The 112597-nt window shown below is 68.6% G+C and carries 109 protein-coding genes and 2 tRNA genes (2 of these 111 running past the window's edge); 57 read left to right on the forward strand and 54 right to left on the reverse strand.

From position 1 onward, the window contains the following. The 5 genes from EKE94_RS00555 to EKE94_RS00575 all read right to left on the reverse strand — a co-directional run. Positions 1 to 116 carry the start of an NAD-dependent succinate-semialdehyde dehydrogenase gene (locus EKE94_RS00555; RefSeq protein WP_127904664.1) on the reverse strand. It extends 1321 nt beyond the left edge of the window, so the window shows 116 of its 1437 coding nt (coding positions 1-116); its start codon is at positions 114 to 116; its stop codon lies beyond the left edge, outside the window. A gap of 28 nt (positions 117 to 144) precedes the next feature. Then, positions 145 to 1338, reverse strand: coding sequence for an acyl-CoA dehydrogenase (locus EKE94_RS00560; protein WP_127904665.1), 1194 nt, complete (start codon positions 1336 to 1338; stop codon positions 145 to 147). Between the two features lie 12 nt (positions 1339 to 1350). After that, positions 1351 to 2649, reverse strand: a complete 1299-nt coding sequence (gene gabT, locus EKE94_RS00565; RefSeq protein WP_127904666.1) for a 4-aminobutyrate--2-oxoglutarate transaminase — start codon at positions 2647 to 2649, stop codon at positions 1351 to 1353. Between the two features lie 156 nt (positions 2650 to 2805). Continuing rightward, positions 2806 to 3399, reverse strand: a complete 594-nt coding sequence (locus EKE94_RS00570) for a cupin domain-containing protein (RefSeq protein ID WP_127904667.1) — start codon at positions 3397 to 3399, stop codon at positions 2806 to 2808. Next, positions 3396 to 5009 carry an acetolactate synthase large subunit gene (locus EKE94_RS00575; protein WP_127904668.1) on the reverse strand — a complete coding sequence of 538 codons (1614 nt, stop codon included), beginning with the start codon at positions 5007 to 5009 and terminating at the stop codon, positions 3396 to 3398. Before EKE94_RS00575 ends, EKE94_RS00570 begins: the two co-directional genes overlap by 4 nt. 312 nt (positions 5010 to 5321) lie before the next feature. On the opposite strand from EKE94_RS00575, the gene EKE94_RS00580 reads away from it, so the two are divergent. From EKE94_RS00580 to EKE94_RS00625, 10 genes are all read left to right on the forward strand, one after another. Further along, positions 5322 to 6101, forward strand: coding sequence for an IclR family transcriptional regulator (locus EKE94_RS00580; RefSeq protein ID WP_127904669.1), 780 nt, complete (start codon positions 5322 to 5324; stop codon positions 6099 to 6101). Then, on the forward strand, positions 6098 to 7789 hold the full coding sequence (locus EKE94_RS00585) for a hypothetical protein (RefSeq protein WP_127904670.1): 1692 nt from the start codon (positions 6098 to 6100) through the stop codon (positions 7787 to 7789). Before EKE94_RS00580 ends, EKE94_RS00585 begins: the two co-directional genes overlap by 4 nt. Then, complete coding sequence (locus EKE94_RS00590; protein WP_206614997.1) at positions 7786 to 8475, forward strand: hypothetical protein; 690 nt, start codon at positions 7786 to 7788, stop codon at positions 8473 to 8475. The genes EKE94_RS00585 and EKE94_RS00590 overlap by 4 nt, the downstream gene beginning before the upstream one ends. Further along, on the forward strand, positions 8472 to 9449 hold the full coding sequence (locus EKE94_RS00595) for a dipeptidase (RefSeq protein ID WP_127904671.1): 978 nt from the start codon (positions 8472 to 8474) through the stop codon (positions 9447 to 9449). The genes EKE94_RS00590 and EKE94_RS00595 overlap by 4 nt, the downstream gene beginning before the upstream one ends. A 9-nt stretch (positions 9450 to 9458) precedes the next feature. After that, positions 9459 to 10511, forward strand: a complete 1053-nt coding sequence (locus tag EKE94_RS00600) for an ABC transporter substrate-binding protein (RefSeq protein WP_127904672.1) — start codon at positions 9459 to 9461, stop codon at positions 10509 to 10511. 91 nt (positions 10512 to 10602) lie between these two features. Further along, entirely contained in the window at positions 10603 to 11451 is an 849-nt protein-coding gene (locus tag EKE94_RS00605; RefSeq protein WP_127904673.1) for an ABC transporter permease, read from the forward strand. A gap of 4 nt (positions 11452 to 11455) precedes the next feature. Continuing rightward, positions 11456 to 12268 carry an ABC transporter permease gene (locus tag EKE94_RS00610; protein WP_127904674.1) on the forward strand — a complete coding sequence of 271 codons (813 nt, stop codon included), beginning with the start codon at positions 11456 to 11458 and terminating at the stop codon, positions 12266 to 12268. After that, positions 12265 to 13335: an ABC transporter ATP-binding protein gene (locus EKE94_RS00615; protein ID WP_127904675.1), complete on the forward strand. Its 1071-nt coding sequence runs from the start codon at positions 12265 to 12267 to the stop codon at positions 13333 to 13335. The genes EKE94_RS00610 and EKE94_RS00615 overlap by 4 nt, the downstream gene beginning before the upstream one ends. Further along, entirely contained in the window at positions 13332 to 13724 is a 393-nt protein-coding gene (locus EKE94_RS00620; RefSeq protein WP_127904676.1) for a Rid family hydrolase, read from the forward strand. Before EKE94_RS00615 ends, EKE94_RS00620 begins: the two co-directional genes overlap by 4 nt. A 139-nt stretch (positions 13725 to 13863) precedes the next feature. After that, positions 13864 to 14433, forward strand: a complete 570-nt coding sequence (locus EKE94_RS00625) for an FAD-binding oxidoreductase (protein WP_127904677.1) — start codon at positions 13864 to 13866, stop codon at positions 14431 to 14433. A gap of 59 nt (positions 14434 to 14492) precedes the next feature. On the opposite strand, the gene purD is transcribed toward EKE94_RS00625, so the two are convergent. Further along, positions 14493 to 15758, reverse strand: coding sequence for a phosphoribosylamine--glycine ligase (gene purD / locus EKE94_RS00630; RefSeq protein ID WP_127904678.1), 1266 nt, complete (start codon positions 15756 to 15758; stop codon positions 14493 to 14495). Between the two features lie 97 nt (positions 15759 to 15855). Here purD and xseA point away from each other — a divergent pair, with 97 nt between their 5' ends. Continuing rightward, complete coding sequence (gene xseA / locus EKE94_RS00635; RefSeq protein WP_127904679.1) at positions 15856 to 17412, forward strand: exodeoxyribonuclease VII large subunit; 1557 nt, start codon at positions 15856 to 15858, stop codon at positions 17410 to 17412. A gap of 175 nt (positions 17413 to 17587) precedes the next feature. On the opposite strand, the gene EKE94_RS00640 is transcribed toward xseA, so the two are convergent. The 9 genes from EKE94_RS00640 to EKE94_RS00680 all read right to left on the reverse strand — a co-directional run bounded on the left by EKE94_RS00640 (position 17588) and on the right by EKE94_RS00680 (position 23936). Then, a complete protein-coding gene (locus EKE94_RS00640) occupies positions 17588 to 17938 on the reverse strand; it encodes a hypothetical protein (protein ID WP_127904680.1) in 351 nt (116 codons plus the stop codon). 1 nt (position 17939) lies between these two features. Beyond that, entirely contained in the window at positions 17940 to 18326 is a 387-nt protein-coding gene (locus tag EKE94_RS00645) for a response regulator (protein WP_127904681.1), read from the reverse strand. 13 nt (positions 18327 to 18339) lie between these two features. After that, complete coding sequence (locus EKE94_RS00650) at positions 18340 to 19227, reverse strand: CheR family methyltransferase (protein ID WP_127904682.1); 888 nt, start codon at positions 19225 to 19227, stop codon at positions 18340 to 18342. Then, entirely contained in the window at positions 19224 to 19688 is a 465-nt protein-coding gene (locus EKE94_RS00655) for a chemotaxis protein CheW (RefSeq protein ID WP_127904683.1), read from the reverse strand. Before EKE94_RS00655 ends, EKE94_RS00650 begins: the two co-directional genes overlap by 4 nt. Next, on the reverse strand, positions 19681 to 21918 hold the full coding sequence (locus EKE94_RS00660) for a chemotaxis protein CheA (RefSeq protein ID WP_127904684.1): 2238 nt from the start codon (positions 21916 to 21918) through the stop codon (positions 19681 to 19683). Before EKE94_RS00660 ends, EKE94_RS00655 begins: the two co-directional genes overlap by 8 nt. A 4-nt stretch (positions 21919 to 21922) precedes the next feature. Further along, complete coding sequence (locus EKE94_RS00665) at positions 21923 to 22291, reverse strand: response regulator (protein ID WP_127904685.1); 369 nt, start codon at positions 22289 to 22291, stop codon at positions 21923 to 21925. Then, the gene (locus EKE94_RS00670) at positions 22291 to 22566 is read right to left on the reverse strand and encodes an STAS domain-containing protein (RefSeq protein WP_127904686.1); all 276 of its coding nucleotides are present in this window, start codon (positions 22564 to 22566) and stop codon (positions 22291 to 22293) included. The genes EKE94_RS00665 and EKE94_RS00670 overlap by 1 nt, the downstream gene beginning before the upstream one ends. Positions 22567 to 22713: 147 nt before the next feature. Further along, on the reverse strand, positions 22714 to 23382 hold the full coding sequence (gene gph, locus EKE94_RS00675; RefSeq protein ID WP_127904687.1) for a phosphoglycolate phosphatase: 669 nt from the start codon (positions 23380 to 23382) through the stop codon (positions 22714 to 22716). Then, positions 23379 to 23936: a thioredoxin family protein gene (locus EKE94_RS00680; RefSeq protein WP_127904688.1), complete on the reverse strand. Its 558-nt coding sequence runs from the start codon at positions 23934 to 23936 to the stop codon at positions 23379 to 23381. Before EKE94_RS00680 ends, gph begins: the two co-directional genes overlap by 4 nt. A gap of 272 nt (positions 23937 to 24208) precedes the next feature. Between EKE94_RS00680 and EKE94_RS00685 the strand changes: the two genes are divergently transcribed. The 5 genes from EKE94_RS00685 (at position 24209) to EKE94_RS00705 (ending at position 30420) form a co-directional block, all read left to right on the forward strand. Continuing rightward, positions 24209 to 25309 (forward strand): ABC transporter ATP-binding protein, encoded by a 1101-nt coding sequence (locus EKE94_RS00685; protein WP_127904689.1) that lies wholly within the window; start codon positions 24209 to 24211, stop codon positions 25307 to 25309. Between the two features lie 85 nt (positions 25310 to 25394). Next, positions 25395 to 26546, forward strand: coding sequence for an extracellular solute-binding protein (locus tag EKE94_RS00690; RefSeq protein ID WP_127904690.1), 1152 nt, complete (start codon positions 25395 to 25397; stop codon positions 26544 to 26546). A gap of 91 nt (positions 26547 to 26637) precedes the next feature. After that, on the forward strand, positions 26638 to 28398 hold the full coding sequence (locus EKE94_RS00695; RefSeq protein WP_127904691.1) for an ABC transporter permease: 1761 nt from the start codon (positions 26638 to 26640) through the stop codon (positions 28396 to 28398). A 19-nt stretch (positions 28399 to 28417) separates the two neighbouring features. Next, positions 28418 to 29269, forward strand: a complete 852-nt coding sequence (locus EKE94_RS00700; RefSeq protein ID WP_127905423.1) for an ABC transporter permease — start codon at positions 28418 to 28420, stop codon at positions 29267 to 29269. 203 nt (positions 29270 to 29472) lie between these two features. After that, positions 29473 to 30420 (forward strand): hypothetical protein, encoded by a 948-nt coding sequence (locus tag EKE94_RS00705; RefSeq protein ID WP_127904692.1) that lies wholly within the window; start codon positions 29473 to 29475, stop codon positions 30418 to 30420. Between the two features lie 9 nt (positions 30421 to 30429). Here EKE94_RS00705 and EKE94_RS00710 read toward each other — a convergent pair whose 3' ends face one another. From EKE94_RS00710 to EKE94_RS00740, 7 genes are all read right to left on the reverse strand, one after another. Continuing rightward, a complete protein-coding gene (locus EKE94_RS00710) occupies positions 30430 to 30936 on the reverse strand; it encodes a MarR family winged helix-turn-helix transcriptional regulator (protein ID WP_127904693.1) in 507 nt (168 codons plus the stop codon). A gap of 172 nt (positions 30937 to 31108) precedes the next feature. After that, positions 31109 to 31468 (reverse strand): Grx4 family monothiol glutaredoxin, encoded by a 360-nt coding sequence (gene grxD / locus EKE94_RS00715; RefSeq protein ID WP_127904694.1) that lies wholly within the window; start codon positions 31466 to 31468, stop codon positions 31109 to 31111. Beyond that, the gene (locus EKE94_RS00720) at positions 31465 to 31728 is read right to left on the reverse strand and encodes a hypothetical protein (protein WP_127904695.1); all 264 of its coding nucleotides are present in this window, start codon (positions 31726 to 31728) and stop codon (positions 31465 to 31467) included. The genes grxD and EKE94_RS00720 overlap by 4 nt, the downstream gene beginning before the upstream one ends. Continuing rightward, entirely contained in the window at positions 31725 to 31970 is a 246-nt protein-coding gene (locus EKE94_RS00725) for a BolA/IbaG family iron-sulfur metabolism protein (RefSeq protein ID WP_127904696.1), read from the reverse strand. Before EKE94_RS00725 ends, EKE94_RS00720 begins: the two co-directional genes overlap by 4 nt. A 67-nt stretch (positions 31971 to 32037) precedes the next feature. Beyond that, a complete protein-coding gene (gene purL / locus EKE94_RS00730; protein WP_127904697.1) occupies positions 32038 to 34197 on the reverse strand; it encodes a phosphoribosylformylglycinamidine synthase subunit PurL in 2160 nt (719 codons plus the stop codon). Between the two features lie 100 nt (positions 34198 to 34297). Further along, positions 34298 to 34687 (reverse strand): hypothetical protein, encoded by a 390-nt coding sequence (locus EKE94_RS00735; RefSeq protein ID WP_127904698.1) that lies wholly within the window; start codon positions 34685 to 34687, stop codon positions 34298 to 34300. 364 nt (positions 34688 to 35051) lie between these two features. After that, a complete protein-coding gene (locus tag EKE94_RS00740) occupies positions 35052 to 35960 on the reverse strand; it encodes a LysR family transcriptional regulator (protein WP_127904699.1) in 909 nt (302 codons plus the stop codon). Between the two features lie 286 nt (positions 35961 to 36246). On the opposite strand from EKE94_RS00740, the gene EKE94_RS00745 reads away from it, so the two are divergent. The 9 genes from EKE94_RS00745 to EKE94_RS00780 all read left to right on the forward strand — a co-directional run bounded on the left by EKE94_RS00745 (position 36247) and on the right by EKE94_RS00780 (position 41669). Then, on the forward strand, positions 36247 to 37173 hold the full coding sequence (locus EKE94_RS00745) for a lysophospholipid acyltransferase family protein (RefSeq protein WP_127904700.1): 927 nt from the start codon (positions 36247 to 36249) through the stop codon (positions 37171 to 37173). A 42-nt stretch (positions 37174 to 37215) separates the two neighbouring features. After that, positions 37216 to 38025 carry a glutamate racemase gene (locus tag EKE94_RS00750; RefSeq protein WP_127904701.1) on the forward strand — a complete coding sequence of 270 codons (810 nt, stop codon included), beginning with the start codon at positions 37216 to 37218 and terminating at the stop codon, positions 38023 to 38025. A 73-nt stretch (positions 38026 to 38098) separates the two neighbouring features. Further along, positions 38099 to 39127 (forward strand): N-acetyl-gamma-glutamyl-phosphate reductase, encoded by a 1029-nt coding sequence (gene argC, locus EKE94_RS00755; RefSeq protein WP_127904702.1) that lies wholly within the window; start codon positions 38099 to 38101, stop codon positions 39125 to 39127. 115 nt (positions 39128 to 39242) lie between these two features. Then, positions 39243 to 39746: a cytochrome c maturation protein CcmE gene (gene ccmE, locus EKE94_RS00760; RefSeq protein ID WP_127904703.1), complete on the forward strand. Its 504-nt coding sequence runs from the start codon at positions 39243 to 39245 to the stop codon at positions 39744 to 39746. Between the two features lie 62 nt (positions 39747 to 39808). Then, entirely contained in the window at positions 39809 to 40423 is a 615-nt protein-coding gene (locus EKE94_RS00765; RefSeq protein ID WP_127904704.1) for a holin-associated N-acetylmuramidase, read from the forward strand. Further along, positions 40414 to 40947: a holin family protein gene (locus EKE94_RS00770; RefSeq protein ID WP_127904705.1), complete on the forward strand. Its 534-nt coding sequence runs from the start codon at positions 40414 to 40416 to the stop codon at positions 40945 to 40947. The genes EKE94_RS00765 and EKE94_RS00770 overlap by 10 nt, the downstream gene beginning before the upstream one ends. Next, positions 40940 to 41125, forward strand: a complete 186-nt coding sequence (locus EKE94_RS00775) for a hypothetical protein (RefSeq protein ID WP_127904706.1) — start codon at positions 40940 to 40942, stop codon at positions 41123 to 41125. The genes EKE94_RS00770 and EKE94_RS00775 overlap by 8 nt, the downstream gene beginning before the upstream one ends. Further along, positions 41122 to 41247, forward strand: coding sequence for a hypothetical protein (locus EKE94_RS19020; protein WP_268878262.1), 126 nt, complete (start codon positions 41122 to 41124; stop codon positions 41245 to 41247). The genes EKE94_RS00775 and EKE94_RS19020 overlap by 4 nt, the downstream gene beginning before the upstream one ends. Next, positions 41244 to 41669 carry a hypothetical protein gene (locus tag EKE94_RS00780; protein WP_127904707.1) on the forward strand — a complete coding sequence of 142 codons (426 nt, stop codon included), beginning with the start codon at positions 41244 to 41246 and terminating at the stop codon, positions 41667 to 41669. Before EKE94_RS19020 ends, EKE94_RS00780 begins: the two co-directional genes overlap by 4 nt. 42 nt (positions 41670 to 41711) lie before the next feature. On the opposite strand, the gene EKE94_RS00785 is transcribed toward EKE94_RS00780, so the two are convergent. The 4 genes from EKE94_RS00785 to EKE94_RS00800 form a co-directional block, all read right to left on the reverse strand. Then, positions 41712 to 42983: a M23 family metallopeptidase gene (locus EKE94_RS00785; protein ID WP_127904708.1), complete on the reverse strand. Its 1272-nt coding sequence runs from the start codon at positions 42981 to 42983 to the stop codon at positions 41712 to 41714. Between the two features lie 85 nt (positions 42984 to 43068). After that, positions 43069 to 43710: a protein-L-isoaspartate(D-aspartate) O-methyltransferase gene (locus EKE94_RS00790; RefSeq protein ID WP_127904709.1), complete on the reverse strand. Its 642-nt coding sequence runs from the start codon at positions 43708 to 43710 to the stop codon at positions 43069 to 43071. After that, complete coding sequence (gene surE / locus EKE94_RS00795) at positions 43707 to 44489, reverse strand: 5'/3'-nucleotidase SurE (RefSeq protein ID WP_127904710.1); 783 nt, start codon at positions 44487 to 44489, stop codon at positions 43707 to 43709. The genes EKE94_RS00790 and surE overlap by 4 nt, the downstream gene beginning before the upstream one ends. A 188-nt stretch (positions 44490 to 44677) precedes the next feature. Beyond that, complete coding sequence (locus EKE94_RS00800; protein ID WP_127904711.1) at positions 44678 to 45331, reverse strand: SDR family NAD(P)-dependent oxidoreductase; 654 nt, start codon at positions 45329 to 45331, stop codon at positions 44678 to 44680. A gap of 155 nt (positions 45332 to 45486) precedes the next feature. Here EKE94_RS00800 and EKE94_RS00805 point away from each other — a divergent pair, with 155 nt between their 5' ends. Further along, on the forward strand, positions 45487 to 45951 hold the full coding sequence (locus EKE94_RS00805; RefSeq protein WP_127904712.1) for a transglycosylase SLT domain-containing protein: 465 nt from the start codon (positions 45487 to 45489) through the stop codon (positions 45949 to 45951). A gap of 255 nt (positions 45952 to 46206) precedes the next feature. On the opposite strand, the gene EKE94_RS00810 is transcribed toward EKE94_RS00805, so the two are convergent. The 3 genes from EKE94_RS00810 to gltX all read right to left on the reverse strand — a co-directional run bounded on the left by EKE94_RS00810 (position 46207) and on the right by gltX (position 50325). Continuing rightward, complete coding sequence (locus EKE94_RS00810) at positions 46207 to 47385, reverse strand: pyridoxal phosphate-dependent aminotransferase (RefSeq protein ID WP_127904713.1); 1179 nt, start codon at positions 47383 to 47385, stop codon at positions 46207 to 46209. Between the two features lie 131 nt (positions 47386 to 47516). Next, positions 47517 to 48812 carry a citrate synthase gene (gene gltA, locus EKE94_RS00815; protein ID WP_127904714.1) on the reverse strand — a complete coding sequence of 432 codons (1296 nt, stop codon included), beginning with the start codon at positions 48810 to 48812 and terminating at the stop codon, positions 47517 to 47519. Positions 48813 to 48894: 82 nt separating this feature from the next. Further along, on the reverse strand, positions 48895 to 50325 hold the full coding sequence (gltX, locus tag EKE94_RS00820; protein WP_127904715.1) for a glutamate--tRNA ligase: 1431 nt from the start codon (positions 50323 to 50325) through the stop codon (positions 48895 to 48897). A gap of 78 nt (positions 50326 to 50403) precedes the next feature. Here gltX and EKE94_RS00825 point away from each other — a divergent pair, with 78 nt between their 5' ends. After that, complete coding sequence (locus tag EKE94_RS00825) at positions 50404 to 52563, forward strand: ComEC/Rec2 family competence protein (RefSeq protein ID WP_235855850.1); 2160 nt, start codon at positions 50404 to 50406, stop codon at positions 52561 to 52563. A 127-nt stretch (positions 52564 to 52690) separates the two neighbouring features. Here EKE94_RS00825 and lexA read toward each other — a convergent pair whose 3' ends face one another. From lexA to tyrS, 5 genes are all read right to left on the reverse strand, one after another. Next, the gene (gene lexA / locus EKE94_RS00830; RefSeq protein ID WP_127904716.1) at positions 52691 to 53395 is read right to left on the reverse strand and encodes a transcriptional repressor LexA; all 705 of its coding nucleotides are present in this window, start codon (positions 53393 to 53395) and stop codon (positions 52691 to 52693) included. 58 nt (positions 53396 to 53453) lie between these two features. Continuing rightward, entirely contained in the window at positions 53454 to 54644 is a 1191-nt protein-coding gene (locus EKE94_RS00835) for a molybdopterin molybdotransferase MoeA (RefSeq protein ID WP_127904717.1), read from the reverse strand. Beyond that, positions 54641 to 55120 (reverse strand): cyclic pyranopterin monophosphate synthase MoaC, encoded by a 480-nt coding sequence (gene moaC / locus EKE94_RS00840; protein WP_127904718.1) that lies wholly within the window; start codon positions 55118 to 55120, stop codon positions 54641 to 54643. Before moaC ends, EKE94_RS00835 begins: the two co-directional genes overlap by 4 nt. Then, positions 55120 to 55920, reverse strand: a complete 801-nt coding sequence (gene trpC / locus EKE94_RS00845) for an indole-3-glycerol phosphate synthase TrpC (protein ID WP_127904719.1) — start codon at positions 55918 to 55920, stop codon at positions 55120 to 55122. Before trpC ends, moaC begins: the two co-directional genes overlap by 1 nt. Before the next feature lie 293 nt (positions 55921 to 56213). Further along, positions 56214 to 57467 (reverse strand): tyrosine--tRNA ligase, encoded by a 1254-nt coding sequence (gene tyrS / locus EKE94_RS00850; RefSeq protein ID WP_127904720.1) that lies wholly within the window; start codon positions 57465 to 57467, stop codon positions 56214 to 56216. A 339-nt stretch (positions 57468 to 57806) separates the two neighbouring features. Here tyrS and EKE94_RS00855 point away from each other — a divergent pair, with 339 nt between their 5' ends. From EKE94_RS00855 to EKE94_RS00885, 7 genes are all read left to right on the forward strand, one after another. After that, positions 57807 to 58994 (forward strand): anhydro-N-acetylmuramic acid kinase, encoded by a 1188-nt coding sequence (locus tag EKE94_RS00855; RefSeq protein ID WP_235855851.1) that lies wholly within the window; start codon positions 57807 to 57809, stop codon positions 58992 to 58994. Between the two features lie 307 nt (positions 58995 to 59301). Continuing rightward, positions 59302 to 60477: a LacI family DNA-binding transcriptional regulator gene (locus tag EKE94_RS00860; protein ID WP_127904722.1), complete on the forward strand. Its 1176-nt coding sequence runs from the start codon at positions 59302 to 59304 to the stop codon at positions 60475 to 60477. Further along, a complete protein-coding gene (locus EKE94_RS00865) occupies positions 60474 to 61826 on the forward strand; it encodes an ABC transporter substrate-binding protein (protein WP_127904723.1) in 1353 nt (450 codons plus the stop codon). Before EKE94_RS00860 ends, EKE94_RS00865 begins: the two co-directional genes overlap by 4 nt. Positions 61827 to 61959: 133 nt before the next feature. After that, a complete protein-coding gene (locus EKE94_RS00870) occupies positions 61960 to 63204 on the forward strand; it encodes a carbohydrate ABC transporter permease (RefSeq protein ID WP_127904724.1) in 1245 nt (414 codons plus the stop codon). 151 nt (positions 63205 to 63355) lie between these two features. Further along, complete coding sequence (locus tag EKE94_RS00875) at positions 63356 to 64564, forward strand: carbohydrate ABC transporter permease (protein ID WP_127904725.1); 1209 nt, start codon at positions 63356 to 63358, stop codon at positions 64562 to 64564. Between the two features lie 55 nt (positions 64565 to 64619). Next, positions 64620 to 65870, forward strand: coding sequence for an MGH1-like glycoside hydrolase domain-containing protein (locus EKE94_RS00880; RefSeq protein WP_127904726.1), 1251 nt, complete (start codon positions 64620 to 64622; stop codon positions 65868 to 65870). 1 nt (position 65871) lies between these two features. Further along, positions 65872 to 66918, forward strand: a complete 1047-nt coding sequence (locus EKE94_RS00885) for an ABC transporter ATP-binding protein (RefSeq protein ID WP_127904727.1) — start codon at positions 65872 to 65874, stop codon at positions 66916 to 66918. A gap of 158 nt (positions 66919 to 67076) precedes the next feature. Here EKE94_RS00885 and EKE94_RS00890 read toward each other — a convergent pair whose 3' ends face one another. Beyond that, positions 67077 to 67457, reverse strand: coding sequence for an SRPBCC domain-containing protein (locus tag EKE94_RS00890; RefSeq protein WP_127904728.1), 381 nt, complete (start codon positions 67455 to 67457; stop codon positions 67077 to 67079). Continuing rightward, positions 67454 to 67777 (reverse strand): ArsR/SmtB family transcription factor, encoded by a 324-nt coding sequence (locus EKE94_RS00895; RefSeq protein ID WP_127904729.1) that lies wholly within the window; start codon positions 67775 to 67777, stop codon positions 67454 to 67456. Before EKE94_RS00895 ends, EKE94_RS00890 begins: the two co-directional genes overlap by 4 nt. A gap of 155 nt (positions 67778 to 67932) precedes the next feature. Here EKE94_RS00895 and EKE94_RS00900 point away from each other — a divergent pair, with 155 nt between their 5' ends. From EKE94_RS00900 to EKE94_RS00920, 5 genes are all read left to right on the forward strand, one after another. Then, complete coding sequence (locus tag EKE94_RS00900; RefSeq protein ID WP_127904730.1) at positions 67933 to 68577, forward strand: ATP-dependent Clp protease proteolytic subunit; 645 nt, start codon at positions 67933 to 67935, stop codon at positions 68575 to 68577. Between the two features lie 144 nt (positions 68578 to 68721). Then, positions 68722 to 69981: an ATP-dependent Clp protease ATP-binding subunit ClpX gene (gene clpX / locus EKE94_RS00905; protein WP_127904731.1), complete on the forward strand. Its 1260-nt coding sequence runs from the start codon at positions 68722 to 68724 to the stop codon at positions 69979 to 69981. 22 nt (positions 69982 to 70003) lie between these two features. Further along, positions 70004 to 70408: a RidA family protein gene (locus EKE94_RS00910; RefSeq protein WP_127904732.1), complete on the forward strand. Its 405-nt coding sequence runs from the start codon at positions 70004 to 70006 to the stop codon at positions 70406 to 70408. Positions 70409 to 70668: 260 nt separating this feature from the next. After that, positions 70669 to 71052: an NADH:ubiquinone oxidoreductase subunit NDUFA12 gene (locus tag EKE94_RS00915; protein ID WP_127904733.1), complete on the forward strand. Its 384-nt coding sequence runs from the start codon at positions 70669 to 70671 to the stop codon at positions 71050 to 71052. A 5-nt stretch (positions 71053 to 71057) separates the two neighbouring features. Further along, entirely contained in the window at positions 71058 to 71483 is a 426-nt protein-coding gene (locus tag EKE94_RS00920) for a DUF2155 domain-containing protein (RefSeq protein WP_127904734.1), read from the forward strand. Here the strand turns inward: EKE94_RS00920 and aat are convergent. Genes aat through accB form a run of 3 tightly spaced genes read right to left on the reverse strand, consistent with a single transcriptional unit; the run spans position 71450 to position 73962 of the window. Further along, the gene (aat, locus tag EKE94_RS00925) at positions 71450 to 72106 is read right to left on the reverse strand and encodes a leucyl/phenylalanyl-tRNA--protein transferase (RefSeq protein ID WP_206614998.1); all 657 of its coding nucleotides are present in this window, start codon (positions 72104 to 72106) and stop codon (positions 71450 to 71452) included. The genes EKE94_RS00920 and aat overlap by 34 nt on opposite strands. A gap of 4 nt (positions 72107 to 72110) precedes the next feature. Next, on the reverse strand, positions 72111 to 73457 hold the full coding sequence (accC, locus tag EKE94_RS00930; RefSeq protein ID WP_127904735.1) for an acetyl-CoA carboxylase biotin carboxylase subunit: 1347 nt from the start codon (positions 73455 to 73457) through the stop codon (positions 72111 to 72113). A 10-nt stretch (positions 73458 to 73467) separates the two neighbouring features. Continuing rightward, positions 73468 to 73962: an acetyl-CoA carboxylase biotin carboxyl carrier protein gene (accB, locus tag EKE94_RS00935; protein ID WP_127904736.1), complete on the reverse strand. Its 495-nt coding sequence runs from the start codon at positions 73960 to 73962 to the stop codon at positions 73468 to 73470. Positions 73963 to 74215: 253 nt separating this feature from the next. Here accB and EKE94_RS00940 point away from each other — a divergent pair, with 253 nt between their 5' ends. Then, positions 74216 to 75592 (forward strand): NAD(P)-dependent oxidoreductase, encoded by a 1377-nt coding sequence (locus tag EKE94_RS00940; protein ID WP_127904737.1) that lies wholly within the window; start codon positions 74216 to 74218, stop codon positions 75590 to 75592. Beyond that, on the forward strand, positions 75592 to 76893 hold the full coding sequence (gene preA, locus EKE94_RS00945) for an NAD-dependent dihydropyrimidine dehydrogenase subunit PreA (protein WP_127904738.1): 1302 nt from the start codon (positions 75592 to 75594) through the stop codon (positions 76891 to 76893). The genes EKE94_RS00940 and preA overlap by 1 nt, the downstream gene beginning before the upstream one ends. Before the next feature lie 170 nt (positions 76894 to 77063). Here the strand turns inward: preA and EKE94_RS00950 are convergent, their stop codons facing one another. Beyond that, positions 77064 to 77531, reverse strand: coding sequence for a hypothetical protein (locus EKE94_RS00950; protein WP_127904739.1), 468 nt, complete (start codon positions 77529 to 77531; stop codon positions 77064 to 77066). Between the two features lie 231 nt (positions 77532 to 77762). Continuing rightward, positions 77763 to 78392: a TetR family transcriptional regulator C-terminal domain-containing protein gene (locus EKE94_RS00955; RefSeq protein ID WP_127904740.1), complete on the reverse strand. Its 630-nt coding sequence runs from the start codon at positions 78390 to 78392 to the stop codon at positions 77763 to 77765. Positions 78393 to 78633: 241 nt separating this feature from the next. On the opposite strand from EKE94_RS00955, the gene EKE94_RS00960 reads away from it, so the two are divergent. Genes EKE94_RS00960 through hydA form a run of 3 tightly spaced genes read left to right on the forward strand, consistent with a single transcriptional unit; the run spans position 78634 to position 81651 of the window. Beyond that, positions 78634 to 79884, forward strand: a complete 1251-nt coding sequence (locus EKE94_RS00960) for a Zn-dependent hydrolase (RefSeq protein ID WP_127904741.1) — start codon at positions 78634 to 78636, stop codon at positions 79882 to 79884. 13 nt (positions 79885 to 79897) lie between these two features. After that, positions 79898 to 80158 (forward strand): SH2 domain-containing protein, encoded by a 261-nt coding sequence (locus EKE94_RS00965; protein WP_127904742.1) that lies wholly within the window; start codon positions 79898 to 79900, stop codon positions 80156 to 80158. A gap of 38 nt (positions 80159 to 80196) precedes the next feature. Continuing rightward, positions 80197 to 81651, forward strand: a complete 1455-nt coding sequence (hydA, locus tag EKE94_RS00970) for a dihydropyrimidinase (protein WP_127904743.1) — start codon at positions 80197 to 80199, stop codon at positions 81649 to 81651. A gap of 172 nt (positions 81652 to 81823) precedes the next feature. Here the strand turns inward: hydA and EKE94_RS00975 are convergent, their stop codons facing one another. From EKE94_RS00975 to EKE94_RS01010, 8 genes are all read right to left on the reverse strand, one after another. Then, the gene (locus EKE94_RS00975) at positions 81824 to 82165 is read right to left on the reverse strand and encodes a hypothetical protein (RefSeq protein ID WP_127904744.1); all 342 of its coding nucleotides are present in this window, start codon (positions 82163 to 82165) and stop codon (positions 81824 to 81826) included. 112 nt (positions 82166 to 82277) lie between these two features. Next, a complete protein-coding gene (locus tag EKE94_RS00980) occupies positions 82278 to 83474 on the reverse strand; it encodes a PRC-barrel domain-containing protein (protein WP_127904745.1) in 1197 nt (398 codons plus the stop codon). A gap of 258 nt (positions 83475 to 83732) precedes the next feature. Further along, a complete protein-coding gene (gene acs, locus EKE94_RS00985; protein WP_127904746.1) occupies positions 83733 to 85688 on the reverse strand; it encodes an acetate--CoA ligase in 1956 nt (651 codons plus the stop codon). Positions 85689 to 85770: 82 nt separating this feature from the next. Beyond that, the gene (locus EKE94_RS00990) at positions 85771 to 86535 is read right to left on the reverse strand and encodes an ABC transporter ATP-binding protein (protein ID WP_127904747.1); all 765 of its coding nucleotides are present in this window, start codon (positions 86533 to 86535) and stop codon (positions 85771 to 85773) included. 20 nt (positions 86536 to 86555) lie between these two features. Next, on the reverse strand, positions 86556 to 87314 hold the full coding sequence (locus tag EKE94_RS00995; RefSeq protein WP_127904748.1) for an ABC transporter ATP-binding protein: 759 nt from the start codon (positions 87312 to 87314) through the stop codon (positions 86556 to 86558). 4 nt (positions 87315 to 87318) lie between these two features. Next, positions 87319 to 88524: a branched-chain amino acid ABC transporter permease gene (locus tag EKE94_RS01000; protein ID WP_127904749.1), complete on the reverse strand. Its 1206-nt coding sequence runs from the start codon at positions 88522 to 88524 to the stop codon at positions 87319 to 87321. A 4-nt stretch (positions 88525 to 88528) separates the two neighbouring features. Then, a complete protein-coding gene (locus EKE94_RS01005; protein ID WP_127904750.1) occupies positions 88529 to 89560 on the reverse strand; it encodes a branched-chain amino acid ABC transporter permease in 1032 nt (343 codons plus the stop codon). 279 nt (positions 89561 to 89839) lie between these two features. After that, on the reverse strand, positions 89840 to 91213 hold the full coding sequence (locus EKE94_RS01010) for a substrate-binding protein (protein WP_127904751.1): 1374 nt from the start codon (positions 91211 to 91213) through the stop codon (positions 89840 to 89842). A 228-nt stretch (positions 91214 to 91441) separates the two neighbouring features. Between EKE94_RS01010 and EKE94_RS01015 the strand changes: the two genes are divergently transcribed. The 5 genes from EKE94_RS01015 (at position 91442) to EKE94_RS01035 (ending at position 98222) form a co-directional block, all read left to right on the forward strand. Then, positions 91442 to 93106 carry a helix-turn-helix domain-containing protein gene (locus tag EKE94_RS01015; protein WP_127904752.1) on the forward strand — a complete coding sequence of 555 codons (1665 nt, stop codon included), beginning with the start codon at positions 91442 to 91444 and terminating at the stop codon, positions 93104 to 93106. A gap of 294 nt (positions 93107 to 93400) precedes the next feature. After that, positions 93401 to 93769 (forward strand): response regulator transcription factor, encoded by a 369-nt coding sequence (locus EKE94_RS01020; protein ID WP_127904753.1) that lies wholly within the window; start codon positions 93401 to 93403, stop codon positions 93767 to 93769. A gap of 1 nt (position 93770) precedes the next feature. After that, positions 93771 to 94502 (forward strand): hypothetical protein, encoded by a 732-nt coding sequence (locus EKE94_RS18840; protein ID WP_235855852.1) that lies wholly within the window; start codon positions 93771 to 93773, stop codon positions 94500 to 94502. 47 nt (positions 94503 to 94549) lie between these two features. Then, positions 94550 to 97186, forward strand: a complete 2637-nt coding sequence (locus tag EKE94_RS01030) for a sensor histidine kinase (RefSeq protein WP_127905426.1) — start codon at positions 94550 to 94552, stop codon at positions 97184 to 97186. 103 nt (positions 97187 to 97289) lie between these two features. After that, a complete protein-coding gene (locus EKE94_RS01035) occupies positions 97290 to 98222 on the forward strand; it encodes a FliM/FliN family flagellar motor switch protein (protein WP_127904754.1) in 933 nt (310 codons plus the stop codon). A 180-nt stretch (positions 98223 to 98402) separates the two neighbouring features. Here EKE94_RS01035 and EKE94_RS01040 read toward each other — a convergent pair whose 3' ends face one another. Continuing rightward, positions 98403 to 98816, reverse strand: a complete 414-nt coding sequence (locus EKE94_RS01040; protein ID WP_127904755.1) for a TIGR01244 family sulfur transferase — start codon at positions 98814 to 98816, stop codon at positions 98403 to 98405. A 294-nt stretch (positions 98817 to 99110) separates the two neighbouring features. On the opposite strand from EKE94_RS01040, the gene EKE94_RS01045 reads away from it, so the two are divergent. Further along, positions 99111 to 101279, forward strand: coding sequence for an enoyl-CoA hydratase-related protein (locus tag EKE94_RS01045; protein WP_127904756.1), 2169 nt, complete (start codon positions 99111 to 99113; stop codon positions 101277 to 101279). Positions 101280 to 101652: 373 nt separating this feature from the next. On the opposite strand, the gene EKE94_RS01050 is transcribed toward EKE94_RS01045, so the two are convergent. Further along, a complete protein-coding gene (locus tag EKE94_RS01050) occupies positions 101653 to 101868 on the reverse strand; it encodes a hypothetical protein (RefSeq protein ID WP_127904757.1) in 216 nt (71 codons plus the stop codon). A gap of 232 nt (positions 101869 to 102100) precedes the next feature. On the opposite strand from EKE94_RS01050, the gene EKE94_RS01055 reads away from it, so the two are divergent. Further along, complete coding sequence (locus tag EKE94_RS01055; RefSeq protein WP_127904758.1) at positions 102101 to 102367, forward strand: DUF2312 domain-containing protein; 267 nt, start codon at positions 102101 to 102103, stop codon at positions 102365 to 102367. A 473-nt stretch (positions 102368 to 102840) separates the two neighbouring features. Here the strand turns inward: EKE94_RS01055 and EKE94_RS01060 are convergent, their stop codons facing one another. After that, entirely contained in the window at positions 102841 to 103719 is an 879-nt protein-coding gene (locus EKE94_RS01060; RefSeq protein ID WP_127904759.1) for a hypothetical protein, read from the reverse strand. A gap of 196 nt (positions 103720 to 103915) precedes the next feature. Here EKE94_RS01060 and EKE94_RS01065 point away from each other — a divergent pair, with 196 nt between their 5' ends. From EKE94_RS01065 to EKE94_RS01075, 3 genes are all read left to right on the forward strand, one after another. Continuing rightward, on the forward strand, positions 103916 to 105580 hold the full coding sequence (locus EKE94_RS01065; RefSeq protein WP_127904760.1) for an ABC transporter permease: 1665 nt from the start codon (positions 103916 to 103918) through the stop codon (positions 105578 to 105580). Positions 105581 to 106048: 468 nt separating this feature from the next. Beyond that, positions 106049 to 106125: transfer RNA gene (locus tag EKE94_RS01070), tRNA-Asp, on the forward strand. 35 nt (positions 106126 to 106160) lie between these two features. Continuing rightward, positions 106161 to 106237, forward strand: a tRNA-Asp gene (locus EKE94_RS01075). Between the two features lie 463 nt (positions 106238 to 106700). Here the strand turns inward: EKE94_RS01075 and EKE94_RS01080 are convergent. After that, the gene (locus tag EKE94_RS01080; RefSeq protein WP_127904761.1) at positions 106701 to 107861 is read right to left on the reverse strand and encodes a M20 aminoacylase family protein; all 1161 of its coding nucleotides are present in this window, start codon (positions 107859 to 107861) and stop codon (positions 106701 to 106703) included. 59 nt (positions 107862 to 107920) lie between these two features. Between EKE94_RS01080 and mazG the strand changes: the two genes are divergently transcribed. The 3 genes from mazG (at position 107921) to speB (ending at position 111411) form a co-directional block, all read left to right on the forward strand. Next, complete coding sequence (mazG, locus tag EKE94_RS01085) at positions 107921 to 108778, forward strand: nucleoside triphosphate pyrophosphohydrolase (RefSeq protein ID WP_127904762.1); 858 nt, start codon at positions 107921 to 107923, stop codon at positions 108776 to 108778. A gap of 258 nt (positions 108779 to 109036) precedes the next feature. Then, the gene (locus EKE94_RS01090; RefSeq protein WP_127904763.1) at positions 109037 to 110047 is read left to right on the forward strand and encodes a Fe(3+) ABC transporter substrate-binding protein; all 1011 of its coding nucleotides are present in this window, start codon (positions 109037 to 109039) and stop codon (positions 110045 to 110047) included. 392 nt (positions 110048 to 110439) lie between these two features. Beyond that, positions 110440 to 111411, forward strand: a complete 972-nt coding sequence (speB, locus tag EKE94_RS01095; RefSeq protein WP_127904764.1) for an agmatinase — start codon at positions 110440 to 110442, stop codon at positions 111409 to 111411. A gap of 321 nt (positions 111412 to 111732) precedes the next feature. Here speB and glpX read toward each other — a convergent pair whose 3' ends face one another. Then, a protein-coding gene (gene glpX, locus EKE94_RS01100; RefSeq protein WP_127904765.1) for a class II fructose-bisphosphatase crosses the window boundary here: on the reverse strand, positions 111733 to 112597 show its 3' portion. Its footprint extends 116 nt past the window's final position; the window shows 865 of its 981 coding nt (coding positions 117-981); its start codon lies beyond the right edge, outside the window; its stop codon occupies positions 111733 to 111735.

Consider the following 112597-nt stretch of genomic DNA (forward strand, 5'->3'; position numbering starts at 1 on the left):
GCGACCTGGCCGATCACCTCTTCGGTGCCGGGGTCCACGACGGGGATGGTGCGGCCGTCCGAGGCGGCGCGCCACTCACCATCGATGAAAAGCAGGGTATCGGGATAGTCGGTCATGTCGGGGTCCAAGGGTTCTGAAGTCGGATCAGAAGAACGCCTGAAGGCCGGTCTGCGCGCGGCCCAGGATCAGGGCGTGCACGTCATGGGTGCCTTCGTAGGTGTTGACGGTTTCAAGGTTCTGGGCATGCCGCATCACCTGGTATTCGATCTGGATGCCGTTGCCGCCATGCATGTCGCGGGCGGTACGGGCGATGTCCAGCGCCTTGCCGCAGTTGTTGCGCTTGACCATCGAGATCATCTCGGGCGCGAAACGCCCCTCGTCCATCAGGCGTCCCACCCGCAGCGACGCGTGCAGGCCCAGCGTGATCTCGGTCTGCATGTCGGCGAGTTTCTTCTGGAACAGCTGGGTCTGGGCAAGGGGGCGGCCGAACTGCGTCCGGTCCAGCCCGTAGGCCCGCGCTCGGTGCCAGCAATCCTCGGCCGCGCCCATCGAGCCCCAGGAGATGCCGTAGCGCGCCCGGTTCAGGCAGCCGAAGGGGCCGGCAAGCCCCTCAACCCCGGGCAGCAATGCGTCCTCTCCGACCTCGACATCCTCCATCACGATTTCGCCGGTGATGCTGGCGCGCAGCGACAGCTTGCCGTCGATCTTGGGCGCCGAAAGGCCCTTCATCCCCTTGCGCAGGACAAAACCGCGGATCTTGCCGTCATGCGAGTCGGACTTGGCCCAGACGACGAAGACGTCGGCGATGGGCGCGTTCGAGATCCAGGTCTTCGCGCCGCTGATCCGGTAGCCGTCGGCGGTCTTGACCGCGCGGGTCTTCATCGACCCGGGGTCCGAGCCCGCGTCGGGTTCGGTCAGCCCGAAGCAGCCGATGTACTCGCCGGTGGCGAGCTTTGGCAGAAGCTCCTGCTTCTGCGCGTCAGAGCCGTAGGCGAAGATCGGGTACATCACCAGGCTCGACTGCACGCTCATCATCGAGCGATAGCCCGAATCCACGCGCTCGACCTCGCGCGCGACCAGCCCGTAAGACACGTAGCCCGCTCCGGCGCAGCCGTACTCCTCGGGCACGGTGACCCCCAGCAGGCCCTGTTCGCCCATCAGGCGGAACAGCTCGGGGTCGGTTTCCTCGTCAAGATACGCGCGGTCGATACGGGGGCGCAGCTCGGTCTCGGCGAAGGCGCGGGCGGCGTCGCGGATCATCCGCTCGTCTTCCGTCAGCAGGTCTTCCAGCAGCAGCGGGTCGTCCCAGACCAGCCGGTTCGGGGTGTCCTTGGGCATGTCGGTGTCTCCTCAGGCGGCGATGTCCGCGCCGATCGCGGCGGCAATGGCTTGGTCAAGCAGGTCGAGCGCCTCGTCAAGCTGCGTGTCCGAAATCGTCAGCGGCGGAAGCAGGCGCACCGCGTTGCCACGGGTGCCGCAGGTCAGGATCAGAAGGCCCGCCCGCTCGGCCTCGGCCGCGATGCGCGCGGCAAGGCCCGGGTCGGGGGCGCGGCTGTCGCGGTCGGTCACAAGCTCGAAGGCGATCATGGCGCCCAGGCCGCGGATATCGCCGATGGCCGACATCGCGTTGCGCTGGGCGGTGGCGGTCAGGCGCGACTTGATCCGGGCGCCGATCTCGGTGGCGCGCCCGATCAGGTTCTCGTCCTCGATCACGTCGAGCACGGCATTGGCGGCGGCCACGGCCAGGGGGTTGCCAGCATAGGTGCCGCCCAGGCCGCCGGCATGCGGCACATCCATGACCTCGGCCCGGCCGACCACGGCCGAGATCGGGAAGCCGCCGCCCAGCCCCTTGGCCAGCGTCACGAGATCGGGCTTCACCCCGGTATGTTCGACCGACAGCATCCGCCCGGTGCGCGCCATGCCACCCTGCACCTCGTCGACGATCAGCAGGATGCCGTGGCGATCCGCGATCTCGCGCAGCGCCGCCATGAATTCGGGCGGGATCACGTTGAACCCGCCTTCGCCCTGCACCGGCTCGACGATAAACGCGGCGGTGTCCTCGGGGGCGAGATCGGCATGCAGCACCATGTCGAGCCCGCGCAGGGCCTCGTCCACCGACACGCCATGATAGGCGTTGGGGAAGGGCGCGTGAAAGATGCCCACGGGCGAAGGGCCGAACGAACGCTTGTATGGCATCACCTTGCCGGTCAGCGCCATCCCAAGACTGGTGCGCCCGTGAAAGCCGCCGCCGAAGGCGACGATCCCGCTGCGGCCGGTGGCGGCGCGCGCGATCTTGATCGCGTTCTCCACCGCCTCGACCCCGGTGGTCAGCAGAAGCGACCGGTTCGGGGCGCCGGTGTCGACCGCGGCATTCAGGCGTTCGCACAGCCTCACGTAGCCCTCGAACGGAGCGACGTGGAAACAGGTATGCGTAAAGGCGGCCATCTGCTCCTCGACCGCGGCCATGACGCGGGGATGGCGGTGGCCGGTGTTCAGAACGGCGATCCCGGCGGCCAGGTCGAGATAGCGGCGCCCGTCGGCGTCCCAAAGCTCGGCATTCTCGGCGCGCACGGCATAGACGCCCTTGCCGGCCGCGCCGCGGGCGACAGCCGCGCGGCGGCGGGTTTCAAGGTCTGAATTTGCGGTCATCTGGGGGCTCCGGACAGGTGGGGGGAGGCTTTGCGGGTCAGCTTACGCCGGCGGGGAAAGGGTGCAAGGGTGCGCTTAGAAAATTGAGCGGACATTGGCGGATTCTTGGTGGTATCAGGATGTGCCGATCCCGGACGGCGTTATATTTTGCGCAGATCACAGGTAGGGCGGCGTGCAGGCCGACACGACCACGGTCCTGCCGTCGTGCACGTTTCGGAACCGGTGCGGGATGCGGCTGTCGAAGAGGTAGGATTCGCCCGGGCACAGCACGCGCACATCCTCGCCCACCGTCACCTCGAGCGCGCCCTCGATGACGTAGCCACCCTCGTTCGAGAAGTGCTCGAGCCGGGTTTCGCCGGTGTCGGCGCCGGCTTCGTAGACCTCGTGCAGCATTTGCAGGTTGTTGCGGCGCGCATCCCCGATCTGGCGGAAGGTGATGCGCCCCTCCATGTCCTGCGCGCCCGAGACGGGCACCTTCGAGGTCAGGTCGATCAGGTCGTCGCGGCCGAAGAACGGGCCCTCTGGGGCGGCGCGTTCGCCGTCGAAGAAATCGGCCATGGTCAGGTTCAGCCCGGTCAGGATCTTGCGCAGGGTCGAGATCGAGGGGCTTGAGCGGTTTGTTTCGATCACCGAGATCTGGGCATGCGGCACGCCCGCTCTTTCGGCCAGCTGGCGCTGGGACAGGCGGGCCGCACGGCGCATCGCCAGAAGGCGGGCGCCGATGTCGAATTCGGGTGCGATGCCGGTCATGCCAGCACGGCTTCGATCAGGGTCGGGCCGGGGGTGGCGTGGGCGCGGGCCAGCGCCTGGGTCAGGTCCGCGGCGGTGTCGACCCGGACGCCGGGCACGCCATGGCCCTCGGCGATCTTCACCCAGTCCGGCGTCGGGTCCGTCAGCTCCATCATCGGCATCGTCGTCCCGTCGGGGCGGCCCGCGCCGATCTTCGACATCTCGTTGGCGAGGATGCGGTACGCGCGGTTTGCAAGGATCACCACCGTGACGTCGAGCCGACCGCGCGCCATGGTCCAGAGCGCCTGCGGCGTATAGGCAGCCGAGCCGTCGCCGGTGACGCACAGCACGCGCCGGTCCGGGCAGGCCGTGGCGGCGCCCACTGAGACGGGCATCGAGTAGCCGATCGATCCGCCGCGGTTGTTCAGCCAGTCATGCGGCGCAGCCGCGGCGCAGGCGGTGAACATCGGTGCGCCGTTGGTGATTGATTCATCCACGACGATGGCCCCCTCGGGCAGGGTGGCCGCGACCGACGCGCCCAGCGTGTCGGGCGTTATCGGCCCATCCCCCCCGGGCGACGCGTCGGGGGCGGTCACGGGGGCGGTGGTCGCGGCGCCCAGTGCCTCGGCCAGCGCGGCGAGCGGCGCCTCTATATCCGACAGCGGCGGCGCGATCGCCGTTACCCCGCAGCCTTCGGGCAGCAGGCGGCTGGGGCGGTCGGGGTAGGCGAAGAAGGCCACCGGTTCGCGCGCGCCCACCAGCACCGCCTGGGCCACGTCCTTCAGCGCCTCGAGCGCGAGGTCGACGTGGAACGGGACGCGGGTCAGCGGGTGCGTGTCGCGCCCGCGCTCCATCCGCGCCACCGCCGCCTCGGTCCGCACGGCGCAGCCGGTGGCCGCCCCGATGGCAGAGGCCAACGCCGCCGCCCGCCGGGTGAGGCGCGGCGCACCCAGAAGCAGCAGGCCCTTGTTGCCGGCTGCGCGCAGGGTGTCGGCCGCCGCCCGGATCGCCGGGGCGTCCTGGGCAGGCGCGGGGCGCGGGTCCGGGCGCGTGATTTCGGCCGAGACGGGGGACCACGCGACGTCGTTGGGCATCACCACCGTGCCGACGCGGGTGTCGCCCCGGGTCAGGCGGCCCAGTAAATCGGCAGTGTCGCGCGCCACGTGGTCGGGCGTGTCTGGGGTGATCACGACGTCCGAGACGGTGCGCGCCATCCCCTCGATATCTGCGGCAAGCGGCGCGTCGTAGGCCAGGTGGTGGGTGGCATGTTCGCCGACCACGCAGACCAGCGGTGTCGCGGCCTTCTTCGCGTTGTGCAGGTTCGCCATCCCGTTGGCGAGGCCGGGGCCAAGGTGAAGCAACACCATCGCCGGCCGCCCCGTCATCCGCGCATAGCCGTCCGCGGCGCCCGTCGCCACGCCCTCGAAAAGGCAAAGATGCGTGGTCATTCCCGGGGCCCGGCCCAGCGCGGCGACCAGATGCATTTCGGTCGTGCCGGGGTTGGCAAAGCAGGTATCGACCCCGCCCTCCACCAGCGCGCCGATCAGTGCATCGGCCCCGTTCGGCGCATTCGGGCCGGTCTGGGACGTCGCGGAGGTGGGCTTGCCGTCATGGCGGTCGGGATCGGTCATCTGGGCGTCCTTTGCATCCGGCATACGGGCAAAGTCATCGGGCGCGCAGATGCGCCTGTCAAATATTTTGAGCACCCCAGGCGGCCGCGAAGTGCTGGGGTGCGGTGCAACAGGCCGATTCGTGAAATTTCCGCTCATGAAACGGTCAGTGGTGGGAAATATAAGAATTTTTCTGCCGATGTCGTTTCGGTTTCCAACCGAAGAAAGACTGAGGATTGCTCAGGAAAAGGCGCGATTTCGGTCAGGCAGGCGCTGCAGGGACCCGAAAATCGGGTTTGACAGGTCGCGCGACGGCAACGCAGCATATTCAATATGGATAACAAGTATTCTAATAAAATACAACCCGACAAGGCAGCCAACCGCGGCGTGCGCCCCTTGTCTACGGTTCTCAAGACGCTCGACCTGCTGGCGCTCTTTGCCGCGTCGCGCCGGCCGCTGCGGTTGTCCGAGGTGACGGCCGCCACCGGCCTGTCGCGGGCCACGGCCTACCAGCGGCTGCTGACGCTGCTCGAGGCGGGGATGCTGGAACAGGACGACGGGGGCAGCTACCGGCTGTCGATGTATTCGGTCCGGCTGGCTGCCGCCGCGCTGGATCAGGCCGACATCGGTGCCCGGGCCGAACCCGTGCTGCACCGGCTGTGCGAGACGCTGGGCGAAACCGTGTCTCTGGCGATCCTGGACCGCGGGCGCCCCTGCATCGTCGCCCGGGTCGAATCCGACAGCCTGCTGCGCGCGGTGCAGGAGATCGGGACGATGCTCGACCTCGAAGGCTCGGCCTCGGGGCGGGTGCTGACCGCCTTTGCCGACGCCGCGACGCTGCAGCGGTTGCAGGACGGCACCGTGCCGCTGGCCCCGCCCGATGTGCTGGCGCAGGTGCGCGCGGACGGCTGGGCGGTGTCGTCGGGCTACACCCATTCGGGGGTTGTGGGCTTCGCCGCCCCGGTCGCGGACCCGCGCGGGGGCTGCGCGGCGGCCCTGTCGCTGGTCCAGCCCGATCAGCGTTTCGACCTCGACCACGTGCGTGGCCCGGTTCTGGCCGCCGCCGCCGAAATCTCGGCGATGCTGCGCGGCTCTCAGGAGACCCCGACATGACCCCCGCCCATCCCTTCGACACCGACGGCACGCCGGGCCTGCGCGACTGGCGCGTCGTCATGCAGCCCGACCGGCTGTCGGCGATGCAGCCCTCGCGCCTGTCGGGCGCGCGCGCCTTTCTCAACAAGATGGGCCGCGAACGCTGGGACATCCGGCCCACCCGTTTCGACGTCGATGCCGAGGGGCGCGGCACGGTGGTCTATTCGATCAAGGCGCCGGGGCAGGAGTTCAGCTTCATCGGCATCTCGTTCAAGCCCGAGCCCAAGGGCCGTACCGGGCGGATCATCGGCCGGTCGTGGGACATGATGGGCACCCTGAACGAAGGCCCCGCGACCGAGACCGACATCGAAAGCGCGCGCGACGAGCTGCCGCGCCTCTACCGTGGGCGGGCCACGCCGAACGCGCTGATCTGGTGCCGGTCGAACCGGTCGATGCGCGCCTTCGGCCTGACGCGCGATGCGCTAGCCGAAGGGCGGCAGCCGCGCATCGGCGACCTGAACGACGTCTGCTACCTGATGCGCAACACCGGGCTCGACGGCAACGGAACCTTTGGCACGCGGCCCTTCCCGGCGCTCGGGCCCGACCATGCCCTGGGTCGCCCGCTCGAGGCACAGATCCTGACCGCCTACCTGATGCGCGAGTTTTCCTGCGATCTGGTCGAGCATCTGGCCCGGCTGCAAGCGCCCGACACGGCCGTGCCGCTTTCCCCCCGGATCCGGCGCTGGCTGGGGGTCGGCAATGGCTCGGCGCTTGGGCTGATCTTCTACATCCAGAAGCATCCGCGCCTGATCGCCGGCTGGATCGAAGCGCGCGAACGCGCCATCGCGGCGGCGCTGCGGCTGCCGGCCACGCCGCAGCGGGTGGCCCGGCTGCGCGGCCTGATCGACCGCGCCGCGACGTTCCGCGAAGAGGACCGCATGGTCTACGAGACCTTCGCCGCCAGCGCCCGGGTCGCGGCCGAACTGCGCGGCCTGATCCCCCCGCTCGAAGCTCTGGAGGGGCAGGGGGGATATCCCCTGCGCGACCTGGCCGAACACGCCGCGCGCGGCACCTGCCCCGAGACGTCCGAGACGCTTCTGTCGCTGATGATCGAGCTGGTTCCTGAAACCGCCGACGCGCTGGCCGCGGGGATCGCGGGCGAAGACGAGATGCAGGTCGACCCCCGTCGCACCGCGTCGGAGATGCTGCACCTGATCGAGGGGGAGTGGACCTGGGCGACCGAGATCGACATGCGGGCCGGGGGCGCGATGGACTACGTCTGGTACAAGTCCGAAAGCGCCGAGGAGCCGCGCCGCGGCCTGCGGTCCGAGGTGCCCGGCGCGCGCGACCTCGGCCTGGACGTGGCAGGCGACGTGCAGCGGCTGGCGACCGACCTGCGCGCGACGGCGGCCGACACGACGATGGCGCGGTTCTTGCTGGCCCATCCCGGCCATCGCGCCATGGTCGCGCGGGTGCAGGGGCTGGCGGGCGTCGGGTTCCACACGCCGCTTGCCAATATCAATGCCGCCGATTTCGTCCCCATCGCGCTGGTGCGGCTGATGAACGTCACCGTGCACGGCATCGACAAGACCCGCGACTACCTGAACCGCAATCTGCGCGGTGTGCTGTGTCACGGCGCTCCCACCCCTGACGACCTGCGTGCGGGTGAGTGCGGCGACTGGTTCTACCCCGAGGAGCCCCGCCAATGACCGTCTCGCCAATGGCAGCCCCGACCGACCGCCTGCTGCGGGTGATGCCGCGCGAGATGCGGCTGATGTCCGAACGCATCCTGTCGCTCTCCGCTATGCCCAAGGGGTTCTTCTCCGCGCTCTGCGATGTGGTGATGTATTCGCAAGGGGCCGGGCTGGGCGGCTTTGACCGGCTGCTTGCGGATATCGAGACGGTGAAGGCTGCCGATCCCGCCGCGCTGATGCTGAGGGAGCGTGTGCTCGATGTCGGCGGCCAGCATGCGTGGATCGCGGTGCCCTCGGCGCTCGATCTGCTGGGCGAGGTGGACGCGCCGCTGACCATACTCAACGCCACCGCCGAGGAGGAGCTGGCGGTGATCGCCGCGCTGGGCCCGCGCCTCGGGCTTCAGGTCACCGCGCACCCCGTCGCGGGCGGGCTCTGCCTGTCGGCGACACGCGCCGCGCCCGTCGATCCGCTGCTGGACCGGCTGATGCAGGACGGCGCCGCGATCCCCGAGGCGCTGTGGTGGCGGGTCTGGGCGCTGGCGCAGACCGCGCTCATGCCCGACTCCGAGGTGTCGCGGCGCCATGCCGGGCCGGTCATCGTGACCCCGGACGGCAGGCTGATCGGACGCACCGACAACGACGACGACACCGACCCGGGCTTTATCCGCGGCGGGCGCGGCACCGCGGAGGCCAAGGCATGATGATCGACGGCCTGCAATGCGGTCATTTCGACCGCGATAGCTTTACCCGGCTGAAGGCGGGCGGCGTTTCGGGCGTCGTCGTCACCTGCGGCTTCTGGGAGGGGGCGCTGGAAAGCCTCGACAGTCTCGGGGCCTGGCGCGACCTGATCCGCGACAACGCGGACGTGGCCACGATTGCCCGCACCCCCGCCGACATTACCCGCGCCGCGCAGGAGGGCAGGGTCGCCGCGATCCTGGGCTTTCAGAACGCCAACCTCTTCGAGGGCCGCATCCGGCTGGTCGAGATGTTCGCCGAACTGGGCGTCCGGGTCGTGCAGCTGACCTACAACAACCAGAACGACCTGGCGGGCAGCTGCTACGAGGCAGAGGACAGCGGGCTGGCGCGCTTTGGCCGCGAGGTGATCGCCGAGATGAACCGCGCAGGCATGCTGGTCGATTGCAGCCATGTCGGTAACCGGTCGACCCTGCAGGCGATCGAGGCCAGCGGGAAGCCCATCGCCGTCACCCACGCCAATGCCGACAGCCTGTTTCCGCACAAGCGCAACAAGTCCGACGACGTGCTGCGTGCGCTGGGCCAGACCGGCGGCGTGATCGGTTGCGCGGCCTATCGCAACATCACCGGCGACTATTACTCGGGCCCGATTGGGCAGTGGTGCGAGATGATTGCCCGCACGGTCGACATCGCGGGCATCGACAGCGTCGCCATAGGTACCGACCGCGCCCATAACTTCACCGCGCCCGACTATGCGTGGATGCGCATGGGCCGCTGGACCCGCGGCGTGGATTACGGCGCGGCCAGCGCGGCCCGGCCCGGCAAGGCGCCTCCGCCCGACTGGTTCCAGAAACTCGAAGACCTGACCGCCATTCCGAACGGCCTCCGATCCGTGGGGTTTTCGCAAGAAGAGGCCGACAAGATCACCCACGGCAACTGGCTTCGTCTCTACGGCGAAACCTTCCGCAAGACCGACAGCTGAGAGGATACCATGACCGCTTTCACCAAGCGCAACGGCCTGCTGCGTCCCACGCGCCGCCGTTTCCTTCAGGGCACTGCCGCCGCAGGGGCGGCCGCGCTGTCCGCTCCGTCCATCGCCCGGGCCCAGTCCGACGTGCTTTACGTCAACTCATGGGGGGGTCCGTGGCTTGAGGCTGCGACCGCCAACCTGTTCGAGCCCTTCGCGGAACAGACCGGCATCCGGGTCGAGACGGTCAGCCCCGTCTCCTTTGCCAAGCTGGCCGCGCAGGTCCGCACCGGCGTCTACGAGTTCGACGTCACCTCGCTGGGGGGCGGCGATATCGTCCGTGCCAACCAGGCGGGTCTGCTGGAAGAGATCGAGCCGACCTATCCCGACGGTCTGTTCGAAAACGGCATGGGCTCGCACGCCTTCGCCACGGTTCTGGCGTGGCGCACCGATACCGACTGGCAGGAGACGCCGCAAAGCTGGGCCGATTTCTGGGATGTCGACCGCTTTCCCGGTACGCGGTCGCTGCAGCGCTATCCGGCCCGGATCATCCCGCTGGCGCTTCTGGCCGACGGCGTCGCGCCGCAGGATCTCTACCCGCTGGATATCGACCGCGCTTTCGCCAAGCTCGACGAGATCAAGGCGCATATCACCGTCTGGTGGACGGCCGGCGCACAGTCGGCGCAGATCCTGCGCGACGGTGAGGTCGACATGATCGGCATCTGGCACGGCAACTACTTCGCCGCCGAGGATGAGGGCGCGCCCGTCGCGATGACCTGGAACCAGGCCGAGATCGAACGTGCCTACTGGGTCGTCGCCAAGGACACGCCCAACATGGAGGCAGCGAAGGCGTTCGTGGAATTCGCGACCTCGGCGGAACCGCTCGCCGGTTTCGTAACGCAGGCGAACTACGGCGCGCTGAACCCCGCCGCGAACGCGTTCATCGCCGACGCCGCCAAGCCGCGCATGCCCACGGCGCCCGACACCTATCCGCAGACTTTCGAGCAGGACATGCTGAACTTCGGGGCCGATCCCGAAGAGGTTTCGATGCGGTTCGAGGAGTGGCTGGCGAGCTGACATCGCCCGCGTTTCGACCGGCCTTTCCGGGGGGCGCCCGCCACGGGCGTCTCCGGCGGCTCTCCCTCACCTCCATTCCGAAAGGACCGGCATGTCGACCGCGCCGCGCTCCCTCACTGACAGACCGACCCTGTGGCCGTGGCTGCTGCTGACGCCGCTTGCGCTCTATCTGGCGATCTTCTTCCTTGTCCCGCTGGCGCAGGTCGCGTGGATGAGCGTCAGCGAACCCACGCCGGGCTTCGGCAACTACGCCGATGCGCTGACGGGCACCCTGTTTCGCAAGGTGATGCTGAACACCTTCTTCACCGCCGCGCTGGTCGCGTTCTGTTGCCTGCTGGTGGGCTATCCGCTCGCTTGGCTGATGACCAAGACCACGCCGGCGCGCGCCACCGCGATCCTGTTGCTGATCACCATGAGCTTCTGGACCTCGTTCCTGGTGCGCACCTATGCGTGGATGGTCCTCTTGGGGCGTAACGGGCCTGTGGCCTGGGCGATCGAGGCGCTGGGATACGGCGAGCCGCCGCAGATGCTCTTCACCCGCTTCGCCTCGACCCTGGCGATGGTGCACATCCTCGCGCCCTACATGATCATGAACATCTATTCCGTGATGACCAAAATCGACCCCGCGCTGATCCGGTCGGCGGAAAGCATGGGCGCGCGCGGCGGATCGCTGATGCGCCATGTCTACCTGCCCCTGACCGCGCCCGGCATCGCCAACGGCGCCGTGCTGGTCTTCGTGATCTGCCTGGGCTTCTACGTCACGCCGGTCCTGCTGGGATCGCCGCGCGAACAGATGGCCGCGGGCCTGATCGGGCGCCAGATCGAGGAGTTCCTCGCCTTCGGGCCGGGATCCGCCATGGCGATGATCCTTCTGGCCGTGACGCTGGTGATCCTTGCGGTCTATCACCGCCGCTTCGGCCTGGACCGGCTTTACGGGTGATGACATGAACGCATCCCTCCGCCTGATCGGCATCTTCGCCATCGTCTTCATCGCAGCCCCGCTTCTGATCGTGGTGCCGATGTCGCTGTCGACGTCGGCGTCGCTGCAGTTCCCGCCGCCGGGGCTGTGGCTGGGCTACTATGCCAGCTACTTCACCGACATGTCTTGGCTGCGGCCGACGTGGAACAGCCTCGTCATCGCATTCTTCACGACGCTTCTGACCATGGCGCTGGTGGTGCCCGCGACCTTCGCGCTGGTGCGGCACCGGTTCTACGGCAAGAGCGTCGCCAACCTGATGATGCTGATGCCGCTCGCCGTGCCGCATATCGTGATGGCGGTGGGCTACTACAGCTATTTCGGCGACCTGCGGCTGGTGTTCTCCAAGACCGGCGTGGTGCTGGCGCATACCTGCCTGTCGGTGCCGATCACCTTTCTGGTGCTGTCGGCCAACCTGAAGGGCTTCGACCGCAACCTCGAACGTGCGGCACGCAGCCTGGGCGCCACGCCGCGCCAGGTGTTCGTGCACATCACCCTGCCGATCCTGCGGCCGTCGCTGACGATCTCGGCGCTCTTCGCCTTTATCCAGTCCTTCGACGAAACCGTCGTGGCGCTGTTCATCTCGGGGCGCGACGCCGAGACGCTGCCGCGCAAGATGTTCGACTCCATCCGGCAGGAGGCCGATCCGGTGATCGCCGTGATCTCGACCCTGCTGTTTCTCATCGTGGCGCTGGCGCTTCTGGCGCCGCACGCCATGCGGCTTACCCGGCGGATGCTGGCCACGGCCAGCCGCCGCACCACCCCCAGGGACCAGACATGACGAGTTACCTGACCCTCAGCGGCGTCAACAAGCAGTATGGCGCCTTCACCGCGCTCGATCATGTCGACCTGGACGTCGAGAAAGGCGAGTTCGTGACCTTCCTCGGGCCCTCGGGGTCGGGCAAGACGACGACGCTGATGATCATCGCGGGGTTCGAGGACGCGACCGACGGCGCGGTCGAAGTCGCCGGCCAGTCGCTGGCGGGGCTTGCGCCGCAGGACCGCAACATCGGCATCGTGTTCCAGAACTATGCCCTGTTCCCGCACAAGACCGCGGCCGAGAACGTCTATTTCCCGCTGCAGATGCGCAGCGTGAAACGCGCCGAAGGACTGGCCCGGGCCGAGGAGATGCTGACGCTCGTCGGGCTGGAGGGGTTCGGCCACCGCTATCCGAAAGAGCTTTCGGGCGGTCAGCAGCAGCGCGTGGCGCTGGCCCGCGCGCTGGTCTTCGAACCCGACCTGCTGCTGCTCGACGAACCTCTGGGCGCGCTCGACAAGAACCTGCGCGAGCAGATGCAGATCGAGATCAAGCGCATCCAGCGCAAGCTGGGCGTGACCACGATCTTCGTCACCCACGACCAGTCCGAGGCGATGTCGATGTCCGATCGGATCGTTGTGTTCGACAAGGGCAACATCCAGCAGGCGGGCCGGCCGCTGGACATCTACCACCGGCCGCAGACGCGCTTCGTCGCGGACTTCATCGGCGAGACGAACCTGTTCGACGCGACCGTCACGGACGCCGCCGCCCGCCGCGCGCAAAGTCCCGTGCTGGGCGAGGTGAGCTATGCCGCCGAGGGTCTGCCGGCGCTGGCCGACGGGCAGGAGGTGGCGCTGGTCCTGCGGCCCGAGCAGATGAAGCTTAGCCGGGATCCGGTGCCGGGGCGCATGAACGCGGCGATGACGGTCGAAACCATCGTGAACTTCGGCGACAGCGCCCTGGTGATCGGGCGCCATGGCGGCACCCCGATCCGCGTGCGGCTGCACGGGGCCGACGTGGTGATCCTGAAGGAGGGCGACGCCGCGACCGTCAGCTGGACCGAGGACGCCGTCTACGTGGTGACCCGATGAGCGACGATATCCTTCGCCTGTCGCCCTCGGCCCGCGCGTCGCTGGCGACGGTGGCGGGGGGCAACGGCTACTTCGCCGTCACGCCCGATGCGCCCTATGACCCCGACCTCGGCGCCGCCGATCAGGCCCGCCAGCTGCTGGCCAAGGCCGAGGCGCGGTTGCGGGCCATCGGATCGGCGCGCGACAGGCTTCTGTTCGTGGCGATCCTTTTGCGCGACATCGGCGACGTGGCCGAGGTCAACGCGGTGTGGGACGAATGGCTCGACGGTGTCGCGCCGCCCGCTCGCGCGTGTTTCGAAGCCGCGCTGGCCAGCCCCGCGATGAAGGTCGAGATGGTGATGATCGCCCGCGCCACGGGCGCGCCGGCAAAAGACGCCCCCGCCGCGTAAGCGATGCGCACCGCCCCCCGTCGCCGACCACGACACCGGCGTCGTTATCGGAGCTGTCGCTGGGGCCTGCGCTGTCGGCGGCCCAGGCGATCTGGCCCGGGGTCTATGCAGGCGCCACGCGCACGGGGGCGCGACGCCCTTGCCCGTCGGAGCGGGCGGTATCTCCCTTCTGGTGGGGCAGGTCCGCTACGGCGGCGCGGCCACGCAGGACAGGTTCGCCGCCACTTTGATGGCCGCCATCGAGGACGGGATCGTCGCCGACGCGGTGATAGCCGGGTCGGGGCGCGAGGCGACGGCCCTCTGGCAACTGCGCAAGGCCTGCACCGAGTGGTGCTTTGCCCAAGGCAGGCTGGTGCCGCACGACATCAGCCTGCCGCCGATGCACCTGCCTGCCTTCTGCGCCCGCGCGGCCGGGATCGTGGCCGCGATCGACCCGGGGGCACGCAGCCACATCTATGGCCACCTTGGCGACGGCAACCTGCATAACCTCGTGCAGACTGCAGAGGGCGCGGCGGTTTCCGAGGCGGTAAATGCGTTGGTGGTCGAGATGGGCGGATCGGTCACGGCCGAGCCTGGCATGGGGCGGGGCAAGGCCCGCTGGCTGCCGCTGGTGGCCGATGCTCCGGGCATCGCCGCGATGGCGCGGCTGAAGGCGGCATTCGACCCCAGGGGTATCCTCAACCCCCGCCGGGTGCTGGGCGCCGGTTGAAACCGGACGGGGCGACCCGCGCGCCCACGCCCCGCGACCGGCGCGGCCACCGGTCAGGCTTAGCCCAGAGCGCGCCAGCCGATGTCGCGGCGCACGAAGCCTTCGGGCCAGTCGATCCCGTCGACCAGCGCGTAGGCCCGCGCCTGAGCCTCGGCCAGCGTCGCACCGCGCGCGGTCGCGCCCAGAACCCGGCCGCCCGCGGCTTCGATCTTGCCGCCCTCGGCCCGGGTGCCCGCGTGGAACACCATGTGCGCGGCATCCTCGGGCAGGGTGTCGAGCCCGCGGATCTCGGTCCCCTTTTCATAGGCGCCGGGATAGCCGCGCGCGGCCATCACCACGCAGACCGCGTGATCCTCGGCCCAGGTCACCTGCATGTCGCCCAGACGCCCCTCGGCCACCGCCTGCATCAGGTCCAGCGCCTGCGCCCCCAGCCGCATCATCAGGGCCTGGCATTCGGGGTCGCCGAAGCGGACGTTGTATTCCACCAGCCGCGGCGCGCCGTTGTCGATCATCAGCCCGACATAGAGCACGCCGCGATAGGGCGTCCCGCGGCGGGCCATCTCGGCCATGGTGGGGCGCACGATGTCGTCCAGCGCCCGCGTCGACACCGCGTCGGTCATCACCGGGGCAGGGGAATAGGCGCCCATGCCGCCGGTGTTGGGACCGGTGTCGCCGTCGCCCACACGCTTGTGGTCCTGCGCGGTGCCAAATGGCAGCACCGTGTCGCCGTCGACCAGCACGAAGAACGATGCCTCCTCGCCGCGCATCATCTCCTCGATCACCACCGCGGCGCCCGCCGCGCCGAAGCTGCCCGCGAACATGTCGTCAAGCGCGGCCAGCGCCTCGGCCTCGGTTTCGGCCACGACGACGCCCTTGCCCGCGGCAAGGCCATCCGCCTTGACCACGATGGGCGCACCCTTCGCGCGCACGTAGGCCTGCGCGGGCTCCAGCGCCTCGAACCGTGCCCAGGCTGCGGTGGGGGCGCCGGCGGCGTCGCAGATCTCTTTGGTGAAGGTCTTCGAGGTTTCCAGCCGGGCGGCCGCTGCCGAGGGGCCGAAGACGGCGATCCCGGCCTGCGCCAGCGTATCGGCGACCCCGGCTTCGAGCGGCGCCTCGGGCCCGATGATGACAAGGTCGATCGCCTCGGCCTCGGCGAATTCGGTCACGGCGCCGCCGTCGAGGATGTCGAGGCTGGCGCATTCCGCGATCATCGCGATGCCCGCGTTGCCCGGCGCGACGATCAGCTTGTCGCATTTGGGGTTCTGCATCACCGCCCAGGCCAGGCTGTGTTCGCGGCCACCGCCGCCCAGGATCAGGATGTTCATCGTCTCGTGCGCCCCGCTTTTCCTTCCGGCGCCGCCGTTCTAGGGTCGGGGTCCGCACATCACAAGCGGCGTCCGCAGATCACAAGGCGCAGTTCCCATGTCCGACCTCTTCGAAGATCCAGACCCCGCGCCGGGGGGCAACCTGCCGGAATTCTCCGTCTCGGAAATCTCGGGCGCGGTGAAACGGGTGCTCGAGGGCGAGTTCGGGCGCGTCCGCGTGCGCGGCGAGGTGGGGCGGGTGTTCCGCGCCCGGTCTGGGCACCTCTACTTCGACATCAAGGATGATCGGTCGGTGCTGGCCTCGGTCTGCTGGAAGGGGCAGTGCGCGGCGCTCGAGACCCTGCCCGAAGAGGGCATGGAGGTGATCGCGACGGGCAAGCTGACGACCTTCGGCTCGCAGTCGAAATACCAGCTGACGGTCGACGACCTGCGGCCCGCGGGCGTCGGCGCCCTGATGGCGATGCTGGAAAAGCGCAAGGCGGCGCTGCAGGCCGAGGGCCTTTTCGATCCCGCGCGCAAGCGGCCCTTGCCCTACCTGCCCGAGGTCATCGGCGTCGTCACATCGCCCTCGGGCGCGGTGATCCGCGATATCCTGCACCGCCTGCGCGACCGGTTCCCGCGCAAGGTGCTGGTGTGGCCGGTGGCGGTGCAGGGCAAGGCCTGCGCGCCCGAGGTGACGCGCGCGATCGAGGGATTCAACGCGCTGACACCGGGCGGCGCGATGCCGCGGCCGGACCTGATCATAGTCGCGCGCGGCGGCGGCTCGATCGAGGATCTCTGGGGGTTCAACGAAGAGTCCGTCGCCCGCGCGGCGGCGGCCTCGCAGATTCCGCTGATCTCGGCCGTGGGGCACGAGACGGACACCACGCTGATCGACTACGTCTCGGACCACCGGGCGCCCACGCCCACCGCCGCGGCCGAGGCCGCCGTGCCGGTCCGGCTCGATCTTCTGGCCACGCTCGACAAGCAGGCGGCGCGGTTGTCGGGCAGCCTGACCCGCGCGGTGGGGCAACGCCGGCAGCGGCTGGCCGACCTGTCGCGCGCCTTGCCGCGGCCCGCCGGGCTGACGCAACCGGCGCGGCAACGGCTGGACTGGCTGGAGACCCGGCTGCCGGCGGCGCTGACCGGCCTGGCCCAGGCGCGGCGGTCAGAACTGGCGCAACTGGCGGCCACCTTGCGGCCGCAAGGGCTGGCCGCGCGGATCGCGGCAGAGCGGCGGCATCTGGATCAGCTGCCCCCGCGGATGGCGCAGGCCCTGGCGGGCGGGCGACGGCAGGCGGCACGCGATCTCGACCGGCTTGCCCTGCGCCTGTCGGACCGGCCAATCCGGCGCGATATCGCCCGCGGGCACGAGGCGGTGGACCGGGTCGCGGCGCGGCTGACGCCCCGTTTTCGCGACCGGATCGAGGCCGAAGCCAAACGGCTCGCCGCGCTCGATCGCCTGCGCGTCACGCTGGGCTACGAGGCGACGCTGGCCCGCGGCTATGCCGTGGTCCGGGGCGATGGTGAGGTCGTCACGACCAAGGCCGCGGCCGAGACGGCGCGCAGCCTTGAGATCCAGTTCCGCGACGGGCGCCTGACCCTGGGCGCCGCGCCGCCGCGTAGGCGCAAGCCGAAGGACGAGCCGCCGCCGGAGCAGGGAAGCCTGCTGTAGCGCGGGCCTCGCCCCGCCCGGCTGGTCCGCAACCCCGCACAGACCCGTGCGCGGGCGTTGGAGCGCGGGCGGCTACGGAGGCGCCCGTGGATCCGGGCATGCCCACGGATCCGGACATGACCGACAGGCGCGGAGGACCGAACATGTCCTGCCTGCGCCAGCGGCGTTTCAAGGATCAGAAGTGGTCGACCTCTCCCGCCTCCATGCCCTGCGTCGCCTCGTCGCCCGCAAGACGCGTGCGCATGTCGGCCAGCGTGACGGGGGCGAGCACGGCCGCTCCGGGCACCGTCATGCCCGCGACACTGGGTAGCGCGGTGCACCGCCGCGCCACGCCTGCCAGCGCCTCGAGCGATTGCGTCATCAGGTCGAGCGCCTGAAGATCGCGACGAAGGTCAGACATGTTGGCGCGACCGGCGACGGCTTCGGCCACGACGTGTTCGACGTCCCTGGCAAGGTCGGTCAGCTGCGACAATTCCCCGGCCATGCCGTTCAGCAGCCGATCCAGCGGCAGCGATGCCTCGGCCATTCTAGAGCTTTCCCACGACGCGTTCGATGCAGGCCTTCATGGCCGGCGGGGTGAACGGCTTTTCGATGTAGTTGTTCATCGCCAGCGCCCGTCCACGCGTCACGGTCTCCTTGTCCATCCGACCGGACACGAGGATGAAGCCGATACGCTGGGTCGACTTGTTGCCGCGCAATCCCTCCAGCAGGCCAAGCCCGTCCATGCCGGGCATGTTGAAGTCGGAGATCACCAGATGAACCGGACTGGCGGATAGCTGTTTCAACGCCTTGGCGCCTTCGTTGCATGTGTCGTAATGCTTGACGCCCATCCAGTCGAGCGCCTGCGTAATCAGCCCACGGCTGGTCGACATGTCGTCCACCACCATGACCCGAAGACTGTCTTTCAGTGACATTGTCGCGTTCCTCCTAGGTCCTGAAGCCGGGGCCTGCGGTTTTCCGATAAGCCGTGATGCCGGCCGACTTCAGGCCGATCCCGGTTTCGTTTGCCACCCGTTCTGAGTGGCCGATGTAAAGTGCGCCGCCCGGCGCCAGAAGCTCGGCAAAGCGGCTCCAGATCTGCGCCTGTGTCTCGCGTTCGAAATAAATTGCGACGTTGCGACAGAAGATTACGTCGAAGGGGCCCGAGACCGGCCAGCTGGCCATCAGGTTGAGCGGGCGAAATGCGATGAGGCGCTTCAGATCGTCGCGCGCGCTGATCGATCCATCGGCATGTTCGTCGAAGAACTTGGCCCGTCGGGCGGGGTCCAGCCCTGTCTGCGCGGCCACCTGGTAGCGCCCCTCGCTCGCGGTGGCGAGGACGGTGGTGTCGATATCCGTGGCAAGGATCCTGACGTCGTGGCGATGGATGTCGGGGCAGGCCTCGATCAGCGTCATCGCGATGCAATAGGCCTCTTGCCCCGTGGAGCAGGCCGCCGACCACAGCCGCACCCGACCGCCCGCGCGGGCCCGCGCGACCAGCTCGGGCGCGACGTCGCGGGCCAGCATCTGGAAATGATGCTCCTCGCGGAAAAAGGCGGTCACGTTCGTCGTCAGCGCGGCGAGGAAATGGTCCCGTTCACCACTGCCGGCGTCGCTCAGCACGAAATTGCAGTAGCTGGTGAAACTGCTCTGTCCCAGGGCGCGCAGCCGTTTGGCCAGACGCGAATACACCAGCGGCTTCTTGTTGTCGGCAAGATGAATCCCCGCCCAGTCGCGCAGCGTCGTGGCGATCAGGTGAAAATCCTCGTCCGAGAACGGGAATTCGCGCGAGCCCGAGGTCCCCGGATCCGGCGAGGGGGCGACGGCCCCGCTCACGCCGCTTCCTCGGCCGTGGTGGGCAGGACGCGGTCGAGGTCGATCAGGCGGATCATCCGGTCGCCTTCCGAGATCACGCCCTTCACGAAGGCCTTGGCCAGTTCCGAGGCAACGTTGGGCGTGGGCTGGATCGTTTCCTCAGGCACGGTCAGGATGTCGAAGACGGCTTCGACCAGCAGGCCGATGATCTGGTTGCCGACGATAGAGATGACGATCACGTTGCGATCGCTGTCGGGCAGGGCGCCCAGACCCAGCCGCGCCGCCAGGTCGACGATCGGCACGACCGATCCGCGCAGGTTGATGACGCCGCGCACGTAACTTGGCGCGTGCGGCAGCGACGTGGTCTTGGTCCAGCCGCGGATTTCGCGGATCGAGATGATGTCGACGCAGAAATCCTGTTCGGCAGTGCGAAAAGCAACCAGTTCGCGGTCGCCGGTCTGGGCTGTGTTGGGATCATGCATGGCGCGGTTCCGTCTGGGGCGTGTCGGTCTCGGTCATCGCCGCGGCGTTGAAGAAGGCGCTGCGGTCGACGAGTGTGTTCGTGTCCATGATCAGGGCGACCTGTCCGTCCCCGAAGACGGTTGCGGCGGCGACCCCCCGCACCCGGCGGAAGTTCTCTTCGAGGCTCTTGATGACGACCTGCCGATGGTCCTGGATGTCGTCGACAAGCAGGGCCGCGCGGGCATCGTCATCGGTTTCGATCAGCAGCACGACCTTGTCGGCGGGAGAGTCGAGCGGCGGCCGGAAGCCCAGCACGTGGCCCACGTCGACGATCGGCAGGTAGGAGCCGCGCACCGAAACGACCCAGTCGTTCATGCCAAGGGCCTGCACGTCCGAGGGCGAGGGGCGCAGGGTTTCGACGATCGCGGTGATCGGCACGACCATCTGCTGGCCAGAGACGTCGACGACCATTCCATCCAGCACCGCGAGCGTCAGTGGCAGAGAGATGGTGAAGGTCGTCCCCTTGCCGGGAAAGGAGGTGATCGACACGGTGCCGCCCAGATCCTGGATCGCGCTGCGGACAACATCCATCCCGACCCCGCGCCCAGACAGGCTTGAAACCTCGGCGGCGGTAGAAAAACCGGGCAAAAACAGAAGGTTGTCTATCTCGGACGCGGTCAGGTCGGCCTCGGGCGAGATCAATCCCTTTTCCTCGGCGATCTGGCGCACGCGCGGGCGGTTGATGCCGCCCCCGTCATCGGCAATGGTGATGACCACGCGCCCGGACCGGTGACCGGCAGAGAGCGTCACTGTGCCCTCTTCGGGCTTTCCGACCTCGGCCCGTTTCGCGGCGTTTTCCAGCCCGTGGTCGACGGCGTTTCGGATCATGTGGGTCAGCGGGTCCGAGAGCTTTTCGAACACCGTCTTGTCGACCTCGGTGGTGTCGCCAACCGTTTCCAGCCGGGCCGATTTCCCCGTGGCTTCAGAGGCTTCGCGCACGATCCGGAACATGCGCTGGAACAGCGGCTTCACCGGCTGCGCACGGATCGCCATCACGCTTTCCTGCATTTCGCGCGACAATTGCTTGAGCTCGTCCAGCCCGATCAGAACGTCCGATCCGGGGGCGAGGTTCAGCTGCTCGATCGCCTGCGTCAGCATCGCCTGATGGATGACCAGCTCGCCCACGACGTTTATCAGGCGGTCGACCCGGTCCAGAGCGACGCGGATGGTCTGCGCGCCCTGCGCGCGGGCATTGCCGCCACCACCTGCACCCCCGCCGCCGGCGGTGGGTTCGGCCGGTTTTGCCGGGGGGGCGCCCGCGCCGGAGCCGGAGGCCGTCGACGCCGTGTCGGTCGGGGGCTGCGGAGAAGGTTCCTGCGGGGCGGCCCCGGTCTCGTTACCCGGGGTGGCGGTCTCTTCGGCGCCGGGCGCAGGGTCGTCGCCGTCTGGTTCGGCCGCGATGTCGGGGGCGTCCTGCGTGTCCGCGTCGTCGGTGTCGAACGCGCCCGAGGGCTCTTCGAGCTCGATGATGTCGAGGGTGCAGGCGCCTTCGACGAACTCGAAAACCTCTTCGACCGCGGCCATGCCCTGGTCGGTGCCCAACAGGATGTCCCATGCAAGATAGGCGCGCGACGGGTCGAGATCATCGAAGGGCGGCAGGGCCTGCGGGTTCAGCGTGACCGCGTAGTCGCCCATTTCGGACAACTCGCGCAGCAGCGGCTGCGGATCGTTGCCGGTCAGGTAGGCATCGGGGTTGGGCCGGAAGCCGATGCGGAACTCGGACCGCGAGGGCCCCAGGTCGAGGTCGAGCGAGAAGTCCATCGCCATCGGGGCGAAGTCGATCTCCTCGTCATCGTCATCCTCGCTGACCGGCATCGCCTGTTCGAGGTCGATCAGGATCTTCTCGCCGCGCTCCTGGTTGGCGGTCGTGCCATCGCGCGTGGATTCCACCAGGTCCGTCAGGTGATCGGCCGCGTGATAGATGACCTTCATCAAGTCGGGCGTCACGGACAGCTTGCCCGACCGGACCGCGTCCAGAACCGATTCGAAACTATGGGCGAATCCGACCAGGTCGCCCAGGGCGAAGGCCCCGGCGCCGCCCTTGATCGAGTGTACGGCGCGGAAAACGCTGTTCACCGTCTCGATGTCGTTGGGATCGTCCTGAAGCAGGCGGAGCCCCTCGCTCATCGATTCGAGGAGGTCTTCGCATTCCAGGAAGAATGTGTCGCGCAGATCGCTGGTGCTGCTCATCGGATCAGGCCATCGCGACGCGGCGGATCGCCGTGATCAGGCGCGTCTCCTCGAAGGGTTTGACGATCCAGCCAGAGGCGCCGGCACGGCGTGCGCGGTCCTTCAGCGTTGCCGCGCTTTCGGTGGTGAGGACGAGGATCGGCAGGCCCGGCCAGTCGCCCGAGCCGCGCACGGCCTCGATGAACTGAAAGCCGTCCATCTTGGGCATGTTGATGTCAGTGATCACGACATCGGGCGCCCCGGCCTGCAGCTTTTCCAGCCCGTCCCGGCCATCTTCGGCCAGACGCACCTCGAATCCCGCGTCGTTGAGCGCGAGGGTCAGCATTTCGCGCATCGTGCGGGAATCGTCGACGGCAAGAACGGTCAGCGGCATCACGCCCCCCTGTGATCTAGAAGCTCGGGATCGGCGCCCATCAGCGCGAAACTTTGTTGAAGCGCCTCGGACGGCTCATGAACGGCGAAATCGACGCCGTCGGACTGCCAGGCTTCGCGCGCGGCCAGCATCACCTGCAGCGCGGCGGCGCCGGCATGGCGCACCCGCGACAGGTCGACCGTCACGGGCTGGCCACGACGTGCGCGAAGCCCGTCGGCAAGCGCCTGCGCGCCTTGCATATCGAGCAATTCGTTGGCGGAAATCCTGTCGGTCATCGCGGCAACGTCATCCTTCCCGGTGGGCCGGGCCCCCGGGATACGGTCCGGGGCGGCGCTACGCCGTTCCTGACGCAGAACCTTTAAGAATGCGTTGCGCGATGCCGCCCCGAGTGCCGAAGCGGCCGGGGCGGGAAACGATCGGCCTTAGGCCCCGAGCAGGTCGCGCAGGAGGGCGGGCAGGCTGGCGAACTCGTCAAAGCGGGCGGCAGCCTCGATCCGCGCGGGGTCGCCCAGGGGATAGCCGCCGGTGTGGAAAACAAAGGGAATGCCTGCACCTTGCGCTGTCTCGGCGTCGATTTCGCTGTCGCCGACATAGAGCGCAGGACCGCCCCCCAGCCGCGCGACGGCGGTCCGCAGCGGCTCGGGGTCGGGCTTGCGCTGGGCCAGGCTGTCGCCGCCCAGCACAAGATCAAATGCGTCGGATAATCCGCGCGCTTCGAGCAGGGCGCGGGCCGCTGCCTCGGGCTTGTTGGTGCAAAGACCCAGCCGCGCGCCGCCCTGCCGGAGATCGTGGAGCGCGGTTTCGACCCCGTCGAAGACGACCGTCAGCTGCGTTGCGTCGGGATAGCGCGACAGGAAATCAACGTGCAGAGCTTCGTAAAGCGCGGGATCGTTGCCCATGTCGCGCGCGTCCATCATGCATTTGACGAAATGCGGCGTGCCGCGCCCGATGAACCCATGCGTTTCCTCGATCGTCAGGGGTGGGGTGACGCCCTGATGGTCCAGCACCGCATTGGCCACGGCCCGGATGTCGGGGGCGCTGTCGACCAGGGTGCCGTCGAGATCGAAGACGACGATGGGCGCGGCGGTCATGCCGTGTCCTTCCACTTGATCGAGCAGCCCATCGAGGGGATCTGCTGCGCGGGACCGCGTCCCGTCTCGGCGACCTCGCTCATCGCTTCATAGAGGTCGCGGCGGGCCCCCGTCGCCGGTTCGGCGCGCGAGGCATCCAGACGGCCGCGGTATTGCAACGCGAGATCGGCATTGAACCCGAAGAAATCGGGCGTGCAAGCCGCGCCGTAGGCCCGCGCAACCTCCTGGCTTTCGTCATGGAGGTAGGGGAAGGTAAAGCCGTGCTCGGTCGCGAAACGCGCCATGTTGTCGAAGCTGTCGGCGGGATAGGCCTCTGCATCATTGGAGCAGATCGCGGCCACACCGACCCCGAGGCTTTGCAGGTCCTTCGCATCCCGCACGATCCGGTCGACCACGGCAAGGACATAGGGGCAGTGGTTGCAGATGAAAATAAGCAGCGTTCCTTGCGGTCCCCGCAGGGTTTCGAGCGCGTGGGTCTTCCCGTCCGTTCCCGGCAATTCGAACGTCGGCGCGGTCCAGCCAAAGTCGCACACGGGGGGCTTTTCCAGGGCCATCGGGGGCCTCCTTTTCCAGCATCTCCCCCGAAGGTGGGGCAGGGGCGGGCCCGCGTCAAACCGGAGCGCGGACGGGACACCGGGCCCCGTCGCGGGGCATGTGGCGTATAATCGTCGGGCAAGCGCCGGGATTTGCTGCCCAAATTCGCCTCATCTGCAGGGTGACGTGGCAAAGCGGCGCTTTCCTTCCGCATGTACTTGCAATGCGAGAGGGCTTCCGCTTTAGTTGGCACCAGATCGCATAAAAAAGCGGCGACAACAGGGAGAACTGGGTGGCATCCACCGATAGCTCGACAGCTTTTGTCGAATTTGACCGCGTGCAGAAAAGCTATGACGGCGAGACGCTTGTCGTCAAAGATCTGAACCTGTCCATCGGCAAGGGCGAATTTCTGACCATGCTCGGCCCCTCGGGGTCCGGCAAGACGACATGCCTGATGATGCTTGCGGGGTTCGAGACCGCGACGCATGGCGAGATCAGGCTGGACGGCAAGGAAATCAACAACATCCCCCCGCACAAGCGCGGCATCGGGATGGTGTTCCAGAACTACGCGCTGTTTCCGCACATGACCGTGGCCGAGAACCTGTCCTTCCCGTTGGAAGTGCGCAAGCTGGGCAAGTCCGAGCGCGAGCAGAAGATCAAGCGCGCGCTCGACATGGTGCAGATGGGCAGCTTCGGCGGCCGCAGGCCGACGCAGCTGTCGGGCGGTCAGCAGCAACGCATCGCGCTGGCCCGCGCGCTGGTATTCGAGCCCGAGCTCGTGCTGATGGATGAACCTCTGGGCGCGCTCGACAAGCAGCTTCGCGAAACGCTTCAGTTCGAGATCACGCGCGTTGCCCACGATCTGGGCATCACGGTCGTCTACGTGACCCACGACCAGACCGAAGCGCTGACAATGTCGGACCGCGTGGCGGTCTTCGACGACGGGCGCATTCAGCAGCTGGCGGCGCCGGACACCCTCTACGAGCAGCCGCAGAACAGTTTCGTGGCCCAGTTCATCGGTGAAAACAACACCTTGCGCGGCAAAGTCGCCAAGCTGTCCGGCGATCACTGCGTGGTCCGGCTGGACGAGACCGGCGAAGAGATCGACGCGCTGCCAGTGAACGTTACCCGCGAGGGGGACGAGACGCTGGTGTCGATCCGCCCCGAACGGGTGGAGTTCAACCCCGAGCTTGGGCCCGACGCGCACACGCTGACGGCCGAGGTGCTGGAGTTCATCTACATGGGTGACGTGTTCCGCACGCGGCTCAAGGTGGCCGGGCGCGACGACTTCATCGTCAAGACGCGCAACCGCGCCGACCAGACCCGCTTTGCGCCCGGCCAGAAGATCCAGATCGGCTGGCTGCCGCAAGATTGCCGCGCGCTCGACCCCTGATCGCGGGGGCTGCGCGCCAACCTTCGACCCGTGCCCGGAGGCGAAGGAGAGACGTCAAACGGGCAATGCAACAAGGAGAGATCACGTGAAACTCAAGTCCATACTCATGAGCTCCGGCGCGCTGGCCCTCATGGCGGCGGGCGCCGTCGCTCAGGACAGCGAAACCCCGGAAAGCCCGGTCGCGGGCGAGCCCATGGCCGACGAGATGACCATCGTCTCCTGGGGCGGCGCCTATCAGGAAAGCCAGCTCAAGGCCTATGTCGAACCCTACCAGGAAATGCACCCCGAGCTGACCGTCACCTGGGACGAAAGCTCGGGCGAGGCGGTGGCCGGCATGCGCGCCCAGTCCGAAGCCAACAACATCACCTGGGACCTCGTCGACGCGACCGCCGCCGACGCGATGCGCCTGTGCGACGAGGGCCTCGCGATGGAGGTCGATATCGACGAGATCGCCGCGCCCGCGCCCGACGGCACCGAGGCGTCCGAGGATTTCGGCGAGGACATGCTGGTCAGCGACTGCTTCATCCCGCAGATCGCCTATTCCTACACCTTCGGCTACCGCACCGACGTGTCGGACTGGAACGGCGAGACGCCCGACGAGATCTGCGATGTCTTCGATCTTGAAACCTTCCCCGGCCAGCGCAGCCTGGAGCGGCGGCCGCACAACAACATGGAATGGGCGCTGATCTGCGACGGCGTCGCCATGGAAGACGTCTACGACGAGCTCGAGACCGACGAGGGGCAACAGCGCGCCTTCGACAAGCTCGACACCATCAAGGACCAGACGGTCTGGTGGACCGCCGGCGCCGACACGCCGCAGCTTCTGGCCGATGGCGAAGTCGTCTTCGGGTCGACCTACAACGGGCGTCTCTTCAGCCTGATCGTCGAGCAGGATCAGCCGGTCGAGATGATGTGGGACGCGCAGTCCTACGACCTTGACGGCTGGGTCATCCCCGAAGGTCTGGACGAGGAAACGCTGAACCGCGTCAAGGACTTCCTGTGGTTCGCGACCGACACCCAGCGTCTGGCGGATCAGGCCAAGTACATCAGCTACGGTCCCGCGCGCGCGTCTTCGGCGCCGATGGTCGGCCAGCATGCGGAACTGGGGATCGACATGGGCCCGCACATGCCCACCAACCCCGACAACAGCTCGAACGCTTTCGTGCAGAACTACGAATGGTGGGCTGACTACCGCGACGATCTGGACGCCAAGTTCCAGGCGTGGCTGGCGCAGTAATACTGGCCCAGTCCGACGGCGAGGGGGCGGTACGCCGCCCCCTCGACCCCAAAAAGCATAAGCAAGAGCATAAGCTTCTAGGAGGCCGCCGATGACCGACGCGACCACTGGCCCCGATCATCTGACAGGCCCCACCCCCGACAACGCGTTGCGCGATGCCGATCGCGCCGAAGCCCGGGGAGGTGGGTCAGGCGGACCCGGCGATCCCGTGCTTGCCGCCGATGGAACGCCACTCAAACAATCGCTGAACCGGGCGCTGCGGGCGCAGAAGCTGCGCGCCCTCGCGTTGATCGCGCCGCTGCTGCTGTTCATCCTGGTCACCTTCATCGCGCCGATCGTGGACATGCTGTTCCGCTCGGTCGAGAACGAGATCGTGGTCGAAACGCTGCCCCGCACCGTCGCGGCGCTGCAGGACTGGGACTACGCCAGCGGCGAGGCCCCGGACGAGCCCGCCTATCGCGCGATGGCCTTCGACCTGATGATCGCCGCCGAGCGACGCGAACACACCCGAGTCGGGTCGCGCCTGAATTACGAGACCACCGGCATCTCGTCGCTGTTCCGCAAGTCGGGGCGCGGCGTCGATGACGTGGGCGAGGTCTATACCGACCAGTTCGTCGAGCTGAACGAGGCATGGGAAGAGCCCGCGACCTGGGTCACCCTCATGGCGTCGGAAGACTGGCAGGAGTCCCATTCCGAGTGGGTCGCCGCGGGCGAGGCGGCCGAGGCCGCGGACGAGGATTTCGACGATCTTCCGCCCCGGTTCGAGGTCGCCGACCGGATTGCCGAGATCCTGCCCGAGACGGCGGGCATCTACCAAGCCTTCGCCGACACCATCCGCACCGAGGACGAAGAGTCGCCCGCCGAGGAAGAGCCGTGGAACGTGGTCTACCAGGCGCTTTACGACGACCTCTCGGGTCAGCTGGGCAGTGCGGCTGAAACTTATGCCGGTCCCGGCGCCGATCTTCTGCGCGAGGCGGCGACCGCCGTCCCCGACTTCGAAACGATGACCGTGACCGACCAGATGATCGAGGTCGACGAGGACTGGGCCGAGCCAGAGGTCTGGGGCACGATCAAGGCCTTCGATGGGCCCTATACCTCGGGCTACTTCCTGTCCTCGGTCGATCTGCAAAAGACGCCCGACGGTGTCGAGCGTCAGCCCGAGGGCGAGCGCATCTATATCCTGCTGTTCGAACGGACACTGTTTCTGTCGCTGACGATCATGGCCTGCTGCGTCGCGCTGGGCTACCCGGTGGCCTACCTGCTGTCGAACCTGCCGATGCGCACCTCGAACCTTCTGATGATCCTCGTGCTCCTGCCGTTCTGGACATCGCTTCTGGTCCGCACGAGCGCCTGGAAGGTGCTGCTGCAGCAGCAGGGGGTGATCAACGACGTGCTGGTCTGGCTCGGCATCATCTCGGACGGCGGGCGGCTGGTCATGATCAACAACCAGTTCGGCACCATCGTGGCGATGACGCATATCCTGCTGCCCTTCATGATCCTGCCGCTCTACTCGGTGATGAAGACGATCCCGCCCTCCTATGTACGCGCCGCCAAGTCGCTGGGCGCAACCAACTGGACGGCGTTCTGGCGGGTCTACTTCCCGCAATCCGTGCCGGGCATCGGGGCGGGCTGCATCCTCGTCTTCATCCTGTCGATCGGCTACTACATCACGCCCGAGCTTGTCGGCGGCACGACCGGGACGTTCATCTCGAACCGGATTGCCTACCACATCTCGAATTCGCTGAACTGGGGTCTGGCCGCGGCGCTGGGGACCATCCTGCTCGCCGTCGTGCTGATCCTCTACTGGCTCTACGACAAGATCGTGGGCATCGACAACGTGTCGCTCGGGTAAGGAGACCGAACCTATGAGTATCGAGCTTCCCCCCTATGCCTCGACCGGCCAGAAGGTCTGGCATTACGCCTACCTGGTGATCTGCGGGCTGATCTTCTTCTTCCTGATCGCGCCTATCCTGATCATCATCCCGCTCAGCTTCAATGCCGAGAACTTCTTTACCTTCACGCCAGGGATGTTGTCCTTCGACGCCGATGCCTATTCGCTGCGGCATTACCGGGATTTCTTCACCAATCCAGATTGGCAACAGGCGCTGTGGAACTCGGTGCGGATCGCGCCCGTGGCGACGCTGATCTCGGTCTCGCTCGGCACCCTGGCGGCGGTGGGGCTGAGCCAGTCGCACGTGCCGTTCCGCGGTGCCATCATGGCGATCCTGATCTCGCCGATGATCGTGCCTCTGATCATCTCGGCCGCGGGGATGTATTTCTTCTACTCGCGGATCGGGCTGCAGGGGACCTACGTGGGCGTGACGCTGGCGCACGCGGCGCTGGGCATTCCCTTCGTCATCATCACCGTGACCGCGACGCTTGTCGGTTTCGACAAATCGCTGACGCGGGCCTCGGCCAACCTCGGGGCCGGGCCTCTCAGGACTTTCTTCAAGATCCAGATGCCGCTGATCCTGCCCGGCGTGATCTCGGGCGGGCTCTTTGCCTTCATCACCTCGTTTGACGAGGTCGTGGTGGTGATCTTCGTGGGCTCTGCCAACCAGCAGACGCTTCCGTGGCAGATGTTCATCGGGCTGCGCGAACAGATATCCCCCACGATCCTTGCCGTGGCGACCATCCTGGTCGTGATTTCCATCGTGCTGCTGTCGGTGGTCGAGATCCTGCGCCGGCGGTCGGAGAAACTGCGCGGCATGTCGCCGGGCTGACATCGGGGCCCCCGCGATGCGCGGGGGATGCGCGGCGGGCGGGCCGTTCAGGGGGCAGCTGACGGCCACCGGCGAAACAGTGCCGGACCGGCCGGGCCTTAGGTTGCCGCCCGGGGCTGCGCGTGGGAGGAGGGCGCCGCATTCACCGGCCCTCTCTCCGCCCCCAGTGCGGAGCGACGTGCAGCACTGGAGGCCCCAGCCGCGTGCCATATCTACGCTTCGCCCTGACCATCGCGGTCGCGACCGCGATCGCTTTTGCCCTGACCTATCTGCCCCTCGCCACCCGCGGTCACGCGCTGTTTTCTCAGACCCAGGCCTGGACGGCCTTGGCGCTGGGTGCGGCTACAACCGCCGTATGCCTTGGGGGTACGCTCGGGAAACGGGCCTGGGCGCTCGCCGCCGTTCTGATGGTTCTCGCGGTGGCGATGGTGCGCACGCAAGTGTGGCAGACGGACACCGGATACCTGCGCGGACTGGTGCCGCAAAGCTCTGCCGCAATCCTCGCGTCGTCCCGGGCGCCGCTGGCGGATCCGAGGGTGCAAGCCTTTGCCGATGAGCTGCGCCATGCCCGCGCGGAAGAGATCGCGCGCGCGCGTTACCTGGCCGCCGAACTGACGGCCGGGCGGGGCGGCGCGGCCAGGGCCGCGCCCGACGTCGTGCGCGGCACGGTGGTCGAGGCGCTGGAGGCGGGCCGGCTTGCCGAGGTGTCGCCCGACCCGATGGATGCGATGCTGGCGGAAACGGCGCTTGGCGGGGCGGGGGTGTGCCATTTCCGCTTTTCCGGCGATGCCGCGCCGGTCTTCTGGGCCCGCGGGGGCGATACGGCGCCGCGCGGGGTGATCCGGCTGAACGACGTGCTGGTCCCCCTGAGCCGCGCCGAGCCGCTGGGCCCGGGTGGCCTGGCGGCGGGCGGTCTTTTCGCGGCCCAAGGCGCGCGGGTGCGCATCCGGCCGCTGGCCAAGGGCTCGGGCTGGCTGGGCGGCCCCGCCACGCTGGCCGAGATGGTGGTGACCATCTTTCCCAACGCGGGGGACCCCACCGGCGATGCCGCCAGTGCCGGGACCCCGGCCGACGCCGCAGCGGAGGCGGCGGATGGTCCCGCGGGGCATGAGACGGGATATATCGGCCTTTATACCTGCGACGAGGGGTGACCGCGCGGGCTATCGCGCGGGGGCGCTGCCCTCGAGTATCTTGTGAGACAGCGAGAAGAGGGCGTCACGCTCCTCGGCCGATAGCGGGCTCAGGAAATCCTCCGAGGCCTGGAGGCTGAGCGGCAGGAGCTCTTCGATCAGCTCTTGTCCGTCCGGTGTCAGCGTGACCTGCCAGGACCGCGTGTCGCGGGGGTTGCGGGTCCGGGCCAGAAGGCCGCGCCCGGTGAGGCGGGCAATGATCTGGCCCGTCGTCGCCTGGTCGAGGGCGGCCCGCTCGGCCAGACCCGCCTGCAGGATGCCGGGCGTGTCGCGGACGAGAAGCATGAGGTTGAATTGCTCGGGCGTAACCCCGAAGTCGCGGCATTGGCGCGCAAAGGTTTCGCGCGTGCGTTGCCAAAGTCGCCGGATCAGGACGCCGGTCTGATCGGCATGCCGGGGAGGCCGGGCGACCGAAACCGCCAGGTAGGCCCGGCTGTCCATCTCGGAACTCGCATTTGAATCCAGATCACTCGCCATATGTCCCCCACTACCAGCAATCAACCTGAAGTAGTCTAGCAGGCTGGCGGGACAATGACTGCAAGTAAATTCGCGATGCCCGAAAAACCGGCGGATTTCCGGGACTTTTGATCACGGCGGTCTTAGGGTCCGGCCGGAGGCGGGGAGGGGCGGGGCCGCAGCCCCGGCCCGGTCACGCGTTGTGTTCGCGGATCTTGTCTGCGGCGCCCTTGTCGAAGGTCACGCCCTTCTGCTCGAAGAGCTGGTCGAGTTCGCCCGACAGCGTCATCTCGGTGATGATGTCGCAGCCGCCGACGAATTCGCCCTTCACGTAAAGCTGCGGAATCGTGGGCCAGTCGGAATAGTCCTTGATGCCCTGACGAATGGCTTCGTCGGCCAGCACGTTGACGTCGGTATACTCGACCCCCATGAAGTTCAGAACACCCGCGACGCGGCTGGAAAAGCCGCATTGGGGCATGGACTTGGTGCCCTTCATGAACAGCACGACGTCATTGGCGTCGACGGTTTCCTTGATCTGCTCCTGCGCGCTCATCGCGTATCTCCTGTGTCTCGCGGGGCGGCCTCGGTCCGGTCCGGCCCTGCTGTGTGATTGATGTGGCGGTCTGCCGCTCCGGCCCTCTCGGACACCCTGTGGGCCGGGTTGTCCCCGGACCGGTCGCCGTCTTCGTGGCCATGGGTATCGCTGTCGCCGCCAAGTTGCCGGTCGGCCCGGCGCAGACGCCGCAGCGTCTCCCATGTCCCGGCCACGACGAGGATCAGAAGTCCTGCCGTCCCGAGGATCCAGGCAGTCACTCCGGCGGCACCTTGGTGGTCAGGGCCAGCGCATGCAGGGCGCCGTTCGATCCCGACATCTTGTCCTTGAGCGCGGCGTAGACGGCGCGCTGCTGCTGCACCCGGTTCTGCCCGCGGAAGCTTTCGTCGATCACCTCGGCAGCATAGTGGTTGCCGTCACCGGCAAGGTCGGTGACGGTGACTTTGGCGTCCGGAAAGCTTTCGCGGATCAGATCTTCGATCTCCTGCGCCTCGATCGGCATGGCGGCGGGTCCCTCCTGTCGTTCGCGACAGATGTAGAGGTGCAGGGCCCCGCCTGCAAGCGAGGGCCTAGCCCAGAGCCTCGGCAAAGGCGCCACGGAAGAGGTCGTAAAGCTCGTTGCGGTGCACCTTCTTGCGCGCAATGCGGATGTTGCGGCCGCCGAACTTGCCCACGACCCTGACCGGCACTCCGGCCTTGGACCCTTCGGTCAGCAGCCATTCGGCCGCGTCGAAGGAACAGGCGACCAGATAGCGGCCCTGATCCTCTCCGAAAAGCGTGCCCAGGTCGGGCGGGTCCAGCCGGAACCCCGTGCCGACCCGTTCGGCCATCTCGAAGGCGGCAAGCGCCAGGCCGCCGTCCGACAGGTCCGTCGCGGCGGTGATCCATTGCCGGTGATCGTGCAGGAAGGCCGCGTTGCGCTTTTCCGCCTCAAGGTCGACCGGCGGGGCGTCGCCCTCTTCCCGTCCGAAGCATTCGTAGAGCAGAGCGGACTGGCCCAGATGGCCGTGGCATGCCCCGATGACGACGGCGAGGTCGCCGCGCACCGGGATCGCCGAAATCTCGTCGGCCTCGGAGGCGATCAGACCGACCGCACCGATGGTGGGCGTGGGCAAAATGCCGCGCCCGTCGGTTTCGTTGTAAAGCGACACGTTGCCCGACACGATCGGCATGTCGAGGGCGGTGCAGGCTTCGCCGATGCCTTCGATGGCGCCGACGAACTGGCCCATGATCCGCGGTTTCTCGGGGTTGCCGAAGTTCAGGTTGTCGGTCGCGGCCAGCGGGGTGGCGCCAACGGCCACGAGGTTGCGGAACGCTTCGGCCACCGCCTGCTTGCCGCCCTCGCGCGGGTTGGCGCGGACATAGCGGGGCGTGACGTCCGAGGTGAAGGCCAGCCGTTTGCCGGTGCCGTGCACCCGCACGATGCCCGAGCCCTGACCGGGCTGGCGCACGGTGTCGGCCATCACCTGGCTGTCATACTGCTCCCAAACCCAGCGTTTCGAGGCATGGTTGGGCGAGCTTACCAATTTGCGCAGCGCGTCGAGCGGCGCGATGTCGAGCATTTCGTCGAAGGGTTCGGCGGGCGGCGTCGGCTCCCACGGACGGTCGTATTCGGGCGCGGTTCCCGACAGGGCTTTCAGCGGCAGGTCGGCCTTGGTCTCGCCGTTGTGCATGACCAGGAACCGGTCTTCGGCGATGGTCTCGCCGACGATGGCGAAATCCAGGTCCCACTTGTCGAAGATCGCGCGGGCCACGTCCTCCTTGTCGGGGTCGAGCACCATGAGCATCCGCTCCTGGCTTTCCGACAGCATCATCTCGTAGGCGGTCATCGCGTCTTCGCGGCAGGGCACGCGTTCAAGGTCGAGCCGGACGCCCAGATTGCCCTTGTCGCCCATCTCGACGGCGGAACAGGTCAGGCCCGCCGCGCCCATGTCCTGGATCGAGATGACGGCGCCGGTGGCCATCAGCTCGAGACAGGCCTCGAGCAGCCGCTTTTCGGTGAAGGGGTCGCCCACCTGGACGGTGGGGCGCTTTTCCTCGATCGTGTCGTCGAACTCGGCACTGGCCATCGTGGCCCCGCCGACGCCGTCGCGCCCGGTCTTGGCACCGAGGTAGACCACCGGCATGCCGACGCCCGAGGCGGCGGAATAGAAGATCTTGTCGCTGTCGATCAGGCCGGCGGCGAAGGCGTTCACCAGGCAGTTGCCGTCGTAGGAGGCATGGAACCGCACCTCGCCGCCCACGGTGGGCACGCCAAAGGCGTTGCCGTAGCCGCCGATGCCCTCGACCACGCCCGACACCAGCCGTTTCGTGCGTGGGTGGTCGGGGCGCCCGAAGCTGAGGCTGTTCATCGCAGCGATGGGGCGTGCGCCCATGGTAAAGACATCGCGCAGGATGCCGCCCACGCCTGTCGCCGCGCCCTGGTAGGGTTCGATGTAGGACGGGTGGTTATGGCTTTCCATCTTGAAGACCACGGCCTGCCCGTCGCCGATATCGACGATGCCCGCGTTTTCACCCGGCCCGCAGATCACCTGCGGCCCTTCGGTCGGCAGGGTGCGCAGCCATTTCTTCGACGACTTGTAGGAACAATGCTCGTTCCACATCGCCGAGAAGATCCCAAGCTCGGTGAAGCTGGGCGCACGGCCCAGAAGATCCAGGATGCGCTGGTATTCGTCGGGCTTCAGCCCATGTGCGGCGATCAGTGCGTCGGAAATCTCAGGTTCTGTCATGTCCGGGCCCCCCTGCGGCTTGACCTTGGCTTCTAGGGCGGGAGGGGGGCGCTGAAAAGGGCCGGGCTGCGTGTCCGGCCCGATCCGGTGCATCGGCGCCTCAGCCGCCCGTTTGCGCGGCAACGGCCTCGGTCACCTGTTGCAGGGTGATCGGCAGCACGATGGCGCCGTCTTCGGTTTCGGTCTGCCCGGTCACCGTGACCGTGTCCGCGGCCAGTCCGGCCCCCGGTTCGGCGGTGAAGGTCAGGCTGGCGTCGCCCGTCTGGGTGACGGTGCCCAAGACCGTGCCGTCCGAGCTGAGAACCTGTGCGCCGGTAAGGTCGGGCGTCTCGATCCCGGTCGAAATGCCGTAGCGGTTGGTGGTGCCCATCACCATGTCGGTCGACACGCCCCGCGGCAGGTCGATGGTCGCCGTCTGCTGCGCGGCGAGCGGGGCTGTCAGGGGGATCGTCAGGGCAGCGGTGGCAAGCAGCATGCGAATGGGGGTCATCTCCCTGTCTCCTTTGCTTGTCGGTTGGACGCGGTGGTGCGCGTCATCCGACAGACGGACAGGTTTCGCCACGCCGGTCAAATGCGGCGCATCGGGTGCGGGGCGGGACGGGGCTGAGAGTGAGGGCTTTGGAAAAAGCGGCCTGTCCAACGGCTTGGCAGATGCCGTGCGGCCAAAAAAAAGGCCGAGCACTAAGCTCGGCCGAAGTCCAACAGGGAGGTGAAAACAACGAATGCTTAATTCGCCGCCTTCGAGATCCCACCTATGCTTCCCGATTGGGCTCTTCAAGAAGAATCCCCGCGGTCGGCGGCATGCCGGATATGCGTCGGCTGCATATCGCCAGACCGGGGGTCCGAGACGGCGATCAGGCGCCGACCTTCTCTTCCTGCAGCCGTTTGCGATGGGCGATGATCTCTTCGGTGACGAAGTCGCGGAAGGCCGCGATCCGCTTCGACTGGCGCAGCTCCTCGGGGTAGGCGAGGAAAACGGGCACCTCGGCCGATTCGATGTCGGGCATCACCCGCACGATGTTGGGGAAATCCTGGATCACGTAGTCGGGCAGCACGCCGATCCCGAGCCCCGCGATCACCGCCTGAAGCGCGCCGAAGTAGTTGTTCACCGTCAGCATCGACGGCACGTCATAGGTCAGCAGCTCCTGCACCAGCGTCGCGCCCGCGGCGACCTGGTGCGACGCGGTGTTCTGGCAGATCAGCCGGTGATCGGCGAGGTCCGACATCCGCTTGGGCGTGCCGCGCTGCGCGAGGTACTCGGGCGAGGCGTAGAGCCGCATCCGAATCGTCATCAGGCGTCGGCGGACCAGGTCGGCCTGGCTGGGCTCTTTCATCCGGATCGCAACGTCGGCTTCGCGCATCGGCAGGTCGAGCACGCGTTCCTCGAGCATCAGGTCGATTTTAAGGTCGGGGTACTTGGCATAAAGCGTGGGCAGGCGGGGGGTCAGCCACAAGGTGCCGAAGCCCGTCGCCGTGGTGACGCGCAGTTCGCCGAACACCTCTTCCTCGCTGTCGCGAATGCGGGCCGCGGCGGTATCGATCCGGCGACGCATCGCATTCGTGGCGTCGAAAAGCAGCTCGCCCTGCTCGGTCAGGATCAGCCCGCGCGCGTGGCGGTGGAACAGCGTGGTGTTCAGCGATTCCTCCAACGCGCGAATCTGGCGCGACACCGCCGACTGGCTGAGATGCAGCGTGTCGCCCGCATGGGTGAGGCTGCCTGCCGCGGCAACCGCATGAAAGATACGCAGCTTGTCCCAGTCCATAATATTCCGTCTTTCTCCCGTTCGTGCCGACGCCAAGGGGGCGCGGGGCGCACTTGGGTCAGGTTAGCATGATTTGCAAAGGTTCACGCTACGTAAGTACGCCGCGGGCGGCGGTTCGTCGCGGGTCGTGGCGGACCGCGGCGGCGGGCGCGGTCAGGGCGGGGCGGGGCGCCGGTGCCGATAATCCGGGCAGCGGCAATCCGGGCAGTGGCGGGCGCTTGCGTCACAGGGATGTCATAGCAGGTCGTCATCATCGCCGGACTGCCAGACCGGAAGGGACCGACAGGTGAGCGAAACGATCGGCGCCGAATGTCCACCCCCCGACAAGGCGCGGCCCCGCGAGGCGCGGCAGATCGCGCGCCAGATCAGCTATGCCGCCTCGGCCCGGACCCGGGCTGGGCGGGCGGTGATCCGGACGATCGAGAATGCCTGCGGCCGTCCGGGCCTGATCCGCCGGGCCCGGGGGTACCAGGACGATATCGCCGGGGGCGCGGATTTCTGGCAGGTGATGCTGGCCCGGTACGGTGTTTCGGTCGATATCGTGTCCGGCACGCTTGCCCCGATCCCGCGGCAGGGGCCGCTGGTGGTGGTGGCCAACCATCCCTTCGGCATCCTCGACGGGCTGGTCATGGGCGCGCTTCTGGGGCGTCTGCGCGGGGATTTTCGCATTCTGGCGCATCGGGTCTTCGCTCAGGCGGGGGATCTGGACCGGGTCATCCTGCCGGTGGATTTCGACGAGACGATGGCAGCGCAGGAAACCAACATCGCCACCCGACGGGCGGCGCTGCAGTTCCTTGGCGATGGCGGTGCGATCGGCGTGTTTCCCGGCGGCACCGTCTCGACCGCGGCGCGGCCCTTCTCCCGCCCGCTGGACCCGGTCTGGCGCGGCTTCACCGCGCGGATGATCGCCCGCTCGGACGCGACGGTTGTGCCGGTCTATTTCGACGGCGCCAATTCGCGCCTGTTCCAACTGGCCAGTCACGCGCATTACACCTTGCGGATGGGCCTATTGATGTCGGAATTCCGCGCCCGGACCGATCGGCCGGTGCAGATCGCGGTGGGGGCGCCGCTCGGGCCCGCGACGCTTGCACCTTATCGCCGTGACCCGCGGGGAATGATGGACTTTCTTCGCGAACGGACCTATGCCCTGTCGCCGACGCCGCCACCCGCGGCGTCCTATGGCTTTGAGTTCGAGGCGCGGTACAAGGACTGACCGCGCCCCGGGGCAAGGGCCCGAGCGAAAGGGGCAAGCGACATGGCGGTCGGCATCTTCGATAGCGGTCTGGGTGGTCTGACGGTTCTGGAAAAGGTGGCCGCGCGGCTGCCCGACGTGGACCTGATCTACCTCGCCGACAGTGCGCACGCGCCCTATGGCGTGCGCACGGCCGAGGATATCTACGAGCTGACATGCGCCGGCGTCGCCCGGCTGTGGGAGGCGGGCTGCGATCTGGTGATCCTTGCCTGCAATACCGCCAGCGCCGCGGCCCTGCGCCGGATGCAAGAGGTCGGGCTGCCCGAGGGCAAGCGTGTGCTCGGCGTCTTCGTGCCGCTGATCGAGGCGCTGACCGAACGGCAGTGGGGCGACAATTCCCCCCCGCGCGAGGTTGCGGTGACGCATGTCGCGCTGTTTGCCACCCCCGCCACGGTGTCGAGCCGCGCGTTCCAGCGCGAACTGGCCTTCCGCGCGATCGGCGTGGATGTCGAGGCGCAGGCCTGCGGCGGTGTCGTCGACGCGATCGAGGACGGCGACATGATCCTGGCCGAGGCGCTGGTGCGCAGCCATGTCGAGGCGCTTAAACGCAAGATGCCGCGCCCTCAGGCCGCTATCCTGGGCTGCACGCACTACCCGATGATGCAGGACGTGTTCCAGGACGCGCTGGGCGCCGAGGTCGAGGTCTATTCGCAGGCCAGCCTTGTCGCCGAAAGCCTGGCCGACTACCTGCGCCGGCATCCCGACATGCTGGGCCGGGGTGCCCCCGCCTTCCTCACCACGGGCGATCCGCGCCGCGTGTCGGACGGGGCCACGCGATTCCTGCGACGAAGGGTCGATTTCGTGTCTGCCTGACGCCATCGCCCCTCACGAATTTTCAGGGCCCCGCTGGCACCTTCGTGCCGCGCGCCCACAAGGACGCAAGATCATGACCCACAACGTCGCCATCCTCGGCGCCTCCGGCTATACCGGGGCCGAGCTTGTCCGGTTGATCGCCGGCCATCCCGACCTGCACATCGCAGCCCTCGCCGCCGACCGGAAGGCGGGGATGCAGATGCGCGAGGTCTATCCGCATCTCGGCCCGCTCGACCTGCCGCGGCTCGTCACCATCGACGAGATCGATTTCTCCCAGATCGACCTGTGCTTCTGCGCGCTGCCGCATGCCACCACGCAGGCGGTGATCTCGCAGCTGCCGCGCGACCTGCGCATCGTCGACCTGTCGGCCGATTTCCGGCTGCGCGACCCCGCGGCCTATGAAAAGTGGTACGGCAAGCCGCACGCCGCGCCCGAGCTTCAGAAAGAGGCCGTCTATGGCCTGTCCGAGTTCTACCGCGACGAGATTCGCGGTGCCCGGCTGGTCGCAGGGACGGGCTGCAACGCGGCCACGGGCCAGTTCGCGCTGCGTCCGCTGATCCAGGCGGGGGTGATCGACCTTGACGAGATCATCATCGACCTCAAGGCCGCCGCCAGCGGCGCGGGCCGGTCGCTGAAGGAAAACCTTCTGCTGGCCGAGCTTTACGAGAATGCCGCGGGCTATGGCCTGGGGGGCAAGCACCGGCACCTGGGCGAATTCGACCAGGAGTTCTCGAAGATCGCCGGGCGCCCGGTCGAGGTTACCTTTGTGCCGCACCTGATCCCCGCCAGCCGCGGCATCCTTGCCACCGTGCACCTGCGCGGCGAGGCGGATCAAATCGACGCAGCCCTCAGGAATGCCTATGAGGCCGAGCCGTTCGTGCATATGCTGCCTTTCGGGTCGGCGCCGTCGATGAAGGACACGCGGGGCACCAACATGGTTCATATCGGCGTCGCGGGCGACCGCAGGCAGGGCCGGGCGGTGGTGATCGCCACGCTCGACAACCTGTGCAAGGGCTCTTCGGGGCAGGCGGTGCAGAACGCCAACCTGATGCTGGGCCTGAAGGAAACCGCGGGCCTGACCGGCGTGGCGCTTTACCCGTAAGGGCCGCGGTCCGGGCCGCAGTGGCCCAGCCGGGGCGCAGCAACCGGGGGGGCGGGGGGCTTGGCCGCCCGGCCTGACCCCGGGGCCCTCGGGGGGCGGATGATGGAGACGCGCGATGCGATCGTTGAAGAAACGCCGTAGGATCCAGGTGCTTGTCGTCGCGGCGCTGGCGCTGGTGATTTCGACCGCGCTGATCGGCTATGCCATGCGCGACGGCATCAACTTTTTCCGTGCGCCGGCGCAGGTGCTGGCCGAGCCGCCGGGCCCCTCCGAGACGTTTCGCCTGGGCGGACTGGTCGAGGAGGGCACGCTGGTGCGCGGGCAGGGCGAGACCATCCGCTTTACCGTGACCGATGGCGCGGCTTCGGTGCCCGTTGCCTATACCGGGGTGCTGCCCGATCTCTTTGAGGAGGGGCAGGGTATGATCGGCACCGGCCGCTATGTCGGCGGCACCTTCGAGGCGACCGAGATCCTGGCCAAGCACGACGAAAGCTACATGCCGCGCGAGGTCGTCGACGCGCTGAAAGAGCAGGGCGTCTACGAGGATCCGAACGGCTCGGACGCGGTGGCGACCGACAGCCTCGACCCCGCACCGAGCGCAGGCTTGCCCGAGGGTTAACCCTGTCGTGACAGCTTTCCCGCCGTTGCCCGAAGGGGCCTCAGGAGCGGAAGGGAAAGCCGATGCCGACCACGGTCGAAGAGATTGCAGACGGGATCGTCGCCCGCGAGGGCGGCTTCGTGAACGACCCGGACGATCCCGGCGGTGCCACCAACCGCGGCGTGACACTGGCCACCCTGCGGCGGATCGGCGGCGATCTGGACGGCGACGGAGATGTCGACCTGGCCGATCTGCGCCGCCTGTCGCGTAGCCAGGCGCGCGACATCTTCCTGCAGCATTACTATCATGCGCCACGGCTGGGCGACCTGCCCGAGGAGATCCGCGCCAGCGTTTTCGACATGTCGGTGAATGCGGGTGCCAATGCGGTGAAGATCCTGCAGCGGCTTCTGAACGACATGGGGCACGGCCTGCAGGTCGATGGCATCGTCGGGCCCCGCACGATTGCCGCCGCCGCTCTGGCCCAGGCCGCGGCGCCGCGGCACCTGGCCGACGCCTACGGCATCGCCCGGCGGAACTACTACTACGCGCTCGCCGATGCGCGTCCCGCCAGCCGCAAGTACGCCCGCCGCCGCGACGGAGGCAAGGGCGGCTGGATCCTCCGGGCCGAGGAGTTCATCTCGCCCCGCTACCGCCTGACCGAGGGCGAGCATCGCGCGCGGGTGGCGGCATGGGACTGATCGAGCGTCTGATGGGCGGGCTTTTCGGACCGGGCTGCGGCGCGTTGCGCGACACGGTCGAGGTGTTTCGCGAGAGTGCCGAAGGCCGCGCCGGCCGCGCCCATGCCCTGCGGGAGGCCGCGCTGGCCCAGTTCGCGGCCGAGTTCGCGCAATCCCGGCGGGGTTGGTTCGACCGGCTGGTGGACGGGCTGAACCGTCTGCCGCGCCCGGCGATGGCACTGGGGACGCTGGGCCTGATCGGCGCGGCGATGGTCGACCCGGTCTGGTTCTCCGAGCGGATGCAGGGCCTCGCCCTGATCCCCGAGCCGCTCTGGTGGCTTATGGGGGCCGTGGTGTCGTTCTATTTCGGCGCCCGCGCGCAGGCGAAGGGGCAGGACTTTCAGCGCAGCCTTGCTGCAACGCTGGCGGCCTATCCCGCAGGCGGCGCGGTGGACGGAAAGGCCCCCCACAAGGTTCCCGCCACCGCCGCCGCATGGGGCAACGCGGCGCTGGCGGACTGGCGCGCGGAGCGGCGCGATGAGTGAGCTTTTCGCCGCACTTCTGGCCGAACATGGGCCCTGGGTCGCGCTGGTATTCTTCCTGCTCTACCGCGACCAGCAAAAGGACGCGGCCACGCGGCGCGCGCTCGACAAGAACACCGCCATCCTGATCGAGATGACGACGCTGGTGCGCGACCGGTTGTCTCGGGGGGCGGTGCGATGACCGGGCTGGGCCGGATCTGGGCGCGGCTCTTCCTCAGCCGCCGCCTGTCGCAGGCCGAACGACGCAACCGCGATGCCGCCGAGCGGCTGGATGCCGCGCTGAGGGAGCTTTGGCCGCTATGAAACAGGCGCTTTGTCTGACGGCCGGGGTGGCTGTCCTTTTGTGGGTGTCGCGGGTCGGGCTGGGGCCCGGCGCCGCGGCACGGGCGGGATACACCGCGATGACACCGCTGGCGGCCGCCATCGCGGCGACGTTCCTGTGGCTCTGGCGAGAACGGGCGACACCGCTTGCGCTGGGAATGGCGTTTTCCTGGGCCGGGGCGGCGGGCCTTTGCCTGTGGTGGGCGCGGGTCGGGGCCGCGCCCGGCCCGCTGCCCGGTCAGGCGGTGCCGCCGGCGGTCTTTGCCTGCCTCGCGCTCTATCTGACCGGGGCGCTCTTGCACTTCGCGGTGATCCGCAGCTCGCTGCCCTCGGGCGCGGCACGCGGGCTGGTCTGGGGCACCGCCGCGGCGACGGCGGCGGTGCTGGTTCCGCTTCTGCGCTGACGCGACGCGTGCGGGACGTGTGGGCGGCAGGCGCGCGGGCGCCTAGTTCAGGTAGGGGACGGGATCGACGCTGTCGAAGCCTTCGCGGATCTCGAAATGCAGGACCGAGGGTGTCTGCGCCCGCACCTTGGCGATCTCCTGCCCGCGCTTGACGGTATCGTCCTTGTTCACGGCCAGCTTGTCGACGCCGGAATAGACCGTCAGCAGGTTGTCCTCGTGCCGCAAGACCAGGATCGGAACGCCCTCGGTATCGCGGGTGATTGCGGCGACGCGCCCGCCGTCCGCGGCCCGGACCGAGGTTCCGGCCGGGGCGGCGATGTCGATGCCGTCGTTCTTGCCTTTCTGGAAGGCGCGGATGATCTTGCCCTGCACCGGGTAGCTCATCCGGGCGTCCGAGGCTGTGCTGGCCTCCTGCGACATGGCGGGCGAGGCGGGCGTTTCCTTGACCGGGGCGCTCTGCGCCTCTTCGGGCTCGGGCAGCGGGGCCGAGGCCGAGGGCGGGGTCGGCGTGGGGCTGCCCTCGCCGGGGCGCGAGGTCTTTTCGGGGTCGGGCTGCGGCGTCGTGCCGGGCTCGGCCACCGGGATCAGCAGCCACGCGCCTTCGCGCACCGACATGTCGGGGCCGAGACCGTTCCAGTCGGCCAGCGCCTTGGCCGGCACGTTGTACTTCCGCGCGATCGAGTAGGCGGTTTCGCCGTGCTCCACCCGGTGCCGCTGCGGATCGCCGTCCGAGCGCGCCGGTGCAGAGGTCTGGCCAGAGGGTTGCGCAGCGGGGGTGGCCTGCGGCGTGCGCTGCGGTGCACTGGGGCCGGCGCGGTCGATCGCATTGCCGGCCAGCGTCGACACGTCGACCTGAGGGGTGGGCCGTCCGGCGGTGCCGCCGGGGGCGGCCTGCGGCCCCGGCGCGGGGGCGGGCGCCGCGGCAACGCGGGTGCCCTGCGGCTCGGCCACGCGGCTGGGCAGCGCGACGATCTCGCCATGTTTCAGCTCTGCCCCGATCGGCAGTCCGTTGTAGTTCGCAAGCTCGACCGCGGGCAGGCCGACGCGACCGGCCACGTCGGCCACGGTATCGCCGTCGCGCGCCACGGCGACCTGATAGTCCGAGTAGGAGAGCACGCCGCGCGCATCCGGCGTAGGCCGGGCGCGGTAGACGCCGTAGACCGCCTGCGAGGTGTCGAGAGGCCCGGCCCCGAGGTTGTTCCGGAGGTCGAAATCGAACCCCTGTTCGTCGCAACCCGCAAGGGTGAGGGCCGCTGCCCCGCCCAGTAGGGTTCCGCGCCAGGCCCTGACCGGCCGTTTCGCTGTTCGTGCCATCCTGCTCGTCCTTCGCTTGCCGGGCGACCTCTGGCGGGTCGGCTCCTGCGATGTCCAGCGCGCCCCGGGCGTCCGCCCGCGAAGGTCAGTCGTCCCCAAGCCCCTCGACAAGGGGGACGAACCGGACCGGACGCAGTTCTTCGTAATCGAAACCGTCCTCGTGGCGGACGACCTTGATCAGGCGCTGCACCGTGTCGGACTGGCCGACAGGCAGCACCATGATACCGCCAACCCGAAGCTCGGCCAAGAGGGGGCCAGGCGGGTCTTCGGCGGCGGCGGTGACAAGAATGCGATCGAACGGCGCCTGGTCGGGCAGCCCGCGGCTGCCGTCGGCCGTCATCGCGATGACGTTGGCGAGGCCCAGATCGCGGAACACCTGTTCGGCCGCGCGCACCAGGCGCCGGTGTCGGTCAACGGTATAGACCCTCCGGGCCAGCTGGCTGAGGATCGCCGCCTGATAGCCCGAGCCTGTCCCGATCTCGAGCACCTTGTCACGCGGGCGCACGTCCAGCGCCTGCGTCATCAGACCCACGACCGAGGGTTGCGAGATGGTCTGGCCGCAGGCGATGGGCAGCGGCATATCCTCGTAGGCACGCTCGGCGAAGAGACCGCGGACAAAGGCGCCGCGGTCGATCTTCTCCATTGCCTGAAGCACCCGGGCATCGGTGACCCCGCGCGACCGAAGGGCGAAGACGAACTGCATAGTGCGTTCGGCCTCGCTGCTCATCCCAGCCGGTCCTTCAGGTCGGCGACCAGGTCATGCGCCGTGAGGTCCGCGCGCATCGGCGTGACCGAGGTGTAGCCCGAAAGGTTCGCCGCCACGTCCGAGCCTTCCGGCCCGGGCTGGTCCTGGCGCCCGCCCTTGATCCACAGGAACTTCCGCCCCGAGGGGGAATAATGCGGCTCGACCCCGAAGACCGAGTTTTCGCGCCAGCCCTGGTGGGTGACGGCGAGCCCCCTGACCTCGGCCGCCGGGACGGGCGGGAAATTGACGTTGTAGAACAGCCGGTAGCCGCCTTCGTCCCAGATCCCGTGGTCCAGCAGCTTGCGCACCACATCGGCGCCATGGGCGGCGGCGGCTTCGAACAGGTTGTCGAGGCCCGCGTTGCGCGGCCCGATATACTGGCTGAGCGCGATCGAGCGGATGCCCTGCAGCGCCCCCTCCATCGCGCCGCCGACAGTGCCGGAATAGAGCGTGTTCTCGCCCGCGTTGTTGCCGCGGTTGACCCCCGACAGGACAAGGTCGGGCAGCTGCGGCATCACGTCGTGCAGACCCGCCAGGACGCAATCGGCCGGCGCGCCCTCGGCCGCGACGCGGCGGGGGCCCAACTCGGCGATCATCATCGGGTGGGTATAGCTGATCTTGTGCGCCACGCCCGATTGTTCGAACGCGGGCGCGACAGTCCAGACTTCGCCCGTCGGGCCGGCCACCGCCTCGGCGATGGCTTCGAGCACCTTGAGGCCCGGGGCGTTGATGCCGTCGTCGTTGGTGATGAGAATGCGCATGGAAACCTGCTCTTTGTTTCTGAATAGGCGAGCCCCGGGCGCGCGGCAAGCGGGGTTTGCCGCGCCTGCGGCGTCGTGTTGTCATGCCGCCGCGCCCCGGAACCCGGTACCCCCGGCCGAGGGGGGGCACAAACCGTGCGGGTATGCGGCTTGGCCCGTAGCTGAACGGTGGCCCCAGGCCCCCGCGGTCAGCCCGTCAGACCGGCCAGCAGGCGGCGCGCTTCGTCCGCGGGGGCGGCGAGCGGGGCGCGATCCTCGCCCGGGTAGAACCGCGCGCGGACGGCCGTGGGCATCGGGCGCGGCGACAGGATGCGCACGCGGGGGCCGGTGCGCGCGGTCTCGGCCGCCCAGGACCGGGCCAACGCGATCTGCGCGCCCTTGGTGGTGCCGTAGCTGCCGAAGAATTTTTCGCCCGCGCCGGCATCCTCGAAGAACAGGGCCTGCCCGTCGGCACCCAGTAACGGTGCCATCATCCGGATCAGCATTGCCGTGGTGTCGAGGTTCAGCGACACGGATTTCGACCAGTCCTTGGGGTCGATATGGTTCGCCGGGGTCAGCGGCGCGGCATGGATCGCGGTGTGCGCCCAGATCGCGGCATGGCCCCAGCGGTCGTAGGCCGAGCGGCACAGATGCGCCATCGCGGCCTCGTCCGCCACGTCCATGGGCGCCAGCGTCGCGCTGCCGCCCGCGGCCTTGATACGGTCGTCCAGTTCCTCGAGCCCGCCGGTCGTGCGCGCGACGGCGAGGACATGGTGATCACGGGCAAGCTCGAGCGCGAGGGCCGCGCCGAGCCCGCGCGAGGCGCCTGTGACGATGGCGAGCGGACGGGTGCTTTCGGTCATGCGGCGGTCTTTGGGCCGCAACCGCGCCGAGGTCAAGCCGCCGACAGGCGCCGGGCCGCCGATGCGGCGCAGCGCCGCGGGCAAAAGGTTTTGCCGTGGCGCCGGCGCGCGGCTAATCTCGGCGCCGGGAACAGCCATTTCCGGGGACGGACAGGATGCAGCATTGGACACGTCGCGCGGCGCTCGGGGGCGCGCTGGCCGCGTTGGCCGCCTGTGGCAGCAGGCAGGACGAGGTGACGCGCCACGCGCCGCTCGCCCCCGGGGCAACCCCCCGGATGCGGGTGCTGGTCGACAAGTGGGCGACGGAGTGGAACGTGCCTCCGGCGCTGGTTCACCGCGTCGTCCAGCGCGAAAGCAGCTACAACCCGGCGGCGCGCAACGGGCCCTATTACGGGCTGATGCAGATCCATCCCACGACCGCGCGCACCATGGGCTACAGCGGCCCGCCCGAGGGGCTGCTGGATGCCGAAACCAACCTGCGCTACGCGGTGAAATACCTGCGCGGCGCGTGGATGGTTTCGGACGGCGACTATGACGAGGCCGTGGGCTGGTATTCCCGCGGGTATTACTACGAGGCCAAGCGCCGCGGGCTGCTGCGGGAAACCGGCCTTCGCTCCTGACCCCGCGCCGCTTTGGGCCGCGGCAGGCAAGCCGCGCGGGGCACCGGACCCGCAACGCCTTGGGGCTGATGCCTCGCGGCCCCCTTGGACTGCACTCTCTTGGCGGCAATCTCCTAGGGTGACGGGCGGGGGCCACGCGTCGTGCGCGCTGTCCGGGATCGGGCAGGGCGCCCTGGCGGCTGACCCCGCATGGACCACAGCGCGGCAGGACTGACGCTGCCCGCCACTGGGCGGCAGGAACTGCAGGACGGCGCGCTATCGCGCGCGCGACAGCTCGGCGGCAAAGTCCAGCAGGGTGGCGAGGGCGTCCCGCAGCGCCGCATCCTCCAGCGTCAGGGCGATACGCACATGGCCCGCGGCGGCGTCTCCGAACCCCTCTCCGGGCATCACCGCGATCAGGTGGCGGTCGAGCAGGGCCTCGGCAAAGCCGGTGCCGCCGAGGCCGGTGTCCCGGATGTCCAGCATCAGGTACATCGCGCCCTGCGCCGGAACCGCCCGGACGACCTTCTGCCCGGCGATCAGGCTCAGCGCCAGGTCCCGGCGGCGGCGATAGGGGGCGGCGTTTCTCTCCTCGGCGTCGGGGCCCTGCAACAAGGCGAAAAGCCCCGCCTCCTGGATGTATCCGGGCACGCCGTAGGTGGTGGTGACGGCCAGGTCGGCCATGCGCGCGATTGCCTCGGGCGGGGCGATGAGCCAACCCAGGCGACTGCCTGTCATCGCATGGCTTTTCGACAGGGAGCCGATCACCATGGTGCGCTCGGCCATGCCGGGCAGGGCGCGGGGGGACAGGTGATCGCCCGTCCAGACCTGGGTGTCGTAGACCTCGTCCGAGATCACCCAGAGATCGTGGTCGCGGGCCACCTGCGCGATCCCGTCCAGCGTGTCGCGGGAATAGACGGCGCCGGTGGGGTTGTTGGGCGTGTTGATCAGCAGCGACCGTGCGCCCTGCGCCACCGCGGCAAGATCGGCCGCCTGCGGTTGGAACCCATGCTCGGGCCGCGTCGCCACGGCGCGGGGGTGGGCGGCGCTCGCGCGGATGGTGGTGGGGTAGGTGGCATAGTAGGGATCGCAGATCAGGGCGGTATCGCCCGGATCGGTGACAGCCTGGTGCGCCGCGAAGAGGGCGGCCTGCCCGCCGGGGGTCACCAGCACGTTGTCGCGCGTGGTGGGCACGCCGGTGCGCGCCTCGACCCGGGCGGCGATGGCGTCGCGCAGCGGCGCGATGCCGGGGATCGCGGCATAGCCGGTGTGCCCGGCCATGGCGGCGCGGTGCATCTCCTGCAGGATCGCGGGGGCGGTGCGGCTGTCGGGTTCGCCGATGGTCAGCTCGACCACCGGCTGGCCCGCGTCCTTCAGCTGGCGGGCGCGGATGAACAGCCCCCACGCATCCGATCCGCCGCCCAAGATCCCCTCGATCCGCGATGACAGCCGCATGGCCGCGCCCCCTTTATGTGCCTTGCATGGAACGAAACCGGCCGCCCCGGTAGGGGCGGCCGCAGGTGCCGGGCGACCCGGCGGGACCCTCAAGCCGCGGGCGGGCACGGTGCCTGCCTGCGACGAAAGGCTCAGCGGTTCTCGACGTCGACGTAGTCGCGCGAGGTCGAGCCCTGGTACAGCTGACGCGGGCGGCCGATCTTCAGCTGCGGATCCGAGATCTGCTCTTTCCACTGCGAAATCCAGCCCACGGTCCGCGCCACGGCGAAGATCGGCGTGAACATCGACTGTGGGAAGCCCATCGCGTCGAGGATGATGCCCGAGTAGAAATCGACGTTCGGGAACAGCTTCTTGTCACGGAAATAGTCGTCTTCCAGCGCGATGCGCTCCAGCTCCTTGGCGGTCTGCAGCGTCGGGTTGTTCTCGATCCCAAGAAGGTCGAGCACCTCGTCCGCGGACTGCTTCATCACCGTCGCGCGGGGGTCGTGGTTCTTGTAGACCCGGTGGCCGAAGCCCATCAGGCGGAAGGGATCGTTCTTGTCCTTGGCCCTTGCGATGTACTCCGGAATGCGATCGGGCGTGCCGATTTCGCGCAGCATCTCGAGACAGGCCTGGTTGGCGCCGCCGTGGGCAGGGCCCCAGAGGCAGGCGATGCCGGCGGCGATGCAGGCAAAGGGATTGGCGCCCGAGGACGAGGCCAGCCGCACCGTCGAGGTCGAGGCGTTCTGCTCGTGGTCCGCGTGCAGGGTGAAGATCCGGTCCATCGCGCGGCTCAGGATCGGGTTGACCACGAATTCCTCGGCCGGGACGCTGAAGCACATCCGCAGGAAGTTCGAGGCGTAGTCCAGATCGTTGCGCGGATAGACGAAGGGCTGGCCGACGGAATACTTGTAGGCCATCGCGGCGATCGTCGGCATCTTGGCGATCAGCCGGATCGACGCGACCTCGCGCTGCCACGGATCGGCGATGTCGGTGCTGTCGTGGTAGAAGGCCGACATGGCGCCGACCACACCCACCATCACGGCCATCGGGTGCGCATCGCGGCGGAACCCACGGAAGAAGTTCTGCATCTGCTCGTGGATCATCGTGTGCTGCGTCACGCGATGTTCGAAATCCTCAAGCTGCTCGGCGGTCGGAAGATCGCCGTAAAGCAGCAGGTAGCAGACTTCGAGGAAATGCGATTTCTCGGCCAGTTGCTCGATCGGGTAGCCGCGGTGCAGCAGCTCGCCCTTGTTGCCGTCGATGAAGGTGATCGTCGAGTCGCAGGAGGCGGTCGAGGTGAAGCCCGGATCGTAGGTAAAGACGCCGCCTTCGGAGTAGAGTTTGCGGATGTCGATCACGTCGGGCCCGGCAGTGGGCGAGTGCATCGGCAGCTCGACGGTCTTGTCGCCGAAGGTCAGTGTTGCGGTCTTCTGGCTGTCAGCCATGGCAGTCCCTTCCATGTCGTTCCGGCCGGGATGTCCCGGCGAACCATTAGTCAGGCAAGGCGCAAGACGTGGCGCCCAGCAATCAAGCCGCAGCGTCGTTCAGCCGGGCAATCGTTTCGTCCCGGCCGAGGACGAGCATCATATCGAATACGCTGGGAGTGGCGGTGCGACCGGCAAGTGCGGCCCGCAGCGGCTGCGCAACCTTGCCCAGTCCGACCCCGCGCTCTTCTGCGACGGCGGCCGCGATCCCCTCCAGTCGATCACGCTCCCAGCTAGCATTTTGCAGGTGCGGCGTCAAATCTGCCAGAAGCGATTTGGCGTCCGAAGTCAGCGCCTTGGCGGCCTTTTCGTCGATCTCAAGGGGCCGGCTTGCGAGGATAAAGTGAGCCTGATCAATGAGATCCGGCAGGATCTTCGCGCGCGACTTCAGGTGCGGCATTGCTGTACCGACCTGTTCAACTTGGGTCGGGGTCAGCGGCGTGCGGTCGGTTTCGTCAAGAAAGCCGATCAGCTCTTGCAGCAGTGCGTCATCGTCCATCGACTGGATGTGCTGGCCCGAGATGTGACCCAGTTTCTTGAAATCCAGACGGGCCGGGGCGCGGCCGATGCCGGAGAGGTCGAACCACTCCTGCGCCTGCGCGTCGGTGAACACCTCGTCGTCGCCGTGGCTCCAGCCCAGCCGCGCCAGATAGTTGCGCATCGCGACGGCCGGATAGCCCATGTCGCGATACTCCTCGACCCCGAGGGCGCCGTGCCGTTTCGACAGCTTCTTGCCGTCCTCGCCGTGGATCAGCGGGATATGGGCGAAGACCGGAACCGGCCAGTCCATCGCGTCATAGACCAGCCGCTGACGCGCCGCGTTGTTCAGGTGGTCGTCGCCGCGGATCACGTGGGTGACGCACATGTCGTGATCATCGACCACCACCGCCAGCATGTAGGTGGGCGTGCCGTCCGACCGCAGCACGATCATGTCGTCCAGCTGATCGTTGCGGACGGTGACGCGGCCCTGCACGGCATCCTCGGTGACCGTCTCGCCGTCGCGGGGCGCCTTGACGCGGATGGCGTAGGGCGCATCGGGGTGGGTCGCGGGGTCGGCGTCGCGCCAGGGGCTTTCGAACAGGGTGGAACGTCCCTCGGCCTTCGCGGCCTCGCGGAAGGCGGCGATCTCGTCCTGCGTGGAAAAACACTTGTAGGCCGCGCCGCGTCGCAGCATTTCCTGCGCGACCTCGGCGTGGCGCTCGGCGCCGGCGGCCTGGCTTACCGCCTCGCCGTCCCAGTCCAGCCCCAGCCAGCGCAGCCCGGCAAAGATCGCCTCGGTCGCTTCGGGGGTCGAGCGGGCGCGGTCGGTATCCTCGATCCGCAGAAGGAACTTGCCGCCACGGCCCCGCGCGTAAAGCCAGTTGAACAGCGCTGTGCGCGCCCCCCCGATATGCAGGAACCCCGTCGGCGAGGGGGCAAAACGGGTGACGACCTCGCCGTCGGAGGGCGGTGTCGCGGACGCGGGGGTGCTCATAAAGGGCTTAACCTTTTGGAAACCATAAGGGAGAATTCTTTGGCCGTGATCTAGCTTCTCAGGGGGAGAAGGACAAGTGTGCGGCCCGTCGCGGCGATCCTCCCGGCGATTGTTCCGGTGATCCTTCAGAGGATCTCCACGGGGATCTTCGCGACGGTCGACCGGCAGCGCGGGCATCTTTTTCCGTGGCTCCCGGTCTTTCTGGGCGTCGGGATCGGCGTGTATTTCGTGCTGCCTGTCGAGCCGTCGCGCGCCGAGTGGGGGATGCTTGGCGCCGGGTGCCTGGCCTGCCTGGTCCGGCTGGGGCGCCAGCCCGCCGCCCGCCCGCTGACGCTGGCTCTGGCGATGGCGCTGGCAGGTGCGCTTCTGGCGGGCGCGCGGACGCAGATCGTGGCGGCGCCGGTGCTTGGGTTTCGCTACTACGGTGCGGTCGAGGGGCGCGTCGCCGCGGTCGACAGGTCGTCGAGCGATGCGGTGAGGCTGACGCTGGACCGCGTTCGGTTGGACGACGTGCCCCCCGGGCGCACGCCGAGGCGGGTGCGCATCTCGCTGCACGACGCCGACGTCTGGCGCCCGGCCGAAGCGGGGGCAGTGGCCGAGCGTGTTGCCGAGGCCGCGGCGCGGGCGCCGCCGGGCGCGCCCGATCCGTTCGAGATCCTGCCCGGCGCCCGGGTGATGACGACGGCGCACCTGTCGCCGCCCGGCGGCCCGGTCGAACCTGGTGGCTTTGATTTTCGCCGCCATGCCTGGTTTCTGGGGCTCGGCGCTGTCGGGTATACCCGCGTCCCCGTTCTGCGTGCCGGGGCGCCCGACGACGCGTACCTTGTTGCGCGGGCACGGATGCGCCTGTCGGCGGCGGTGCGCGCCGCGCTTCCCGGGCCACGCGGTGCCGTGGCGGCGGCGATCACGACCGGCGATCGATCGGCCATTCCGGCCGGGGTGCTCGCGGACCTTCGGGCGGCGAACCTCGCCCACCTGCTGGCAATTTCGGGGCTGCACATGGGGTTGCTGACCGGCTTCGTCTTCGGCGTCCTGCGGCTGGGCCTGGCCTGCAGCCCGAGGCTGGCCCTGACGGCGCCGATCCGGGCCTGGGCCGCGGCCGGCGGGCTGGCCGCGGGGGCTGTCTACCTCGGTCTGTCAGGCGGCAACGTCGCGACCGAGAGGGCGTTTGTCATGGCGGCGGTTCTGTTCGGCGCGATGATCCTGGGGCGCCGGGGGTTGACGCTTCGGGCGGTCGCGGTGGCGGCGCTCATCGTGCTGATCCTTCGTCCCGAAAGCCTGACGGGCCCGGGGTTCCAGATGTCCTTTGCCGCGACCGTGGCCCTGGTGGCCGCCTTTGCCGCGCTGCGCGGCCAGGCATGGGCCGGGGGGGCGCGCTGGCGTCGCTGGATCCTTGGCCTGGTGATGTCGTCGGCGGTGGCGGGGGCTGCGACGGCTCCCGTGGGCGCCGCGCATTTCAACCAGATCGCGCATTACGGCCTGATCGCGAACCTCCTGTCAGTGCCGGTGATGGCGGCGCTGGTCATGCCAGCCGCGGTGCTGGCGGCCGTCCTGGTCCCCGTCGGCCTTGAGGATATTGGGCTGCACCTGATGGGCGTCGGTCTGGGCTGGATCCTGCAGGTGGCCGAGAGCGTGGCCGCCCGGGACGGCGCGCTCAGCCACGTGTGGCGGCCGGGGCCCGCCGTCCTGCCGCTCATGGCGATCGGGGGGGTATGGCTCTGCCTCTGGGTCGGGTGGGGGCGTCTCGCCGGGCTTGTGCCGATGGGGATTGCCTGCATCCTCTGGGCAGGTTCGTCCCGGCCCGACCTTCTGGTGTCCGAGCGCGGGGGCCTGGTCGGGGTTCGGACCAAGGCCGGGCTGGCCCTGTCGAAACCGCAGGGCGAGGGTTTCGTGGCCCGCGTCTGGCTCGAGAACGACGGCGATCCCGTCCCGCAGGAGCTTGCCGCGGCACGCCCTGGCTTCGACGGCCCCCGCGGGACGGCACGGGTCAGCCTGGGCGCCGTTGATGCCGTGCACCTGACCGGACGCGGTGCCGCGGACCGGGTGGCGGACGCCTGCGAAACAGCCGAGATCGTGATCCTGTCGGTCGAGGCCGAGGACCGGCCCGAGGGGTGCGACCTGATCGATGCGAAAGTTTTGCAGCACCGGGGTGCCATGGCGATCTATGTCGACGCGGGAAAGCTGCGCCGGGTCTGGGCCGCGGAGCGCGCCGGAGCCCGGCCATGGAGCGCGCGGTAAGGGGCAGGGTGTGTCCCGCTGTTCGGACGATCCGCCGCCCCACCAAGGACAGGGCGGCGCTGGCTGACCCTCGCGCCCCCAATTTCCATCTCCGCCGCGCGCAGGTGACGCTGTGCAGGCCGCGAGGTCAGTAGGTCCGCATCAGTCCGACCAGGCGGCCCTGCAGCCGGATCTGGTCATCCCGGAAGATACGCGTCTCGTAGGCAGCATTCGCCGCTTCGAGGGCCACGGTATCCCCCTTGCGGCGGAAACGTTTCAACGTCGCTTCGTACCCTTCGACCAGCGCCACGACGATATCACCGTTCTGGGCAGTGTCGCCTTCGCGGATCACGACGATGTCGCCGTCGTTGATCCCGGCCTCGATCATCGAATCCCCCCGGACCTCAAGCGCGAAATGCGTGCCCGCGCCCGTCAGCATCTGGTGCGGCACCGCGACATGCGTCGCGACGTCGCTGATCGCCTCGATCGGGACGCCGGCGGCAATACGCCCCATCATCGGCAGGGACACCGAGCCCGGCGTCACCTCCATCGCGCCCCTGGGGTGCGAGGTGTCGCCGTCGTCGTCCGAAGCCGCCTGCGCCTCGTCGCGGCGGGCCCGTGCCTTGCTGTTGGTCAGAGTCTCCGGCATCTTCACGATTTCGATTGCACGGGCGCGGTGGGCGAGACGGCGGATGAAGCCACGCTCTTCCAGCGCGGTGATCAGGCGGTGGATCCCCGATTTCGATCTGAGATCCAGCGCTTCCTTCATCTCGTCAAAAGAGGGCGGAACGCCATCCTGTTGCACCCGTTCGTGGATGAATGTCAGCAGTTCCAACTGTTTGCGGGTCAGCACGGATCAGGCCTCTTTCCTTGTCGTTCGGCTATTGTTCTATGCCCGTTCCGCGTTCGTGTCAACCGCCGCCCGGCCCGCCCAGCGGCAGGTAGTCGACCGTCTCGCCCACCCGCCGCGCAGGATCTCCGACAGGGCGCACGAGCAGGGCATCGGCCTCGGCGAGCACGCTCAGAAGCGAGCTGTCCTGCGTCGGGAACGGCGTGATCCCGTCGATGCCGAGCCGGGCGCGAAGGTAGTGTTCGCGCGGTCCGTTTGCGGGCAGATCGCAGGCCAGCGGTGCGGTTCGGCGCGGGGCCGGCCCCGCGGGCAGCCCCAGCAGGGCGTCCAGCGCCGGGCGCAGGAAGACGTGGCCGCAGACCATGGCGGAAACCGGGTTGCCCGGCAGACCGATCATCGCCGCCGTGCCCAGTCGGCCAGCCATCAGCGGTTTGCCGGGGCGCATGGCGACCTTGTAAAAGGCCTGCTCCATCCCGCCGAGGGCTGCGGCGCGGCCGACCAGATCGTGATCGCCGACCGAGGCACCGCCGATCGTCACGATCAGGTCGGCGCCCCGGGCCAGCTCGAAGCTCTGCGCCAGGGCGTCGATGTCGTCGCGGGCGATGGGAAGCAGCCGGGCGATGCCGCCCGCGGCCTCGACCATGGCGGCCAGGCCAAAGCTGTTCGACGCGGCGATCTGACCCGGGCGCCGGGATGTGCCGGGCATCACCAGCTCGTCCCCGGTGGCGATCAGCGCGACCTCGGGGCGACGATGAAGCACCAGGCGGTCGGCATCCATTGCCGCCAGCAAGGCAAGATCGGCGGGCCCCAACCTGCGCCGCGGGAAGGCCTCTGCCCCCTTGGCGAAATCCGCGGCGGCGGGGCGGACATGCGGCCCGCTTTCCTGCGGGGCGGTGACGGTGATGATGTCGCCGTCGCGGGCGACGTCCTCCTGGATGATCACGCGGTCGGCGCCCCGGGGCATCGGGGCGCCGGTGAAGATGCGCACGGCCTCGCCCGCGGCGACCGCGCCTGCATGCCCGTGACCCGCGGCAGATTCGCCGATGGCCCGGAACCGCGCCCCCTCCCGCGCCTCGGACCCGATCACCGCGTAGCCGTCCATCGCCGAGGCCGAGAACGGCGGCTGGTCGTAGGCGGCCACGTGCGGGGCGGCCATCACCCGTCCGCGCGCCTCGCGCAGCGGCACGCTTTCAGTGCCGGTAGGGGCAACGAGGGCGAGGATCTTCTCCAGCGCGTCGGACACGGAAATCACGGCGCGGCCTCGTAGCGGCCGGACTTGCCCCCCTCCTTGACCAGCAGCCGGATGCCGCCGATCTCCATGCCCTTCTCGACGGCCTTCAGCATGTCGTAAAGCGTCAGGCAGGCGGTCGAGACGGCGGTCAGCGCCTCCATCTCCACCCCGGTCTGGCCGGCGGTCCTGACGGTGGCCGTCACCCGCACCCCTGGCAGCCCGGGATCGGGCGCAAGCTCCAGGGCGATCTTGGTGATGGGCAGGGGGTGGCAAAGCGGGATCAACTCGGCCGTCTTCTTGGCCCCCATGATACCGGCCAGCCGCGCCACGCCCAGAACGTCGCCCTTCTTCGCGGTGCCCTGCAGGACGTGGTCCAGCGTCCCGGGCGCCATGATCACATGGCCCTCGGCCGTGGCGCTGCGCGCGGTCTGCGGCTTGTCCGAGACATCGACCATGTGGGCGTGGCCCTCGGCATCGAAATGCGACAGGCCGGCCATCAGGCGGGCACCGGATCGGCCAGCAACTCGCGGGTGGCTCGGGCCACGTCGTCCTGCCGCATCAGCGCCTCGCCGATCAGGAAGGCGCGGGCGCCGTACCCGGCCATCTCGGCCAGATGTGTGGGGGTCGAGAGGCCCGATTCTGACACCAGCATCCGCCCCTCGGGCAACCGCTCCGCCAGCCGCCGGGTGACGCCCAGGTCGGTGGCAAAGCTGTGCAGGTCCCGGTTGTTGACCCCGATGAGGGGAGAGGCCAGCCGCAGCGCGCGGTCCAGCTCGGCCTCGTCGTGCACCTCGATCAGGGCGTCCATGCCATAGTGCAGCGCGGCGGCCTCAAGCTCGGCCGCCTGGGCGTCGGAGACCGAGGCCATGATGATCAGGATCGCATCGGCATGCAGCGCCCGCGCCTCGGCCACCTGCCAGGGGTCATAGAGGAAATCCTTGCGCAGGGCGGGCAGCGAAACGGCCGCGCGCGCGGCGGTCAGGAACCCGTCCTCGCCCTGGAACGACGGCGCATCGGTCAGCACCGAAAGGCAGGCGGCGCCACCGGCCTCGTAGGCGCGGGCCAGCGCGGGCGGGTCGAACTCGGCACGGATCAGCCCCTTCGAGGGGCTCGCCTTCTTGATCTCGGCGATCAGGCCGTAGCCGTCGCGGCTCTTGGCCCGCAGCGCGTCGGCGAATCCGCGCGGGGCGGGGGCCGCCACGGCAGCGGCGTCAACCTCGGCCATCGGACGGGCCGCCTTGCGCGCGGCGACATCCTCCAGCTTGTAGGCCTTGATGCGGTCGAGGATCGTGGTCATCGGGTCTGGGCTCCTCCGGGCGCTGCGGGTCGGAATCGGGTGCGGCGCACCGCGTGATACGCCCCGAACCCATAACCAGAACCCGCGCAACAGGCGAGCCCCCCGCTGTGCGACATCCCGCACCGCGACGCTCCGCCTGCTTCTCTTCTTTCGAAGTACTCCCGCCGGAGGCGACAGGGCCACCCCATCGGGGTGGCCCTCGAACCAGATGGCGTGCGCCGCAGGCGCTCAATTCCGAAGCGCCAGAGTGCCCCGTAACGCGCGCCGCAACGCGCCCCCCGGGCGCGCCTGCTTCAGCCCGCCAGCGTCACCAGCGCGTGGCGTTTGCGCCCGGCAGATAGCTTCACCGGCTGCGCCAGCGCCGCGGCGTCCAGCATCAGGCCCGGGTCGCTCAGCGGCGCGTCGTCCATCCGCGCCCCGCCTTCCGAGATCAGCCGCTTGGCTTCCTTGCCCGATTTCGCCAGCCCCGACCGCACGATCAGCTGCGCGACCGAGATGCCGCCCGCGACCTCTTCGGCCGACAGCGCCAGTGTCGGCAGGTCGTCGCCCACGCCGCCCTTCTCGAACACCTCGCGCGCGGTGGCCTCGGCCGCGGCGGCCGCGGCGGCGCCGTGGCACAGCGTCGTCACCTCGTTGGCTAGGATGATCTTGGCAGCGTTGATCTCGGACCCGCCGAGCGCGCCCAAGCGCTCGCATTCCTCGACCGGAAGCTCGGTGTAAAGCTTGGCGAAGCGGCCGACATCGGCGTCGGTGGTGTTGCGCCAGAACTGCCAGAACTCGTAGGGGCTCAGCATGTCGCCGTTCAGCCAGATCGCACCGCCCTGGCTCTTGCCCATCTTGCGGCCGTCCGACGTGCTCAGCAGCGGCGTCGTCAGGCCAAAGATCTGGTGGTCCAGCACCCGGCGCGTCAGGTCGATGCCGTTGACGATATTGCCCCACTGGTCCGATCCGCCCATCTGCAGCACGCAGTCGTAGCGGCGGTTGAGCTCCAGAAAGTCGTAGGCCTGCAGGATCATGTAGTTGAATTCGAGGAACGACAGCGACTGTTCGCGATCGAGCCGGGATTTCACCGACTCGAAGCTCAGCATCCGGTTGACCGAGAAGTGCCGCCCGATGTCGCGCAAGAACGCCAGGTAGTTCAGATCGTCCAGCCATTCGGCATTGTTCAGCATCAGCGCATCCGACGGCGCCTCGCCATAGCTGAGGTACTTGGCAAAGACCCCCTGCAGCCCGGCGATGTTGGAGTCGATGGCGGCGTTGTCCAGAAGCGGGCGCTCGTCCGAGCGGAAGGACGGATCGCCCACCTTGGTGGTGCCGCCGCCCATCAGCGTGATAGGCTTGTGCCCGGTCTTCTGCAGCCAGCGCAGCATCATGATGTTGAGCAGGTGGCCCACGTGCAGCGACTTGGCCGTCGCATCATAGCCGATATAGGCGGGCACCGTCCCGGCGATCAGGGTGTCGTCGAGGGCCTGCAGATCGGTGCAGTCGGCCAGAAAGCCACGCTCGATCAGGATGTGCAGGAAGTCCGATTTCGGATGATAGGTCATGAGGGCTAGGTCCAGTCTCGCAAAACGCGCCCGTCTCCCTATAAGGGGCGGGGCGCCGAAGGAAAAGCGGTGACGGCAGGGCGCCGTCGACGCTCGGACGGCGCGGCGCGACGGGGATGGCCGGGGCCCATGGCGCATCGGGGCGGCATCGGGGCGGAAAACTGGTCGGGGATTGTACCGGGGATCGGGTCGGGGAACGGACTGGGCGCCGCATCGGGAAGCGGCGCAGATGACCGGACCGGAAGGCTGAGCCGGAACACGGGTCCGGATGACAGGCCCGACCGGACCGGGCCGAACGACCGGGTCGGGGATGGGCCGGAGAGGGTCCATGGAGCGGGCATGAGGAAGGCGTGGATGGCGCAGGGACTACGACACAAGGCCGCCTCAGGGCCGGTCTGGGCGCTGGGGGCGATGTCGGGCACGTCGCTCGACGGGGTAGATGCGGCGATGGTGCTGACCGACGGCGACCGCATCCTCGAGTTCGGTGCCCGGGCTTATCGCCCCTACAGCACGGCCGAACGGGCCAGCCTGCGCGCCGCGCTCGGTCTCTGGCCGGGCGATCCGGGCGTGGCCGAGGCCGCCGAGATCGTCGAGCTTGCGCATGCCGAGCTTCTGTCGGGCTTCGAGGGCGTGGATGTCGTCGGGTTTCACGGCCAGACGCTGGCGCATGATCCGCGCGGACGCGGCACCCACCAGGCAGGCGACGGGCGCGTGCTGGCCGAGGCGCTGGGTCTGCCCGTGGTCTGGGATTTCCGCACCTCCGACGTGACGATGGGGGGCGAGGGCGCGCCGCTCGCTCCGTTCTTCCACTATGCCTGCGCCCGGATGATCGCCGCGGCCACGGGCCCCGGCGTCGCGCCTGCATCGGACGCCGGACCCGGATCCGGGGGCGGGGGCCCGCTTGCCTTTCTGAACCTCGGGGGGGTCGGTAACCTGACATGGGTCGACCCCGCGGCCCCCGCGCCCGAGGCGCCGGGCGCCTGCCTGGCCTTCGATACCGGCCCCGCCAATGCGCCGATTAACGATCTGGTGCAGGCGCGGCTGGGATGGGACCACGACCGCGACGGCGCCCTGGCCGCGACCGGCGAGGTGGACGAGGATGTCCTGCGTCGCCTCTTCGGTGCCGCGTATTTCCATCGCCCCCCGCCCAAGTCGCTCGACCGCGACGAATTCGGCTGGCTCGGCGAAGCGGTGGCCGGGCTGTCCGACGCCGATGCCGCCGCGACGCTGACGGCCGCCGCCGCCGCCGCCGTGGCCGAGGGGCTGCGGCAGTGTCCCGCTCCGCCCCGGCGGGTGTTCGTGGCCGGGGGCGGGCGGCGCAACGCGGTGATGATGTCCCTGCTGCAAGACATGCTGCCCGGCGGGGTCGAACCGGTCGAGGCGGTGGGCCTCGACGGTGACATGTTCGAGGCGCAGGCCTTTGCCTATCTCGCCGTGCGGGTGGCGCGCGGCTGGCCCACCAGCGCGCCGGGGACCACCGGTGTCGCTGCAGCGATCGGCGGCGGTATCCTCAGCACCCCGGTCTGACCCGCGGCGGCGCTGCCGGGCAACGCGCCCGACGTCCCGTCCGGCAGCGCCGCCGACGCATGATCCCGACGCTCCGGCCCGGCACAGGCCTGCAGTTTCGCCGCCCCTGCAACAGCTTACGCCGCGATGCGGCGAATCGTTGTGGCGCCGCGGCGAGAATCCTTCTTTTTTATCGCCCCTCGGTTGCTCCGCCCATCATCCCCTTGGAAAGCCTGATCTTTCGCGTTCGCACCGACCTTGCGGAAATACTGCGAAAACCCCTTGCCGAAACCGGTTTCGGTAACGACCGTAAAGGCAGGGAGAAGAAATGTACCAACCTGAAACGCCAGATCCCGCTGCCCCGGGCGCTACACAAGGCGACGCCTCTGCCAGCCCGCGGGCGCGGCGTGTCACGATCGACGATCTGGCGCGGCGGCTGGGTCTGACGAAGGGTACCGTCTCGCGGGCGCTGAACGGTTATTCCGACATCTCGCACCGCACGCGGCGCCGCGTGGCGCAGGCGGCCGAGGAGATGGGGTATCGCCCCCTGGCGCAGGCGCAGTCGATTCGCACCGGGCGCACCCGGTCGCTGGGGCTGGTGCTGGAACGGGGCGGCCACGACGATCAGCGCCCGTTCCTTGCCGAGTTCCTCGAGGGTCTGACCCTCAGCGCGAGCGAGGCGGGATGGACGCTGACCGTCGCCACGGCGGGGCCGGGCGACGAGATGACCGCCACGCTGGGCCGCCTGATCGACGAGCGCAAGGCCGACGGCTTCGTGCTGCCGCGCACCCGTACCAGCGATCCCCGCATCGCGCTCTTGCGCGCGGCGGGGGTGCCCTTCGTGCTCTACGGGCGCACCGGCGATCCCGCGGGCTGTGCGTGGTACGACGTCGAGGGCGAGGCGGCGATGCGCGAGGCTGTCCTGCGCCTTGCCGCCGCCGGGCATCGGCGGGTGGGCTATATCGGCGGTGGGGATTTCCACTATGCCGGGCTGCGCCGGGCGGGCGCCGGGTCCGGCGTCGCCGAAGCCGGCCTGCCTGCCGATCCCGAACTTTTCGCCGAGGCCGCGCTGACCCGCGAGGGTGGGCGAGAGGCCGCGTTGCGGCTGTGGTCGCTGCCGCAACCGCCGACGGCGCTGGTCTGCGCCGTCGACATGGCCGCACTCGGCGTCTACCGCGCGGCGGCCGAGCTGGGCTTGAGCGTCGGGCGCGACGTGTCGGTGATCTCCTACGACGGGATCCCCGAGGCCGCGCATGCCGATCCGCCGCTGACGACCTACCACGTCGAGACCCGCGCGGCGGGCGGACGGCTGGCCGAACTGCTGATCGCGCTCTGCCGCGGCGCCGCCCCCGAAACCTTGCGCGAAACCGTGCGCGCCCGGCTGCGGCCCGGCGGCTCGGACGGCGCGCCCCGTCTCACCCCGGATGAGCTTGCCGCCCGCGTGGCGCAGGCCCGCACCGGACATCGCAGATCATCGACCAAATGGGAGGAGCAACCCCGATGACCCTGAGCACGCAGACCGCCCGGCTTCTGGCCGGCACCGCGACCGCCGTCGCGCTGGCGGCCACCGGCGCCAGCGCCGACATCCGCATGTGGACGCTGGAGGAACAGCCCGAGCGGCTGGCCAAGCAGCAGGAGCTGGCCGACGCCTTCGAAGAGGAAACCGGCATCGCCGTCGAGGTGATCCCCGTGACCGAAACCGATCTCGGCACCCGCGCCACCGCGGCCTTTGCCGCGGGCGACCTGCCCGACGTGATCTACCACACGCTGCAATACGCACTGCCCTGGGTCGAGGCCGGTATCCTGGACACCCAGGCCGCGACCGACGTGATCGAGGAGCTTGGCCCCGACACCTTCGCCCCCGGCGCGCTGAGCCTGGCCGAGACGGACGACGGCTGGGCCAGCGTTCCGGTCGACGGCTGGACGCAGATGATCCTCTATCGCGCCGACCTCTTCGAAGAGGCCGGGCTGGAGCCGCCGACGACCTATGCCGCGGTCGAAACCGCGATCGAGGCGCTGCACAACCCGCCCGAGATGTTCGGCTTCGTCGCTGCCACCAAGGTCGACGAGAACTTCATGAGCCAGGTGCTCGAACACGTCTTCCTTGCCAACGGCGTGTCTCCTGTGGGCGCCGACGGGTTCAAGGGCTTCGAAGAGGCGCCGACGGTCGAGGTCCTGAACTTCTACAAGACCATCGCCGAAGCCTCGCCCCCGGGCGAAATTTACTGGGACCAGTCGCGCAGCATCTATTTCGGCGGCAACGCGGCGATGATCATCTGGTCGCCCTTCATCCTCGATGAACTGGCCGGCCTGCGCGATTCCAACCCGCCCACGATCAACGACGACCCGACATCGACCGAGCTGGCCGAGAACACCGGGATCGTGACGAACTTCGCAGGTCCCTCGAACCCCGACGGCGCCGCCTGGGCCGACATCCGCTACATGGGCGTCACCGTCGATGCCGACTTCGACGAGGCGCAGCAGTTCATCGAATACTCGATGGATCAGGGCTATACCCAGACGCTGTCGATCGCGCCCGAGGGCAAGTTCCCCGTGCGCCAGGGCACCGAGGACAACCCGACCGAGTTCGTCGAGGCTTGGGCCGAGCTGCCCGCCGGTGTCGACCGCCAGCAGCCGCTGGGCGAGATCTACGGCCAGGAGGCGCTGGACGAACTGGTCGGCGGTCTCGACGTGGCGCAGCGCTGGGGCGCCGAGGACGGCCAGCTGGCGCTCGCCTCGAAGATCATCAACAGCCAGGTCATCAACCGGGTCGTCCGCCAGGTGATCGACGGGCGTCTGTCGCCCGAGGATGCCGTGGCACAGATGAACGGCGAGCTGGCCCAGATCCAGTGACCGGGCTCTGGCGAGCCGCATGAAACCGGGCGTCGCCGCCCCCTCCGGCCCGCGGGCCGGGGGTGGCGGCGCCCCTCCGCCTTCCCGCCGCGCGGCGGGAGGCGACATCCAGAGGCATGAAAGGGGGCCGGCGATGACGACGGCAGTTCCACCGAAACGGCGCGGACCGCTCGCCAAGCGCGAGGCGCGGCTGGCCTGGGGCCTGCTGGCCCCCACCATCATCGCCGTGGCGCTGGTGGTCGTGCTGCCGCTCCTGTCGGTGTTCTGGATCAGCTTCAAGCCCGTGGGCCTGGCCGACCTTCGCCCACCGCAGGCGGTCCTGCGCGAGGCGCTGCGCGGCGATGCCGAGGCAGTGGGCGACGAGGCCGAGCTGCAGTACCGATACCGCAACTCGTCCCGCGACGTGGCGATCAGCGGCGTGCGGATCAGCGACGAGATTCCGGCGGGGCTGGAGGCGGGCGAGATCGACCCGCGCTGCACCCTGGAGGGGCGGCAGCTGTCCTGCGACCTGGGCGACCTCGAGCCCGGCGGCCGCGGCGCGGTCGAGATCCCGGTGACGGTGGCGCAGGGCTACCTCGACGCGCCCGTGGACCTCGATGCCGTGCCGGCCGGGGTTTCGGGATCGGCGCCGAACATCCTGACGAATGCCGAGTTCACGCTGGAGAATTTCGCCCGCATCTTCGACGGCGACGAGTTCTGGGGCGTGATCGGCGTCACCTTTTTCTACACCTTCTTCGGCACCGTCGGGGCGCTGGTCATGGGGCTCTTTGCCGCCATGCTGCTGAACCAGTCGTTCCGGGGGCAGGGGATCCTGCGGGGGCTTTACCTCTTTCCCTACGTGGCTCCGGTGATCGCGGTGGCCTTCACCTGGATCATCCTCTTCGATCCCTATTCCGGCAGCGCCAACGCGCTTTTGATCCAGATGGGGGTGAGCGAGAGCGCGATCAACTTCTTCGGTCAGCGGCCGCTGGCGCTGATCATGGTGACGGTCTTCGAGATCTGGCGCTACTTCCCACTGTCGTTCCTGTTCATCCTCGCGCGGATGCAGTCGATGGACGGCGACATGTACGAGGCCGCGGACATGGATGGCGCCTCGCCCTTCCAGCAGTTCTGGTACCTGTCGCTGCCGCAGCTCCTGGGCATTCTGTCGGTGCTGTTCCTGCTGCGCTTCATCTGGACCTTCAACAAGTTCGACGACATCTTCCTGCTGACGGGCGGCAATGCGGGCACGCGGGTGCTGACGGTCAACGTCTACGAACAGGCCTTCGCGGTGTCGAACATCGGCGCGGGCGCGGCCGTGGCCGTGGTGATCTTCTGCTGTTTGCTGGTGTTCTCGGCCTTCTTCTTCCGCTTCATGAGCCGGGAGGAGGGGTTGTGAGGATGCACCAGTTGCGCCCCTGCGGGGCGGGCCTCCGGCGGGAGTATTTCGGAAGAGAAGAAGCCGGGGGGCGGGCCTGCCGGGCCCGTGGTCCGGCGATGCGGCAGGGCCGGGAATTGCGGCAGGGCTGGGAATTGCGGGAGGGCCGGACATGAAGGCGGTGCGCTTTGGATACGTGGCAGGGCCCGTGATCGGTGTCCTGTGGACCTTTACCGTGGCCGTCGTGGTCTGCGTCGCGATGTCCTTCCTGACGGGCGCGGGGTTCCGCCCCGGGGCCTCTGGCGCGCTGGTCTACGGTGCGGCGTTGGGGGCGGGGATCCTGGCCCTCGCCAACCTTTGGACCGTGGGGGTGGCCGCGCTGGCGGCGGCGCTTGTCGCGCCCTGGCTGGGGCTTGGCCCCGTGGTGTCCGAGGCGGGGCGGGTCGCCGTCGTGGTCGCGGCAGTGATCCTGTGGGCCGCGACGCTGTTCCCGCTGCGGCGCATGCTGGCGGGCCACCCCTGGGGGCGCGCCACGCGGCACGAGTTCGAGGCATCGGTGATCCGGTTCCTGACCGGCTTCGGCTATGTTTTCTTCACGGTGATCGTCGTCATCCCCTTCTACGTGATGGTGATGACCAGTCTGAAGAACCAGTCGCAGCTGGTGCAGAACCCGCTCGATTTCTCGCTGGACCTGAGCCAGGGCTGGGGGCTTTTCCGGTCCTATGTCGAGCTGTTCGCCCAGTTCAACTTCGGCAGCTACCTCTGGACGTCGTTCTACGTCTCGGTGCTGACGGTGCTGATCACGCTGCTGTTCTCGATCCCCGGGGCCTATGCCGTGGCGCGGCTGCGGTTTCGCGGGGCTGCGGCGTTCTCGCGTTCGATCCTGTTGATCTACATGGTGCCGATGATCGTGCTGGCGCTGCCGATCTACATCGCCTTTTCGATGACCGGCCTGCGCAACACCGTCTTCGGCATTGTCATCATCTATCCCGTCACCACGATCCCCGTCGCGCTTTACATGCTTCAAGGCTATTTCCGCGGCTTGCCGGCGGAGGTCGAGGAGGCGGGTCTGATGGACGGGCTGACCCGGCTGGGGGTGATCTGGAAGATCACGCTGCCGCTGTCGCTGCCGGCGCTGGCGAGCGTGTCTCTGTATGTCTTCATGATCGCGTGGAACGAGTTCCTGCTGGCGTTCATGCTGCTGGACGATCCATCGAAATTTACCCTGACGCGGGGGGTGGCGATGCTGAACTCGTCCGAGATCCCGCGCCAGCACCTGATGGCGGGCTCGGTGATCGCGACGGTGCCGATCATGGCGCTGTTCCTGGGCCTCGAACGCTTCATGACCCGCGGGCTGACCGCGGGCTCGGTAAAGGGCTAGGCGCGCGCGCCGGGCCCCCCGGTGCGGTTCGCAGCCCCAAGAACAAGGACGCAAGATGACCGACACGACGCTGGACGACCGCGCCCGCGCCATCCTGAAGGGTAACGACCGGGGGGGCTATACCGTGCCGACCCACGGTCTTTACCCCTACCAGTGGAACTGGGACAGTGCTTTTGCCGCCTGGGGGTTTTCGACCTTCGACGTGGACCGGGCGTGGACCGAGCTGGAAACGCTGTTCTCTGCGCAGTGGGGCGACGGGATGGTGCCGCACATCGTCTTTCACCAGGCGAGCGAGGGCTATTTCCCCGGGCCCGACGTCTGGCAGACCGGCACGACGCCGGCCAGTTCCGGGATCTCGCAGCCGCCGGTGGCCGCGATCCTTGCCCGCAGGATCTGGGAGGCGGATGCCGCGGCCGGGCGCGACCGGATCGCCGCGCTTTATCCGAAGCTTCTGGCCTGGCACCGCTGGTGGCACGACTACCGGTCCCGCTCGGGCGCGGTGGCGATCACCCATCCCTGGGAGTCGGGGCGCGACAACTGTCCCGACTGGGACCCCGGCATGCGCAACGTCGACGGGTCGAAGGTCGGGCCCTACACGCGGCGCGACACCGGCCATGTCGATGCCTCGATGCGCCCGGGCAAGGAGGATTACGACCGCTACGTGGCGATGGTCCAGTTCGGCCGTGCCTGCGGCTGGGACCAGGAGACCATCGTCGAGACCGGGCCCTTCCTGATGGCCGACCCGGCGATCACCTTCATCCTGATCCGCGCGCATCGCGACCTGGCCGCGATCGGCGCCGAGCTGGGCCACTCCGTGACCGAGCTGGAAAGCTGGGCGGGGGAGCTGGAGGCGGGGCTTGCCACCATCTGGAACCCGGAGATCGGCTGCTACGACGCGCGCGACCTTCGAACCGGCGAGTTCGCCGGCATCCTGGGGTCGGGCGGGTTCCTGGCCTGGCTGTCGGGCGCGGCACGCGAGGGGGTCGAGGAGACGCTGTTCGCGATCTGGGACAAGGTCGCCTACGGCATCCCGTCCTCGGACCCCGGGTCGGCCCATTTCAACCCGCGCCGCTACTGGCGGGGGCCGATGTGGCCCGTCGTTAATTCGCTGATCGCAATGGGCTTTGCCGAGGCCGGCAACGGCGCGGCGGCCGAGAGGCTGCGGCGCGAGACCGCGACCTTGATCCGCGAGCACGGCTTTTACGAGTATTTCGATCCGGTTGACGGCACCCCCTGCGGGGGAAGCGATTTCACATGGACGGCGGCGGTCTGGCTGACCTGGGCCGGCAAGGAAGAGGGGGCTTGAGATGGGATCCATTGAACTGAAGGGCGTCGAGAAGTGGTTCGGCGACGCGCAGGTCATCAAGGGCATCGACCTTGAGATCACGGATGGCGAGTTCGTGATCTTCGTCGGTCCCTCGGGCTGCGGCAAGTCCACGCTTTTGCGAATGATCGGCGGGCTCGAAGAGATTTCGCGCGGCAGCCTGATTATCGACGGACGGGACGCCACCAGCGAGCCGCCGTCGAAGCGCGGGCTGACCATGGTGTTCCAGAGCTACGCGCTTTACCCGCACATGTCGGTGCGCGACAACATGGGCTTCTCGCTGAAGACCGCGGGCGCGCCCAAGGCCGAGATCGAGGCCAAGGTGAACGAGGCGGCGCGGGTGCTGAAGCTGCACGACTACCTCGACCGGCGGCCGAAGGACCTGTCGGGTGGCCAGCGCCAGCGGGTGGCGATCGGCCGGTCGATCGTGCGCGACCCGACCGCGTTCCTGTTCGACGAGCCGCTGTCGAACCTCGATGCCGCCCTGCGGGTCGAGATGCGCTACGAGATCGCCAAGCTTCACCAGACGCTGGATTCGACGATGATCTACGTCACCCACGACCAGGTCGAGGCAATGACACTGGCCGACCGCATCGTGGTGCTGGAGGCGGGGCGCATCGCGCAGGTGGGAACCCCGCGCGAACTGTACGAACGGCCCGCCAACCTGTTCGTGGCGCAGTTTATCGGCTCGCCCGCGATGAACGTCGTGGAGGTAACGACGGGGGAGGGGCGCTATACCCTGCCGGGCGGGCGCGGCGGTGCCTGGACCGGCAGCGCGGCTTCGCGCCTGGGCGTGCGGCCCGAGGACGTGACCATCGCCGCGCCGGGCGAGGGGCAGCTCGACGCGACGGTGGACGTGCTGGAATACCTGGGCGCCGACACCTTCGTGATCCTCGACACCGCGGTGGGACGCCTGACGGTGCGGGCGGACGGGGCGAGCGACCTCAGACCCGGGCAGGAGATAGGCCTTGTCTTCGATGAAACCCGGTTGCATTTCTTCGACGATGCGGGGCTGGCGCTGGCGCGCTAGGCCCGGGCGGCGTGGAGGTTAACGGAGCGCCTGCGGCGCATGCCCTTGGTGGCGCCCCCTGACGGGGGCGCGATGCCTTCGGCGAGAGTATTTTCGAAGAGAAGAAGAGCCGGGGCGCCGGTCCGGGCGGTCACCGGGATGCACTGGCGGCAGTCGGGTCAGGCGGCCGAGGCGTAGGGTCGTCCTGCTTCGTCGAAGCCGTCATGCGTGAGAACGACGAGGCAGCCTGCCGCCTCTTCCACGAAACGGATGTCGACCCGGGTGACCGGGGCGCCGTCCTGGTGCCAGTCGAAGGCCAGGTGTTTGCCCGGGGTCCAGGCCGTTACCTGGCCGCAGGGTCGGCCGGCGCAGCGGACGGTGCCGCCCTGCCGCGGCTCGAAGTCCAGGGCGGAGGCGGAACCGAGCGGCGGCGTGGTGTCGTTGGCCGCCCTGGCGGTCGTCGGGGCGGGCCACCATGTGGAGGTGCGTTCGGCGAAGAGGCGGAAGGCGGCATCGGGCGTCAGCGGCACGGCCAGGGATTTGCGGATCGGCGGGGTCATGCGGGGTCTCCACTGCGGCGGGCCTGGGCGCGGGCGGCATCGGCGAACGAGGTCAGCGCATCGTCCCAGAGCCTGTCGAGCCAATCCCGCAGCTCGGCCAGGGCGGCGGGGTCGATCGCGTAGATCCGGCGGGCACCGCTGGGCGTGCAGGTCAGAAGACCCGCCGCACACATGACCTTGAGATGCTGAGACACCGCCGGGCGCGAGACAGGCAGTTCCGCCGCGAGCGCCGCGACGGGCAGGGGCCGCGCCCGCAGCGCCTCGAGTATCGCGCGGCGGGTGGGGTCGCCCAGGGCTGCTATTGCAATCTCGTAAGCCACGACTTACCGTAAGTGCATGCTTACGAGAAAGTCAACCATTGAGGCGGAAGCCCAGGTCCGGGGTGCCCTTGCAGGGAAAACTCCGCACCACTAAGACTCCTGCAATCAATTCGACTGTATTTCTGCAATCCACGGGCACGACGAGGCAGGCACATATGCACGATCCCCACGAGCACTTCATGAACACCCTCGTCCCCATGGTGGTCGAGCAGACGAGCCGGGGCGAGCGTGCCTACGACATCTTCTCGCGCCTTTTGAAGGAGCGGATCATCTTTTTGTCGGGGCCCGTGCACGACGGCATGTCCAGCCTGATCGTAGCGCAGCTTCTGCACCTGGAGGCCGAGAACCCCAGCAAAGAGATCTCGATGTACATCAACAGCCCCGGTGGCGTGGTGACCTCGGGGCTCTCGATCTACGACACCATGCAGTACATCAAGCCCGCCGTGTCGACCCTCGTCGTGGGTCAGGCGGCATCGATGGGGTCGCTTCTGCTGGCCGCCGGCGCGCCGGGCATGCGGTTTTCGCTGCCCAACAGCCGGGTGATGGTGCACCAGCCCTCGGGCGGCTACCAAGGTCAGGCGACGGACATCATGATCCACGCCCAGGAGACGCAGAAGCTGAAGGATCGGCTCAATCAGATCTACGTGAAGCACACCGGCCAGAAGATGAAGACGGTGGTCGACGCGCTGGAACGGGATAATTTCATGTCGCCGGAAGAAGCCAAGGACTGGGGCCTGATCGACGAAATCGTCGAGAACCGGATCCGCCCCGAGCCGGGCACCAGCGGCAGCGAAGGCTGATCCGCGCCGAACGCGCCCCGGGCACTTTGACGTTGTGCCCGGAAATCCTCTGCCCTAGGCTCAGGCAATAGGGCAGACCGACCCGCTGGCGGACCCTCCGCCGGCGGCCAGACGAGAGGGCGACGCGCCCCAGAGGTTGTGACAATGGCGAAGACTTCCGGCGACAGCAAGAACACGCTCTACTGCTCTTTCTGCGGCAAGAGCCAACACGAGGTCCGCAAACTGATCGCCGGGCCGACGGTGTTCATCTGTGACGAGTGTGTCGAACTCTGCATGGACATCATCCGCGAGGAAACCAAATCCTCGGGGCTGAAATCCACCGATGGCGTGCCTACCCCGAAAGAGATCTGCGAGGTTCTCGACGACTACGTGATCGGCCAGAAGATCGCCAAGCGCGTGCTGTCTGTCGCGGTGCACAACCACTACAAGCGACTCAACCATGCCGGGAAGTCGGATATCGAGCTGAACAAGTCGAACATCCTGCTGATCGGCCCCACGGGGTGCGGCAAGACGCTGCTGGCGCAGACGCTGGCGCGGATCCTCGATGTGCCCTTCACCATGGCCGACGCCACCACGCTGACCGAGGCCGGGTACGTGGGCGAGGATGTCGAGAACATCATCCTCAAGCTGCTGCAGGCCTCTGAATACAATGTCGAGCGAGCGCAACGCGGCATCGTCTATATCGACGAGGTCGACAAGATCACGCGCAAGTCCGACAACCCCTCGATCACGCGGGACGTCAGTGGCGAAGGCGTGCAGCAGGCGCTGCTGAAGATCATGGAGGGCACGGTTGCCTCTGTACCGCCGCAGGGCGGGCGCAAGCATCCGCAGCAGGAGTTCCTGCAGGTCGACACGACGAACATCCTGTTCATCTGCGGTGGGGCCTTCGCGGGGCTCGAGAAAATCATCGCGCAGCGTGGCAAGGGCTCGGCCATCGGCTTCGGTGCCGACGTCAAGGACAACGACAGCCGCGGCGTGGGCGAGATGTTCGGCGAGCTCGAGCCTGAGGATTTGCTGAAATTCGGCCTGATCCCGGAATTCGTCGGCCGCCTGCCAGTGATCGCGACGCTGGAGGATCTGGACGAGGAAGCTCTGGTCACCATCCTGACGCAGCCCAAGAACGCCCTGGTGAAGCAGTACCAGCGCCTTTTCGAGCTGGAGGATACCGACCTGACCTTCACCGACGACGCGCTGACTGCCATCGCCAAGCGCGCCATCGCGCGCAAGACTGGCGCCCGCGGGCTGCGGTCGATCATGGAGGACATCCTGCTGGATACCATGTTCGATCTGCCGGGCATGGACAGCGTCGACGAGGTCGTGGTGAACGAGGAAGCGGTGAATTCCGACGCGGCACCGCTGATGATCTACGCCGAGCAGAAGAAGGAATCGGCCAGCGCGGGCTGAGGTCCGGGCCGGCGGCGGGACGATGGACGCGGCGGAAGGGGATCAGCGCAGGCTGATCTCCTCGGGCTCGCCCTTCGAAGCCGAAATCGGCTATTCCCGGGCCGTTGTCTGCGATGGCTGGGTCTTCGTCGCGGGAACCACCGGGTACGACTACACAACCATGGTCATGCCAGGCGACGTGGTGGTCCAATGCCGCAATGCGCTGGCCACGATCGGACGCGCCCTGCGCGAGGCGGGTGGCTCTTTGGATGATGTGGTGCGGGTGCGGTATATCCTGCCGGACGCGTCGGATTGGCCGATCTGCTGGCCGGTGGTCAACGAGGCCTTCCGCGAGGTGCGGCCAGCGGCGACGATGATCGTCGCCGGTCTGCAATCCCCCGACATGCGTATCGAGATCGAGGTTACGGCGCGCCTGACGCGGGCGTGACCGACAGTGCAACCGCGCTGCCGCACGACTTTCTGTCGGACACCGGTACGTGATCGCGAGAGGATCGACGGCGGCGTGGCTGCGGGCCGGGGCCTCCGGCGGGAGTATTTTTACAAGAAGAGAAGGGGGGGCTGGGCGTGGGAGGCTGGGCCAAGTGACTTGCGTTGCGGTGTGCCGGGGATGCGGGTGCGGCGATGCGGTTGCTGGACCTTCGGCGCGCCTTGGTGCATTAGGGAGGCGTGGTTTTCCGGAGGAGAGCGATGAGCTTTCTCAATACGCTGAAGCGCGCCGTGACCTGGTGGAACGGGCAGACGCTCAATACCCAGTTCTGGACCTGGCGGCATGGCACGAAGGTCGGCGAAGATAGCGCCGGCAACGTGTTCTACCAGTCGAACGACGGAGCCCGACGCTGGGTGATCTTCAATGGCGAGGCCGAGGCGAGCCGGGTCAGCCCCGAATGGCATGGCTGGCTGCACCATACCTGGGACGAACCGCCGACCGAGGCTCCGCTGGTCCACAAGCCCTGGGAAAAGCCGCATCTCGAGAACCTGACTGGAACGGCCCGGGCGTATGCGCCACAGGGGTCGATCCGGCAACCGCAGCCGGCGGCCCGAAGCGATTACGAGGCGTGGTCGCCCGAGTGAGCGCGATGGTGATCAGACGCACCCTAGCCGCAGGCGCCGTGGCCCTTTTGGCCGTGACGCCGGTCCGGGCGCAGGACGAGGCGCCGACGACGGGTTTCGAGAGCGAGACCGAGGCGCCCGCCGCCGAGGTCGAGCGTGTGTCCGAAGCCTCAGGCGCGGTGTTGCGCGGGCTGGACAAGCTGAACGGTGCCATTCGCGACGTCGAACTGTCGCGCGGCGAGACCGGAGAGGTCGGCCGCCTGCAGGTGACGCTGGGCGATTGCCGCTATCCGACCGAGAACCCGTCGGGCGATGCCTATGCTTACCTGGTGATCCGGGAAGCCGGGCAGGACACGCCGATCTTCGATGGCTGGATGATTGCGTCGAGCCCCGCCCTGAACGCGCTGGAGCATGCGCGCTATGATATCTGGGTCATTCGCTGCACCAGCTGATCGGCTGGGGGCGGGGGGCCCGGTACCCCGAATGCGGCGGGGCGGCGCAGCGCCTCGCTCAGGGTGGCCCGATAGGCGGCACGCGGGATCTCCTGCCCGCCCAGGCTGGCCAGATGCGGGGTGATGAACTGCGTGTCGAATAGGCTGAAGCCCGCGCCGCGCAACCGGTCCACCAGATAGGCCAGGGCGATCTTTGACGCGTCGCGCACCCGGCTGAACATGCTTTCGCCGAAGAAAGCCCCGCCGATCGCCACGCCGTAGACGCCGCCAACCAGCCGTGTCCCGTCCCACACCTCAAGCGAATGCGCGTGGTCCTGCTGGTGCAGCGCCTCGTAAAGGTCCTGGATGTCGTGGCTGATCCAGGTTTCGTCCCGCGCGGCGCAGCCTTCGACGACGCCGGTGAAATCGGTGTCCGTGGTGATGCGGTAGCGCGCGCGGCGGATCGTCCGGGCGAGCGAGCGCGACATGTGGAAACCGTCCAGCGGCATGATCCCCCGCTGGCGTGGATCGACCCAGAAAATCTCTGGGTCGTCGCGCGACTCGGCCATCGGAAAGACGCCCGACGCGTAGGCGTGAAGGAGAAGCTCAGGCGTCAGCGTGATATGCTCCTCCTCCCCTCGCATGGTGTCAGAACGTCGCCGTCTCCAGCCAGTCTTCCAGCCAGTGGATCGAGTAGTCGCCCGACTGGATCGCGGGTTCCTGCAGCAGGGCGTGGAACAGCGGGATCGTCGTGTCGACGCCGTCGACGATCAGTTCGCCCAGGGCGCGCCCCAGCCGGGCCAGCGCCTCGGGACGGTCGCGGCCATGCACGATGAGCTTGCCGATCAGGCTGTCGTAATAGGGCGGGATCCGGTAGCCGTCGTAAAGTGCCGAATCCATCCGCACGCCCAGCCCGCCGGGGGCGTGGTACTGGCTGATCCGGCCCGGAGAGGGCGAAAAGTTGGGAAGTTTCTCGGCGTTGATCCGCACCTCGATGGCGTGGCCGCGCAGCTCAAGGTCGTCCTGGGTAAAGGACATCGGCAGGCCGGCAGCGACGCGGATCTGTTCGCGGACGAGGTCGACGCCGAAAATGCCCTCGGTCACCGGGTGTTCGACCTGCAGGCGGGTGTTCATCTCGATGAAATAGAACTCGCCATCCTCGTAGAGGAACTCGATCGTGCCGGCGCCGGAATAGCCGATGGCCGCAATGGCGTCGGCACAGGTCTTGCCGATGCGCGCACGGGTCTCGGCGTCGATCGCGGGGCCGGGCGCCTCTTCGAAGACCTTCTGGTGGCGGCGTTGCAGCGAACAATCGCGTTCGCCCAGGTGAACCGCGCCGCCCTTGCCGTCGCCGAAGACCTGGATTTCGATGTGACGCGGCGTGGTGAGGTATTTCTCGATATACACCTCGTCGTTGCCGAAGGCGGATTTCGCCTCGGCCCGCGCGGTGCGGAAAGCCGATTCCAGTTCCGAGGCTGTGCGCGCAAGCTTCATACCGCGCCCGCCGCCGCCGGCCGTGGCCTTGACGATCACGGGAAACCCGATCTCTTCCGCGACCGACTTGGCGGCGGCGAAATCCGGAACGCCGCCCTCGGAGCCGGGCACGCAGGGCACGCCCAGCTTCTTCATCGTCTCCTTGGCGGTGATCTTGTCGCCCATGATCCGGATATGCTCGGCCGAGGGGCCGATGAACGTCAGCTCATGATCTTCGACGATCTGCACGAAGTTCGCGTTCTCGGACAAAAAGCCGTAACCGGGGTGGATCGCCTGCGCGCCGGTGATGTCGCAGGCCGAGATGATGCCCGGCACGGACAGGTAGCTGTGCGTCCCCGGTGCAGGTCCGATGCAGACGGATTCGTCGGCCATGCGGACATGCATGGCGTCGTCGTCGGCCGTGGAATGCACCGCGACGCTGGCAATGCCCATTTCGCGGCAGGCACGGATCACGCGCAGCGCAATTTCGCCGCGGTTGGCGATCAGGATCTTGTCGAACATATCCGCCCGTTCATTCGAGAATCAGAAGAGGCGCGCCGAATTCGACCGGTGCGCCGTCGTCGACCAGGATCCGCCCGATCGTGCCCGAGCGCGGGGCGGGGATGTGGTTCATCGTCTTCATCGCCTCGATGATCAGCAGGGTCTGCCCCTCGGTCACGGTGTCGCCGGGGCGCACGAAGGGGGCTGCGCCCGGTTCGGCGGCCAGGTAGGCGGTGCCCACCATCGGCGACGAGATCGTGCCGGGATGGCTGGCAGGGTCCTCGGCGATTTCGGCCGCGGCGGGGGCCACCTGCGCCTGCGCCTGCGGCGCGGCTGCGGGCAGGGCGGCGGCGGGGGCCGCGGCCTGCTGCACCACCGGCGGCGCGGAGCGGCTCACCAGCACATCAAGGCTGTCGTTATTCGCGTATTCCCGCTTGACCCGAAGCTCGGTCAGGTCGTTTTCGCGGAGAAGTCCGGCCAGAGCCTCGATAAAGGCAACGTCCGCTTCGTGATTGTTCTTTGTCATTCCGTCCCTCGAGGATGGCTGCCCGTTCCGCTGGGGCGCATTCGGTCTTGTGGGCCGCTTATACGCAAGGCCGGTGGCCGTGAAAAGCCGCTGCCATGCCTTTGTCGCCCCGCGACGGGGCAGAAGGGGCGTGTTTCTGCCGGAATTTTGCGCATTTCCCCGGGGGCGCGCGGCCGTCTTGTTTTTTACCGGATGATAAAATCCGGGGGCGTGCCAAGCTGATCGGGACAGCAAAGCGCAAGGAGACTGGGCCATGGAAACCGGCCGGACGACACCGGGCGTGGTAGCGGGACGGCTTCCACCCGACGCCTACGAGACGAATTTCGCCGATCTTCATCCGCGGTATGATCCGCACGAGGCACATGTTGCCGCGGACCGCTGCTATTTCTGCTACGACGCGCCCTGCATCACGGCCTGTCCCACCGCAATCGATATACCCCTGTTCATACGCCAGATCGCCACCGGCCTGCCCGAGGCTGCGGCGCGGACGATTTTCGACAGCAACATTCTGGGCGGCATGTGCGCCCGCGTCTGCCCGACCGAGACGCTGTGCGAAGAGGCCTGCGTGCGCGAGGCGGCCGAGGGCAAGCCGGTCGAGATCGGGCGACTGCAACGCTATGCCACCGACACGCTGATCGGGGCGGGGGTGCATCCCTATACCAGGGCCGCGCCGACCGGGCGTCGGATCGCCGTGATCGGGGCGGGGCCTGGGGGCCTTTCCTGCGCACACGGGTTGGCCCGGCGCGGTCACGACGTCACCGTGTTCGAGGCGCGGCCGCGTCCCGGCGGACTCAACGAATACGGCATCGCCTCTTACAAGACGCCCGACGGCTTTGCGCAGAAAGAGGTCGCGTGGCTGATGCAGATCGGCGGCATCACCATCGAATACGGGGCCGAGATCGGCCGCGACCGCAGCTTCGACGACATCCGCGCCGCGCATGATGCCGTTTTCATCGGCAACGGGTTGCGCGGTGTGAATGCGCTGGGGTTGGACGGCGAGGACATGGCGGGCGTCGAGGATGCCGTCGATTTCATTGCCCGGCTGCGGCAGGCGGGGGATCGCGCGGCGCTGCCCGTGGGGCGCGACGTGGTGGTGATCGGCGGCGGCATGACGGCGGTGGACGCCGCCATACAGGCCCGGCTGCTCGGGGCGCAGAACGTCACCATGGTCTACCGCCGGGGGGCCGAGCGGCTGAATGCGTCGGTCTACGAACAGAACCTCGCCCAGATCAACGGCGTACGCCTCATCACCGGCGCGGTGCCGGTGCGGCTGCACGGGGACCGTGCGGTCGAACGGGTCGAGTTCGCCTATACCTCGGACGAGGGCGGGCGGCTCGTCACCATGAACGACGGCTTCTGGCTGCCCGCCGACCAGGTGCTGAAGGCGATCGGACAAGTCATGCAGCCGCTGACGGCCGATCCCGAGGCGGCGCTCGATCTTGACGGGACCAAGCTGCGCACGGCCGGAACCGGCGCGGTCCCATCGCATCCCGGCGTCTTTGCCGGCGGCGACTGCACTGCGTCCGGCGAGGCGCTGACCGTCACCGCGGTGGCGCAGGGCCGCGATGCGGCGGCCGCGATCCACGACTACCTGACAGACGCCCAGCCAGCCCAGAAGGAGCCCGCGTGATGGCCGATCTTTCCACCGATTTTGTGGGTATCAAGTCGCCCAACCCCTTCTGGCTGGCCTCGGCCCCGCCCACCGACAAGGAATACAACGTCCGCCGCGCGTTCGAGGCGGGGTGGGGCGGCGTCGTGTGGAAGACGCTCGGCCTCGACCCGCATGTCGTCAACGTCAACGGCCCCCGCTACGGCGTCATCCACGGTGCCGACCGGCGGGTGCTGGGGATCAACAACATCGAGCTGATCACCGACCGCCCGCTTGAGGTGAACCTGCGCGAGATCAAGGCGGTCAAGCGCGACTATCCCGACCGCGCGATGGTCGTGTCTGTGATGGTGCCCTGCGAGGAATGGGCCTGGAAGGAGATCCTGCCCAAGGTCGAGGAGACCGGCGCCGACGGGATCGAGCTGAACTTCGGCTGCCCCCACGGGATGAGCGAACGCGGAATGGGGTCGGCCGTGGGGCAGGTGCCTGAATACATCGAGATGGTGGCGCGCTGGTGCAAGCAGACCACCCGCATGCCGGTGATCGTGAAGCTGACGCCCAACATCACCGATATCCGCCATCCCGCCCGCGCCGCGCATGCGGGCGGTGCGGACGCGGTCAGCCTGATCAACACGATCAACTCGATCACCTCGGTCAATCTGGACGCGATGTGCCCCGAGCCGATGATCGACGGCAAGGGGTCGCATGGCGGCTATTGCGGCGCGGCGGTAAAGCCCATCGCGCTGAACATGGTGGCCGAGATCGCGCGCGACCCCGCGACCGCGGGCCTGCCGATCAGCGGCATTGGCGGTGTCACCACATGGCGCGACGCGGCCGAGTTCCTGGCCCTCGGCGCGGGGTCGGTGCAGGTCTGCACGGCGGCGATGACCTATGGCTTCGGCATCATCAAGGAGCTGACGGCGGGGCTGTCGGAATGGATGGACCGCGCGGGCTACGACAACATCGCGGCGGTCACGGGCCGGGCGGTGCCCAATGTTTCGGACTGGAAGAACCTCAACCTCAACTACGTGACCAAGGCGCGGATCGATCAGGATCTCTGCATCAAGTGCGGTCGCTGCTATGCCGCGTGCGAAGATACCTCGCACCAGGCCATCGGCATGGGCCCCGACCGTACCTTCGAGGTGATCGACGCCGAATGCGTGGCCTGCAACCTGTGCGTCAACGTCTGCCCCGTGCAGGACTGCATCACCATGGAGCGGCTGCCGGCCGGGGCCACCGACCCGCGGACGGGCCGGGTGGTCCCGGCCGAGTTCGGAGACTGGACGACCCACCCCAACAACCCGGCGGCCCACGCGGCCGAGTGATCGCGGCGGCTCGGCGCCCGGGGTCTTGCGATACCGTCGCAAGGCCCCGCCGCCGCCTGCTTGCGGGCCACGGCGCGGCGCGAGGTCCGCAGCTGGCACGGGCCACGCGGGGGTGCCGACAGCGCGTGCCCACAGCGGCTGCGTGCACGCCCGCAGCGCGCAGGGGCGTGTCAGCTGCGCAGATCCACGGCCGGGGGCGCCTTGTCCGGGGCAAGGAAGCCCTGGATCCCCATGCGCCCCTCGGCATAGGGCACTTCGGCATAGGGGACGGGGGCGAAGCCGGTTTCCGGACCATCCTCCGCCGTCGGGTCTGCCAGGGAGGGCGCTGTTGCGGCACCGGGGGCGTCCCTTGCCCTGTCGGTGCGGTCTTCATCCTTGCCGAGATCCTCCTCTCGCGCGACGTCGAGCGGTTCGCGCATCCGGCGTTGGCTGTCGATGCGCAGCTGTTCCAGGATCGAACGGTCGAAGGTCGGTGGCGGCCCGGTCGGCGGATCGGGGTCCGGCGGCAGCAGCGACTGCGGCGCCGCGGGCGACGCCCGCAGGTCGCGGCCCGAGCCGGTGCGCCCGGCTTCGGCGCCGCGGTCGGCGGCGCGCACTCCGTTGATCCGGTAAAGGACATCCGCGTCGCGGGTCAGCACGCCAGAATGGCCCGCGAGCTTTTCCGACGCCGCGAGGGCGGCGCCAGGCCGATTGGAACGCAGTTGGTCGCCCTGAAACAAGTCCTGCATAGGCATGACAGGCGATATGGGTCCGGGCATCGCGACTCTCCGTAGCGAAGGCCCCCACAGGTGCCTTTTGCCAGACCGAATCTTAACAGCCGGTTAACGTCGCATCGCGCCCAACGTCCGAGATTACGCCCGGGATCGCGCCTAGGGCCGCAACGTCCGGCGGTAGATGGTATCCAGAAAGACCGCCGCGGCGTCGAATTGCGCAGCGCGTCCCTGCGCGAGGATCTCGTCGACCTGCACTTCGAAATCGGCGTAATGCTGCGTGGTGGCCCAGATCGAGAAGATCAGGTGGTGCGGGTCCAACGGCGCGATCCGCCCCTCGGCCTGCCACTGCGCGATCACCGCGCATTTCTCGTCGACCAGCGTCTTCAGCTCCCCGCCAATGCGATCGCCGAACCGCGGCGCGCCCTGCAGGATCTCGTTCGCGAACAATCGGCTTTCCCGGGGGTAGTCACGCGACATCTCCAGCTTGCGATGCACGTAGGCCAGGATCTGCTCGACCGGATCGCCCGCGGGGTCGATCGCGCGCAACGGATCGAGCCATGTCGTCAGAAGCGACGACAGAAGTTCGGCATGCATCGCGTCCTTCGACGGGAAGTAGTAGAGCAGGTTGGGCTTGGACAAACCTGCCGCGCGCGCGATCTGATCCAGTGTCGCCCCGCGAAAGCCGTGGGCGGAAAAGCAGTCGAGCGCGGCATCGAGGATGGCGCGCCGGTTGCGCTGCTGGATCCGGGTGCGGGGCGCGCCCCCCGTCCTGCCGTCACGCGTCATGCCATCTCCTGCCATGACCGGGGCGGCGCAAGCGAAGGTGTCCGCGCGATCCGACCCTGCATAAAATTCAACCAACGGACCCCCGGGGGCGACCATGGTCGCGGCACCGCGCGACAGGGGCGGAAATTCGTCCCGCCGCGCGGCCTTCGTGCTAGCGTGATCCTGACCGCACGGTCAAACATTTTGAGGCTGGCAGGGCCCCCGCGCGCCCCACCGGCAGGACGGCAAGAAGGAGCGGGCCATGGCGGCACCGGGCGAAAACCTGAAGATCGACAAGGACCGCCTGTGGCAGTCGCTGGAGGAGATGGCGCAGGTCGGCCCGGGCGTCGCGGGCGGAAACAACCGCCAGACCCTGACCGATGCCGATGCCGAGGGCCGGGCCCTGTTTCAGAGCTGGTGCGAGGCGGCGGGCTGCAGCATGGGGCTCGACACGATGGGGAACATGTTCGCCCGGCGCGAGGGCACGGATCCCGAGGCGCTGCCGGTCTACGTGGGCTCGCACCTCGACACCCAGCCCACGGGCGGGCGCTACGACGGGGTGCTGGGCGTTCTGGCCGGGCTCGAGGTCGTGCGCAGCCTCAACGACCTGTGCATCGCCACGCGCCATCCCATCGTGGTGGTCAACTGGACCAACGAAGAGGGGACGCGCTTCGCCCCCGCGATGCTGTCCTCGGGCGTCTTTGCCGGCGTGCACGCGCAGGACTGGGCCGAGGATCGCACCGATGCCGCGGGCGCGCGCTTCGGCGACGAGCTCGATCGCATCGGCTGGCGTGGTGAGGAGCCCGTGGGTGCGCGCAAGATGCAGGCCTTCTACGAGCTGCATATCGAACAGGGCCCGATCCTCGAGGCCGAGGGGCGGGCTATCGGCGTCGTCACGCATGGGCAGGGCCTGAGCTGGACGCAGGTGACGGTGACGGGGCGCGACGCGCACACCGGCTCGACCCCGATGCCGATGCGGCGCAACGCGGGTCTCGGCATGGCGCGCATCCTCGAGCTGGTCGACCGGATCGCCCTGTCGCATGCGCCCCATGCCGTGGGGGCGGCAGGGCATGTCGAGGTCTTCCCGAACTCGCGCAACGTCATCCCCGGGCGCGCGGTCTTCACCGTCGATTTCCGCTCGCCCGACGCGGAGGTCATCGCCGACATGGAAGCGCGGCTGGCCGAGGGCGCCGCGAAGATCTGCGCCGAAATGGGGCTGGAGCTGGCGCTGGAGCAAGTCGGCGGCTTCGACCCCGTGGCGTTCGACCCCGATTGCGTGGCCCGGGTGCGCGCCGCGGCCGAGCGTCTGGGACATACGCATATGGATATCATCTCCGGAGCGGGTCATGATGCCTGCTGGATCAACAGGGTTGCACCCACCGCCATGGTGATGTGTCCCTGTGTCGGGGGTCTCAGCCACAACGAGGCGGAAGAGATCAGCCCCGACTGGGCGGCGGCAGGTGCCGACGTCCTGTTCCATGCGGTGGTTGAAACCGCCGGCATCGTCGAGTGAAGGAGAGAGAAACGTGAAGATTTTGATGGCTCTGGCGCTGGCCACGGCGCCTGCCACATGCAACCTCGCCACCCCGCAGGAAGAAGAGCCCACGGGCCCCCAGCGGCTGACCGACATTTCGCCCGCCGCCATGGCGGCGCTGCCCGAGGGCATGGATCCGACCTTTCTGATCCGCGACGGCAACGGCTGCTACGGCATCGCGGTCGAGGCCTCGGATCCGCCGCGCGGCATCCAGCTGATCGACGACGCGGGCCAGCCCGTCTGCGACGCATGACCCCCTTCGCCTGAGCCCGATCCCCGAAAGGACGCGATATGAGCACTGTCATCCGCAACGGCACCATCGTCACCGCCGACCTGACCTACAAGGCGGACGTGCTGATCGAGGATGGACGTATCGCGCAGATCGGACAGGGGCTTGGCGGAGACGACGAGATCGATGCCACCGGCTGCTATGTCATGCCGGGCGGCATCGATCCCCACACCCATCTCGAGATGCCGTTCATGGGCACCTATTCGGCCGACAATTTCGACAGCGGCACCCAGGCGGCGCTGGCGGGCGGCACCACGATGGTCGTCGACTTCGCGCTGCCCGACCCCGGGCAGGGTCTGCTGGACGCGATCAAACGCTGGGACAACAAGTCGGCGCAGGCGCATTGCGACTATTCGTTCCACATGGCGATCACCTGGTGGGGCGAACAGGTCTTTGACGAGATGGCGCAGGTCGTGCGCGAACGCGGCATCAACACCTTCAAGCACTTCATGGCCTACAAGGGCGCGCTGATGGTCAATGACGACGAGATGTTCGCGTCGTTCCGCCGGTGCGCCGAGCTTGGGGCGATCCCGCTGGTCCACGCCGAGAACGGCGATGTCGTGGCGGACCTGCAGCGCAAGCTGATGGACGAGGGCAATACCGGCCCCGAGGGCCACGCCTATTCCCGGCCGCCGCAGGTCGAGGGCGAGGCTACGAACCGTGCCATCATGATCGCCGACATGGCGGGCGTGCCGCTTTATGTCGTGCATGTCAGCTGCGAGGAAAGCCACGAGGCCATCCGCCGGGCGAAGCAGGCGGGCAAACGGGTCTGGGGCGAGCCGCTGATCCAGCACCTGCTGCTCGACGAGGGCGAGTATTTCAACCACGACTGGGACCATTCGGCGCGCCGCGTGATGTCGCCGCCGTTCCGCAACAAGCAGCATCAGGACAGTCTCTGGGCGGGGCTCGCCTCGGGCACCCTGTCAGTGGTGGCGACCGATCACTGCGCCTTCACGACCGACCAGAAACGCTATGGCGTGGGAGATTTCACCAAGATCCCGAACGGCACCGGCGGGCTTGAGGACAGGCTGCCGCTGCTCTGGACCTACGGGGTGGCGACGGGACGGCTGACACCGAACGAATTCGTCGCCGCAACCTCGACCAACATCGCCAAGATCCTCAACATCTACCCGCGCAAGGGGGCCGTGCTGGTGGGGGCGGATGCCGATCTTGTCGTCTGGGACCCCGAGAAGGAAAAGACGATCACCGCCGGGGGGCAGGTCTCGGCCATCGACTACAACGTGTTCGAGGGCATCGCGGTCAAGGGCCTGCCACGCTTCACGCTGTCCCGGGGGCGGGTGGTCGTGAATGACGGAAAGTTGCAGAGCACGCCCGGCGCGGGCCGGTTCGTCAAGCGTCCTCCGAACCAGTCGGTCCACACGGCGCTGTCTACCTGGAAGGGCCTTACCGCCCCCCGGAAGGTTGAGCGCACCGGCATTCCCGCCAGCGGTGTTTGACCCTGCGCTGCGTTAGGGTTGCCGGGTAAGCCTCTGGGATTCTGCGTATTTTACGCATCTATCCCCGAAAGGGGCGGATTGCACGCCTCGTCTCAGGGACTTCTAACAAGTAACTGAAATATAAATATAATAGCTGCGTCGACCTCGACGTACGGCGCGACTGGCTGGTCCGTCAATCCAGGCCGCGCTTCTGCGCGTCTTCGGAAAGCTCCGACCACCATGCCGCGTAGCTTGAGGTCAAGGGCGCGCGGCGGGTTTCGTCGGGGGCGTCGTCGCTCCACCAGACCGGGCCGCGTTCGCCCAGGCGTCGTTTCGCGGCATCGACGGCGTCGCGCGCGTCGCGTGTCTCCCCGTCCGTGCCTGCCTCGCGAACGGCGCGCCGCGCCTGCATCAGCGCCTTTACCGCCGCCGCCCGGTCCTCTTCCGAAAGGCCAGGGTCGGTGCAGCGCCAGAGGCGCCCACGGGCGACAAAGTAGCGCCCGTCCGGGGTGCGGGGATAGTCCTTGCGGGACATGATGGGGGCTCCATCGTCACGAACAAAAAACGCCCGCTCCGTCGGGCGGAGCGGGCGAATGCAGGGATCGCAACCGACCGGCATGGCCGGCCGATTGCGGTGGTTCCCTGGATCAGTATTCGTCCATCGCCTCGATCTCTTCCCGAGTCGATTCGCTGTAAAGGCGGATGTCGCTTCCGTCTTCGCTGCGCTGGATCGACAGGGTTTCGAAGGGCAGCTCGACCGAGCGTTCGCCCAGGCCCAGGAACCCGCCGACGCCGACCACGGCGCTGCCGATCTGGTCGCCGTCGAGCACCAGCTCTTCGACGTCGCCGATGCGCTCGTCGTTGGTGCCGTAGACCACCGTGTCTTCCAGGTCCTCGGCGGTCAGCTCGTCGATCGCGACCTCAGTGTAACCTTCGCGCACGGGCAGGCCGCTCGCGGCCGGGGTGGCGTCGGTTTCCTCGGTCATCTCGGCTTCGGTCTCTTCGACGGTCGCCTCGGCGTCGGCCGCGGCTTCTTCCGCCTCGGTCTCGGCTTCGTCAGCCATCGACTGGTCGTCTTCGGACGCCTCGGCGCCCTCTTCCTCGATGTTCACCTGAGCGTCCGACTGCTGCACATCGATCTGGGCGTCTTCGCCTTCCTCGACCTGCACCTCGGCCTCTTCCTGCGACACGTCGACCTGGGCGCCGTCGGCCTCTTCCACGGTCACGACCGGCTCTTCCTGCTCGATCTGGACCTCGGGCTCTTCCTGTTCGCCCATCGTGATCTGAGGCTGCGCCTGCTCGACGACGATCTCGGGCTCGGATTCCTCGACCACGACGCTGGGTTCGGGGCGCACGAAACGCACGACCGGCTCGGGCTGCTCGACCGAAACCTCGGGCTGCGAGGCGTCGACGCTCACGTCAGGCTCGGGCATCTGGATGGTGACGACAGGTTCGGGGATGTTGACGGTGACGACCGGCTGGGCCTGTTCCACGGTCACGGTGGGGGCCTGCTGTTCGACCGTCACTTTCGGCTGCTGCTGCTGCACGCGCACTTCGGGCTGCGGCTGCTCGACGGTGACCGTCGGCGCTGCCTGGTCGACGGTGACGTTCGGATCGTCGACGTCGACGTTCACCTGCGGTTCGGGCTGTTCGACGATCACCTGGCCGCCTTCGACCTCGGTCTCTGCGTCTGCATCCATGTCGCTTTCGGCACCCGAGGCGTCGACCTCTTGGGTCGCCTGCGCGGCGTCGGTGTCCATATCTTCTTCGGTGTCCTGCGCCATTGCGCCGGATGCGACGAGGGCGGTCAGAGCTACCGAGGCCATCATGGTCTTGAGGGTCATATCTGTCTCCCGTTTACGTGAATTACGGTGAGGGAACCGGGCGGGCGCGGTCATGTTCCGAAATCACCGCGTCGATTGAACCGATCTTAAACCAGCGCAACTTTAGGTAATTCACCCATATTTTTAGGGAACATCGTGCTCGCGGGGAGATGTGCACGATTTCATTAACGAAAAACCGCCCCACAGGGATGCAGGGCGGTTTCGTATTAAGCGGATCGCCGCCCGTATTGTTGCGCCGGATTTTGCCGGCGCTCGTGGTCAGCGGCGATTCATACGGTTTGCGATCAGGTCGTCGACGACCTCGGGCTCAGCAAGGGTCGACGTGTCGCCCAGGCTGCCATAGTCGTCCTCGGCGATCTTGCGCAGGATGCGGCGCATGATCTTGCCCGACCGGGTTTTAGGCAGGCCCGGCGCCCATTGCAGCAGGTCCGGCTTGGCGATCGGGCCGATCTCGTTGCGCACCCACGCCTCAAGCTCCTTGCGCAAGTCGTCCGAGGGCTCTTCCCCGTTCATCAGCGTGACATAGGCGTAGATGCCCTGGCCCTTGATGTCGTGGGGGTAGCCCACCACCGCGGCCTCGGCCACCTTGGCATGGGCCACCAGCGCGCTTTCCACCTCGGCCGTGCCCATCCGGTGGCCCGACACGTTGATCACGTCGTCGACGCGCCCGGTGATCCAGTAATAACCATCGGCATCGCGGCGGCAGCCATCGCCGGCGAAGTAGTAGGTCTTGTACTGCGAGAAATAGGTCTCCTCGAACCGCTCGTGATCGCCCCAGACGGTGCGCATCTGCCCCGGCCAGCTGTCCGCGATGACGAGGACCCCCTCGCAGGCCGTCTCTTCGATCAGCTTGCCGCTTTCGGGCTCCAGCACCGCGGGTTGAACGCCGAAGAACGGCAGGGTGGCTGATCCGGGTTTCGTTGGCGTGGCGCCGGGCAGGGGGGTGATCATGTGGCCGCCGGTTTCGGTCTGCCACCACGTGTCGACGATGGGCAGGCGGCCATGGCCGACCTTTTCGTTGTACCAGGTCCAGGCCTCGGGGTTGATGGGTTCACCCACCGTGCCCAGAACCTTGAGCGTCGACAGGTCGGCGGCGTCGACAAGGTCGTTGCCCTTGCCCATCAGCGCGCGCAGCGCCGTGGGCGCGGTGTAGAACTGCGTCACCTTGTGCTTGTCGATGATCTGCCAGAACCGCCCCGCGTCGGGATAGGTGGGCACGCCTTCGAACATCACCGTGGTCGCCCCGTTGGCCAGGGGGCCGTAGACGATATAGCTGTGCCCGGTCACCCAGCCGACATCGGCGGCGCACCAGAAGACGTCGCCGTCGTGGTAGTCGAAGGTGTACTGGTGCGTCATGGACGCGTAGGCGAGGTAGCCGCCAGAGGTGTGGACGACGCCCTTGGGCTTGCCGGTCGAGCCCGAGGTATAGAGCACGAAGAGCGGATCCTCGGCCCCCATCGGGCGCGGCGGGCAGTCGGGGGCCACGTCCTCCATCATCGCCTTCACGTCGACGTCGCGGTCGGCGATCCAGGTGGTCTGGTCGCCGGTATGCTTCACGACGAGGCAGCGCACCTTGTCCGAGCAGTGCAGCAGAGCGGCATCGGTGTTCGATTTAAGCGGCGTGCGCTTGCCGCCGCGCGGCGCGGTGTCGGCGGTGATCACCAGCTTGGCCCCGCAGTCGTTGACGCGGTTGGCCAGCGCGTCGGGCGAAAAGCCCGCGAAGACGACCGAATGGATCGCGCCGATCCGTGCGCAGGCCAGCATGGCATAGGCGGCCTCGGGGATCATCGGCAGGTAGATCACCACGCGGTCGCCCCGCATCACGCCCTGGCTCAGCAGCACGTTGGCAAAGCGGCAGACCTTTTCGTGCAGCTCCCTGTAGGTGATGTGCAGGGCTTCGGCGTCGGGCTCGTCGGGCTCCCAGATGATCGCGGTCTGGTCGGCCCGCGTGGCCAGGTGCCGGTCGACGCAGTTCGCCGCGACGTTCAGGATGCCGTCCTCGAACCACTTGATCGAGATGTTGCCGGGCTCGAAGGAGGTGTTCTTGACCTTCGTGTAGGGCTCGATCCAGTCGAGCCGCTTGCCCTCATCGGCCCAGAACCCCTCGGGGTCCGTGACCGAGCGGGCATACATCTCTTCGTACCGGGCCTTGTCGGCATGGGCGGTTTCGACCAGGCCCGGATCGGGCGCGAAGGTCTTGGGTTGGTCGAGCATCGGTTTCCTCCCGCTAATCTTGGCAAGGTCCGTGGCCTGCGGTGGCCCGGGCCCCCGGGGGACGCGCGCGCGGCGCGGCCCGTCAGATGGCCAGATATTCGGCCCTGAGCTTTTCGTTGTCGAGGACCTCTTGCGCCGATCCGTCGTAGACCACCGACCCGGTGTCGAGGATCACGGCACGATCGGCCAGTTTCAACGCCGCGACGGCGTTCTGTTCGACGATGATCGTGGTGATCCCCTGGTCGCGGATCAGGTTCAGCGTCTTCGCGATCTCCTGCACGATGACGGGCGCGAGGCCTTCGTAGGGTTCGTCGAGCAGCAGAACCTTGATGTCGCGCGCCAGGGCCCGCGCGATCGCCAGCATCTGCTGTTCACCGCCCGACAGCGTCACGCCCTCCTGCTTGCGCCGTTCGCCCAGGCGCGGAAACAGCTCGTATAGCCGGTCGAGGGACCAGCCCACGGGCGGCGCGATCTGCGCCAGTTGCAGGTTCTCCTCGACCGTCAGTCCGGCGATGATGCGCCGATCCTCGGGCACCAGGGCGATGCCCGCCGCCGCGGCCTCGTAAGATTTCATCTTGTGCAGGGGCTGGTGGTCCAGCCAGATCTCGCCGCGCTTCAGCTCGGGCGTGCCGACCCGCGCGATGGTGCGCAGGGTCGAGGTCTTGCCCGCCCCGTTGCGCCCCAGCAGAGCCAGGATCTCGCCCTCGTGGACGTTGAAGCTGACGTCCTGCACGATGAAGCTTTCGCCGTAATACCCTTCGATGTTCCACACCGACAGAAAGGCCGGGGCGGTCACTGCGTGGTTGGCGTTGGGGTTCCAGTCCTCGGAGGTCGTGGGGGCGTTCATGGGGGTATCCTTGTCGGCCATCAGTGGGCGGCTTCGCCGAGGTAAGCTTCCTGCACCTTGGGGTGGCCCTTGATGCGGTCGGGCGTGTCCTCGACCAGCGGCGTGCCCTGGGCCAGAACGGTGATCCGGTCGGCCAGCGAAAACACGACGTGCATGTCGTGTTCGATGATCACCATGGTGATGTCGCGCTTGGTCCGGATCTCGCGCAGAAGCTCGATGGTGTTGTTGGTGTCGGCCCGCGCCATGCCCGCGGTGGGCTCGTCCAGCAGCAGAAGGCGCGGGTTCTGCGACAGGCACATCGCCATTTCAAGCCGCCGCTTGTCGCCGCGCGACAGGCTGCCGGCCAGCAGGTCGCGCTTGTCGGCCATGTTGACGTCGTCGAGCATCTGCATCGCGCCGTCGACAACCTTGCGTTCGCGCGCGACGCTTTCGAAGGCGTGCATGCGGAATGACCCGTCGCGCTTGGCAAAGATCGGGATCATCACGTTTTCCCAGACCGACAGGTCGGCAAAGATCTCGGGCGTCTGGAACACGCGGGAAATGCCCATCTGGTTGATCTCGTGCGGCTTGCGCCCCAGCACTGACTGGCCGTCGAACATGACGCTGCCGGTGTCGGGAATAAGCTTGCCGATCAGGCAGTTGAGCAGCGTCGACTTGCCCGCGCCATTGGGGCCGATGATCGCGTGGCACGAATTCTCGGCGATACTCAGGTTGACGTCGCCGAGCGCCTGCAGCCCGCCAAAGCGTTTGCCCACGTTCTTGACTTCGAGAATGCTCATCACCTTACTCCGCCGGTTGCTTGGATGCGGCGCGGGCCTCTGGGTCCCCGGCCTTGCGGTTGCGCCGCCCCACGACGCCGCGGATGCGCCGCCCGCCCTCGACCAGCCCGCCGGGCAGGAAGATGACGACCAGCATGAACAGAAGCCCCAGCGTCAGGTGCCAGCCCTTGCCCACGAAGGGATGCACGAGCGTGACCAGCGCCGTCTCCAACCCGTCGGGCAGGGCGCCGAACCAGGTGTGCAGCACGCTGTCGTTGATCTTCGAGAAGATGTTTTCGAAGTACTTGATGAAGCCCGCGCCCAGCACCGGCCCGATCAGGCTTCCCGCGCCGCCGAGGATGGTCATGAGCACGACCTCGCCCGAGGCCGTCCACTGCATCCGCTCGGCCCCGGCCAGCGGGTCCATCGCGGCCAGAAGCCCGCCGGCCAGACCCGCGTACATGCCCGAGATCACGAAGGCCGCCAGCGTGTAGGGCCGGGTCGACAGACCCGTGTAGCTCATCCGCTGCTGGTTCGACTTGACGGCCCGCAGCATCATCCCGAAGGGCGAGCGGAAGATGCGGATCGACAGCCAGAAGGCCACCAGCATGATCAGCCCGGACATGTAGTATCCCGCGTTCAGCTGAAATTCCCACGGGCCCGCAAAGATCGTCGTGGTCGCACGCATGTCGATGCCGAAAAGGTTGGTGGTCGGTAGCGATCCGGTCGCGGCCGGGTCGAAGATGCGGGGATCGGACAGCGACAGTTGCAGCCCCGTTTCGCCGTTCGTCAGCGGCGTCAGGACCGAATAGGCCAGCGCAAAGGACATCTGCGCGAAGGCCAGCGTGAGGATCGAGAAGTAGATGCCCGAGCGGCGCAGCGACACGTAGCCGATCAGGGCGGCGAAGAGCCCGCCCACGACCACTGCCAGCACGATGGCGGGAATCACGTTCATCGACAGAAGCTTGAACATCCACACCGCGGCATAGGACCCGGCACCGAGAAAGGCGGCATGTCCGAAGGACAGGTAGCCCGTCAGCCCGAAAAGGATGTTGAAGCCGATGGCGAAGATCCCGAAAATCACGAAGCGCTGCATCAGGTCGGGATAGCCCGCGTTGAACTGCGCCAGCGACGACGCCTGCGGGAAGGGGTTCAGGATCACCGGCGCCAGCAGGACGAGCAGGGCGACGACGATCAGCAGAATGGTGTCCTTGCGGCCAAAGCTCTGCATGGAATTACTCCTCCATCACGCCGCGGCGGCCCATCAGGCCGCGCGGGCGGGCCAGAAGGACGATGATCGCGACGAGGTAGATGATGATCTGGTTGATGCCGGGGATCAGGTCGATCACCGCGGTCATCGAGGCGAAGCTTTCGAGGATGCCCAGAAGGAACCCGGCCAGCACCGCGCCGGCCAGCGACCCCATGCCGCCCACCACCACGACGACGAAGCTGAGGACCAGGAAGTCCATCCCCATGTGGTAGTTGGGCGCATTGATTGGCGCGTACATCACCCCCGCCAGTCCCGCGACGGCGGCGGCGATGCCGAACATCGCGGTGAAGCGGCGGTCGATGTTGATGCCGAGAAGGCCCACGGTTTCGCGATCCGCCATGCCCGCGCGGACCACCATGCCGAAGGTGGTGTAGCGCAGGAAGGCGAAGACCGCGGCGATGATGATCGCGGCGAAAGCGAAGTAGACCAGCCGCCAGTAGGGATAGATGATGGTGTTCGGGTCGAAGCCCACGAGGACGCCGAAATCGAACGACCCCCGGAACGCCTGCGGCGCGGGGGTGGGGATCGGATTGGCGCCGTAGAAGGCTTTGATGATCTCCTGCAGCACGATGGCCAGCCCGAAGGTTACGAGGATCTGGTCGGCATGGGGGCGCTTGTAGAAATGCTGGATCAGCCCGCGCTCCATCACCACGCCGACGATCAGCATGACCGGAATCGCGAAAAGGATCGCCAGCGGCACCGCCCAGTCGACGATCGCGGCGCCGGTGCTTTCGCCGAACCACAGCACGACATAAGGCGTGTCGACCTGCATCGGGTTGCCCAGGAAATCGGTGCGCGTCTCGTCGATGGTGGTCTGGCTGAGCGTCAGGATGCGCTGCAGCGTCACGGCGCAGAAGGCGCCGATCATGAACAACGCGCCATGGGCGAAGTTCACCACCCCCAGCGTGCCGAAGATCAGCGTCAGGCCGAGAGCGATCAGCGCATAGGCCGACCCCTTGTCTAGGCCGTTGAGGATCTGAAGAAGTATCGCGTCCATCTGGGGTCCGTCTGTCTGTGCGATTGGTCAGGGCGGCAGGTCACTGCGGCAGGTCGCTGCGGCGGGGCAATGCGGTCGGGCAGGTGGGGTATCAGGTCAGCGGGTCAGGCCAGTGAGGTCAGGGGCGGCGAGGTCCGGCCAGCTTGGTCCGGCGAGCATGATCAGGCTGGCGAGGTGTGGGCGTTGGCGGCCCACGCCCCCGGGTCACGGGGCCCGCGACGATCATTCGGCCCAGGCCGGATCGGGGGCGCGCCAGGCCGGCGCGCCCCCTGCGGGACCTCAGGCGCCGGGGTTGCATTCCCCCAGCGCGCCGCCGGCGAACATCGGGTGATCGGGCTCGTAGGTGACCTGTTCGGTCGGCGTCGCCTCGATGATCTCGACCAGATCGAACTCGTTCTCCGGGTTCTCCTTGCCGCGGGTGACGACGACATCCTTGAAGCACTGGTGATCGGCGCCGCGGTACAGCGTGGGGCCGTTGCCCATGCCATCGAACTCGAAATCCTCGAGCGCCTCGGCCACGGCGCAGGGGTTGAACGACCCCGCGCGCTGCACCGCGTCGGCGTAAAGCAGCGTCTGCACGTAGCAGGTATGCGCGGCCTGGCTGGGCGGGAAGCCGTATTTCGTGCCGAAGCTCTGGGTGAAGGCGTTGGTGCCGACATAGCGGCTGCCAAGCTCGTTCTCGAGCTTCCAGTCCCAGTTCTGGCTGCCGGGGATCCCGGCGATGTTGCGCCCCGCGCCGCGTGCCATCAGCTCGGAATAAAGCGGCACGACGATCTCGAACTGCTTGCCGTTGGCCTGCGCCTCCTTCAGCCCGAACTGCACGGCGTTGGTCAGCGAATTGACCATGTTGCCGCCGTAGTGGTTGAGGAACAGCACGTCGGCGCCCGAATTCAGGACGGGCGCGATGTAGGACGAGAAATCCGTCGCGGCGAGCGGGGTGAGCACATTGTTCACCGTCTCCCAGCCCAGGTCTTCGGTCACGGCCTGCATCGATTCCTGCGTGGTCCAGCCCCAGGTATAATCGGCGGTCAGGTGATAGGCGCGGCGGTCGGTGCCATAGAGGCTTTCCAGCACCGGCCCCATCGCGGCGCCCGACTGGTAGGCGTTGAAGAAGTGGCGGAAGCCGTTCGCCTTCTTGTCCTTGCCGGTGGTGTCGTTGGAATGGGTCAGCCCCGACATGAAGATCACGCCGGCCTCCTGGCAGAGGCCCTGCACCGCCACGGCCACGCCCGAGGACGAGCCGCCCGAGATCATGATCGCGCCGTCCTTCTCGATCATCGACCGGGCGCTGGCACGGGCGGCGTCGGACTTGGTCTGGGTGTCGCCGGTCACGAAGGCCACGCGCTTGCCCATGATGCCCGTGCCGTCGAGGTTCTTTTCAGAGAAGGTCTGCAGCATGCCGCCGTCGCCTTCGCCGTTCAGGTGTTCGACGGCCAGTTCGAAGGCGCGCAGCTCGTCCGCGCCCTCGTCGGCATAGGGCCCGGTCTGCGGCACGTTGAAGCCAAGGGTCACCGTGTCGCCCGTCGGCGCATTGGTGAACCCTTGGCCCTGCGCCCAGGACGCACCGGTAAAGATCGTGGGCATGGCAAGGCCCGCCCCGGTGGCCGCACCGGTGCGCAACAGCCCGCGGCGGGTGAAGGTCGCTTTGGTCATGAATGTCCTCCCGTTTGATTGGGCGCGCGGGCTCTCCTCCTCAAAAGACCCGACCGCACCATGCTCCTTTTACGGAACTGACCTCAGGATGGGGCGCCGGTGAAAACATCGCAACAAGTATGCGGAACCGTTGAATTATTTTGTAAATAACTGAACAATCATGGCGGGTGCTGTGTAAATTTCTTTTCCCGCGGGTGCAGAAAGCCGCTGAGGCGAGAGGGTTTTTCGATGTCGGCAGGAGAGCGGGACAACCGGGGAACCGGGGGGCGGATCCGGGCGCGGCGGTTGGACCTGGGGATCCGGCAGGCCGGACTGGCGGCGCGGTTGGGGATCTCGGCCTCCTACCTCAACCTGATCGAACATGATCGGCGCAGAATCGGCGGCAGGTTGCTGAACGCCATCGCGCGCGAATTGGACACCGAGCCGGGCGTGCTGGCCGAGGGGGCCGAAGTCGGGTTGCTCGACGCACTGCGCACCGCCGCGGCCATGGTCCGGCACGACGCGGCGCCGCATGGGGGTGCGGCCGCGGGGGGCGAGGCTGCCGTCGCTGCCACCGCCGCTGTCACCGACGCTGCCGGCCGCGCGGGGGCAGCCGGTCCGGGGCCCGCCGCGCGGCCGGCCAGCCTTGCGGAGCCGGGATCCCCGCCCGAGCTGGATCGGCTTGAGGCCTTTGCCGCCGCCTATCCCGGCTGGGCGGGGCTGCTGGCTGCGCAGGCGCGCCACATCGCGCAGCGTGACCAGGCCCTGGCGACGCTCAGCGACCGGCTGACGCATGATCCCTTCCTGTCGGAATCCATGCACGCGCTTCTGTCGGCCGCGACCTCGATCCGCGCGACGGCGACGATCCTGCGCGATGAGCCCGAGCTCGAGCCCGACTGGCGCGCCCGGTTCCACCGCAACCTCGACAGCGACGGGCAGCGTCTTGCCGACACGGCTCGCGCGCTTGCGGCCTATCTCGACGGCGCCGCCGACCCCGCGCAGGCAGCGGCCGCCAGCCCGCAGGAAGAGGTCGAGGCCTGGCTCGCCGCCCGCAACTATCGCCTGCCCGAGCTGGAGACCGAACTGGAGCCCGGGCTGAACCCCGACGCGGACCCGCACGACGTCTTCGACCCTTCGGGCCCAGGCCGTGCCCATGTGCGCGACACCGGCGCCGATAGCCCCGCGGCCGCGTCCGGTGACGCAGGCGCGCAGCCACAGCAGCGGTCGCCCGGCGCCGTGCCGACGTCTCCGCCCGGCTTCGCTGCGCTTCTGTCGGCACCCGACGCGCCGCAAAGCGCGGCGGGGCGCGCGCTGGCCCGGGCGCACCTGTCCCGGGCGCGGGACGAGGCCCGGGCGATGCCGCGCGCCGCCCTTCTGGCCGAGCTTGCGCACGGGATCGATCCGGCGCGGATCGCGGCGCGCTTCGGCGTCGGCCCGGGCGCGGCACTACGGCGGCTGGGCGGGCTGGAGGCTGCGGCCGCCGGGCGTCCGTTCGGCCTGATCCTTTGCGACGGGACGGGCACGACGACCTTCCGCCGTCCGCTGGACGGGTTCGCGTTGCCGCGGTTCGGGGCGGGCTGTCCGCTCTGGCCGCTCTATCAGACGCTGGGCCGTCCCGGCTGGCCCTTGCGTGCCGTGCTGGAGCTGCCCGGTCAGCCCGCCCGCCGCTTCACCGCATGGGCGGTGGCCGAAACGCGGCGCGCGGGCGGCTTCGACGGGCCCGAGATCGTCGAGGCGGCGATGCTTCTGACCCCCGGGGCCGACGCGTTGCGAACCTTGGGCGGCGCAGACTCCGGCCCGCCGCCGCCGGACCCGGTCGGTACGAGCTGCCGCATCTGTCCCCGCGGGGGGTGCCTAGCCCGCCGCGAACCATCTGTCCTGGCAGCGTCGGAGGAGGGCGGCGGCCTGTCCTAATACGACCGGGCGCACCGTCACCGTCACCGCGACCGGTCCGGCCCGACGCAGGCCTGCGCCTCCGCGTGCTGGGCCTTCGTGTGCCGACCCGTCGCGGGCGGGCTTTCGGATGCCTGACCTCGGAGATCTGCCTTGCATTAAAAAACGTCGGCGGCAGGCTCGCGGCGTTTTGACAGGGGCCCGACTGCTTGCCATAGTCGCATCGCGCGGTAGGAATGCAACCTGGCCGCGTGGCGGGGCCGGAGGAGGGCCGCGCCCCGGAGAACCGTGCATCCGTCGGGAGGAGGAGCCCGCATGGGCCGACGTGTCCTTCTGGTCGAGGACGAGCCGAACATCATCGAGGCGATCCGCTTCATCCTGTCGCGCGATGGCTGGACGGTCGAGGCCCGCTCGGACGGGCAGGGAACGCTCGACGCGGTGCGGCGCAGGCGGCCGGATCTGGTGATCCTCGATGTCATGCTGCCCAATCGCTCGGGCTATGACGTGTTGCGCGACCTGCGCGACGACCCGCAGCTTTCGGGGCTGCCGGTGCTGATGCTGACTGCCCGCGGCCAGAAGAAGGACCGCGACCTGGCCATGAGGCTGGGGGTCAGCCGCTTCATGACCAAGCCGTTTGCCAATGCCGAGATGCTGACCGCCGTCCGTGACCTCGCCGGGGGCTGAGATGGCGGCCCCGCGCGAGCCCGTGTTCCTGGAGCGGCAAAACTATCGCCGCCGCCGCCTGATGGACGCCGCGCGCCTGCTGCCGTGGCTGGGGGCGGCGGTGTTCGCCGCGCCGCCGATCTGGGGCGCCGCGGGGTCGACAGCCCTGCGCGGTCTTTACGTCTTTGCCGTCTGGGCCGCGCTGATCGCGGCTGCCTTTATTCTGTCGCGCCGTCTCGTCGCGCCCGCATCCGAGGGGCCGGAGGGCGGGGCGGCTGCGCCGGACCCCGACCCGACGCCCCGCCGCCCCGGGGACGCGCCGGCGATCGGCCCCGAGGATCAGGGCCCGGGGACGGTCGGGCCGGCATCGCGGGGTCCCGCCGGCCAGTTCCGCGACGACCACACCTTCGCCGGCCATTCGCCCGAAGGCCAGCTCTGCGCGGACCGACTGCCTGCGGACCAAGCCCCGGGTGGTCCGCGACTGGCCCCGTCGGGCGGTCCTGCGGTGCGCCTGGCGGGCGCGGGTCGGACGGCCCCGTCTGCCATCTGTCTCGACATGCACCACAAGGGCGACCCGGCGCGCCGGGACGCGGATGCAGGCCCCGTTGCACGGGCCGGCGACGGGACGGTCAGGGATCGTCCGGCCATCTCCGAGCCTGCACGCCCGGCTGCGCCCCGTGGGGGTCGCGCCAAAGAGAGCCCCGGCGCGGGCGACGTTGCCGCGGCCAGGTCCGCCCGCGGAGGCCGGGCGTGACGCTGGGCTTCAACCTGCTGGTCGCGGTCTGCCTGAGCTATGTCGCAATGCTCTTCGCAGTCGCCTTCTGGGCCGAACAGAGGGCGCTGCGCGGGCGGCTGGGATGGTTGCGCTCGCCTTGGATCTACACACTGTCGCTGTCGATCTACTGCACCGCCTGGACGTTCTACGGCGCGGTGGGCTATGCGGCGCGGTCGGGGCTGGAATATGTCACCATCTATCTCGGGCCGACGCTGGTGATGATCGGCTGGTGGGGGCTTCTGCGCAAGCTCGTGGCCATCGGGCGCAGCCAGCGCATCACCTCGGTCGCCGACCTCCTCTCGTCGCGCTACGGCAAGTCCAACGCGCTGGGGGTGATCGTCACGCTGTTCGCTGTGGTGGGCACCACGCCCTACATCGCCTTGCAGCTGCAATCGGTCACGCTGTCCTTTGCCGTTTTCGCGGCGCAGGGGGGCGGTCCCGGTGCCACTGATCCGGGGCTGGCCGACCCCGAGGGAACGGCGCTTTGGGTCGCGGCGGGGCTCGCGCTTTTCACCGTCATCTTCGGAACCCGCAACCTGGACGTCAACGAACGCCACCACGGCGTGGTCACGGCCATCGCTCTCGAAGCCGTGGTCAAGCTGCTGGCCCTGCTCTTCGTGGGCGTCTTCGTCGTCTGGGGCCTAGCGGGCGGCCCGGCCGAGATGTTCCGCGCCATCGAGGCGTCGCCGCTCGCGACATGGCAGATCCCGGGCGCGCGCTGGGCGGGCCTGAGCTTTCTTTCCGCGGCGGCGTTCATCTGTCTGCCGCGGATGTTCCACGTCCTCGTCGTCGAGAACGCGGACGAGCGTCATCTTGCGACCGCCGCCTGGGCCTTTCCGGCCTACCTGTGCCTGATGTCGCTCTTTGTCGTGCCGATTGCCGTGGTGGGGCTGGCGATGATGCCCGAGGGGGCGAACCCGGACCTTTTCGTGCTGACCGTCCCGCTGGCGGCCGAACGTCCCGGGCTGGCGATGTTCGCCTTTCTCGGCGGATTTTCGTCGGCCACCTCGATGGTGATCGTCGCGGCGATCGCGCTGTCGACGATGGTGTCGAACCATGTCGTCGTCCCGATCTGGCTGTCGGTGGTGCGCGGCGGGGCGCAGGTGTCGGGCGACGTGCGCAAGGTGGTGCTGCGGGCGCGACGCATCTCGATCGCGGGGCTGCTGTTTCTTGGGTACGTGTATTTCCGCCTTTCGGGTGGGGGGACGGCGCTGGCGACGATCGGGCTGATTTCTTTCGTGGGGGTGGCGCAGGTGCTGCCTGCGCTTCTGGGCGGCGTGTTCTGGCGCGGGGCGACGCGGGCGGGCGCGATCTGCGGGCTGTGCGCGGGCTTCGCGATCTGGCTTTACGCGCTGTTGCTGCCCAGTCTCGGCACGGGGGCCGCGTTTTCGGCCGGGATGCTGGCGCAGGGGCCCGGGGGGGTGGGCTGGCTGCGTCCGCAGGCGCTCTTCGGGATCGCCACGATGGATCCGGTGATCCACGCGCTCTTCTGGTCGATGCTAGTCAATACGGCGATCTTTCTCGCCGTGTCGCTTGCCACCTTTCCCGGCCCGGTCGAACGCCTGCAGGGCGCCGATTTCGTCAACGTCTTCCGCTATTCCTCGGGCGCGCGGGGCTGGTCGCGACACATGGCCGAGCCGGAGGACCTGCTGATCATGACCCAGCGCATCCTGGGGCCCGGCGAGGCGCAGGCGCTGTTCCAGTCCGCCGCCGCCGCGCAGGGCAAGCAGGGCTACCTGCCCGATGCGACGCCCGAGTTCCTGGAAAGCCTGGAGCGCGTGCTGGCGGGGTCGGTCGGCGCGGCCACGGCGCACGCGATGATGGGCCAGATCACCGGCGGCAGCGCCATTTCGGTCGAGGACCTGATGCGCGTCGCGGACGAGACCGCGCAGATCATGGAGTACTCCAGCCGTCTGGAAGAGAAGTCTGCCGAGCTGGGCCGCACTGCCCGGGCGCTGCGCGAGGCCAATGACAAGCTGACCCGGCTGTCGGTCCAGAAGGACGCGTTCCTGGGGCAGATCAGCCACGAGCTGCGCACGCCCATGACCTCGATCCGCGCATTCTCGGAGATCCTGCGCGACGGGGACGGGATCGGCGCGCCCGAGCGGACGCGCTATTCCGGCATCATCCATGACGAGACCCTGCGGCTGACGCGGCTGCTCGACGATCTGCTGGATCTCAGCGTGCTGGAGAACGGGCAGGTCACGCTTCACCGCGAGCGGGTCGCACTGGGCGAGGTGATCGATCGCGCGCTGGCGGCGTGGCAACCCGCGGGCGGGCTGCGGATCGAGCGTCTGGGCGGCGATGAAAAGGTGCGGATCGACACCGATCCCGACCGCCTGGCGCAGGTGTTCCTGAACCTCGTGGCCAATGCGGCGAAGTATTGCGACGCCCCGGACCCCGTCCTGCGCATCGCGGTGCTGGCCGGTCCCGAGGCGGTGACCGTCGATTTCATAGACAACGGCCGCGGCATCCCGCGCGAGGATCAGGGCGTGATCTTCGAGAAATTCTCGCGCGTCGGCGACACCTCGGCCGCGGGCGGGGCAGGGCTGGGGCTGGCGATCTGCCGCGAGGTGATGGCCCGGCTGGGCGGCACGATTGCCTATCTTCCCGGACAGGGCGGCGGCGCCTTCCGGGTGACGCTGCCGCGCAAGGCGGGCTAGCGGTTTCAAACGCGGCGACGTGTGGACCTGCGCGGGAAAGCATTTGGTAACCCCGATCTGTCAGACCTTTCCATGGTCCCCGGCAGCAATTGGACAGGATGAGATGAGCCGACAGGCAGGCGAGGCTCTGCGCCGCAAGATCGCGGCCACCCGGCGGGACGATCCGCTGCAGGACGATGTCGTCCTCAGGGCGTGGCGCATGGCGCTGGCGCGGGGCCTGTCGGATTCGGCCGGCCTGCATGCGACGGTGACCGACAACGTCACGGCCGAGATGATGCCGCACGACATCGCCGCCCTCCCCGAAGAGGGGGACCTGATCGCATTGCTGGAAAACGATTCGGGCCGGTTCGGGTTTGCGATCCTCGACCCGCAGGTTCTGACCGGGATCATCGAATCGCTGACCATGGGCCGGGTGACCGCCCGCGCGCCGAAGACCCGGGCGCCCACGCCGACGGATGCGACCATGGTGGCCGATGCGCTGGATCGCGTGCTGGCGCTGTTTCAGAAGTCGCTGCGGGATCATGACATGTCCGACCCGGCGCTGGGCTTCCGCTTTGCCACCCGGATCGAGCAGGGCGCGGCGCTTGCGCTGAAGCTCGAGGATGCGCCGCACGAGATGCTGACGCTGTCGCTGTCGCTGGCAGGCGGGGTGCGCCGCGGCAGCATGCGGCTGGGGTTCCCGCCCGAATGGGCCGCGGGGCAGGGCGCCGACCCCAAGGCCGAGGCCGAAGAGCAGTGGCGCGACCGGATGGAAACCGCCGTTATGGCCAGCACCGTCACGCTGGACGCCCGGATCGGCCGCATCCGCATGCCCATCGACGAGGTGATGGGCCTGACCCCGGGTGCGACCCTGCCGCTTCTGCGCTCAGACCTGGGGCGGGTGCGGCTGCAATCGAACGACGGGCGGCGCGTGGGCGAAGGGCAGCTGGGCCAGGCGGGCGGGTTCCGCGCGGTGCGGCTTCACGGTCCGGATGCGCCGGCGGACGAACCCGCAGACTGGGCTCCTCCGCCGCTTCCCGGGATCGCGGAATACTAGGGACGACGCCGATCCGGTGGCCGCCCGGCGGCTGGTAGTGCGGGTGGCCGGTCCGGGCGTGACCCTGTGTCGACAATTGCGGTCTTGGCCCGTCCAACCTGACCTGTCGGAGCTAGGTCACCAGCCTTCGCCTGCCCATTTGCGCGCACAGGGTCAGGATGGTCGATCTCTTTCGTCGCCTCAGGCGTCGAGTTCGCCGCGCAGGCCCGACAGGTCGTAACCGGCGCCCGCCGCGGCGGACAGGATCTCGTCCGTGGGCATCCGGCCCTTCTGACCCAGCGCCCAGATGATCGACGACCGTGTGCCCGACCGGCAGTAGGCGAAGACCGGGCCGGACGCCGCGTCGAGCAAGACGCGATGCGCCTCGACCTGCTCGGGGCCTAGCGCGCCGTTCATCACCGGGACATAGTGGAAGTCGACCCCCGCCGAAGCAGCGGCCTCGGCCATCGCGTCCGACCCCAGCTCTTCGGGATTTTCGGTATCGGGGCGATTGCAGATTACCGTGGTGTAACCGGCCTCGGCCAGAGCAGAGAAATCCTGCGGCGCGATCTGCGGCGCAACGGCGTAGGCGGGGGTGAGCGGTCTGATATCCATGGCGCCATGATTACAGCCTCGCCCCGGCCCTCGTCCAGTGCCGCTTCGCGCACGGCGCCCGCAATCCCGGGCGGAGAGGGGCCGCCGCGCAGGGGGCCGACGTGGTGCGACACGGCCCGGCCGGATGCGCGCGGGGGCAACACCATCGCAACCGGAGGCCGGGAAAGGTCGGGGGAGATTGCGTTTTTCCGATGTACGGATAACGGTTGACCTCATGACACACAGACATGACGCACCGGATCGCCACCAGTCCTCCGCGTTTCGCGTCGCGGTCCCCGGCCGGGCGCGACGAGGATGAGCCGACTTCTCCAGGCCCGCCGCCGGGGCATCCTTCTCCTGGCCCTCGCTGATTTGCCGGCCGCCGGGCTGGGCCCCGACGATCGGGCCGGGCTGGCCCGGGCGTTGCAGGACGCCGCGACGGACACCGGGCTGGTCGGCGTGGTCCTGGGCCCTGCGGGCCCCGCGGGCTTTGCCGATGCCGGGCTGGCCGATCCGGATGCGCTCCGCCCTCCCGCGACCAGGCGCAGACGGGCGGACGCGGAAGATACGCCGCCGACGCTGGCCGAACTTGCCGAGATGATCGAGGCCATGCCCTGTCCGGTCGTACTGCGCCTTGCCGGCCGCGTGACCGGCGGCCTGGCCGAGCTTGCGCTCGCCGCGGATGGCTGCATCGCGGTCGAGGGGCTGTCGCTGGCCTTTACCGACACGGCACTGGGCCTGCCGCCCGCTGCGGGGGCCACGCAGCGCCTGCCGCGGCGCTGTGGCGCGCGGCAGGCGCTGGACTGCCTGCTGGGAGGCGCGACGCTGGACGCCGCCGGGGCCGTCGCGGCCGGTATCGCCGATCTGTCGGTGCGCCGGGGCCCGGCGGCCACGGCGGCGCACCCGTTCCACGACACTGTCGCGGGGCTGCCCGAGGCGATGGCGCTCGCCGCCGAGCTGGCCGTGACGCCCGAGCTTCGGCCGCTCGACCGGAACGCGGGGCTGGCCGATCCCTCGGCCTATCTGGCCGAGATCGCGCAGGCGCGGTCGGCCCTCTCTTCCGGGGAGCAGGGTAAGGACACCGTGGCGCTGCGGGTCATCGACTGCGTCGAGGCCGCGCTGATCCTGTCGCTCGAGGCCGGGCTCGGGATGGAGCGCGCCGCGCGCGCCGATGCCCTGGCGACACCGGCCACGCGTGCGCTGATCCACGTCGCCCGGGCCGAGGTCGATCCCGCCCGCCTGCGTCCCTCGGGCGGCACGGCGTCTGCCCGCGGCGAAGTCGCGGTGATCGGTGTCGCGGGCGTCCCGCTCGTGGCCGAGGCTCTGGCGGCCGGACTGGCCGTGACGTTGGTCGAGGTCGACCAGGGCGGGCTCGATACCGCGCTCGGGGCGTTGGTAGACGGGCTCGATGCCGAGGTGCTGGCCGGCCGGCTGGCGGCGGAGGAGCGCGACCGCAGGCTGGCGCGGCTGGCCCCGACCACCCGGCTGGAGCGGCTGGGCGCGGTGCCCCTGGCCGTGGAGGGAGGCGAGACGGACCCCGACCTGGTCCGCGAATTGCTGCGCGCAATGGCGGTGGCGGCGGGCACCGACACCCGCTGCGTGCGGATCGACGCCACCGGCGACGTGGACCGGCTGGCGCGCGAGGGGGCGCAGCCCGCTCTGGTCACGCTGGACCTGCCGCGGGATATCGAGGCGCGCGGCCTTGCGGGGTTGGCCGCCGCCCCCGGCGCGACGCCAGATGCGGTCGCGGCGGCGGCCGGATTCGCCCGGCGGCTGGGGCGCCACGTGGTGCAGGGCGCGGGCGTGGCCGGACGGCTGCGGCTGACGCTGTCGGCAACCCTCGCCCGGACGGTCGAACGGCTGCTGCTGTCGGGCGCCACCCCTGAGGCTATCGATGCAAGCTTGCGCGCCGCGGGGTGGCGCACCGGGCCCTGCCTGCGGTTCGACCGCGACGGGCTGGACCGGGTGACGGCGCAGGCCGCCGCCGCGTCGGCCGCGGGCTGGGCGCACCCCGGGCTGGGGTTCCTGGAAACCCTGGCCGAGGTCGGGCAGACCGGGCGGGCCGCGGGTGCGGGGCTTTACGACTGGGCGGGCGGGCAGCCCGGGGGGGTGACGCCCTTGGTCCTGCGCGCGATCTCCGGCGGGACCGAGGCCGCGGCCCCGACACCCGACGCTGGCGAGGCGCCGCCCGACGCCGCGGGCATCCGCGACCGGATCGAGGCCGCGCTGGCCGTCGCGGGCCTGCGCGCTGTGGCGTCAGGCGCGGCGGGACAGGCGGCGGATATCGACCTTGTGGCGATCCACGGACTGGGCCTGCCGCGGATCTCGGGCGGGCCGATGCACGCGGCGGGGCAGGGCGGTCTTGTCCGCCTGCAATCCCGCCTGCGCGCCCTCGCCGCCGAAGATCCCGAGCTCTGGACCCCGCCGCCGCTGCTGGCCGACCTGATCAAGACGGGTCGAACGCTGGAGGGGGGGGCTGCCTGACGATGCCCCCCGCGACACGCCCCGACCCGAAAGCCTTCCTGCCTGACGTATCCCGCCTGATGCAACTTGCCTGCCGGGCGTCACGATGGACGATGAAGCCGGGCGGGCCGCAAGGGGGATCGGGTCGCGTGACGACGGGCATGGTGCGCCGGGCAGGGCTGGGGAGGTGCGGGACCACGCCGCTTACATTTGGTCGTCGGAATAGGATCGCTTTGCGAGGTCGAGCCGCCGACGACGCCTGTCCGGGCTGTTTAACTGTACCAAGGACGCTGCGTTCGACCGCCAACCGCCGATACGGCGGTGCCGCTGCGCGGGTCCGGTCGTTCGACTGAGTCGGCCGTCGCGCCCGCGCCTGGCCGACGCCGAAAGCGGCTCAGCCCAGCAGGATGCCGGTGATGACCGCGATCAGTCCCAGGGCCGACACGGCCAGCGCCCCGAGGTTCAGCGCCACCAGTCTTTGCAGACGGGCCCGCAGGTCGGCGTCCGACAGTCCCGCGCGACGCAGCGATACGCCCTTGACCACGCAAAGCCCCAGCCCGGCAATGCCCAGAAGCGTCAGTACGACGCCGATCCAGATCAAGATGTCCATGTGCCTGCCCCTGCGCTGCCGGTTCCGCGCGCCTGCCTAGAGCATCCGCGCCGGCTCGGCAATCTCGGGCATGGTCCCGGTGGAAACGGTCAGGGGCGCGGTCAGGGCATGCGACGGCCTCTGGCGCGGGCGACACGCCGCTGCGCCCGCGGTCCGCTGGGACCTTGCGGGCGGCCGGGTGGACGGGCTAGAGGCATGGACCATACAGGAAACAAGGCTGAGGCAGGCCGGCATGAGCGACATCACCGATCCGACATCCGACAGCTACCGCGTCACCGCGGACGAGCTGCGGTCGTTTATAGAGCGCTTCGAGCGGCTCGAGCAGGAAAAGAAGGACATCGCGGAACAGCAGAAAGAGGTCATGGCCGAGGCGAAGGGCCGCGGCTACGACACCAAGGTGATGCGCAAGGTCATCGCCCTGCGCAAGCGCGACAAGGACGACATCGCCGAGGAAGAGGCGGTGCTTGAAATGTACAAGTCCGCCCTCGGGATGGAGTAACTTCAGCCCCGCCCCGGCGGGGCGACTTCCGCCTATGCGCGAGGGCTCCTCGGGGCGCTGTGGACGGCGCCCGGATCGACCGGGCCGTCGCTCCCGTGGGGCCGCCCGCCCTAAAGGCCAACCCAACGACTGGCGAGGCCCGGCCCGTCTGCGCCGCCGGCGGCTCGGGACAGGCAGGCCACCGGACAGTCGCGGCCGTGACGGCCCCGACTTCCTGTGACTGGCGTCCCGACTGCCACGGCGTTCCCGGCCGTCGGCCCACCTATCACGCAATCTGAAAGCGCCCGTTGACGCCCGATCGCGGCAAGACCAGTCGCCCGGGGCCGGCTGGCGCGCACTCTTGTGGCGGCTGTCCCGGACGGGGGGCGGTAAGGGCGCGGGCGGCGATGCGTGTCGGCCTGAACCGGCCTCCCCCTCCGGCATGCCCCTGCTGGCCCGCCCGGTCGCACCCACCTCGCGCTAGCGGGTCAGGGCTAGCGGGTCAGGAAGGTGACGCCGGGGATCTCGGCCACCCGGGCCATGTCGGCCTCGTAGGCTTCGGACAGCGCATCGGTCAGCTCTTCGGTCCAGCCGGGCAGGTCGAACTCGGCCTCGACTTCTTCGTCGAGCGCGAACTTGTCTAGGAAGGCGACGACGACCCGGCGGCGCATCGCCTCGGTCGCCGGGGGGTGGGCGCGGGTATAGGCACGCAGCTTCTTCATCCCCTCCTGCGACATGATCGGGCGGATGCCGTCGAACCCGCCCTGCAGCGGCGCATCCGTCCCGAGCCCCGCCATGTCCCGCAGGATGTCGGTCCAGATCAGCGGCGACTCCTCGTTCTGCCAGACGGTGATCGGGCAATCGGGCACCGCCTCGCGCAGCTGCGCGACCATGTCGGACCAGCGCAGATGCATCGGGTCGGTGCCCTCGATATAGGCGCGAAATTCCTCGGGCCGGCCACCCTGCCGGGCAAAGACCGCCGGGACGAAGCCCGCCGGATCGCGCATGGCGAGGTGAAAGGACACGTCGCAGGACGGCACCGCGTTGCGCAGCCACGCCGCCTTGTGCGCGCGGGGGTACAAGCGGCCCTCGCCCACGGCCCGGGCCGGGGCGCTGAGAAAGCTGTCGTTGCTCAGCACCAGTCGCCCCAGGTCCGCGCCGCCGAGGATCGCCTCCAAAAGCGCCTCCTCGGCCTCGTGGGTGGCGGCGTCGCCGCGCAGCCCCGTCGCGAGGTCGCGCAGAAGGATGCGGTACTGTGCGGGGGCGGGCACGCTGACGCCCTGCGCGGCCAATGCTTCGGCATTGCGGTGCAGCGTCTTCAGAAGCCGGTCGTCGTCGGTGCAATGCGCACCGATGTGAAAGGCGATCTCCATCCCGTCTCCTGCCTTGCCGCCGTGCCCGTGCCTGGGTCTCGGGGCCCGGGCGCCCCCGCTGGACGGCGCCGATGATCCGTCGCCGCCTCTGCGGCGGTCCCTATTTCTCTGCCATCCCGCGATGGCGTTCAATCCCCCGAAGCGGTGGGGGAGGGATTCTGGACAGGGACGCCGGTATCGGAGAAAAGCTTGGGTCATGAGCGCAGAGACAGCCCAGAGCACGCAGCCCGCCGTGCGGCGCACCACGACACCGATCTCGCCCTGGTCGGCGGGGGCGCTGGCGATCGCCGCGCTGGTCTGCATGCCGATCGCGGCGGTGCTTGTGCTGGCCTTCGCACCGACCGAGAATATCTGGCCGCACCTGATGGCCACCACCCTGCCGCGCTATCTGGGGCATTCGCTGCGGCTGACGCTGGCGGTCGGGGCGCTGTCGGCGATGGTGGGGGCCGGGGCCGCGTGGCTTGTCGTGATGTACCGCTTTCCCGGGCGGCGCTGGCTGGAATGGGCGCTGCTGCTGCCGCTGGCGATCCCGGCCTATGTCGGGGCCTATGCCCTGGTCGATTTCCTCGAATACGCGGGGCCGGTCCAGCGCGGACTGCGGGCCGCGATGGGTTGGCAGAGCCCGGCTGATTACTGGTTCCCGGCGATCCGGTCCGAACCTGCCGCCGCGATGGTGCTGAGCGCGGCTCTCTACCCCTACGTCTACCTGCTGACCCGGGCGGCGTTCCGCGAACAGTCGGCGGGCGTCTACGAGGTCGCCCGCGCGCTCGGCGCCCGCGGGCTGGGACGGTTCCGGCGCGTCGGGTTGCCGCTGGCGCGCCCGGCCATCGCGGCGGGCGCGGCCATCGCGATGATGGAGACGGTCAGCGATTTCGGCGTCGTCGACTATTTCGGCGTGCAGACGCTGACCACGGGCATCTTCACCACCTGGCTCGAGATGGGCAATGCGGGAGGCGCGGCGCAGATTGCCTGCGTGATCCTCGCCGTGGTGGGAGCGCTTGTCGCGCTTGAAAAGATCGGGCGCCGGCGGGTGCGGTTTCACCGGCCTTCGCGCAGCGACCGTCCGGCGGTGCCGCAGCCTTTGCCGCGGCTTGCCGGCTGGGCGGCCTGCGCGGTCTGCGTGGCCCCGGTTGCGCTGGGGTTCGTGCTGCCGGTTGGCGTGATCGGGGCGCATGCCCTGCGCCACCCCGACGCCTGGGTCGACCCGGCGCTGGCGCGCGCGCTGTGGCATACCCTGACGGCTGCGGGCGGCGCGGCGGTGATCACCGTGACCGCGGCGCTTTTCATGGTCTATGGCATGCGCCTGTCGGGGCGGGCTCTGCCGCGACTGGTGCTGCCCTTCACCACGTTGGGCTATGCCGCGCCCGGCGCCGTGCTGGGGCTGGGTCTGCTGATCCCGCTCGCGGCGCTGGACAACCGTCTGGCCGATGCGGTTCAGGCCCTCACAGGGCACGATCCGGGCCTTCTGCTGACCGGTTCGGCCGCGGCGGTGGTGCTGGCCTACGTCGTGCGGTTCTTCGCCATCGCACAAGGCGCGGCGGATGCCGGGATGGGCCGGATCGCCCCCAGCCTGCCGATGGCCGCGCGCACGCTGGGGCGCAGCGCCGGCGGCACGCTGCGCGCCGTGCATCTGCCGCTGATGCGGTCGAGCGTGGGGACCGCGCTGCTTCTGGTCTTCGTCGACGCGGTGAAGGAACTGCCGGCGACGCTGCTTTTGCGTCCGTTCAATTACAACACCCTGTCGACCCGGGTCTACGAGCAGGCCTCGCTCGAGAAACTGGGCGAGGCCGCTCCGGCGGCGCTTCTGGTCATGGCGGTGGGATTGGTCGCCACGGGTGTCCTGGCCCGCGCGAATCGCTGAGTCCACCCGGGGGCCACGCGCGGGCTGCCCGAGGGCTGCGGCGCGCCGGGCGGACGAAGGGCGGGCGACCATTCCACTCGCCCGTCACGCGGTGGAAAGCGGCGGCGACCCTGCGACGCGCTCGCCTGGATGGCGTGAGGCCTGCCGCGACCCGGTCATAGCCTTGCCGACCGGATGCGGCCCGGCCGAGATTGCAACCCGACGATCCCGGGCGCGGATGACCGCCGCCGCAGGGGAAGGGCGGGGGGGGGCCGCGCGCCGGCCCTTGCCGGGCGACCCGGACGGTGCCTGCGTGAAGCACGGGCGGCACTGCCGCGACGTCAACCGGCGATGCGCACCGGCAATGCCCGCACTTGCCGCATGGTCGCGCAGAAAAAGCGTCATGCGGCGGGGCTTGGTGCTTGACGGGGGCGGGAGGCGGCCATAGAACGCGCCTCACGTTCGGGGTCGGCCCCGGATGGACAGTGGGCGGTTGTAGCTCAGTTGGTTAGAGTACCGGCCTGTCACGCCGGGGGTCGCGGGTTCGAGTCCCGTCAACCGCGCCATCACTGTCCCATTTCGCCGACACCGCACGAGATGCGCGGTTGTAGCTCAGTTGGTTAGAGTACCGGCCTGTCACGCCGGGGGTCGCGGGTTCGAGTCCCGTCAACCGCGCCATTTTCTCTTCAGACTTCCCCCCCCCGCAGATTCGTGCCGAAAGCTCGGTTCCCTACCTCTTGTTGCCCTATGTCTCGGTGTCCGACATCTCGGCCCCTGACAGATCCGTGCACGGCATGACGGTGATCGGGCAGGCCGAGGGTTCGATCCCGGACTTCGCCCGAAGATGTCGCCGACCGCCATGTGCGTTGGACCTCGGATCGTCTGGGCTGGCCTGTGACCGACAGGCGGATGCACGCCTTGCCATGATCTGACGGTACCGAAGCCGCCCGGCCCGGTCCGCAGCGTCCGTCCCCCGTCGCAGCATCCGTCCCCCGTGTCATGCCCGGTCCATCCGGGGCGCGGGGCCCGTCCGGTGGGGCAGGGCGCCGCCCGCGGACAAAGGGGGCGACCGCTTGCCGCCCTGTCCCCCGGGGCCTGACGCCCGGTCTGAGGGGGCAGGTGCAGGCGCGGCCCGATGGGATCAGAGCGGCTGTGCGCGCTCCACGAGGCGGGCGAAGAACGAGGCGCCGACAGGCGCGATCTCGTCGTTGAAATCGTATTCCGGATGGTGGCAGAAGGCGCCCGGGCCCTGTCCCAGGAAAAGGTAGGCGCCCGGTCGGGCTTGTAGCATGTAGGCAAAATCCTCGGCCCCCATCTCGGGGCGCCGATCCTCGCGGACACCGGCGTCGCCGGCCACCTCGCGCGCGACCTCGGCGGCAAAGGCCGCCTGATCCGCGTCGTTCACCGTGGGCGGGTATTCGCGCGAATACGTCACCCTGACCGTCACGCCATAAGCCTGCGCCTGCGCCTCGGCCAGCGCGCGGATGCGCCGTTCGGCCATGTCCCGCACGGCAGGGGCAAAGCTGCGCACCGTGCCGCCGACCCAGGCGTCGCCCGGCACCACGTTCGAGGCCGATCCTGCGTGCACCTGCGTCACCGACACCACAAGCGCCTCGGTCGGGGGGGCGTTGCGCGCCACCACCGACTGGCAGCCCTGCGCAAAGGCCAGCGCGGGCGGGATCGGATCGGTGCAGAGATCGGGAAAGGCCGCGTGCCCGCCCTTGCCCTCGAAGGTGACCTCGAACTCGTCGACCGCGGCCATGATCGGACCGGCGCAGGTTTCGAAACTGCCCATCTTCTGGCCCGGTGCATTGTGCAGGGCAAAGATGCGGGCGATGCCGAAGCGGTCCATCACGCCCTCGTCGACCATCACGCCGCCGCCTCCGCCCGCCTCTTCCGCGGGCTGGAACAGCAGCGCAACGCAGCCCGCGAAATTCCGCGTCTCGGTCAGGTAGCGCGCGGCGCCCAGCAGCATCACCGTATGCCCGTCATGGCCGCAGGCATGCATCTTGCCCACGGTTTCGCTGGCATGATCGGCGCCTGTCGCCTCGTCCATCGGCAGGGCGTCCATGTCGGCGCGCAGGCCGATCACGGGCCCGTCGCCACGCCCGTGGATCAGCGCCACGACCCCGCTTTGCGCGATGCCCTCGTGTACCTCGTCGACGCCGAAGTCGCGCAGCCGCGCGGCGACGAAGGCCGCGGTTTCGTGGCAGTCGAAGCCCAGTTCGGGGCGGCGGTGCAGATGCCTGCGCCACTCGGTCATCTCGGCGCCGAATTCGGCGATGCGGTTCAGCACGGGCATATGGACTCTCCTTCGCGGTCCTGATGGAACAGACTTGCGGCGGAACAGGAGCCTTGTCCATGACCCCAACCCCCGACGTCACGCGCGGACCCGCGCCCGACTACGACCCCATCTACGACGTGCCCGACGGGATGCCGCGTCTGCTGGCCCTGATGGCGCGGCTGCGCGACCCTGAAAAGGGGTGTCCGTGGGACATCGAGCAGGATTTCGATTCGATCGTGCCCTACACCATCGAAGAGGCCTATGAGGTCGCCGATGCCATCGCCCGCCGCGCATGGGACGAAGTGCCGGGCGAGCTGGGGGACCTGCTGTTGCAGGTGGTCTATTTCGCGCAGATGGGGGACGAGGCCGGGCGGTTCGATTTCGATGCCGTCGCGCGCAGCGTCACGGCCAAGATGATCTCGCGCCACCCGCATGTCTTCGGGTCCGACAGCCGCGACAAGACCGCCGCCGCGCAGGTCGGCGACTGGGAGAGGGTGAAGGCCGGCGAACGCGCGGACCGGGGCGAGGGCGGGGCGCTCGACGGTGTGGCGCTCGGGCTGCCCGCGCTGACCCGGGCGCTGAAGCTGCAAAAGCGTGCCGCGCGCGTGGGCTTTGACTGGCCCGATCCGGGGGGCGCGGCGGAGAAGCTGGCCGAAGAGGCCGCCGAGTTCGCCGAGGCGGCCCGAACCGGCGATCCCGACGCGATCGAGGACGAGCTGGGCGATGTGCTGTTCTCGACTGTGAACCTCGCCCGCCACATGGGGCAGGACCCCGAGGCCGCCCTGCGCCGCGCGAACGAGAAGTTCGCGCACCGCTTCGCCCAGGTCGAGGCCCGGCTCGCCGCAGAGGGCCGCTCCCCCCGCGACGCGACGCTTGAGGAGATGGAGGCGCATTGGCAGGCCGCCAAGGCCGCGGCGCGCGACGAGCGCGCGTAACCCGCGCCGGGGCGGGCGGGCCGCGCCGGGTGTCGCACGGCTCGGATCCGGGGCCGGCCGCCTGGGCCATAGGGTCACGGGCGGCCGCATGAGGAAACGCGGCCCCGTGTGGCAGGGTATCAGCCCCGGACGCCAGCGCACGTTTCGTAGGTCCGCCCCGTCGGACAGGGGCTGCCCGCGCCCTGCGGCCCCGCCGCGCATTGACCCGGGGGCGGGCATCGCCTTTACCTTGGCCACGAAATTCCCGGAGGTATGTCCATGATGATCCGTCCCACTCCGCTCGCCCTGGCCGCGGCGCTTCTGAGCAGCCCGGCCGTGGCGCAGGAGGTCAACATCTACTCCTACCGCCAACCCGAGCTGATCCAGCCGATCCTCGACGGGTTCACGAAGGCCACGGGGATCGAGACCAACGCCGCCTACATCAACCAGGGCTTGACCGAGCGACTGGTGGCCGAGGGCGACCGGTCGCCCGCCGACATCATCCTGACGGTCGATATTTCGCGCCTGACGCAGGCCAAGGAGGCCGGGGTGACCCAGCCCGTCAGCTCCGACGCTCTCTCGGCGCATATTCCCGCGGCGATGCGCGACGCCGAGGGGCACTGGTTCGGCGTCACCTATCGCGGTCGCATCGTCTACGCCGCGAAGGACCGCGTGGCCCCGGGCGAGATCACCACCTACGAGGCGCTCGCGGACCCCGAGTGGAAGGGCCGTATCTGCACCCGTTCAGGCACGCATTCCTACACGCTGGGGCTTGTCGCGGCGATGATCGCCCACCACGGCTATGACGCGACGAAGGAATGGGCGCAGGGGATCAAGGATAACCTCGCCCGTCCGCCCGCCGGCGACGACCGTGCGCAGGTCCGCGCGATCTGGGCCGGGGAATGCGACATCTCGCTGGGCAACACCTATTACATGGGGGCGATGCTGGACGACCCCGAGCAGGCCGAATGGGCCAACGCGGTGCGGATCGAGTTCCCGGTCTTCGAGGATACCGACACCACGCATGTCAACATATCGGGCGTGGCGATGACCCGCGCCGCGCCGCATCCCGAGGCCGCGCGCGCCTTCATGGACTACCTCGCCTCGCCCGAGGCACAGAAGATCTACGCCGAGGTCGTGCACGAGTATCCCGCCGACCCCGACACGCCGGCCTCGGACCTCGTGGCGAGCTGGGGCGAGATCCGGCCGGACGAAACGGACCTGCCCGAGATCGCCGCCAATCGCGACGACGCGCTGCGCCTGATGCAGGAGATCGACTTCGACGGCTGACCCCCCGGCGCAACGCACCAGTGGGGCGGGGCGCAGAGTCCGCCGTCCGTTTTAACGGTGCGGCGAGCGTCCCGCGGGTGACAAGCTGCGGGCCAGCGGCCGCCCTGACACTCGCCACGACCCTTGCGCGCTCCGACAGCCGCCGAACGTGCTTATCATTGCCGGTGACGGCCCGGACGGGCATCGCCTGTCTCGAAACGCCGGCTGTCGATCATCGCGCCTTGGCCACGGGGGCTGCGATGCGCGCGCGTTGCCCGTTGCGCGCGCAGACCCGCCTCGGTGCCGTAGGTCTCAGCGCCTTGGCCAGAGACAAATACGTGGCGCATGGCGCTTGACCCCACCGGCTCCTGGGCTTCTTTGATGGCGTGACGCTGCGAAGGAAAGGTCGGGCCATGGCGCTGGAAGACGCGAAGAACGAAGTTGATTCCGCATTCACGCGGCAGGGGCTCAAGGGCCGGTCCTTCGAGAATGCCTTCGGTGGCGCGGCCTCCTTCCTGCGGCGCAGCTATACCAAGGACCTGGTGGGCGTCGATCTGGCAGTGATGGGCGTGCCCTTCGACCAGGCGGTGACCAACCGTCCCGGGACGCGGCTGGGCCCGCGGGCGATCCGCGAGGCATCGCTGCTTCAGCCCTATGATCCGCCCTGGGGCTGGGATTTCGATCCGCTTGAGGAATTCGCCATCGCCGATACCGGCGATCTGGCCTTCGACTATGCCGATGTTGCGGCCTTCCCGCAGGTGCTGCAGTCCCGTGCGGCGCAGGTGGTTGAGGCGGGGGCCGGACTTCTGACCCTGGGTGGCGATCACTCGATCTCCTTGCCACTGTTGCGCGCGGTGGCCGCGCGGCACGGGCCGGTGGGGCTTGTCCAGTTCGACGCCCATTCCGACACCTGGGCCGACGACAACATGACCCGGATCGACCACGGGACGATGTTCTACAAGGCGGTGCGCGAAGGCATCGTCGATCCCGCGCGGTCGGTTCAAATCGGTATCCGGACCGTGAACCCCGACCCGCTGGGCATCCGCACGATCCCGGCGCGCGATGTGCACGAGCGCGGGGTCGCCTGGGTGGCCGACGCGATTCGCGAAACCGCCGGTACCGCGCCGTCCTACCTGAGTTTCGATATCGACGCGCTCGATCCCGCCTTCGCGCCCGGCACCGGAACGCCGGTCTGGGGCGGATTGGCCAGTTGGCAGGCCGCGGCGATCCTGCGCGATATCGCGGGGATCAACCTCGTCGCGGGCGACGTGGTCGAGGTCTCACCCCCCTTCGACACCACCGGCGCCACCGCGATTGCGGCCGCCCACGTGGCCACGGAAATCATGTGCCTGTGGTGCTGGACCCGCCAAGAGAAGGCGACCTGAGCGCCAAATGACGCGGGAGGTCGCCGCCGCCCAATGCCGGCCCGTGCGACGGGGAGCCTGGATCGGGCCTGCTTGGCAGGCGGGCGCGCGCTTTTAGGGAGCGATGCGATTTCGGCAGGCCGCGGACGCCTCCGGCGGAAGTATTTGGAAAGAGAAGAAACAGCTTACGGCCCGCGGTTCCCCGCGCTACCGCCTTACGTACTGTCAGATGGCGGCAGGCTTCGGACGACGCGGAACATCCTGCTTCTTCTCTTTAAAAATACTCCCGCCGGAGGCGGCGACCGGCCGGCAAGGCGCGCGCCGGTCCGGGCCTGTCGTACCTTACTGTGGGGTGGGGCTGTGCTTGACCGGGTTGCGGTAGATCATCCGCCGGACCGATCCGGTCTTCGACCGCATCAGGATCGTCTCGGTCGTCAGATGCGTGACCTCGCGCTTGATCCCCGGCAGGATCGAGCCATCGGTCACCCCGGTCGCGGCGAAGATCACGTCGCGCGTCACCATGTCGTCGCGGGTGTAGACGCGGTTGAGATTGGTGATCCCGGCCTTCTCGGCGCGGCTTTTTTCGTCATCGTTGCGGAACAGCAGCTTGCCGTAAAGCTGCCCGCCCATGCATTTGAGAGCCGCCGCGGCCAGGACGCCCTCGGGCGCGCCGCCGGAGCCCATGTACATGTCGATGCCCGTGCGCTCGGGCTCGGCACAGTGGATGATGCCGGCGACGTCGCCATCGGTGATCAGGCGGACCGCCGCGCCGGTAGTGCGGATCTCGGCAATCATCTCTTCGTGGCGGGGGCGTTCCAGCACGCAGACGGTGATGTCCTCGGTCGAGACGCCCCGCGCCGCGGCCAGTGCCGAGACGCGTTCCGACGGCGACATGTCCAGCGTCACCACACCCTGCCGGTAGCCCGGTCCGACGGCCAGCTTGTCCATGTAGACGTCGGGCGCGTGCAGCAGCGAGCCACGCGGACCCATCGCGATCACGGTCAGCGCGTTGGGCATGTCCTTGGCGGTCAGCGTCGTGCCCTCCAGCGGGTCGAGCGCGATATCCACGGCGGGCCCGTTGCCGGTGCCGACCTCCTCGCCGATGTAAAGCATCGGCGCCTCGTCGCGTTCGCCTTCGCCGATCACCACCGTTCCGGCGATGTCGAGCATGTTGAGCTGGTCGCGCATCGCGTTGACGGCTGCCTGG

It is taken from the genome of Mesobaculum littorinae, from assembly GCF_004011175.1.
Classification (GTDB): Bacteria; Pseudomonadota; Alphaproteobacteria; order Rhodobacterales; family Rhodobacteraceae; genus Tranquillimonas; species Tranquillimonas littorinae.

Coding starts and splice junctions, on each gene's coding strand:
- EKE94_RS00560 (WP_127904665.1), bottom strand. CDS start 1,338: ATGCCCAAGGACACCCCGAACCGGCTGGTCTGGGACGACCCGCTGCTG.
- gabT (WP_127904666.1), bottom strand. CDS start 2,649: ATGACCGCAAATTCAGACCTTGAAACCCGCCGCCGCGCGGCTGTCGCC.
- EKE94_RS00570 (WP_127904667.1), bottom strand. CDS start 3,399: ATGACCGGCATCGCACCCGAATTCGACATCGGCGCCCGCCTTCTGGCG.
- EKE94_RS00575 (WP_127904668.1), bottom strand. CDS start 5,009: ATGACCGATCCCGACCGCCATGACGGCAAGCCCACCTCCGCGACGTCC.
- EKE94_RS00580 (WP_127904669.1), top strand. CDS start 5,322: ATGGATAACAAGTATTCTAATAAAATACAACCCGACAAGGCAGCCAAC.
- EKE94_RS00585 (WP_127904670.1), top strand. CDS start 6,098: ATGACCCCCGCCCATCCCTTCGACACCGACGGCACGCCGGGCCTGCGC.
- EKE94_RS00590 (WP_206614997.1), top strand. CDS start 7,786: ATGACCGTCTCGCCAATGGCAGCCCCGACCGACCGCCTGCTGCGGGTG.
- EKE94_RS00595 (WP_127904671.1), top strand. CDS start 8,472: ATGATGATCGACGGCCTGCAATGCGGTCATTTCGACCGCGATAGCTTT.
- EKE94_RS00600 (WP_127904672.1), top strand. CDS start 9,459: ATGACCGCTTTCACCAAGCGCAACGGCCTGCTGCGTCCCACGCGCCGC.
- EKE94_RS00605 (WP_127904673.1), top strand. CDS start 10,603: ATGTCGACCGCGCCGCGCTCCCTCACTGACAGACCGACCCTGTGGCCG.
- EKE94_RS00610 (WP_127904674.1), top strand. CDS start 11,456: ATGAACGCATCCCTCCGCCTGATCGGCATCTTCGCCATCGTCTTCATC.
- EKE94_RS00615 (WP_127904675.1), top strand. CDS start 12,265: ATGACGAGTTACCTGACCCTCAGCGGCGTCAACAAGCAGTATGGCGCC.
- EKE94_RS00620 (WP_127904676.1), top strand. CDS start 13,332: ATGAGCGACGATATCCTTCGCCTGTCGCCCTCGGCCCGCGCGTCGCTG.
- purD (WP_127904678.1), bottom strand. CDS start 15,758: ATGAACATCCTGATCCTGGGCGGCGGTGGCCGCGAACACAGCCTGGCC.
- xseA (WP_127904679.1), top strand. CDS start 15,856: ATGTCCGACCTCTTCGAAGATCCAGACCCCGCGCCGGGGGGCAACCTG.
- EKE94_RS00640 (WP_127904680.1), bottom strand. CDS start 17,938: ATGGCCGAGGCATCGCTGCCGCTGGATCGGCTGCTGAACGGCATGGCC.
- EKE94_RS00645 (WP_127904681.1), bottom strand. CDS start 18,326: ATGTCACTGAAAGACAGTCTTCGGGTCATGGTGGTGGACGACATGTCG.
- EKE94_RS00655 (WP_127904683.1), bottom strand. CDS start 19,688: ATGCATGATCCCAACACAGCCCAGACCGGCGACCGCGAACTGGTTGCT.
- EKE94_RS00660 (WP_127904684.1), bottom strand. CDS start 21,918: ATGAGCAGCACCAGCGATCTGCGCGACACATTCTTCCTGGAATGCGAA.
- EKE94_RS00665 (WP_127904685.1), bottom strand. CDS start 22,291: ATGCCGCTGACCGTTCTTGCCGTCGACGATTCCCGCACGATGCGCGAA.
- EKE94_RS00670 (WP_127904686.1), bottom strand. CDS start 22,566: ATGACCGACAGGATTTCCGCCAACGAATTGCTCGATATGCAAGGCGCG.
- gph (WP_127904687.1), bottom strand. CDS start 23,382: ATGACCGCCGCGCCCATCGTCGTCTTCGATCTCGACGGCACCCTGGTC.
- EKE94_RS00680 (WP_127904688.1), bottom strand. CDS start 23,936: ATGGCCCTGGAAAAGCCCCCCGTGTGCGACTTTGGCTGGACCGCGCCG.
- EKE94_RS00695 (WP_127904691.1), top strand. CDS start 26,638: ATGACCGACGCGACCACTGGCCCCGATCATCTGACAGGCCCCACCCCC.
- EKE94_RS00710 (WP_127904693.1), bottom strand. CDS start 30,936: ATGGCGAGTGATCTGGATTCAAATGCGAGTTCCGAGATGGACAGCCGG.
- grxD (WP_127904694.1), bottom strand. CDS start 31,468: ATGAGCGCGCAGGAGCAGATCAAGGAAACCGTCGACGCCAATGACGTC.
- EKE94_RS00725 (WP_127904696.1), bottom strand. CDS start 31,970: ATGCCGATCGAGGCGCAGGAGATCGAAGATCTGATCCGCGAAAGCTTT.
- purL (WP_127904697.1), bottom strand. CDS start 34,197: ATGACAGAACCTGAGATTTCCGACGCACTGATCGCCGCACATGGGCTG.
- EKE94_RS00735 (WP_127904698.1), bottom strand. CDS start 34,687: ATGACCCCCATTCGCATGCTGCTTGCCACCGCTGCCCTGACGATCCCC.
- EKE94_RS00740 (WP_127904699.1), bottom strand. CDS start 35,960: ATGGACTGGGACAAGCTGCGTATCTTTCATGCGGTTGCCGCGGCAGGC.
- EKE94_RS00750 (WP_127904701.1), top strand. CDS start 37,216: ATGGCGGTCGGCATCTTCGATAGCGGTCTGGGTGGTCTGACGGTTCTG.
- argC (WP_127904702.1), top strand. CDS start 38,099: ATGACCCACAACGTCGCCATCCTCGGCGCCTCCGGCTATACCGGGGCC.
- ccmE (WP_127904703.1), top strand. CDS start 39,243: ATGCGATCGTTGAAGAAACGCCGTAGGATCCAGGTGCTTGTCGTCGCG.
- EKE94_RS00765 (WP_127904704.1), top strand. CDS start 39,809: ATGCCGACCACGGTCGAAGAGATTGCAGACGGGATCGTCGCCCGCGAG.
- EKE94_RS00770 (WP_127904705.1), top strand. CDS start 40,414: ATGGGACTGATCGAGCGTCTGATGGGCGGGCTTTTCGGACCGGGCTGC.
- EKE94_RS00775 (WP_127904706.1), top strand. CDS start 40,940: ATGAGTGAGCTTTTCGCCGCACTTCTGGCCGAACATGGGCCCTGGGTC.
- EKE94_RS19020 (WP_268878262.1), top strand. CDS start 41,122: ATGACCGGGCTGGGCCGGATCTGGGCGCGGCTCTTCCTCAGCCGCCGC.
- EKE94_RS00780 (WP_127904707.1), top strand. CDS start 41,244: ATGAAACAGGCGCTTTGTCTGACGGCCGGGGTGGCTGTCCTTTTGTGG.
- EKE94_RS00785 (WP_127904708.1), bottom strand. CDS start 42,983: ATGGCACGAACAGCGAAACGGCCGGTCAGGGCCTGGCGCGGAACCCTA.
- EKE94_RS00790 (WP_127904709.1), bottom strand. CDS start 43,710: ATGAGCAGCGAGGCCGAACGCACTATGCAGTTCGTCTTCGCCCTTCGG.
- surE (WP_127904710.1), bottom strand. CDS start 44,489: ATGCGCATTCTCATCACCAACGACGACGGCATCAACGCCCCGGGCCTC.
- EKE94_RS00800 (WP_127904711.1), bottom strand. CDS start 45,331: ATGACCGAAAGCACCCGTCCGCTCGCCATCGTCACAGGCGCCTCGCGC.
- EKE94_RS00805 (WP_127904712.1), top strand. CDS start 45,487: ATGCAGCATTGGACACGTCGCGCGGCGCTCGGGGGCGCGCTGGCCGCG.
- EKE94_RS00810 (WP_127904713.1), bottom strand. CDS start 47,385: ATGCGGCTGTCATCGCGGATCGAGGGGATCTTGGGCGGCGGATCGGAT.
- gltA (WP_127904714.1), bottom strand. CDS start 48,812: ATGGCTGACAGCCAGAAGACCGCAACACTGACCTTCGGCGACAAGACC.
- gltX (WP_127904715.1), bottom strand. CDS start 50,325: ATGAGCACCCCCGCGTCCGCGACACCGCCCTCCGACGGCGAGGTCGTC.
- moaC (WP_127904718.1), bottom strand. CDS start 55,120: ATGGCCGGCCTGTCGCATTTCGATGCCGAGGGCCACGCCCACATGGTC.
- trpC (WP_127904719.1), bottom strand. CDS start 55,920: ATGACCACGATCCTCGACCGCATCAAGGCCTACAAGCTGGAGGATGTC.
- tyrS (WP_127904720.1), bottom strand. CDS start 57,467: ATGACCTATCATCCGAAATCGGACTTCCTGCACATCCTGATCGAGCGT.
- EKE94_RS00855 (WP_235855851.1), top strand. CDS start 57,807: ATGAGGAAGGCGTGGATGGCGCAGGGACTACGACACAAGGCCGCCTCA.
- EKE94_RS00860 (WP_127904722.1), top strand. CDS start 59,302: ATGTACCAACCTGAAACGCCAGATCCCGCTGCCCCGGGCGCTACACAA.
- EKE94_RS00865 (WP_127904723.1), top strand. CDS start 60,474: ATGACCCTGAGCACGCAGACCGCCCGGCTTCTGGCCGGCACCGCGACC.
- EKE94_RS00870 (WP_127904724.1), top strand. CDS start 61,960: ATGACGACGGCAGTTCCACCGAAACGGCGCGGACCGCTCGCCAAGCGC.
- EKE94_RS00875 (WP_127904725.1), top strand. CDS start 63,356: ATGAAGGCGGTGCGCTTTGGATACGTGGCAGGGCCCGTGATCGGTGTC.
- EKE94_RS00880 (WP_127904726.1), top strand. CDS start 64,620: ATGACCGACACGACGCTGGACGACCGCGCCCGCGCCATCCTGAAGGGT.
- EKE94_RS00885 (WP_127904727.1), top strand. CDS start 65,872: ATGGGATCCATTGAACTGAAGGGCGTCGAGAAGTGGTTCGGCGACGCG.
- EKE94_RS00890 (WP_127904728.1), bottom strand. CDS start 67,457: ATGACCCCGCCGATCCGCAAATCCCTGGCCGTGCCGCTGACGCCCGAT.
- EKE94_RS00900 (WP_127904730.1), top strand. CDS start 67,933: ATGCACGATCCCCACGAGCACTTCATGAACACCCTCGTCCCCATGGTG.
- clpX (WP_127904731.1), top strand. CDS start 68,722: ATGGCGAAGACTTCCGGCGACAGCAAGAACACGCTCTACTGCTCTTTC.
- EKE94_RS00910 (WP_127904732.1), top strand. CDS start 70,004: ATGGACGCGGCGGAAGGGGATCAGCGCAGGCTGATCTCCTCGGGCTCG.
- EKE94_RS00915 (WP_127904733.1), top strand. CDS start 70,669: ATGAGCTTTCTCAATACGCTGAAGCGCGCCGTGACCTGGTGGAACGGG.
- EKE94_RS00920 (WP_127904734.1), top strand. CDS start 71,058: ATGGTGATCAGACGCACCCTAGCCGCAGGCGCCGTGGCCCTTTTGGCC.
- aat (WP_206614998.1), bottom strand. CDS start 72,106: ATGCGAGGGGAGGAGGAGCATATCACGCTGACGCCTGAGCTTCTCCTT.
- accC (WP_127904735.1), bottom strand. CDS start 73,457: ATGTTCGACAAGATCCTGATCGCCAACCGCGGCGAAATTGCGCTGCGC.
- accB (WP_127904736.1), bottom strand. CDS start 73,962: ATGACAAAGAACAATCACGAAGCGGACGTTGCCTTTATCGAGGCTCTG.
- EKE94_RS00940 (WP_127904737.1), top strand. CDS start 74,216: ATGGAAACCGGCCGGACGACACCGGGCGTGGTAGCGGGACGGCTTCCA.
- preA (WP_127904738.1), top strand. CDS start 75,592: ATGGCCGATCTTTCCACCGATTTTGTGGGTATCAAGTCGCCCAACCCC.
- EKE94_RS00955 (WP_127904740.1), bottom strand. CDS start 78,392: ATGACGCGTGACGGCAGGACGGGGGGCGCGCCCCGCACCCGGATCCAG.
- EKE94_RS00960 (WP_127904741.1), top strand. CDS start 78,634: ATGGCGGCACCGGGCGAAAACCTGAAGATCGACAAGGACCGCCTGTGG.
- hydA (WP_127904743.1), top strand. CDS start 80,197: ATGAGCACTGTCATCCGCAACGGCACCATCGTCACCGCCGACCTGACC.
- EKE94_RS00975 (WP_127904744.1), bottom strand. CDS start 82,165: ATGTCCCGCAAGGACTATCCCCGCACCCCGGACGGGCGCTACTTTGTC.
- EKE94_RS00980 (WP_127904745.1), bottom strand. CDS start 83,474: ATGACCCTCAAGACCATGATGGCCTCGGTAGCTCTGACCGCCCTCGTC.
- acs (WP_127904746.1), bottom strand. CDS start 85,688: ATGCTCGACCAACCCAAGACCTTCGCGCCCGATCCGGGCCTGGTCGAA.
- EKE94_RS00990 (WP_127904747.1), bottom strand. CDS start 86,535: ATGAACGCCCCCACGACCTCCGAGGACTGGAACCCCAACGCCAACCAC.
- EKE94_RS00995 (WP_127904748.1), bottom strand. CDS start 87,314: ATGAGCATTCTCGAAGTCAAGAACGTGGGCAAACGCTTTGGCGGGCTG.
- EKE94_RS01000 (WP_127904749.1), bottom strand. CDS start 88,524: ATGCAGAGCTTTGGCCGCAAGGACACCATTCTGCTGATCGTCGTCGCC.
- EKE94_RS01005 (WP_127904750.1), bottom strand. CDS start 89,560: ATGGACGCGATACTTCTTCAGATCCTCAACGGCCTAGACAAGGGGTCG.
- EKE94_RS01010 (WP_127904751.1), bottom strand. CDS start 91,213: ATGACCAAAGCGACCTTCACCCGCCGCGGGCTGTTGCGCACCGGTGCG.
- EKE94_RS01015 (WP_127904752.1), top strand. CDS start 91,442: ATGTCGGCAGGAGAGCGGGACAACCGGGGAACCGGGGGGCGGATCCGG.
- EKE94_RS01020 (WP_127904753.1), top strand. CDS start 93,401: ATGGGCCGACGTGTCCTTCTGGTCGAGGACGAGCCGAACATCATCGAG.
- EKE94_RS18840 (WP_235855852.1), top strand. CDS start 93,771: ATGGCGGCCCCGCGCGAGCCCGTGTTCCTGGAGCGGCAAAACTATCGC.
- EKE94_RS01030 (WP_127905426.1), top strand. CDS start 94,550: ATGCTCTTCGCAGTCGCCTTCTGGGCCGAACAGAGGGCGCTGCGCGGG.
- EKE94_RS01035 (WP_127904754.1), top strand. CDS start 97,290: ATGAGCCGACAGGCAGGCGAGGCTCTGCGCCGCAAGATCGCGGCCACC.
- EKE94_RS01040 (WP_127904755.1), bottom strand. CDS start 98,816: ATGGATATCAGACCGCTCACCCCCGCCTACGCCGTTGCGCCGCAGATC.
- EKE94_RS01045 (WP_127904756.1), top strand. CDS start 99,111: ATGAGCCGACTTCTCCAGGCCCGCCGCCGGGGCATCCTTCTCCTGGCC.
- EKE94_RS01050 (WP_127904757.1), bottom strand. CDS start 101,868: ATGGACATCTTGATCTGGATCGGCGTCGTACTGACGCTTCTGGGCATT.
- EKE94_RS01055 (WP_127904758.1), top strand. CDS start 102,101: ATGAGCGACATCACCGATCCGACATCCGACAGCTACCGCGTCACCGCG.
- EKE94_RS01060 (WP_127904759.1), bottom strand. CDS start 103,719: ATGGAGATCGCCTTTCACATCGGTGCGCATTGCACCGACGACGACCGG.
- EKE94_RS01065 (WP_127904760.1), top strand. CDS start 103,916: ATGAGCGCAGAGACAGCCCAGAGCACGCAGCCCGCCGTGCGGCGCACC.
- EKE94_RS01080 (WP_127904761.1), bottom strand. CDS start 107,861: ATGCCCGTGCTGAACCGCATCGCCGAATTCGGCGCCGAGATGACCGAG.
- mazG (WP_127904762.1), top strand. CDS start 107,921: ATGACCCCAACCCCCGACGTCACGCGCGGACCCGCGCCCGACTACGAC.
- EKE94_RS01090 (WP_127904763.1), top strand. CDS start 109,037: ATGATGATCCGTCCCACTCCGCTCGCCCTGGCCGCGGCGCTTCTGAGC.
- speB (WP_127904764.1), top strand. CDS start 110,440: ATGGCGCTGGAAGACGCGAAGAACGAAGTTGATTCCGCATTCACGCGG.